Annotated in this window: 115 protein-coding genes, 1 tRNA gene and 1 other RNA gene (1 of these 117 running past the window's edge); 44 read left to right on the top strand and 73 right to left on the bottom strand. The window is 50.0% G+C overall.

The annotated features are described in order from the left end of the window. The 20 genes from ABXT40_RS00585 to ABXT40_RS00490 form a co-directional block, all read right to left on the bottom strand. Positions 1–1,553 carry the 5' portion of a thiamine pyrophosphate-binding protein gene (locus ABXT40_RS00585; RefSeq protein ID WP_443645906.1) on the bottom strand. Its footprint begins 109 nt before the window's first position, so the window shows 1,553 of its 1,662 coding nt (coding positions 1–1,553); the start codon lies at positions 1,551–1,553; its stop codon lies beyond the left edge, outside the window. 63 nt (positions 1,554–1,616) lie between these two features. Next, the gene (locus ABXT40_RS00580) at positions 1,617–2,066 is read right to left on the bottom strand and encodes a CoxG family protein (protein WP_443645905.1); all 450 of its coding nucleotides are present in this window, start codon (positions 2,064–2,066) and stop codon (positions 1,617–1,619) included. A 39-nt stretch (positions 2,067–2,105) separates the two neighbouring features. Further along, positions 2,106–3,080 carry an amidohydrolase family protein gene (locus tag ABXT40_RS00575; RefSeq protein ID WP_443645904.1) on the bottom strand — a complete coding sequence of 325 codons (975 nt, stop codon included), beginning with the start codon at positions 3,078–3,080 and terminating at the stop codon, positions 2,106–2,108. Positions 3,081–3,160: 80 nt separating this feature from the next. Further along, a complete protein-coding gene (locus ABXT40_RS00570) occupies positions 3,161–5,539 on the bottom strand; it encodes a xanthine dehydrogenase family protein molybdopterin-binding subunit (RefSeq protein WP_443645903.1) in 2,379 nt (792 codons plus the stop codon). Positions 5,540–5,550: 11 nt separating this feature from the next. Then, the gene (locus ABXT40_RS00565; RefSeq protein ID WP_443645902.1) at positions 5,551–6,066 is read right to left on the bottom strand and encodes a (2Fe-2S)-binding protein; all 516 of its coding nucleotides are present in this window, start codon (positions 6,064–6,066) and stop codon (positions 5,551–5,553) included. Then, positions 6,063–6,935 (bottom strand): FAD binding domain-containing protein, encoded by an 873-nt coding sequence (locus ABXT40_RS00560; RefSeq protein WP_443645901.1) that lies wholly within the window; start codon positions 6,933–6,935, stop codon positions 6,063–6,065. The genes ABXT40_RS00565 and ABXT40_RS00560 overlap by 4 nt, the downstream gene beginning before the upstream one ends. Before the next feature lie 286 nt (positions 6,936–7,221). Continuing rightward, the gene (gene soxB / locus ABXT40_RS00555; RefSeq protein ID WP_443645900.1) at positions 7,222–8,913 is read right to left on the bottom strand and encodes a thiosulfohydrolase SoxB; all 1,692 of its coding nucleotides are present in this window, start codon (positions 8,911–8,913) and stop codon (positions 7,222–7,224) included. A gap of 25 nt (positions 8,914–8,938) precedes the next feature. Continuing rightward, positions 8,939–9,862: an MBL fold metallo-hydrolase gene (locus ABXT40_RS00550; protein WP_443645899.1), complete on the bottom strand. Its 924-nt coding sequence runs from the start codon at positions 9,860–9,862 to the stop codon at positions 8,939–8,941. A 66-nt stretch (positions 9,863–9,928) separates the two neighbouring features. Continuing rightward, complete coding sequence (locus tag ABXT40_RS00545; RefSeq protein ID WP_443645898.1) at positions 9,929–10,594, bottom strand: c-type cytochrome; 666 nt, start codon at positions 10,592–10,594, stop codon at positions 9,929–9,931. After that, a complete protein-coding gene (gene soxC, locus ABXT40_RS00540) occupies positions 10,578–11,852 on the bottom strand; it encodes a sulfite dehydrogenase (protein WP_443645897.1) in 1,275 nt (424 codons plus the stop codon). Before soxC ends, ABXT40_RS00545 begins: the two co-directional genes overlap by 17 nt. A 61-nt stretch (positions 11,853–11,913) precedes the next feature. Continuing rightward, positions 11,914–12,525, bottom strand: a complete 612-nt coding sequence (locus ABXT40_RS00535) for a thioredoxin family protein (RefSeq protein ID WP_443645896.1) — start codon at positions 12,523–12,525, stop codon at positions 11,914–11,916. Continuing rightward, positions 12,525–13,262 carry a cytochrome c biogenesis CcdA family protein gene (locus ABXT40_RS00530; RefSeq protein ID WP_443645895.1) on the bottom strand — a complete coding sequence of 246 codons (738 nt, stop codon included), beginning with the start codon at positions 13,260–13,262 and terminating at the stop codon, positions 12,525–12,527. The genes ABXT40_RS00535 and ABXT40_RS00530 overlap by 1 nt, the downstream gene beginning before the upstream one ends. A gap of 166 nt (positions 13,263–13,428) precedes the next feature. Then, on the bottom strand, positions 13,429–14,256 hold the full coding sequence (gene soxA / locus ABXT40_RS00525; RefSeq protein WP_443645894.1) for a sulfur oxidation c-type cytochrome SoxA: 828 nt from the start codon (positions 14,254–14,256) through the stop codon (positions 13,429–13,431). Between the two features lie 41 nt (positions 14,257–14,297). Further along, a complete protein-coding gene (gene soxZ, locus ABXT40_RS00520; RefSeq protein WP_443645893.1) occupies positions 14,298–14,627 on the bottom strand; it encodes a thiosulfate oxidation carrier complex protein SoxZ in 330 nt (109 codons plus the stop codon). A gap of 26 nt (positions 14,628–14,653) precedes the next feature. After that, complete coding sequence (gene soxY, locus ABXT40_RS00515; RefSeq protein WP_443645892.1) at positions 14,654–15,121, bottom strand: thiosulfate oxidation carrier protein SoxY; 468 nt, start codon at positions 15,119–15,121, stop codon at positions 14,654–14,656. 18 nt (positions 15,122–15,139) lie between these two features. Then, the gene (gene soxX / locus ABXT40_RS00510; RefSeq protein WP_443645891.1) at positions 15,140–15,616 is read right to left on the bottom strand and encodes a sulfur oxidation c-type cytochrome SoxX; all 477 of its coding nucleotides are present in this window, start codon (positions 15,614–15,616) and stop codon (positions 15,140–15,142) included. Between the two features lie 177 nt (positions 15,617–15,793). Continuing rightward, a complete protein-coding gene (locus ABXT40_RS00505; protein ID WP_443645890.1) occupies positions 15,794–16,222 on the bottom strand; it encodes a hypothetical protein in 429 nt (142 codons plus the stop codon). Further along, positions 16,209–16,652, bottom strand: a complete 444-nt coding sequence (locus tag ABXT40_RS00500; protein ID WP_443645889.1) for an ArsR/SmtB family transcription factor — start codon at positions 16,650–16,652, stop codon at positions 16,209–16,211. The genes ABXT40_RS00505 and ABXT40_RS00500 overlap by 14 nt, the downstream gene beginning before the upstream one ends. A gap of 149 nt (positions 16,653–16,801) precedes the next feature. Further along, positions 16,802–17,452, bottom strand: coding sequence for a peroxiredoxin (locus ABXT40_RS00495; protein ID WP_443645888.1), 651 nt, complete (start codon positions 17,450–17,452; stop codon positions 16,802–16,804). 478 nt (positions 17,453–17,930) lie between these two features. Continuing rightward, positions 17,931–18,923 carry an alpha/beta hydrolase gene (locus tag ABXT40_RS00490; RefSeq protein WP_443645887.1) on the bottom strand — a complete coding sequence of 331 codons (993 nt, stop codon included), beginning with the start codon at positions 18,921–18,923 and terminating at the stop codon, positions 17,931–17,933. A 231-nt stretch (positions 18,924–19,154) separates the two neighbouring features. On the opposite strand from ABXT40_RS00490, the gene ABXT40_RS00485 reads away from it, so the two are divergent. After that, positions 19,155–19,361: a SlyX family protein gene (locus ABXT40_RS00485; RefSeq protein WP_443645886.1), complete on the top strand. Its 207-nt coding sequence runs from the start codon at positions 19,155–19,157 to the stop codon at positions 19,359–19,361. A 65-nt stretch (positions 19,362–19,426) separates the two neighbouring features. Here the strand turns inward: ABXT40_RS00485 and pgi are convergent, their stop codons facing one another. The 4 genes from pgi to ABXT40_RS00465 form a co-directional block, all read right to left on the bottom strand. Continuing rightward, positions 19,427–20,950, bottom strand: coding sequence for a glucose-6-phosphate isomerase (gene pgi, locus ABXT40_RS00480; protein WP_443645885.1), 1,524 nt, complete (start codon positions 20,948–20,950; stop codon positions 19,427–19,429). Positions 20,951–21,101: 151 nt separating this feature from the next. Continuing rightward, positions 21,102–22,868, bottom strand: a complete 1,767-nt coding sequence (locus tag ABXT40_RS00475) for a TRAP transporter permease (RefSeq protein WP_443645884.1) — start codon at positions 22,866–22,868, stop codon at positions 21,102–21,104. A gap of 91 nt (positions 22,869–22,959) precedes the next feature. Continuing rightward, positions 22,960–23,916 (bottom strand): TAXI family TRAP transporter solute-binding subunit, encoded by a 957-nt coding sequence (locus ABXT40_RS00470; protein WP_443645883.1) that lies wholly within the window; start codon positions 23,914–23,916, stop codon positions 22,960–22,962. A gap of 87 nt (positions 23,917–24,003) precedes the next feature. Beyond that, complete coding sequence (locus ABXT40_RS00465; RefSeq protein ID WP_443645882.1) at positions 24,004–24,777, bottom strand: gamma-glutamyl-gamma-aminobutyrate hydrolase family protein; 774 nt, start codon at positions 24,775–24,777, stop codon at positions 24,004–24,006. 315 nt (positions 24,778–25,092) lie between these two features. Here ABXT40_RS00465 and ABXT40_RS00460 point away from each other — a divergent pair, with 315 nt between their 5' ends. Together ABXT40_RS00460 and ABXT40_RS00455 are read left to right on the top strand one after the other, a co-directional pair. Beyond that, a complete protein-coding gene (locus ABXT40_RS00460; RefSeq protein WP_443645881.1) occupies positions 25,093–25,260 on the top strand; it encodes a hypothetical protein in 168 nt (55 codons plus the stop codon). A gap of 255 nt (positions 25,261–25,515) precedes the next feature. Beyond that, complete coding sequence (locus ABXT40_RS00455; protein WP_443645880.1) at positions 25,516–26,190, top strand: haloacid dehalogenase type II; 675 nt, start codon at positions 25,516–25,518, stop codon at positions 26,188–26,190. Here the strand turns inward: ABXT40_RS00455 and ABXT40_RS00450 are convergent. The 3 genes from ABXT40_RS00450 to ABXT40_RS00440 all read right to left on the bottom strand — a co-directional run bounded on the left by ABXT40_RS00450 (position 26,187) and on the right by ABXT40_RS00440 (position 29,082). After that, entirely contained in the window at positions 26,187–26,777 is a 591-nt protein-coding gene (locus ABXT40_RS00450; protein ID WP_443645879.1) for a DUF1989 domain-containing protein, read from the bottom strand. The two genes, ABXT40_RS00455 and ABXT40_RS00450, sit on opposite strands and share 4 nt — an antisense overlap. 23 nt (positions 26,778–26,800) lie before the next feature. Continuing rightward, complete coding sequence (locus ABXT40_RS00445) at positions 26,801–27,841, bottom strand: asparaginase (RefSeq protein ID WP_443645878.1); 1,041 nt, start codon at positions 27,839–27,841, stop codon at positions 26,801–26,803. A 773-nt stretch (positions 27,842–28,614) separates the two neighbouring features. Then, positions 28,615–29,082, bottom strand: coding sequence for a Fur family transcriptional regulator (locus tag ABXT40_RS00440; RefSeq protein WP_443645877.1), 468 nt, complete (start codon positions 29,080–29,082; stop codon positions 28,615–28,617). A 134-nt stretch (positions 29,083–29,216) separates the two neighbouring features. Between ABXT40_RS00440 and ABXT40_RS00435 the strand changes: the two genes are divergently transcribed. Further along, positions 29,217–30,230, top strand: coding sequence for an extracellular solute-binding protein (locus tag ABXT40_RS00435; RefSeq protein WP_443645876.1), 1,014 nt, complete (start codon positions 29,217–29,219; stop codon positions 30,228–30,230). 313 nt (positions 30,231–30,543) lie between these two features. Continuing rightward, the gene (locus ABXT40_RS00430; RefSeq protein WP_443645875.1) at positions 30,544–30,768 is read left to right on the top strand and encodes a DUF5681 domain-containing protein; all 225 of its coding nucleotides are present in this window, start codon (positions 30,544–30,546) and stop codon (positions 30,766–30,768) included. 106 nt (positions 30,769–30,874) lie between these two features. On the opposite strand, the gene ABXT40_RS00425 is transcribed toward ABXT40_RS00430, so the two are convergent. Further along, on the bottom strand, positions 30,875–31,681 hold the full coding sequence (locus ABXT40_RS00425) for a phosphosulfolactate synthase (RefSeq protein WP_443645874.1): 807 nt from the start codon (positions 31,679–31,681) through the stop codon (positions 30,875–30,877). Positions 31,682–32,161: 480 nt separating this feature from the next. Between ABXT40_RS00425 and ABXT40_RS00420 the strand changes: the two genes are divergently transcribed. Beyond that, positions 32,162–32,359, top strand: coding sequence for a DUF6538 domain-containing protein (locus ABXT40_RS00420; RefSeq protein WP_443645873.1), 198 nt, complete (start codon positions 32,162–32,164; stop codon positions 32,357–32,359). A gap of 25 nt (positions 32,360–32,384) precedes the next feature. Here the strand turns inward: ABXT40_RS00420 and betA are convergent, their stop codons facing one another. From betA to ABXT40_RS00400, 4 genes are all read right to left on the bottom strand, one after another. Next, the gene (gene betA, locus ABXT40_RS00415) at positions 32,385–34,058 is read right to left on the bottom strand and encodes a choline dehydrogenase (RefSeq protein ID WP_443646935.1); all 1,674 of its coding nucleotides are present in this window, start codon (positions 34,056–34,058) and stop codon (positions 32,385–32,387) included. 296 nt (positions 34,059–34,354) lie between these two features. Then, positions 34,355–35,098: a glycerophosphodiester phosphodiesterase gene (locus tag ABXT40_RS00410; RefSeq protein WP_443645872.1), complete on the bottom strand. Its 744-nt coding sequence runs from the start codon at positions 35,096–35,098 to the stop codon at positions 34,355–34,357. Between the two features lie 53 nt (positions 35,099–35,151). Then, positions 35,152–36,264 carry an o-succinylbenzoate synthase gene (gene menC, locus ABXT40_RS00405; RefSeq protein ID WP_443645871.1) on the bottom strand — a complete coding sequence of 371 codons (1,113 nt, stop codon included), beginning with the start codon at positions 36,262–36,264 and terminating at the stop codon, positions 35,152–35,154. Positions 36,265–36,523: 259 nt separating this feature from the next. Continuing rightward, entirely contained in the window at positions 36,524–37,507 is a 984-nt protein-coding gene (locus ABXT40_RS00400; RefSeq protein WP_443645870.1) for a S1C family serine protease, read from the bottom strand. A 727-nt stretch (positions 37,508–38,234) separates the two neighbouring features. Between ABXT40_RS00400 and ABXT40_RS00395 the strand changes: the two genes are divergently transcribed. Next, positions 38,235–39,110, top strand: coding sequence for a DMT family transporter (locus tag ABXT40_RS00395; RefSeq protein ID WP_443645869.1), 876 nt, complete (start codon positions 38,235–38,237; stop codon positions 39,108–39,110). A 385-nt stretch (positions 39,111–39,495) separates the two neighbouring features. Here ABXT40_RS00395 and ABXT40_RS00390 read toward each other — a convergent pair whose 3' ends face one another. Beyond that, complete coding sequence (locus ABXT40_RS00390) at positions 39,496–40,494, bottom strand: ATP-grasp domain-containing protein (RefSeq protein WP_443645868.1); 999 nt, start codon at positions 40,492–40,494, stop codon at positions 39,496–39,498. Positions 40,495–41,113: 619 nt separating this feature from the next. Continuing rightward, a tRNA-Arg gene (locus tag ABXT40_RS00385) sits at positions 41,114–41,190 on the bottom strand. A gap of 291 nt (positions 41,191–41,481) precedes the next feature. Between ABXT40_RS00385 and gpt the strand changes: the two genes are divergently transcribed. Next, the gene (gpt, locus tag ABXT40_RS00380; protein WP_443645867.1) at positions 41,482–41,961 is read left to right on the top strand and encodes a xanthine phosphoribosyltransferase; all 480 of its coding nucleotides are present in this window, start codon (positions 41,482–41,484) and stop codon (positions 41,959–41,961) included. Positions 41,962–42,049: 88 nt separating this feature from the next. Here the strand turns inward: gpt and ABXT40_RS00375 are convergent, their stop codons facing one another. Beyond that, positions 42,050–42,280 carry an ATP-binding protein gene (locus ABXT40_RS00375; protein ID WP_443645866.1) on the bottom strand — a complete coding sequence of 77 codons (231 nt, stop codon included), beginning with the start codon at positions 42,278–42,280 and terminating at the stop codon, positions 42,050–42,052. A 182-nt stretch (positions 42,281–42,462) separates the two neighbouring features. Between ABXT40_RS00375 and rpmH the strand changes: the two genes are divergently transcribed. The 10 genes from rpmH (at position 42,463) to ABXT40_RS00325 (ending at position 50,217) form a co-directional block, all read left to right on the top strand. Beyond that, positions 42,463–42,597: a 50S ribosomal protein L34 gene (rpmH, locus tag ABXT40_RS00370; protein ID WP_443645865.1), complete on the top strand. Its 135-nt coding sequence runs from the start codon at positions 42,463–42,465 to the stop codon at positions 42,595–42,597. 36 nt (positions 42,598–42,633) lie between these two features. Then, a complete protein-coding gene (rnpA, locus tag ABXT40_RS00365; RefSeq protein ID WP_443646934.1) occupies positions 42,634–43,059 on the top strand; it encodes a ribonuclease P protein component in 426 nt (141 codons plus the stop codon). Further along, positions 43,056–43,361: a membrane protein insertion efficiency factor YidD gene (yidD, locus tag ABXT40_RS00360; protein ID WP_443645864.1), complete on the top strand. Its 306-nt coding sequence runs from the start codon at positions 43,056–43,058 to the stop codon at positions 43,359–43,361. Before rnpA ends, yidD begins: the two co-directional genes overlap by 4 nt. After that, positions 43,358–45,115: a membrane protein insertase YidC gene (gene yidC / locus ABXT40_RS00355; RefSeq protein ID WP_443645863.1), complete on the top strand. Its 1,758-nt coding sequence runs from the start codon at positions 43,358–43,360 to the stop codon at positions 45,113–45,115. Before yidD ends, yidC begins: the two co-directional genes overlap by 4 nt. Then, positions 45,079–45,756 carry a ribosome biogenesis GTP-binding protein YihA/YsxC gene (gene yihA, locus ABXT40_RS00350; protein WP_443645862.1) on the top strand — a complete coding sequence of 226 codons (678 nt, stop codon included), beginning with the start codon at positions 45,079–45,081 and terminating at the stop codon, positions 45,754–45,756. Before yidC ends, yihA begins: the two co-directional genes overlap by 37 nt. Positions 45,757–45,925: 169 nt before the next feature. After that, positions 45,926–46,834 (top strand): acetylglutamate kinase, encoded by a 909-nt coding sequence (gene argB, locus ABXT40_RS00345; protein WP_443645861.1) that lies wholly within the window; start codon positions 45,926–45,928, stop codon positions 46,832–46,834. A 32-nt stretch (positions 46,835–46,866) separates the two neighbouring features. Continuing rightward, positions 46,867–47,541, top strand: coding sequence for a pyrimidine 5'-nucleotidase (locus ABXT40_RS00340; RefSeq protein WP_443645860.1), 675 nt, complete (start codon positions 46,867–46,869; stop codon positions 47,539–47,541). A 101-nt stretch (positions 47,542–47,642) separates the two neighbouring features. Beyond that, entirely contained in the window at positions 47,643–48,503 is an 861-nt protein-coding gene (gene dapD, locus ABXT40_RS00335) for a 2,3,4,5-tetrahydropyridine-2,6-dicarboxylate N-succinyltransferase (protein WP_443645859.1), read from the top strand. Positions 48,504–48,507: 4 nt separating this feature from the next. Next, positions 48,508–49,650 (top strand): succinyl-diaminopimelate desuccinylase, encoded by a 1,143-nt coding sequence (dapE, locus tag ABXT40_RS00330; protein WP_443645858.1) that lies wholly within the window; start codon positions 48,508–48,510, stop codon positions 49,648–49,650. Further along, on the top strand, positions 49,651–50,217 hold the full coding sequence (locus ABXT40_RS00325) for a hypothetical protein (RefSeq protein WP_443645857.1): 567 nt from the start codon (positions 49,651–49,653) through the stop codon (positions 50,215–50,217). It begins immediately after the preceding gene. Here the strand turns inward: ABXT40_RS00325 and truA are convergent. Genes truA through def form a run of 3 tightly spaced genes read right to left on the bottom strand, consistent with a single transcriptional unit; the run spans position 50,187 to position 52,574 of the window. Next, complete coding sequence (gene truA, locus ABXT40_RS00320; RefSeq protein ID WP_443645856.1) at positions 50,187–50,951, bottom strand: tRNA pseudouridine(38-40) synthase TruA; 765 nt, start codon at positions 50,949–50,951, stop codon at positions 50,187–50,189. The two genes, ABXT40_RS00325 and truA, sit on opposite strands and share 31 nt — an antisense overlap. Further along, positions 50,948–52,030, bottom strand: a complete 1,083-nt coding sequence (gene fmt, locus ABXT40_RS00315; RefSeq protein WP_443645855.1) for a methionyl-tRNA formyltransferase — start codon at positions 52,028–52,030, stop codon at positions 50,948–50,950. Before fmt ends, truA begins: the two co-directional genes overlap by 4 nt. 13 nt (positions 52,031–52,043) lie before the next feature. Further along, a complete protein-coding gene (gene def, locus ABXT40_RS00310; RefSeq protein ID WP_443645854.1) occupies positions 52,044–52,574 on the bottom strand; it encodes a peptide deformylase in 531 nt (176 codons plus the stop codon). A 135-nt stretch (positions 52,575–52,709) separates the two neighbouring features. Here def and ABXT40_RS00305 point away from each other — a divergent pair, with 135 nt between their 5' ends. Then, a complete protein-coding gene (locus ABXT40_RS00305) occupies positions 52,710–53,840 on the top strand; it encodes a DNA recombination protein RmuC (RefSeq protein ID WP_443645853.1) in 1,131 nt (376 codons plus the stop codon). Between the two features lie 89 nt (positions 53,841–53,929). On the opposite strand, the gene recR is transcribed toward ABXT40_RS00305, so the two are convergent. From recR to ABXT40_RS00275, 6 genes are all read right to left on the bottom strand, one after another. Continuing rightward, the gene (recR, locus tag ABXT40_RS00300; RefSeq protein WP_443645852.1) at positions 53,930–54,526 is read right to left on the bottom strand and encodes a recombination mediator RecR; all 597 of its coding nucleotides are present in this window, start codon (positions 54,524–54,526) and stop codon (positions 53,930–53,932) included. A gap of 1 nt (position 54,527) precedes the next feature. Then, a complete protein-coding gene (locus ABXT40_RS00295) occupies positions 54,528–54,854 on the bottom strand; it encodes a YbaB/EbfC family nucleoid-associated protein (RefSeq protein WP_443645851.1) in 327 nt (108 codons plus the stop codon). After that, entirely contained in the window at positions 54,851–56,752 is a 1,902-nt protein-coding gene (locus tag ABXT40_RS00290; RefSeq protein WP_443645850.1) for a DNA polymerase III subunit gamma/tau, read from the bottom strand. Before ABXT40_RS00290 ends, ABXT40_RS00295 begins: the two co-directional genes overlap by 4 nt. Positions 56,753–56,778: 26 nt before the next feature. Further along, an RNA gene (ffs, locus tag ABXT40_RS00285) (signal recognition particle sRNA small type) lies at positions 56,779–56,873 on the bottom strand. Between the two features lie 95 nt (positions 56,874–56,968). Next, the gene (locus ABXT40_RS00280; RefSeq protein WP_443645849.1) at positions 56,969–57,814 is read right to left on the bottom strand and encodes a prephenate dehydratase; all 846 of its coding nucleotides are present in this window, start codon (positions 57,812–57,814) and stop codon (positions 56,969–56,971) included. Between the two features lie 102 nt (positions 57,815–57,916). Next, positions 57,917–58,669, bottom strand: a complete 753-nt coding sequence (locus tag ABXT40_RS00275; RefSeq protein ID WP_443645848.1) for a 3-deoxy-manno-octulosonate cytidylyltransferase — start codon at positions 58,667–58,669, stop codon at positions 57,917–57,919. A gap of 207 nt (positions 58,670–58,876) precedes the next feature. Between ABXT40_RS00275 and ABXT40_RS00270 the strand changes: the two genes are divergently transcribed. From ABXT40_RS00270 to ABXT40_RS00260, 3 genes are read left to right on the top strand one after another with little or no spacing between them, the layout of a single operon-like run. Continuing rightward, the gene (locus ABXT40_RS00270; RefSeq protein WP_443645847.1) at positions 58,877–59,446 is read left to right on the top strand and encodes a c-type cytochrome; all 570 of its coding nucleotides are present in this window, start codon (positions 58,877–58,879) and stop codon (positions 59,444–59,446) included. Further along, a complete protein-coding gene (locus ABXT40_RS00265) occupies positions 59,418–60,281 on the top strand; it encodes an inositol monophosphatase family protein (RefSeq protein WP_443645846.1) in 864 nt (287 codons plus the stop codon). Before ABXT40_RS00270 ends, ABXT40_RS00265 begins: the two co-directional genes overlap by 29 nt. Before the next feature lie 43 nt (positions 60,282–60,324). Further along, positions 60,325–61,251, top strand: a complete 927-nt coding sequence (locus ABXT40_RS00260; RefSeq protein ID WP_443645845.1) for a 2-hydroxyacid dehydrogenase — start codon at positions 60,325–60,327, stop codon at positions 61,249–61,251. A 7-nt stretch (positions 61,252–61,258) separates the two neighbouring features. Here the strand turns inward: ABXT40_RS00260 and ABXT40_RS00255 are convergent, their stop codons facing one another. After that, positions 61,259–62,644: a leucyl aminopeptidase family protein gene (locus ABXT40_RS00255; protein WP_443645844.1), complete on the bottom strand. Its 1,386-nt coding sequence runs from the start codon at positions 62,642–62,644 to the stop codon at positions 61,259–61,261. Positions 62,645–62,766: 122 nt separating this feature from the next. Then, entirely contained in the window at positions 62,767–64,137 is a 1,371-nt protein-coding gene (locus ABXT40_RS00250; RefSeq protein WP_443645843.1) for an MATE family efflux transporter, read from the bottom strand. 3 nt (positions 64,138–64,140) lie between these two features. Between ABXT40_RS00250 and ABXT40_RS00245 the strand changes: the two genes are divergently transcribed. The 4 genes from ABXT40_RS00245 to ABXT40_RS00230 all read left to right on the top strand — a co-directional run bounded on the left by ABXT40_RS00245 (position 64,141) and on the right by ABXT40_RS00230 (position 67,442). After that, the gene (locus ABXT40_RS00245) at positions 64,141–64,380 is read left to right on the top strand and encodes a hypothetical protein (protein WP_443645842.1); all 240 of its coding nucleotides are present in this window, start codon (positions 64,141–64,143) and stop codon (positions 64,378–64,380) included. A gap of 66 nt (positions 64,381–64,446) precedes the next feature. Continuing rightward, positions 64,447–66,120, top strand: a complete 1,674-nt coding sequence (locus ABXT40_RS00240) for an ArnT family glycosyltransferase (protein ID WP_443645841.1) — start codon at positions 64,447–64,449, stop codon at positions 66,118–66,120. Positions 66,121–66,159: 39 nt separating this feature from the next. Next, a complete protein-coding gene (locus tag ABXT40_RS00235) occupies positions 66,160–67,062 on the top strand; it encodes a glycosyltransferase family 2 protein (protein ID WP_443645840.1) in 903 nt (300 codons plus the stop codon). Further along, entirely contained in the window at positions 67,059–67,442 is a 384-nt protein-coding gene (locus ABXT40_RS00230; RefSeq protein WP_443645839.1) for a lipid-A-disaccharide synthase N-terminal domain-containing protein, read from the top strand. Before ABXT40_RS00235 ends, ABXT40_RS00230 begins: the two co-directional genes overlap by 4 nt. On the opposite strand, the gene ABXT40_RS00225 is transcribed toward ABXT40_RS00230, so the two are convergent. Genes ABXT40_RS00225 through tsaD form a run of 3 tightly spaced genes read right to left on the bottom strand, consistent with a single transcriptional unit; the run spans position 67,439 to position 69,954 of the window. Then, entirely contained in the window at positions 67,439–67,858 is a 420-nt protein-coding gene (locus ABXT40_RS00225) for an EVE domain-containing protein (protein ID WP_443645838.1), read from the bottom strand. The two genes, ABXT40_RS00230 and ABXT40_RS00225, sit on opposite strands and share 4 nt — an antisense overlap. Positions 67,859–67,891: 33 nt before the next feature. After that, on the bottom strand, positions 67,892–68,884 hold the full coding sequence (locus ABXT40_RS00220) for an NAD(P)H-dependent glycerol-3-phosphate dehydrogenase (protein WP_443645837.1): 993 nt from the start codon (positions 68,882–68,884) through the stop codon (positions 67,892–67,894). Beyond that, on the bottom strand, positions 68,881–69,954 hold the full coding sequence (gene tsaD / locus ABXT40_RS00215; protein ID WP_443645836.1) for a tRNA (adenosine(37)-N6)-threonylcarbamoyltransferase complex transferase subunit TsaD: 1,074 nt from the start codon (positions 69,952–69,954) through the stop codon (positions 68,881–68,883). Before tsaD ends, ABXT40_RS00220 begins: the two co-directional genes overlap by 4 nt. A 153-nt stretch (positions 69,955–70,107) precedes the next feature. Between tsaD and hemC the strand changes: the two genes are divergently transcribed. From hemC to ABXT40_RS00195, 4 genes are all read left to right on the top strand, one after another. After that, positions 70,108–71,043, top strand: coding sequence for a hydroxymethylbilane synthase (gene hemC, locus ABXT40_RS00210; protein ID WP_443645835.1), 936 nt, complete (start codon positions 70,108–70,110; stop codon positions 71,041–71,043). 100 nt (positions 71,044–71,143) lie between these two features. After that, positions 71,144–71,917: a uroporphyrinogen-III synthase gene (locus tag ABXT40_RS00205; RefSeq protein ID WP_443645834.1), complete on the top strand. Its 774-nt coding sequence runs from the start codon at positions 71,144–71,146 to the stop codon at positions 71,915–71,917. Positions 71,918–72,094: 177 nt separating this feature from the next. Next, a complete protein-coding gene (locus tag ABXT40_RS00200) occupies positions 72,095–73,303 on the top strand; it encodes a hypothetical protein (RefSeq protein WP_443645833.1) in 1,209 nt (402 codons plus the stop codon). 27 nt (positions 73,304–73,330) lie between these two features. After that, positions 73,331–74,587 carry a heme biosynthesis protein HemY gene (locus ABXT40_RS00195; protein WP_443645832.1) on the top strand — a complete coding sequence of 419 codons (1,257 nt, stop codon included), beginning with the start codon at positions 73,331–73,333 and terminating at the stop codon, positions 74,585–74,587. Between the two features lie 103 nt (positions 74,588–74,690). On the opposite strand, the gene ABXT40_RS00190 is transcribed toward ABXT40_RS00195, so the two are convergent. The 6 genes from ABXT40_RS00190 to ABXT40_RS00165 form a co-directional block, all read right to left on the bottom strand. After that, entirely contained in the window at positions 74,691–75,941 is a 1,251-nt protein-coding gene (locus tag ABXT40_RS00190) for an MFS transporter (protein WP_443645831.1), read from the bottom strand. Positions 75,942–76,068: 127 nt separating this feature from the next. Then, positions 76,069–76,794: a transporter substrate-binding domain-containing protein gene (locus ABXT40_RS00185; protein WP_443645830.1), complete on the bottom strand. Its 726-nt coding sequence runs from the start codon at positions 76,792–76,794 to the stop codon at positions 76,069–76,071. Between the two features lie 25 nt (positions 76,795–76,819). Then, positions 76,820–78,832: an ABC transporter ATP-binding protein gene (locus tag ABXT40_RS00180; RefSeq protein ID WP_443645829.1), complete on the bottom strand. Its 2,013-nt coding sequence runs from the start codon at positions 78,830–78,832 to the stop codon at positions 76,820–76,822. 1 nt (position 78,833) lies between these two features. Further along, a complete protein-coding gene (locus ABXT40_RS00175) occupies positions 78,834–79,718 on the bottom strand; it encodes an ABC transporter permease (protein WP_443645828.1) in 885 nt (294 codons plus the stop codon). After that, the gene (locus tag ABXT40_RS00170; protein WP_443645827.1) at positions 79,718–80,677 is read right to left on the bottom strand and encodes an ABC transporter permease; all 960 of its coding nucleotides are present in this window, start codon (positions 80,675–80,677) and stop codon (positions 79,718–79,720) included. Before ABXT40_RS00170 ends, ABXT40_RS00175 begins: the two co-directional genes overlap by 1 nt. 108 nt (positions 80,678–80,785) lie before the next feature. Continuing rightward, positions 80,786–82,264, bottom strand: a complete 1,479-nt coding sequence (locus ABXT40_RS00165) for an ABC transporter substrate-binding protein (RefSeq protein ID WP_443645826.1) — start codon at positions 82,262–82,264, stop codon at positions 80,786–80,788. Between the two features lie 336 nt (positions 82,265–82,600). On the opposite strand from ABXT40_RS00165, the gene ABXT40_RS00160 reads away from it, so the two are divergent. Next, positions 82,601–83,359, top strand: coding sequence for a Type 1 glutamine amidotransferase-like domain-containing protein (locus ABXT40_RS00160; protein ID WP_443645825.1), 759 nt, complete (start codon positions 82,601–82,603; stop codon positions 83,357–83,359). Beyond that, entirely contained in the window at positions 83,356–84,909 is a 1,554-nt protein-coding gene (locus ABXT40_RS00155; protein ID WP_443645824.1) for a trimethylamine methyltransferase family protein, read from the top strand. Before ABXT40_RS00160 ends, ABXT40_RS00155 begins: the two co-directional genes overlap by 4 nt. Here ABXT40_RS00155 and ABXT40_RS00150 read toward each other — a convergent pair. Then, on the bottom strand, positions 84,906–85,820 hold the full coding sequence (locus ABXT40_RS00150) for a LysR family transcriptional regulator (RefSeq protein ID WP_443645823.1): 915 nt from the start codon (positions 85,818–85,820) through the stop codon (positions 84,906–84,908). The genes ABXT40_RS00155 and ABXT40_RS00150 overlap by 4 nt on opposite strands. A gap of 115 nt (positions 85,821–85,935) precedes the next feature. On the opposite strand from ABXT40_RS00150, the gene ABXT40_RS00145 reads away from it, so the two are divergent. From ABXT40_RS00145 to ABXT40_RS00125, 5 genes are all read left to right on the top strand, one after another. Beyond that, entirely contained in the window at positions 85,936–87,114 is a 1,179-nt protein-coding gene (locus tag ABXT40_RS00145) for an alpha-hydroxy acid oxidase (protein ID WP_443645822.1), read from the top strand. Then, positions 87,111–88,853 carry a thiamine pyrophosphate-binding protein gene (locus ABXT40_RS00140; protein WP_443645821.1) on the top strand — a complete coding sequence of 581 codons (1,743 nt, stop codon included), beginning with the start codon at positions 87,111–87,113 and terminating at the stop codon, positions 88,851–88,853. The genes ABXT40_RS00145 and ABXT40_RS00140 overlap by 4 nt, the downstream gene beginning before the upstream one ends. A gap of 20 nt (positions 88,854–88,873) precedes the next feature. After that, positions 88,874–89,221 (top strand): hydroxyisourate hydrolase, encoded by a 348-nt coding sequence (locus tag ABXT40_RS00135; RefSeq protein ID WP_443645820.1) that lies wholly within the window; start codon positions 88,874–88,876, stop codon positions 89,219–89,221. A 29-nt stretch (positions 89,222–89,250) separates the two neighbouring features. Then, positions 89,251–90,366 carry a dimethylsulfoniopropionate demethylase gene (locus tag ABXT40_RS00130; protein ID WP_443645819.1) on the top strand — a complete coding sequence of 372 codons (1,116 nt, stop codon included), beginning with the start codon at positions 89,251–89,253 and terminating at the stop codon, positions 90,364–90,366. Between the two features lie 247 nt (positions 90,367–90,613). After that, complete coding sequence (locus ABXT40_RS00125; protein ID WP_443645818.1) at positions 90,614–91,120, top strand: c-type cytochrome; 507 nt, start codon at positions 90,614–90,616, stop codon at positions 91,118–91,120. A gap of 77 nt (positions 91,121–91,197) precedes the next feature. Here the strand turns inward: ABXT40_RS00125 and ABXT40_RS00120 are convergent, their stop codons facing one another. After that, entirely contained in the window at positions 91,198–91,548 is a 351-nt protein-coding gene (locus ABXT40_RS00120) for a hypothetical protein (RefSeq protein WP_443645817.1), read from the bottom strand. A gap of 45 nt (positions 91,549–91,593) precedes the next feature. Here ABXT40_RS00120 and ABXT40_RS00115 point away from each other — a divergent pair, with 45 nt between their 5' ends. From ABXT40_RS00115 to ABXT40_RS00100, 4 genes are all read left to right on the top strand, one after another. Next, entirely contained in the window at positions 91,594–92,106 is a 513-nt protein-coding gene (locus tag ABXT40_RS00115; RefSeq protein ID WP_443645816.1) for a YqaA family protein, read from the top strand. Positions 92,107–92,191: 85 nt separating this feature from the next. Beyond that, positions 92,192–92,821, top strand: coding sequence for a glutathione S-transferase family protein (locus tag ABXT40_RS00110; protein ID WP_443645815.1), 630 nt, complete (start codon positions 92,192–92,194; stop codon positions 92,819–92,821). 144 nt (positions 92,822–92,965) lie between these two features. Then, entirely contained in the window at positions 92,966–93,262 is a 297-nt protein-coding gene (locus ABXT40_RS00105) for a hypothetical protein (RefSeq protein ID WP_443645814.1), read from the top strand. Between the two features lie 492 nt (positions 93,263–93,754). Further along, the gene (locus tag ABXT40_RS00100) at positions 93,755–94,177 is read left to right on the top strand and encodes a CBS domain-containing protein (RefSeq protein ID WP_443645813.1); all 423 of its coding nucleotides are present in this window, start codon (positions 93,755–93,757) and stop codon (positions 94,175–94,177) included. Between the two features lie 29 nt (positions 94,178–94,206). On the opposite strand, the gene ABXT40_RS00095 is transcribed toward ABXT40_RS00100, so the two are convergent. Next, positions 94,207–94,827, bottom strand: coding sequence for a LysE family translocator (locus tag ABXT40_RS00095; RefSeq protein WP_443645812.1), 621 nt, complete (start codon positions 94,825–94,827; stop codon positions 94,207–94,209). A gap of 150 nt (positions 94,828–94,977) precedes the next feature. Beyond that, on the bottom strand, positions 94,978–95,166 hold the full coding sequence (locus tag ABXT40_RS00090) for a hypothetical protein (protein ID WP_443645811.1): 189 nt from the start codon (positions 95,164–95,166) through the stop codon (positions 94,978–94,980). Between the two features lie 267 nt (positions 95,167–95,433). Here ABXT40_RS00090 and ABXT40_RS00085 point away from each other — a divergent pair, with 267 nt between their 5' ends. Continuing rightward, positions 95,434–96,648 carry an MFS transporter gene (locus ABXT40_RS00085; protein ID WP_443645810.1) on the top strand — a complete coding sequence of 405 codons (1,215 nt, stop codon included), beginning with the start codon at positions 95,434–95,436 and terminating at the stop codon, positions 96,646–96,648. A gap of 10 nt (positions 96,649–96,658) precedes the next feature. On the opposite strand, the gene ABXT40_RS00080 is transcribed toward ABXT40_RS00085, so the two are convergent. The 3 genes from ABXT40_RS00080 to ABXT40_RS00070 form a co-directional block, all read right to left on the bottom strand. Further along, the gene (locus ABXT40_RS00080; RefSeq protein WP_443645809.1) at positions 96,659–98,194 is read right to left on the bottom strand and encodes a class I adenylate-forming enzyme family protein; all 1,536 of its coding nucleotides are present in this window, start codon (positions 98,192–98,194) and stop codon (positions 96,659–96,661) included. Positions 98,195–98,287: 93 nt separating this feature from the next. Beyond that, on the bottom strand, positions 98,288–99,115 hold the full coding sequence (locus ABXT40_RS00075) for a sulfite exporter TauE/SafE family protein (protein ID WP_443645808.1): 828 nt from the start codon (positions 99,113–99,115) through the stop codon (positions 98,288–98,290). 77 nt (positions 99,116–99,192) lie between these two features. Beyond that, positions 99,193–99,792 carry an OmpA family protein gene (locus ABXT40_RS00070; RefSeq protein ID WP_443645807.1) on the bottom strand — a complete coding sequence of 200 codons (600 nt, stop codon included), beginning with the start codon at positions 99,790–99,792 and terminating at the stop codon, positions 99,193–99,195. 229 nt (positions 99,793–100,021) lie between these two features. Between ABXT40_RS00070 and ABXT40_RS00065 the strand changes: the two genes are divergently transcribed. Beyond that, positions 100,022–101,362 carry an NAD(P)H-dependent oxidoreductase gene (locus tag ABXT40_RS00065; protein ID WP_443645806.1) on the top strand — a complete coding sequence of 447 codons (1,341 nt, stop codon included), beginning with the start codon at positions 100,022–100,024 and terminating at the stop codon, positions 101,360–101,362. A gap of 153 nt (positions 101,363–101,515) precedes the next feature. Continuing rightward, positions 101,516–101,944: a GlcG/HbpS family heme-binding protein gene (locus ABXT40_RS00060; RefSeq protein WP_443645805.1), complete on the top strand. Its 429-nt coding sequence runs from the start codon at positions 101,516–101,518 to the stop codon at positions 101,942–101,944. Positions 101,945–101,983: 39 nt separating this feature from the next. On the opposite strand, the gene ABXT40_RS00055 is transcribed toward ABXT40_RS00060, so the two are convergent. The 11 genes from ABXT40_RS00055 to dnaA all read right to left on the bottom strand — a co-directional run bounded on the left by ABXT40_RS00055 (position 101,984) and on the right by dnaA (position 115,129). Then, positions 101,984–103,492 carry a malonate--CoA ligase gene (locus tag ABXT40_RS00055; protein WP_443645804.1) on the bottom strand — a complete coding sequence of 503 codons (1,509 nt, stop codon included), beginning with the start codon at positions 103,490–103,492 and terminating at the stop codon, positions 101,984–101,986. Between the two features lie 39 nt (positions 103,493–103,531). Then, positions 103,532–104,785 (bottom strand): malonyl-CoA decarboxylase, encoded by a 1,254-nt coding sequence (locus ABXT40_RS00050; protein ID WP_443645803.1) that lies wholly within the window; start codon positions 104,783–104,785, stop codon positions 103,532–103,534. A gap of 177 nt (positions 104,786–104,962) precedes the next feature. After that, the gene (locus ABXT40_RS00045; RefSeq protein WP_443645802.1) at positions 104,963–105,208 is read right to left on the bottom strand and encodes a hypothetical protein; all 246 of its coding nucleotides are present in this window, start codon (positions 105,206–105,208) and stop codon (positions 104,963–104,965) included. A gap of 172 nt (positions 105,209–105,380) precedes the next feature. Beyond that, a complete protein-coding gene (metZ, locus tag ABXT40_RS00040; RefSeq protein ID WP_443647019.1) occupies positions 105,381–106,568 on the bottom strand; it encodes an O-succinylhomoserine sulfhydrylase in 1,188 nt (395 codons plus the stop codon). 2 nt (positions 106,569–106,570) lie between these two features. Continuing rightward, positions 106,571–106,765, bottom strand: a complete 195-nt coding sequence (locus ABXT40_RS00035; RefSeq protein WP_443645801.1) for a DUF1737 domain-containing protein — start codon at positions 106,763–106,765, stop codon at positions 106,571–106,573. Positions 106,766–106,852: 87 nt separating this feature from the next. Beyond that, positions 106,853–107,383 (bottom strand): ActR/PrrA/RegA family redox response regulator transcription factor, encoded by a 531-nt coding sequence (locus ABXT40_RS00030; RefSeq protein WP_443645800.1) that lies wholly within the window; start codon positions 107,381–107,383, stop codon positions 106,853–106,855. Positions 107,384–107,487: 104 nt separating this feature from the next. After that, on the bottom strand, positions 107,488–108,762 hold the full coding sequence (locus tag ABXT40_RS00025; protein ID WP_443645799.1) for an ActS/PrrB/RegB family redox-sensitive histidine kinase: 1,275 nt from the start codon (positions 108,760–108,762) through the stop codon (positions 107,488–107,490). Between the two features lie 39 nt (positions 108,763–108,801). Then, positions 108,802–111,228, bottom strand: coding sequence for a DNA topoisomerase (ATP-hydrolyzing) subunit B (gene gyrB / locus ABXT40_RS00020; protein ID WP_443645798.1), 2,427 nt, complete (start codon positions 111,226–111,228; stop codon positions 108,802–108,804). Beyond that, a complete protein-coding gene (gene recF / locus ABXT40_RS00015) occupies positions 111,228–112,466 on the bottom strand; it encodes a DNA replication/repair protein RecF (protein ID WP_443645797.1) in 1,239 nt (412 codons plus the stop codon). Before recF ends, gyrB begins: the two co-directional genes overlap by 1 nt. Positions 112,467–112,473: 7 nt before the next feature. Beyond that, complete coding sequence (gene dnaN / locus ABXT40_RS00010) at positions 112,474–113,577, bottom strand: DNA polymerase III subunit beta (RefSeq protein WP_443645796.1); 1,104 nt, start codon at positions 113,575–113,577, stop codon at positions 112,474–112,476. Between the two features lie 175 nt (positions 113,578–113,752). Beyond that, positions 113,753–115,129, bottom strand: coding sequence for a chromosomal replication initiator protein DnaA (gene dnaA, locus ABXT40_RS00005; protein ID WP_443647018.1), 1,377 nt, complete (start codon positions 115,127–115,129; stop codon positions 113,753–113,755). Between the last annotated feature and the right edge of the window lie 214 nt (positions 115,130–115,343).

Raw genomic sequence — 115,343 nt, 5'->3', positions numbered from 1 at the left:
GAATCGAGATGATCAAGATTGCGGAAAGACACGCCGCCAAGGCCAAAGCCCCGCGCCATTGATGCAAGATCGGTTGCGCCAAAGGCGGCACCATCTTCGTCATGGCCATCAACGCGCAATTTGTGGATTTCTGACCCATAAGCCGCATCATTCATCACAATCATCAACAGCTTCATTCCATGGCGCGCAACAGTTTCTAACTCTTGCGCATGCATCAAAAACCCACCATCGCCATCAATCAAAACAACCTGTGTTTCAGGGCGTGCCGCAGCAACACCAATGGCATAAGACAGGCCATTTCCAATCGCGCCAAATTCGCGAATGGTCAAAAACGCATCGGATGAACGGCCGGTCATATGCGCAGCATAATAAGAACAATGGCCGGATGAATTCACCATGAACCAGTCTTTTGGCAGTTTCTGATCCAGCGCCTTGATCATCGCGCGCGGGTCAAGAACATCAGGGGCAACCTGAAACGGCATGGCATCAGGATATTCGGCCGCATCTTGTTTGGCGACCAACGCATTGCGCCAGCTATTGTCGGCTGCTGCTGTGCCATAGCTAGTTTCAATTTCACTGATAAGCGCATCAACACCAATTTTGGCATCAGCACATAAATGGAAATGCGCAGCAACACGTCCCTGACTATAGATCACCGGCTTGGTATCGATATGCAGGATTTTGGCATTTGGATAAAGCTTGCCAGCATCGGCCGAATGCGATGCCAGACTGGTGCCAACGGCAATGATCAGATCAGCGTCAAGACAGGCCTCGCGTGCCGTATCCGAAGCAAACCCCCCAACCACATTCAGCGAATGCGCCGATTGATGAAACAGACCACGCGCCGGAAGGGTGGTTAGCAATATAGCGCCAATATGATCGGCAAGGCGCATACAAGACGGCCCAGCATCGGCTGCGATTGCACCGCGCCCGCCAATGATCACCGGCTTTTTTGCCGCCGCCACCATCGCCGCGATTGAGGTTACATTTGCCGGATCGGGAAACATCTTGCCAGCGGCAGGTATCAGATCAGCCGCCTTTTCGACTTTATAGGCAAGATCGCCCCAGTCACTTTCCTGAAGGTCAAACGGCATGCCAATCACAATCGGAATGCCGGTCATTTGCGTCCGCGCAAAAGCATCTTGGATCTGCCGCGTGATTCTCGGCTTGTGCAAGATACGAACATATTCTGCACCACAAGCGGTCACAAAAGGGGCCTGGTCAATTTCCTGATTATACCATGAATTGCGAAGCGGCGATTCACCTACAAACAGTACCAGCGGGATGCGCGCCCGCACGGCGGCAGCAAGACCGGTCATCACCTGCGTCAGACCCGGGCCGCAAGTTACCGTGGCAAGACCGGGGCGCCCTGTCACCCGCGCATAGGCCATCGCCATCGATACCGCGCAATGTTCATGCCGTGCATAGGTAAAGGGCATGCCAAGATGGGCAAGCGCACCGGCAAAATGCATATTGCCATCACCAAGAAGCGCAAAACAATGCCCTGTTTCCTGTGCCTCAATCGCGGCTGCAACCACATCATAGGTTTTCATCAAAATGCTCTCCATAAATAAATGATCACGACTGGATAGACTGATCACGGCTGGCCGCAATAACTAGGCTGCGGCAAATTCCTTTTTCAAAGCGGCAAAGAACTGGCGTGCCAGATGTTTGGCAACCCCCATCAAAATGCGCTGGCCGACACCGGCAACAAGCCCGCTCACCTCGCCTTGCGCCTGATAGGAAATCAGCGCATTGCCATCATCGCCTTCGGTAATGGCAACAGTGGCATTGCCACCACCTGTGCCAAGCGTGCCGCTTCCCGACACGGTAATGATACAGCTATGCGGTGGGTTCATTTCGGAAAGCGATACCGCCCCTTCAAAACTGCCACCAACCGCCGCCACTTTCAATTCCAAGGTCATTTGATATTGACCTTCGCCGGTTTCGGTCATGCTGATACAACCCGGAATCGCGCGTTGCAAAACCACCGGATCAATAACCGACTCCCACAGATTTACCGGACTAGTATTGATTTTTTCGCTGCCATTCAACTCAATATTCACGATATGTCTCCTCGCCTCATCTGATTGGATCGCAGCGGATCAAAGCCCAAATAGCTGGCTGGCAACGCCATTGACCAGCTTGTTGCGGTCGGCCATATCCAGCCCGTCAAGAACAGTAAGAGGCGATGGGTCGCCAATCGGAAACGGCATATCCGATCCAAGCATGATACGGTCAATCCCAACCGCGCGAATCAAAAAGGCCAATGCGTCTGGATCATGAAGCAAAGTATCGTAATACAACATTGATAATGCCTTTGACGGATCGGCAAGCGTGTCTTTATGAAGATTGTAATTTCGCATCATCCGGCCAAGAACATACGGCAATGCCGACCCCCCAATACCAATGACAATCTTGGCATTGTGATAGGTTTCAACATGTCCTGAATAGATAATCCGCGAAATCGCAATCAAGGTATCGGTGATGCGGCCAATCGCGTTATTCATGCCATAATCATTGACCCGATCATCGCCTGAATCAAACACCGGATGAATGAATAAAACCGATCCATTGCGATGCGCCGATTCCCAAAATGGGGTCAATTCAGGATCATCAAGAACGCCGCCCTTGCCCTTTGGCTGAGTGCCGATCATAGCACCCTTAAACCCGTTTTGATGTGCCTGATCAAGAACCGTTGCCGCAGCAATGCCATTCTGCATCGGCAGGCTTGCCAGCGGCAGAAACCGATCATTTTCGGCGCAGAACTGACCAAGATGTTCATTGATCATGACCGACCAGCGCTGGCCTTCATCAACCGGCAATTCATAGCCAAACATATCAAGCCAGCCACCAATCACCTGCCGGTCAATCTGATTGGCATCCATCCATTCAAGCCGCCCCTTCGTATCTGACAGCATTTTACTGGCAGGGCGTGTTGGCTTGCTGCCGGCAAAGGAAAAGCCGAAACTGCCTGACTCATCATGGATAAGCGAAAGCGCGGCAAATTCGCCAGCGCGATCCTGAATCGCGGAAAGCAGGCTTGGCGGAATGAAATGGGCATGGCTGTCGATAATCATTTGGGTTGGTCTCGCAGTGAATGAATGAAGTGGTGAATTGATGAATGAAAGGGCGCGCCTTAGATCAAATCAAAAAGGGGTTAAGATGTTTTTGCGGCAATGGCATCGCTAATTGCACTCATGCGAATTGGCAGTTTTTCAAAATGGATACCAAGGCCGGAAACCGCATCATTAATCGCAGCCGACACGGCGGCGGGTGCCCCAAGATAACCGCTTTCACCCGATCCCTTCTGGCCAAAAACCGTATGGGGTGACGGCGTGCAATGTTTGACAATCTGGATCGCGGGCACCTCATGTGACGAAGGCATTAAATAATCAAGAAAACTTTGCGTCAAAAGCTGGCCATTGGTGTCATAGGCAAATTCTTCAAACAGCGCCGCCCCAATGCCATGCGCGATACCGCCATAGGTCATGCCGCTAACAATGGCCGGATTAATCACCGTTCCACAATCATGGCCAATGACATAGGAATGAATATCGGGACGGCCAATAATCGGATCAAAGGACACCAGCAAAAGGTGAAATTCGAATGAATAGCAAGGATACATCTGCACCTTGTCATCAACCGGCAAGGCATCGCCGGTTGGCACTTGCATAATATCAAAACTGGCAAGCCCCGGATCCATTCCATCGGGAAGATTGTGATATTGGCGATGCGCCAGTTCAACCATTTCATCCCATGTAAACCGGCGGCCATCATGCGCCAGGACGTCACCACCCTCATAGCGAAGCTGGTCAATGTCAACGCCAAGCCGGTGCGCCGCAATGGCCATGATTTTGGCTTTTAGCTTTTCACCCGCCCGCGCCGCAGCACCGCCAAGCATAATTGCCATACGACTGCCAACCGGTGAATTCCCCGGCAGGCTTTCCAGCGAATTAGGCCGGGTGATGCGAATCAACTCCGGATCAATCTGCATGACTTCGCCAAGTACGGTTGACACAAGCGTTTCATGGCCTTGACCCGATGATGTTGTGTGAATTCGTGCTGTCAGCTTGCCAAGCGCGTCAATATTGACCTGACAGGATTCCATCCATGTTGATGTCTGATTACTTTGATTCAGCAACGGCTCGAATGACGAATTGCCACCGCTTGGCTCAAGGCAGGCAGCAATGCCAATACCGGCCATCATCCCCGCATCGCGAAGCCGGTCGCGTTCGGCAAGCAGTGCCGGATAATCAGCAGCAGCAAGAACCTTATCAATTACCGCGTGATAATCGCCACTATCATAATAGCTGCCACTTGGAATGAGATAGGGGAATTGATCTTTGCGGATTAGGTTTTTCTGACGCAATGCCAGCCGATCCATGCCAAGATATTCGGCAACCCGATCCATCGCGGTTTCAATCGCATAATTGGTTGGCGCTTGGCCAAAGCCGCGAACCGCTTCTTGAACCGTTTTATTGGTTGTTACCGACAGCGCATGATAGGCCACCGAATTGATTTGATAAGGGCCAACAATGGCGCTGATTGGCTTGCCAAGCTGGAATGGCGCTCGGCCAGCATAGGCACCGGCATTATCAAGCGCGCGCATTTTCATTGATCGAACCGTGCCATCTTGATCAAAGGCAATTGTGATATCAAATTTGCGTTCCGGCCCATGTGCGTCACCAGCCCGCATATTTTCCAGCCGGTCTTCAATCAGGCGAACCGGACAGCCAAGTTTACGCGCGATATAACCAACCAGCACCGAATGTTTGATGCCGCGTTTCACGCCATAGCTGCCACCAACATCAACATCATAATGCACCCGAATGGCATTGCCTGGCAGGTCAAGGCTGCGGGCAATCTGATCAGCATATTTTGGCATCTGGATTGACGCCCAGATATCAAGCATCCGATCCCAGCCATTCCATTCGGCAAGAACGCCAAATGTTTCAATCGGCACGGTAGAATTGCGGCCCCATGTCACCGAAAATGACAGGCTGTGCGCGGCTGCGTCAAAATCATCATCAACCGGCCCCCAGACAAATTTCCGGTCAAGAAGCAAATTGCTGCCATGTTCGGGGTGAACCGGCGCGCTGGTCTCCAGCAATGCCGCTTCGGCATCCAGAATAAAAGGCTGCGGCGTTGCATCAACAATGATTTTTTCCAACGCATCTTCGGCCAAGGCGCGGCTTTCGGCGACAACGGCACAAACCCATTCACCAGCATAGCGCACCCGATCGACTGCCAGCGGAAACCGGCGAACATTAGGTGTGTTCAACCCATTCATCAAGGGCTGGACAGCGGCAGCAAGTTCAGCCCCGGTAATCACATCCACAACGCCAGGCATGGCGAGCGCCGCACTGGCATCAATGCAATTAATCACCGCCGCCGCATGATGCGATGCCAGCGGCGCAACATGAAGCATATTTGGCCGATCAAGATCGGCAATGAACTTTCCGCGGCCAGCAACAAAACGCCGATCCTCAACCGGACGGCGCGGGGTTGAAAGAAATTTATATTTCTGTTCAGTCATGAATCAAACCCCTAAGCCAAAGTCGCATCGGACGGCACGGCATCATTGCGCTGGCCAAGACGTTTGGCCGCCAGCAGGATGGCGTCGACAATCTGAACATAGCCGGTGCAACGGCAAATATTGCCTGAAATGGCTTCGCGGACTTCATGTTCGGTTGGGTCTGTATTAACCGATAATAACGCTTCGGCAGCCAAGATCATGCCCGGGGTGCAATAGCCACATTGCAGGCCATGTGTTTCGCAAAACGCATCTTGAATAACACCAAGTTCACCAGCGCGCGCACCCGACCCGCCAATGCCTTCGATCGTGGTGATATCCTCGCCTTCAGCCTGAACCGCCAGCATCAAACAAGACCGAACAGCGGTACCATCAATCAGCACCGTACACGCCCCGCAAACACCATGTTCGCATCCGGCATGGGTGCCTTTTAATCCGGCCACATCACGAAGAAAATCCAGCAAGGTAACGCGCGGCTCGGTCACACCCGAAACTGGCTTGCCATTAATCGTCAAGGTCACATGAGTCATTGAATTAGATCCTTTGATATTTCATCACGCGCATCGCGAAGCGCGCGGATCGCCAATTCAGTGGCAACGCGTTTGCGGTAAGCTGCGGTGGCGTGCAAGTCTTCAACGGTTTCCACCATCTGCATTGCCGAATGAACCGCATCAGCAATTGCCGCATCGTCAAGCGGCGTGCCGCATAGCTGATCGACATCCAGCCGTTCAGGAAAATCGCCAACCGAGCCAACACCAAGATGGATGCTGGTCACGCCTGATCCGGTGACAAAATTAATCTGTGCCGCCGCAGATGCCAGCGCATAATCGCTTTTGCGCGGGGCAACTTCATGAAAGCCCGTACCGCAAACCGCCGGTGCCTTGGCAAAGCTCAGCCCCGTCAAACATCCGTTTGGCGGCGCGATGGTCAACATCGGGCCAATGAAAAAATCAGACGCATCAAATATTTCATTGGTGCCATCAACGCGGTAGGTGATTTCCGCGCCCAAAGTCGCCGCAACAAGCGCAATTTCAGCTGAAGGATCGGCATGCGCCACCGAGCCGCCAACCGTGCCGCGCGCGCGGGTCGGCGGGTGGCCAACATAGCCAAGCGCCTTTGCCAAAAGCGGAATATGCGTTTTGACCAATTCGGATTTCTGCGCCACCGCTTGGCGCACCATCGCGCCAATTTCAATATGGGTTTCGGTTTCGACAAAGGCGGTTAATTCGGGGATATGCGCGATATCAATCAGCAAGGACGGGCGTGACAGCCGCATCGACAACATCGGGATCAATGACTGGCCGCCAGCCAGAATGCGCGCATTGTCATCGCCGGCAAGAAGGCCACATGCCTCATCAATCGTTGTGGGTCGTTTATAGTCAAAGCGAACGGGTTTCATCCGGCTCTTTCCGTTTGGTTAGCAAATGGGGCTGGCCTTCATTGAACGGCAATAGAATCGCAACCAAATTGTAAAGGTATCTGCTGGGTCATGGGGAATCCCGACGGGCATTATAAGCAATAAATAAGAAAAGATTAGAGAATGGTCGTGGCGTCTTGTCAAATTAAAATCGGTAAAAATGGCGCTCTCACTGGTCAGACGTCACCTGAAAATACAAAAGGCTGACCCATCGGGCCAGCCTTTCAAAAACCATCACGCTAGGGGTGATCCATCATATAATGTGGCGTTACAGGCCAATCACCTTGACTGCCTGTTGTGCTGGCAGATCAATTGATTTTTTGCGGCTGATATAGCCTTCCATTAGATCATAAATCGCTGGCCCTTCGACATTCTCATTCACCGATGCCCAACCACCAACAACATATTTTCGGTCAGCGTCCAGCCTTTCGCCAGTTTTTGTCATAGTCAAATCACTGATGCGATTGCCCATGCTGGCCTTTGGTGCGCAGGTGTAATTCATACCACCAACCCGAACCATGTCACCGCCTTGCTGATAGAATGGATCAATATTGAAAAGATTGTCGCAAACATCTTCAAGGATGGTCTTGATCTGCGCGCCGGTCATTTCGGTACGGTAAACATTCGGATAGCTCATGCTTGTTTGGGTATAAAGATCATCAATGGTGATATCCTGACCCGGAAGAAGCGTTGTTCCCCAGCGGAATCCGGGGCTAAGCGAAATTTCGACATCGCGTTCTTCAATGATGCCCTGACAAATCAGATCATCCCATGTGCCATTGAAATTGCCGCGCCGATATAAAAGCGCGCTTGTGCTACCGATCACACGGTTGCATTCGACTTCATAAGGCGCGCGCAAGGCATCAATATGCGCCGACATTTCAGGATCGGGTGTAATCACATCAGAAAAGACCGGAATCAAGGTTGAACTATAATCAACAACTTCGCCGCCTTTAACATCAAGATCGATACGGCCAAGATATTTGCCATGCGACCCTGATGACAGTAGCAAAGTTTTATTGATCTTTAATGCCTGCGGCACCGCATCATGCGTGTGGCCGGTCAAGATCACGTCAATGCCGGTCACAACCGTTGCCAATTTCTGGTCAACGTCAAACCCGTTATGCGACAACAGAACCACAATTTGGGCACCAGCATCCCGTGCGGCATTCACATTTTTCTGCACAGTTTCAGGGCGGATACCAAATGACCATTGTGGCACCATGTAACGCGGGTTGGCGATTGGCGTATAAGGGAAATGCTGGCCGATAACCGCGACCTTAACTCCGCCCTTTTCAAAAAAGGCGGTGCTTTTAAAAACCGGCTCTTCCCATTCAGTGTCAAACACATTGCCGCCTAGGAATGGATAATTCATCGACTCAATGATTTCATTGACTCGATCAACGCCAAAGGTAAATTCCCAATGCCCAACCATTGCATCAGGCTTTAGCATCGCCATCGCATCGACCATATCCTGACCATTGGTTTTCAGTGATGTATAAGACCCCTGCCATGTGTCACCACCATCAAGAAGCAACACCTTATCATCACCACGATCAGCACGGATCGATTTCACCAAGGTTGCGGTGCGGTCAAGCCCGCCAAGCCTCCCATAGGTTTGCGCCAGATTCGCGTAATCAACCATCGTATGGGCATAGGCAAACGGCGTTCCGGGGGCAATGTCAAAATGCGCCAAAAAATCTTCGCCAACAAGATGCGGCGGTCGCCCTTCAAACGCTCCAACGCCATAATTTTCCGATGGTGGCCGGAAATAAAGCGGCTTTAGCTGGGCATGCATATCAGTGACATGCAAAAGCGTGACCTGGCCCTTGCTATCAAATTTCAGCAGGTCTTCCTGGGTCATAGCTTGCTGCGCAGCAGCACGGTTCCAATTTGCTGTAGTGCCATAAATACCCGCAGTTACGGCGGCCATTTGCATAAATTCGCGACGAGACAACATAGACTTACTCCCTAATCAAAACTAGTTAGCTGTCAGTAGCAACATAGCGCCAGGCTGACTGGTTTGACTCCACCCGGCCAAATCCAGGTGATGGCAAATGGGTTGCGGCGAGCCCAATTTTATCGGTAGCTAGCCGGTCAAGAAGCCTCTTGCGCATTAAAGCGGCTGCTTCTCGGTCCATATCAGCGGGGTCGTGCCATTGTGGATACTCGATAGAAATAACAGGATGTGTCAACGCGTCCCCCGCAACCAGAACTGGGCCTGCAGGGTTATGTATCAAAAACGACGCATGACCAGGTGTATGGCCAGATGTATCAACAGCCTCGATGCCAGACAGGATTTCATCACCACCCTTGAAAAATGATATTTGGTCACGAAGCTTATCAAAGCGTGATTTTGCGCCAACTGCAAAGCTCTCCCGCCCGGGAACCATAGCACTCACCGCATCATCTGAATCCCAGAAATCCCATTCGGCCTGACTAATATGATAAGCTGCATCAGGCATCAGCAGATCGTCAAAATCGTCAAGAATACCCCAGATATGATCAGGGTGGGCATGGGTAAAAACCACATCAGTAATTGTGCCGATATCAACACCAGCAGCGTCAAGCGCGGCAGGTAATTCACCAAGGGTTGGCAGAAAATTTAGGCCTGAACCAACATCAAACAAGATCTTGCGTTCGCCAACTTCTAGCAAATTAACATTGACTGCCCGGCGCCAAATACCATCCGAAACCTTTGCGGCTTTCAAATATTTTTGGCGATCATCGCCAAAAATATCATAAAAAACAGACTCAATTGGCAGGTTCATTGGACCGTCTGAAAAGCTATAAAGCTTACCTCCAGCAAAAAGCTGGCTTGCTGCAGTAAGCCTGGTTGGTAATACAGCAAGCGTCATGGCGGCAACAGCAGAAGCGGCAAATTGACGACGAGTGGAGCGCATTGTCATAGTCTCATCCTATGTCTTGTTCGGGCGCAGCCAGACCTGATATTTTTGGCCGGATACCCTATGATTCTATTGCTTATCAGGCGTCACATCAATGATGCGCGCACGGCCAATTATCTTGGTCGAAACCTCACAATTTTGCATGCATGGCGCGCTGGCAAGCTGGCCATCAGGCCGCGGATCAGGCAACATAAAGCCATTCTGATTTGGCATTTTGACGCTGCCGATAGTTTCGTTACTAAGAACGAACTCATCATCAATCACGTCACTCATATTAAGAATATAAGCAACAACCTGATAGGTTTCGTCATGCGTTAATGACTGTGCCTCGCCAAAAGGCATGGCGCGATAGACATAATCATAAACCGTTGATGCATAGGGCCAATAGCTGCCAACCGTTTTCACCGGATCACCCGTGGCCAGTGAACCGAGGCCACCAGCCAGAATCGGCCAGCGATCGACGCCTTCGCCAAAATCACCATGACAACTAGCACAACGTTCGGCGTAAACCTCTTCCCCGTCAGCCGCAGTGCCGCTGCCAATTGGCGCGCCTTTTCCATCAGGCCGAACGTCAATATCCCAACCAGCAATCTGTTCGGCGGTGGCTAAGGTGCCAAGACCAAATGGCCGTTCAGCCGCCATGGTCGTGCCAGATAACGCCATCGCAAATCCAGCGACAACGCCAGTGCTAACCAAGGTTTTTGCAACATGCCGCATCTTAACCAAGCCGAACATTTTCGACCTCCCCGTTTGACTTTACCAACCAGGTGGCAATTGAATTATTGTGATAGATCGAATTGACGCCGCGTTCTTTTTGCAACGCCTGAATGGTTGGCTGTACATAGCCGGTTTCGTCAATGGCGCGTGACTGAACTTTCATTTCTTCGCCATTCCATTCAAATGGCATGGTAAAGCGGGTCAGGCTCTTGCTTAAAACCGGACCATGCAATTCGGCCGTTTTCCAATTCACCCCACCATCAAGCGACACATCAACACGGGTGATTTTGCCACGACCCGACCACGCCAGACCCTTTAGCAGATTCTGGCCCTTTGCCATCATCGGCTTTTCCGGACAAGGCGAAGTAACGACCGATTTAGCATCCATCACCCATGTAAACATGCGCGCTTTGCCATTTTCCATAAGGTCGGTATATTTCGAGGTTTCTTCGCGCGCCATATAAGGGGCGTCACCAAATTCCAAACGGCGAATCCATTTTACCCACATATTACCTTCCCAGCCCGGAACAACCAATCGCGCCGGATAACCCTGTTCAGGCCGCAAGGCTTCGCCATTCATGGAATAGGCGATCATGCAATCGTCCAGAATTTTCTCGATTGGAACCGAACGGTTCATGCCAGCCGAATCACCACCCTCAGCAAGAACCCATTTTGCCGATGGCTTTACTCCAACTTCACGGCAAATATCGGATAGGCGAACGCCGCTATATTGAACATTATGCACCATGCCAAAAGTATACTGGCATCCATTCAACTGCGCGCCGCGCCATTCCATGCCACCATTGGCTGCACATTCCAGAAAATGGAACCGGTTTACCTGTGGAAACCGTTTTAAATCATCAATGGTGAAGATCAATTCACGGTCAACAAGACCATTGATCATCAGGCGATAATCGGCAGGCACCACCTCCGGAACACCGCCATGATGGCGCTCGAAACAAAGGCCATTTGGTGTCACAATCCCGTCAAGATCCTGCAATGGCGTAAAATTAATTGATGATTCGGTGCTGGCAGTCAGCCATTCAACATTGCGACGAATTACATGTGATTCATGCTCGGACGGCATGCCATAGGGATTAACATCAACACCAGCGCCAAGATAGGGTGTCCATTCAGGCACACTTGGTGGCAAATTTGCAGGGTTTGATTCTGCTGCTGAGGCAAATGGAATTGCGGTAACACTGCCGAGTGCAGCAGCAGTCCCACCAAGAACTTGGCGGCGCGATAACGTGTTCTTAGTTTTTTCCTGATCCATTGTCACTTCCTTAATCAAACCGAAACCTTTTGACATCAAACACCGGAGTTTTCTAGCAAAACTAGGTGGCAGGGCGGGCCGCTTTCATTTCTTCACGTATTCGCTGGTAATTATCGTTGAAATATTTTTGAAAACGAGTTTCTGTTTTATATGCACCAGTTTTGACCCATTCTAGCATCCCCATGAAAGTTCCTTTCATGAAAGCTCCAGGCATCACTGCAGCCGCAGCTTCTGTTAACTTACCGACATCTTTTTTCTCGGTTATAAAGTAAATTGATGGGGTAAAAACAACACCCCATCGAGCTGCCATCTCATTTTCAGGTAACACAGTCCCGTCAAGATCTGTCACATCACGAGACCCAAAAATATCCATTTGAACAACTAAAAAGTTTTCACGCACATATTTATTGATTGCTGGTTCACTCAATATTTCAGTGGCAACTTTTTCACAATAAATGCAGCCTTTTTGGTCAAATTTGACCATCAAAACTTTGCCACTTGCAAGAGCTTCATCAACATCATCGGCAAGTTCAAAAAATGACTGGTGGTACCAGTTATAATGATAGAGACCATCATCGCCTAATGTTGGCCTTTCATCACCAGCGATACTTGGACCGATAAATCCAAGAATGATAGAAAAACATAAAACTAAAAAACGTATTGTCACAGCCATCATCCTATCCCTTGAAAAAATGATACATTGCGCAGTAGCCAAAAACCTACTTGAGACAATGTTCCAGTCATTACGGCCAGTCCAGTAACCACCAAGAACCCGCCAAGCATCCATTTAACATAGCGCATTTGCGCCGAGAAAAGCCTAAATTTCTCCATAAACAAGTCAGCAAAAACAGCTACTAGAATAAAGGGAAGCCCAATCCCAAGCCCGTAGGCAAACAACAAGCCTGCACCATCACTCTCACCACCAGAGCCTGCTGAGAGCATCAATATTGTTGCCAGAACTGGTCCAACACATGGCGTCCAGCCAAAACCAAAGGCCAGACCAACAACATAAGCGCCGACTGTGCCAAAACGTTTAGGCGATGGCATGAACCGCACATCGCGGTTTAGCGCTCCAATGCTAAAAGCGCCAAGAAAATGCAGCCCCAGAACAGTGATGATGCCACCGCCAATAATTTGGAAAAAATTCATGTGCCGCGCCACAAAGCTGCCAGCCATACTGGATGATGCGCCAAGCGCAACAAAAACAGTCAAAAACCCAGCAACAAAAAGAATCGAAGCCACAACAAGCTGAAGTCGCGAAGCGATTGATTTCGCCCGACCGAACGCATCACTGGGGCGATTACCAAGCCCGCTCAGGAACCCAATATAGCCTGGCACAAGCGGCAAAACGCAAGGCGACAGAAAGCTGAGCAATCCCGCCATTAATGCTGCACCGAAACTAATTGTCACTGAAACGCCCCCAACTTCGGTGTTAAATTACACCTAAACATATATAGAAATCACTCTATGTACGGAACATCATATAGGTTTTTTTGATTATTCCAAATAAAATACCCCATACTGCGTGGCAGTATGGGGTAAAATATTAGGCCTTTTTCTAAAGGCGCTAAAGGTTTTAATTCCGATAGGCTGGAGTCTCCACCTTCAGGCCATTACCCCGCCAAGCTGTATAAAGCTCAAGCGCCACATAATCTTCGTGACCATAAGGCAAAGGTTTTGCACGAATATTTTTCATGCATCCTCTAAATCGGCGGTGGGTTGACCCAACACCGTTCCACTTCAGGCGGTAAGTCGGAAAGCCATTAATATTGCCCTGAGACAGCATATCTGCACGGATGTAATTACCGTAATTATCTTCGTGACAATGCGCACATGACATATCTAACTGACCAACACGTTGGTAGTAAAGCTTTTTGCCGCGCTCAAATGCTGCAGATGCTTTTCCATCAACTGCGACATTGACGCGCGATCCGCGTGACTGCATCCGGATGTAGGCTGTGATGCCAAGCATGTCGCGTGACTCCCACTTATAAGGCTTTGCGCCCATTGCGGTCTCACGACACATATTGATAACCTGCTCAAGTGAAATTACTTTACCAGCAGCATTATTAAAGCGTGGATAAACCGCCCCCGCCACATCAAGTGGCACTTCGGCGCAACCCTCGAAAGCCTGAGAGAGTGATTTGCCGGCACTGCCATCAACGGTGCCCCACAGCTCTTCACCATGATCGACGACGAGCATAGCTGGATTTTCAAAATCATCATCCTGCACATCTCGGATCATTGCCTTGCGAAAATCGTAACCAGACACAATTTCACCGAGTGGGTGGTCCTTATCAGTTGGTTTGATCACTTCGGCAGTACCATCATGATATGGGGTTTTCGCAAATGCAGCTCCAGCTACCAAGCCGAGCGCCATTGTTATCATTACTGCTAGTCGCATTATAAAATCCTCCCTATTAACTCGCGACCCAAATCCGAAGATTAGGCTACGGTCATCTTTTTGCTGGCAGTAAATTCTGCGCCGCCATCTTCGACCCATGTAAAGGTGAATGCACCTGACTTGCTGGCCTTAAAAGGAAAGGCAATATAAGGGTTAGCAGACACTGCGGGCTCGAAATTAGCCGTGAATACATCTTGGCCCTCAAAGCTTGCGACAAATTTATTGATGATCTTGCGCGGAATTTTTTTTCCAGTTTTTTTGTCCTTGGCACGGCCGGTATGCATGGGATGCGAAATCAATGCCTTGATTTCGATAATTTCACCAGCAGCGGCTTTCTTTGGAACTTTTACGCGAGGTTTAATCTTTGCCATTATATTGTTCTCCGTTCGCTATCTGATCAACCGCCACAGCCACCAATGGTGACTTTGACAGTGGCTTGTGCCTGTTTGAAGCTGCCATCGTTCATTTCAGCAAGAACGATGATGTTCTGGGTCTTTGCCAAACGCATCCGCGTCGAGGCACTGCAAGCACCCATTGCTGGCGTGAAGTTGAATGAAGCGACGTCAGGGGTTGGATTGCCATCGGCCATGACATGAACCGCTTTGACATAATTATCGGCTGTCATTGGGCTGTCGATTGAGAATGCAACCTTGACCGCATTTCCGTTTTCGGCGATTTCCGGCAGATCAAGTTCGATCGTGCCTTCACCAACAGATTTACCGCCAGTCAAGCCTTTGATTTTAGCAGCAACAGCTGCACCATCCGCATAGGCAGGAACGCCAGCGAAGGCAGCCACACCAGCTGCACCAAGCATAGCAAGCGCCTGCCTGCGTGAAATTGTTGAGAATTGTTTTGTCTGTTTCATTTTGGTCAATGCTCCGGACTATTGATCAGTTTTTAAAGTTTGGAGGTATGCAACAACATCCTCAACGTCTTGTGCAGAAATAATGGTCTTACCCACAAATTTCTTCAGTGGCCGTTCAAAGCCAAAAGTGCGGTAATATGACGGCATCATTGTGTCCTCATTTGTTACCTTTGAGTTCACCAGTTGCATCCTCAGTTCACCTGCGCTGAGGCGGTTACCAACACCGTAAAGCGATGGAGCGGTTTCACCATGAAACTGCTGCTCAGGAATCGGCATGGCATGACAAGCTAGGCAATTGCCTGCCTTACGGCCTACTGCAATCTTTTTCCCTTTAGCTGGATCGCCTGCGACACCTGTTAATGATTTTGGTATGGAGTTGCCATCAACAATTTCGTACGGAATAAGCCCTGGATCTCGGACTATCATTGAAGCTGAGTTGGCTGCTGTGATGCCAAGCGTAGCCAGAGCCATAATGGAATAAAAAATAGTTTTCATCTTTTCCCCGCTTTTTAGAATTTCTTCAAATTAATATATACGGTTTTCTATTCATATACAAACTGAACATAAAAAAAAGCATTTGTAAAACCAGTTTAAGCTTCACAACCTGTTTTTTTTATTGATGGCGTTGTTGTACGAAAAATTTTTATTATTTTTCAGACTCTTATGAAATTTTTATTGTCCAGTGAATTCTGAAATCCGCCACCAAAACAACTCGGCACCTGGATAGCCAACAATCCGGCCAACTTCCACCTCATCACGCACAAAAATAAAAGTGGGTGTCATCGTTGCTGGCGTTAAATGCGCCAAATCATCTGGCAATGCCTTGTAAAAATCATACCGGCGAAGCGGATAGATTAGCGCTTCTTCAGTGAGGTCATAGCCCTTTCCAACATCGTCTTCAAAAGCTTCGCACCATGGACAGTCACTTGACGTAATCATAACAAGCTGGCCACGGCTATCGGCTGCGTTTACCGACCCAGCAACACCATCAGATATCACCAACAAAAAAAATAAACCCAGAAACAGGAAGGCGCAGCGGAACAGGCAAATCGGTGCGGTATAAAACCACCAGAAATCGCCATTTAATTTAGCCCTTGTCATGCCGCTTCCATTGATCCAGCGACGGCTTATAAACTGTTGAAAATCGTCCAGCGTCACCAGCCACAACAACCTGCGGCACGTCGCCTTCTGCCGGTGATGGGGCGGCAGTACCATTCGGCTCAGCGGGCACCATCTCGCTTTTGATACAATTCAACACTTTTTGCACCTGTGGGTCGCTAATCTCATAGAAAACTTGCCGCGATTGCTTGCGCGCTTTCACAACATTCTGTTTGCGCAGCAAGGCCAGGTGCTGTGAAATACTGTGCTGTGGCTGACGAAGTGAATCGCATAGCTGGCTCACCGATTGTTCGGCCTTGCTAAGCTCAAAACAAATTGACAGGCGTAATGGATGCGACAAAGCCTGAAAGACGTCCGAGGCACGATTCATCAAAAGATCAAAACTAGATTTACTCTTTCCGTGCGCGCTCATTAATCACTCATTTTACTGGTCGAGACATGAGCTTGCCAAGGCGGTTGCCAATCATATTTCGATATGGGTTAAAAGCACTGATCCGGGCGACCAGGCTGATGAAGTCTTATTATGTTGTTTATTTTCTATATATGCAAGCAGTGCGCCTGTCATGATTTATCGATTGGGCGCATCACCCGCTGAAGCCATCCCTTGGTGCCGCCCGAAACCGAATTTGCAGCCGATTGCATGAAATCATCTCCCGGACACCAATTCGCCGGTGCAACTTTGGCTGTCTGATAAGTGTCGATGAGGGCGCGCTGGACACGAAGCAATTCATCAACCGACCGGCCAATATGCATTGGATAATGAATCAGCGCCTGCACTTTTTGCGCCGGATCAACGAACAGGCAGGCGCGAACCGTTGATGTTGTATCGCTATAGGCGTCGATCATGCCATAGGCACGCGCAATATCCATCGACACATCTTCGATCACCGGAAAATTGACCGATAGGTTAAATTTTGTCTCGATCCATTCAATCCAGCCCATATGGCTATAAACACTGTCAACCGACAGCCCCAAAAGCTGGACATCCATTTCGGCAAATTTATCTTGTTCCTTCGCCAAAGCGACAAATTCAGACGTGCAAACCGGGGTAAAATCTGCCGGGTGACAAAATAGTAAAATCCAACGTCCAGCAAAGGCCGAAAAACGCACCTCACCCATCGTTGAGCGCGCCGCAAAATCAACAACAGGCGATCCAACCAATGATCGATAGGCAATATCTTGGCTGTTTGCGTGGTCATCAGGTTGTAGCATATCTTAGCCCTTTATTTTTGGTGTTAATCATCGACCAGATCGATGATTGACCCGGTCACGTCTTAACAAAACCATTATTTACGACGCTAATGATTTTAGCGCCAAATTGGTAACAGGCTTAATTTAATATGCCATCCCCTATGCTTGCCATGTTGAGCCATAAAATCAAGCATCAGACAATCACCGCCCGAGAAATAAATCGAAAATCGTACGTTTATATGATGTGATTTTTACAATAATCCATCATTCAACGGCAAAATATTTATAAATTTATGCGGCTGTCGATGGTTTTTGATTGATCTTGACCGGTTCGCCGCAAAGAGCCCATATCACCTGCTTTTAGTACCACCCTTTGTTCTGGAAGATTCCCATATTGGCGAGATTACCGATAAATTGGCCACTACCTTTGACACGGTCATGCCACCCGCCTCGCCAAAGCCTGATCTGCCAGAAAAAGCGCAGCCAATGACGGCATCTTTTAGCGGTTTTGTAGCCCAGTGATCCAAGCAACCATATGCTCAACCGCGCTTGCTGTCTGGTTTGGCGACACAATATCGCCAGCGATGATATGTGAAAATTTATCGTCACCCGCGATCAGACTGGCAATGATGCTTTTCGATTCCCCGCCCCATGATCGGGCAAATGCGGCTGTTTTTTCAGGCGCAACAACCTGATCTTGGCGACTGTAATAAAACAAGGCAGGCACCTCCACATCGTCATATGATTCCCGATCAACCGCTGCAACAATCGCCGCCATCGGCATTAACGCCGTTGTCGGATAGGTCATCATCCAATAGCGGGCATGAAGATCATTTCGCGGATTACCCTTTTGTTCTGTGCCGATCACCAGCGGCACCCATTGCCGCGCAAATGGCCAGGTCAGCAAATTGGCAGCGCGGCTGTTAATGGCAAAATTTGGAGAAATGAAAATGATCCCGCCAATATGTTCCATAGCCGCCTTGTCAAGCGCGGCCGCCGCCGCCAGAGTGCCCCCAGTTGATGTGGCCATGATAATGACCGTCTCACCAATCTGCTTGCCAATTTTAATGGCTTCGCCAACATCATCCATCCAGCGCGCAACAGTGGCATCGGCCATTGCCGAAGGCTGGCGGCCATGGCCAGTGAAACGGGTAAAATAGAGATTTGCGCCCAAAGCTGTGGCCACCCGATCCGGCACTGGCCGGATTTCTTTTGAACTGGCGGTAAAGCCATGAAGATAGATGATTGATAGCGGCGTTTTTACATTGGCCTCACCAGCCCAGATGACCTGTTTTTCAACCCCGTTGATGATGTCATCAAATTGCCCTTCGCGCATGGCAAGATAGGCATCAATATCATCACCAATCATGATCTTGTCATGGCCGGTGCTAAGCCGAACCGGCTCACGCGGACCAAAAACAAAAACCAAGATCAAAAAACCGGCAAAACCAGCAAAACAGGCAAGGCAGATTTTCAGGGCTTTTTGGGTCAACTGCCATTCCTCATTGTCAAAAAATTTGCCATGGCGGGGCAATTCGCTCTACCAGCCATGAGTGTAATGCGATAAGGCAACAGATCAAATCACTTCAGTGCGATAGCGCCAGTCATTTTAAAAAGACATATTAGACAGTCATTTTAAACAGTCATTTTTAAACCGTCCTATTTTGCCCATCAGATCATTTCGGCCTTTGCCGAACCAGCCAGCGAATGCTAAAAGGCAATCATGGAACAAAAGATCAATTATCTTGAAGAAAAAATGGCACTTATGCAGCATGAATTGGCGCAGATGAGCCATGAGGTCTATGCACAGCAAAAAGAGGTCGCGCAATTAATGCTCGAAATCGAAAAGCTGAAATCACGGCTTGAAAATGTGCAGCCCGATAGTGGCATTCTGTCGCCAAGTGACGATGTGCCGCCGCCGCATTATTGATCATCCGCCATTATATTTGATAAAGGCGCAATTTTGGCAAACGCTCAATTATGGCAACTACCACATCATATCGGCTCGTCGTTCAACCGGTTTAGAAACGCCTTGGCAGCCGGGCTGAAACCATCAAGATCACTTTTGCTGGCAAGATCATGTGCCATTTTCTTGCCAAGCTCGACGCCCCATTGATCAAAGCTGTTCACATCCCAGACAAAGCCCGAAACAACAGTGATATGTTCATAAAGTGCCAATAGCCTGCCAAGCGCATAAGGCGTTGTCGCGTCCCAGCTAACCATCAAGGATGGCCGGTTCCCCGGAAAATGGCGGTGCGGCGCATCGGCTTGTTCAACGCCAACAGCCAATGCCTCAGCCTGCGCCACCGCATTGATTGCCAGCGTTCGGTGGCTTGCTTGCCAAGCGGCATCATCCAACAGATTGACCGGTTTGCGCGCAATCAGAATATCAATCGGACAAATATCAACTGACTGGTGAAGCCATTGGAAAAAACTATGCTGGCCATTCACGCCTGCCTCGCCCCAAATCAACGGGCCGGCAGGCTGGTCAAGCGGCTTGCCATGCCGCGTTACCGATTTTCCATTGCTTTCCATTTCCAGCTGCTGCGCCCAGGCTGGCAATCTGGCCAGACGCTGATCATAGGGCATAATCCCATAGGCCATATGGCCAAGATAGCTTCGATGCCAAACGCGAAGCAGTCCCATGATCACCGGAATATTGCTGGCAAAGGGCGCTGTTTCAAAATGGTTATCCATCGCATGTGCGCCATCTAAAAGCTGGCCAAACGCCTTACTGCCAACGGCAATCATCACCGATAGGCCAACCGCCGACCACAGCGAATAACGCCCGCCAACAGATTCGTCAAAATCGAAAATACGCGCTGGATCAATGCCCCAATCGACCGCCCGCTCTTGATAGGTCGTTACCGCCACCATCGCCGTATCAAGCGCAACCCCGTTTTGCTCTAGCCAGCCTTTCACCAAACCCCCATTCGCAAGTGTTTCGCTGGTGGTGAATGTTTTTGACGTCATGATGAAAAGCGTCGAATGCGGATCGCACTGCGCCAAAACATCATACAGCGCATGTGGATCAATATTACCAACATAATGCACCACTGGCCCATCATGGTATCCGGCAAGCCCTGCTGTCACCATTGCCGGACCAAGATCCGACCCGCCAATGCCAAGATTGACGATTGATTTGATATTCTGATTGGCGCGAACATTATCGGCAAAATGTGTCAGTTTCTGATAGGCCTCGCTTTGCCGGTAATCTGGCGTGCGAAGACGGCAATGCGAAACCGGCTGATCTTCACTTAGATTGATTGTTTTACCAGCAAACATTGCCTTTATGAAATCAGCGAGTGATTTTGCCTCAGCAAGCGTCAAAAGCTGCTGCAAAATATCGTGTGTCAGGGGCTGGCGCGTACAATCAACGGTTAAATCTTCAAAATGAAAACATAAATCATCACGGCCATCCTGATGGATCAGCCTGCGCAAATGATGCAAAGCGATCGCATCTGCGTCACGGCGCAATTGGCTTTCAACCGCGGCGATCTGTTTGTTCTGATCTGTCATTTATTTATGCCTTTACCTAAAGGGCCGTTTTCTGGCATCAGATGCCGGTTTTGCCGAGGCCTCACCATCTTTCATTCAGAGTTTTGATGCAACCCCGTTTTGGGCAAAATCATCATCCTTGCCAAAGCCGGCCTTGGCAATCAGCGGCTAATTAACTGGCCAGCAATAGAGCCATGCCCAAAATGATGCTGATCAGGCGATGCAGTGATTTGCCAGCGCTAATCACTGCATAGGATATTAAGCCAAGCGCAAACGCAATCTTGCAAAAGGCCAATAACGACAAAAGTGGCGTCACACCAATCGTCAACAGCTCGGGATGAACCACCATCCCGAGGGGGATCAAATAAAGCCCGATACCAAGTGACATTGAGGTCAACGCAACCCTTAACCAATTTTCGCCAACCATGCCGGCCGCAATAAATACCCCGCCGCAAACAGGCGGTGTGATTGTCGATAAAAGCGCATACCAAAAAACAAACAGATGAACCGTCAGCGGTGCCATACCAAGATCAATCAATGCTGGCCCGGCAACTGAAACGCAAATCACATAGGCCGCTGTTGTCGGCACCTCCATGCCAAGGAACAAACAGGCAAGCGCGGTCAACAGTAAGGCTGGCCAGATCATGCCACCCGAAAAAGACAAAATCAGCGAAGTCACCTTGATCCCAAGGCCGGTTATGCCAAGAACGCCAATGATGATTGAAGCGCATAGAATAATCGATGCGATCATAGCGATCTGGCCACCAGCCATAATCGCAGCATCGCAAATTCGTGTCATACCCGAACCAAGGCTAATGGCCATTGATCCGTTGATGAATAATAATAATGTTGCCGCCAAAATCGCCACTGCCGCCGCATATTGTGGCGTAAAGCCGATATACATAACAATCAGAAGAACGCTAAAAGGGATCAGGAAAAAACTGGCGGTGATCAGCACTGTCCGCACTGCAGGCCGCGCATCATTGTTCAGCGGGCGCAACCCAAAACGCAACGCATAGATATCGACCCCGATCCACACTGCAAAAAAATACAACAGTGCCGGTAAAGCGGCAGCGACAATAATATCTGCATAGGGGATACCGGTCAGCTCTACCATGACAAACGCACCTGCGCCCATCAATGGCGGCATGATCTGCCCACCTGATGACGCCACCGCCTCAACCGCCGCCGCAATGCGTTTTGGATATCCAAGTGACACCATTGTCGGCAAAGTCACGATTCCGGTAGAAGCCACATTGGCAGATGCCGAGCCTGAGATTGATCCGAATAGGGCCGATGATAAAACTGAAACCTTTGCCGCGCCGCCCCTCAATCGTCCCGCCGCTGATGCCGCCACGTTCATGAAACCGGCACCGGCCTCACCCGCATTCAGCATCGCACCAAAAATCACGAAAATGGCAACAATCGAAACCGAAACGCCGGTCAAGGTTCCCCAAATACCGCCCTCGGCAATCGTCATTGTTCCAAGAAAGCTGGCCAATGGTGTTCCCGGATGCCCAAATTCGCCAGGAATATAGTTACCAAACAGCCCATAAAGCAATGCAGCAAAAGCCAGCAAGGGAAGCGGCCAGCCGATTGATCGGCGCGCCATTTCCAGAACCGTTACCAGCAAAATCACCGCAATCACCATCTGAAAATCATTGGCAAGATAGCCATATTGATCAAGCAACAGATTATGATTCGCAATAATCCAGAAACAGGCCGCGATACCGGCAAGCGTAAAACCCCAATCAAAAATACGCCACAAACCAACCGATGGCTTAAACAGAAAAACCCAAGGGATCACCAAAGCCATGTGAAGCGGGCGTGATACAAGATTAGGAACCAGCCCCGAAAAAATGAGCCATAGATGAAAGACAACCGATAAAGCGCCAAGCCCGATCCAGATAGACCTTGTTGATTTCAAAAATGGCGTCATTGAGGGAATTCCAGCTTAAGACCCGATAAAAAGGGCAACCGTCACGCGCAACGCTTGCCCTTATAATTACGTTTTTACCTGACCAAAATAATTAGTGATGCGACGCCAGCGTGGCACCAACCTCTTGGTAATATTTTGCTGCGCCTGGGTGAATTTCGGTCAGGATATTTTCAAGCATATCAAGCGAGACACCACCCCACCATTTTGCGGCGGCGCTCATTGATGACTTGCCTTCCCAAAAGGTTTTGGTCAGCGCATAGGCTGTTGCATCATCCATATCGGTTGTGGCAAAGGCCACAACAGGAAGTGACGTTGTGGTGATCGCCGATGATTGCCCAGCATAGGTACCAGCCGGAATTTCAAGCCGTGTCCGTTTTGACAATTTAATTTGCTCATCCGACAAGGACAGAACCTTTGCACCAGCCGATGCCGCCGCTTCGATAACATTTGGTGCCGGATAGGATCCAGCCGTCACAAACCCATCAATCTGACCATTCTTTAGCGCTGGAACCGCATTCGACAATTCAACCTCGGCAAGCGTGACCTTTCCTTCAAGGCCAAATAGCTTGAGATATTTTTCTCCCTCGCGGGCGCCAAATGATCCCTTGCCAAGCAAGATGGTCTTGCCTTCCATGCCGCTAAAATCAGTCACACCTGACTTTTCGGACATGACAAAATGCATGGTCAAAGACGGAATGGGAAACAAGGCTCTGATTTCATCAAAACGCGGATTTGCCTTGTCCTTGAACATCGCTTTGCCGCCGCGTGCAAGCTTGATTAAAACAGGTGGCGTGGTGAACACATAATTGCCTTTGCGACCAATCACCTCCATCACATTTTGAACCGAACCTTGGCTCTCTTCAACGGTGACAGTGATATCACCATTTGACCCTGCCTTCATGCCTTCGGCAATCTGTACGGCCATCTGATAATAGGATGATGTCGATTTCGCTGATTTATAAGTAACACGCGTTTCGCTAATCGCCTGTGTCGCTGGCAAAATCGCCATCGCTGCCAGTAAAAGCTTTGCAATCAATTTGAATTTCATGATTTTTCTCCCAAAATATGCAAAATCCTAGCATATCGCGCTAATGGTTCAATCATGAATCAGTTTATTTTGCTTGATTTTATCAAGCTATGATTTGGCCAAGTGAAATTGTCGGCAAGCGTCGCCAAATTTCTGAAAAAGCAAATTATTCAGACGATTTTCATCTCTTTCGGGATGAAATTCGGCGTGCCATTGGATGGCAATAGCAAAGGATTTGTGATCATTTATGCTGATCGCCTCGATAAGGCCATCGGGTGAAAAGGCTTCGGCGGATAGCCCCGCACCTAATTGATCAATGCCCTGCCCGTGAAGGCTGTTCACCCAAAAACTATCTTGCCCCAGAAATTCTTTGAAAAGACTATTTTCGGTGAACATGATCTGATGCCTTGGTTTGAAGATTTCTTCCAATGACGCATCATCATTTTGTGGCATGCGGTGATCTTGTTTATCGCTTTGCTGATGCACCCGATAGAAAATTGTGCCGCCATAGGCAACATTGATCTCTTGGATGCCACGACAAATGCCAAAAATCGGCATATGGCGTTGAACGCATTCAGGAATAATATCCAGGACAGTCTTGTCACGATCGGGATCAATCACTTCATCATCAGGAAATGCCTCGCCGCCATAGTGATGCGGCTCAATATTCGCCCTGCCACCGGTCAAAACAACACCATCAAGCCTATCAAGAAGGGTGCCAAGATCGCTTTTTCTAATGCAGGCCGGAATCAGGATTGGCACAATATCGGCAAAATTCATCACCGCATCGACATAACGTTTTCCGGCCGAATGTGATTGCTGCCTGCCGTTAAAACCGACCGTCTCATTCGTGATAATGCCAACAATTGGTTTGGGTTCCATTGCCTTGCTCTCATGTATTTTCACAGATGATTTTACGCTTATCGGTGCAGTTTTAAACACCCAAAATAAACACCCGAAAAGATCGAGAGGCGAAAAGTCATATCATTATGGAATATAGCCAATATCTAATCCATTTCACAGATGTTGAAAGCCAATTCCAGACTATGATCTGCCCAGAACAATCAGATTTTGTTTATTTATGCTTGATCCACAATATCTGGCGGGGCGGTTGCCATAGATCTGTGCTACCAATTCTGCCAGCGAAAACCCAATCATTGAAAATCAACCACTACAAATAAATCATTGGAGATAAACATGCGTTTAAAGACCATCGCCATCGGACTGAACCTCCTGCTTTTGATTTTATGCGTCGGCTTCTTTATCGGACATGGATTGCCAAAAAGCCTGATGCTGTGGAGTTCGGCCATACTCTGGTTTGTCGCACCGATGGTGAATCTTCTCTACATCCGAAAAAATCCATAGACCGTTTCACCAAATAGCCGATTGATTTGACCGCTGACTGTGTCAAATCTGTGTCACTTAGGGGGCATAAGTGGCTAGATTCAGGAAACGGAATGGCGAGTGGCAAGTCATTGGTAAAAAATTCCCGTACCAAAACTGATCCGCGGGGCTTTTAATCAATAACGGTTTTCAAAAGAGTGACTAAAATGGTTGTAAATGTTAGGGTTATCTGGCTGGTCCAATTTTGAATAGCAGCCAATCAAATGGGTCGAATTGATGTTTGTCTTTGATGCTTATGGGACATTATTGGATGTGGACTCTGCAGCCAGACAGGCAGCGACTGAGCAAGGCATGGAGGCTCTAAAGGAGAATTGGCGTCCCATCGCGAAAGGTTGGCGAGAAAGACAACTCAGATATAGCTGGCTGTGCTCGATGATGGGCAAATATGAGGATTTTTGGGAACTCACAACACGTGCGCTTGATGCGACACTTGAAGAACACGCCCTTGCATCCGATTATAATATACGAAATCGGCTTTTATCATTGTACAGCGAACTCTCAGCCTATGATGAAGTGCCTGAAGTGCTCGCTAATCTCAGAGCGGATGGTCACAGGCTTGCAGTGCTCTCAAATGCGTCTCCCAGCATGTTGGAAAAAGCGGTAATGTCAGCCGGAATTTCTGAGTGGTTCGATGAATTGCTCAGTGTTGATGTCTTGAAATGCTATAAACCCACACCGGCAGTGTACCAACTCGTCACAGAGCGGTTCGATTGCGCGCCGCGTGACGTAACCTTCTTCTCATCGAATAATTGGGATGTATCCGGCGCCGGCGCATTTGGCTTTAAAACCATTTGGGTTAATCGCGCCGGCGCAGCGTGGGACAAGCTCCCGGGTTCTCCGGATAGAATTGTTACTTCAATAGCTGAAGGAACCAAAAGCGCAGCACATTAGCTGATCGAGACTTCAATTGGCGTGGGATCATAGCCGGTACATGGATTATGCATTTGTGGACAATTCGACAAAACAGCCAGAACATTACATTCGGCCCGAAGCTTTACATAGCTGCCGGGCTTTAATGCAGCCTCAGCCACACCTGCTGATCCATCATCTAAAACTGGAACACTCATAAACCAGTTAACGTTCGGAACGATCGACGCCGCATCCATGCCATGTCTTTGAAGCTCTCGGGTAAAGTTCGTGTAACAAGACTCGGTTGTCGCCACGCCATAACGAAGCTTGTTATTGGGATTGCTGCAACATCCGTAAATTGTGTCGTGCCTCCCAACCGTATCTTCAATGATTCTTAAAAGTGGCTTACCACTATCTGCATATAATACCGTTCCTTTGCCAACATAGATATTGCCCTGAATCTTTACGGTATTAGTTGCAGAGTAACGATCTGATGTGTTGTCTGCATCATAGCAAAGGAAATCGACCGCTTGCTGGCCGTGCATATCTTTGATGGTGAGCACCTGCCCCCTTTTTACCAATCCAGACCATGGCTGCTTTGCATCTACTGTCACCGTTTGATTTAGCATAATGAACTCCTCAGGTTCTGAAATCAACGACCGCAAACAAAGTCTGGTGTCGTGATATCACCAACTTCATCACCAGCCCAGTTAAGCAGCTTCGGTTGAAAGAAGCCTTCTACAGACCATTCGATGGAATACCCTAATGCCCTAATAACGGCACCAATCGCAACCTCAGCCCCTCTTTTGTTGCCATCTCTTGCTTTAACGACCGCACCAAGAGCAAGGTCATGAAACGCAGCAGAGTAAACGCCTTCAGCACCTGTTTTAACGGTTATCGCTTCACCATAAGCGGCATTAATTGCACTACATGCCCTCCCATGGCCAGCGATGAGCAAGGGAGCGGCGGCGATGCTCTTGCGTATCCGCTGACAAGCCTCATGCCTCGCATCTGGTAAATCACCACCACCAGCAAATAAAGCAAACGCTCTTGCCCAATTGCCAAGCGGCGCAGAGAAAACAGGCGCACCGCAGCCATCTATGCCATGCGGATATTGCATCAGATCCAAACCAGTCATAAATTCTAACGTGCCTAGGATTTGCTGCTGAGCCGCATTCGTTAGGTTCGCATAACCGAATGTTTTACCGCTCATAAGTTTGGATAAGATCAACATGCCAGCATGTTTTCCACTGCAGTTATTGTGGACCTTGTGTGGCTCATCCATGGTTCTGACTTGTGACACCATTGTTTCCTGATGCATTGACCAGTGCGCACCACAAATAAGCTCATCAATCGATATGTCGAACTTGCCAAGTAAGCCTTGCACGGCGTCCGTGTGTAGCGTCTCACCGTTATGACTCGCACAAATCAGGGCAACCTCAGCATCTGAAAACTCAGGAATATCCGGCAAGGTTTTTAGCAGCTCAATAAGTGCGATTGACTGAAGTGGTTTCATTGCCGACCGCGGAAAGATAACGCTTTCGACATCACCCATGCCCAATATAACTGACCCCTCAGCATCGCATAGGGCTACATCGACCTCATGCAAGCTTTCTTTGAAGCCGTTCCTGTTAATATGAACGTGAAGCGGGGTTAATGCGTTGTATGGCAAATCAATCAGGGGTTTGGTCATGTGGGTCTCATCTATTGCGGTTTGTCATAAGCAGGTGCTCCCCTAAAAAGACTATGATCTTTTTAGGGTTCAAATGCCATAGCGTCTATCAGACGTCAAAAAGGGTTCCATCCGCCAACAAACTGACCCCGGCATCTCCGCAAGATGGCGGTTTTCAATAGAGTGGCGATTGTACGCCCACGATGAATCGAACAGGCCGAAACGCGTTATTTTCTGCGGGTGTCAGAATGGAGAATGGCGCGCTCGGGAAGAAGTTCGATGCCTACCCACAGCGCCATCCAGTGACTGAATCCAGCTATAACAATAGCTTAGCAGATCGTCACATATGGTCAACTATCAAAACCTCACCTGCAACCTTGCCTGAACCGAGGTCCGAGGCTCGAGGCCCAAGGTCCGCGTTTCACGGACCACCGCCCAGCAGCCACGGACCGCGGACCACGGACCGGGGTTAATGGAGCCGTTTATCTGTCAGATTTGGACTTGATTGAAGGGGGTGGGGCCGCAGGACGCCGGGGCTTGCGCCTCGGATCGACGGTTTACTTGATTGGTTGGCGGAGGCGATGGGGTGGATTTACATACTATTTTGGCAACACTTTCATTGTACTTAGTCACAAAACACTTATCAGTGTGATTTTTTATAGCAGTGGATTTAAGAATTGTTAGACGCTCATTTATTATCACTCAAACCGGCTGTTGCACTCTCTTTTCTAGCATCGCGCTTGCAGGAGGCAATGTTCAGTCATTTTAAGTGCCCAGATGATTAGCTATAAATTTTAATATATTTTTATTTCGTAGCAGCGGCACGCTGTCCGGCCCTGCTTACGGCCATAGATTTCTAACCTGTGCTCTGTGAGGTCAAATCCCATTTCGTCCGCAATTTCTTTTATCAAACGCTGCAGTTCTCGACTTTGAAATTCGTGGATTTGTCCAGTTTCAACATCCATCAAATGGTCATGATCTGTGCGTTTAATTTCAAACCGTGCTTTACCATCTCCCATATCAAGCTTTTCAATTAAGCCTGAGTCCTCAAAAAGGCTCAATGAACGGTATATCGATGCAATAGATGTTGATTCGTCCTTTGCTTTGCACCGCTGATAAATAGTGTCGACATCTGGATGATCGTTGGACTCATTGAGAACACTGGCTAATAGCCGCCTTTGACTTGTCATCCGAATGTCCAACATGAGGCAGCGTTCCTGAAAGGATTGCTGTTGATTCAGCTTTTCTTTTGTTTCTTTCATTCTATTGCCAGCGACTCGTTCCGTAAAAATTTAGTTTACGCAAAAAAATACATTTGTGAAATGCTCTTGTTTTTTTAAATGAGAATGATTATCACTATTAATTAAGAATAATTCTCATTATTAAAGAGGTAGAAATGATTAGATTTATAGCAACAGTTTGCGCAGCGATATGTTTTGTGCCACTTCAAGCTTCAATAGCTGAGAGTTTGAATATCTACACACACCGCCAGCCAGCTTTGCTGGAGCCAATTTTAGAAGCGTACACAAAAAAAACAGGGATCACGTTTTCAACTGTTTATGCGCCAAAAGGACTTGTTCAGCGGCTTCAATCTGAGGGAGATGCAACTCCAGCAGATATGGTTATTACAGTTGATATAAACAGAGTTCATGAATTGTCTGAGACAGGACTGCTTGCATCTCTGTCCTCATCTAAAATCAAAAAACAAGTTCCTGCTCATCTCCGAGACCAAAGTGATAAATGGACTGCCCTTTCATTGAGAGCACGGATTGCTGCGGTATCGGTTCAAAGAACCGAAAAGTATGAAGTTTTGGGTCTTGCGGATCTTGTAAAGCCAAGCCTGAAAGGAAGGGTATGCACGCGCGTTGGGAGTCATGTCTACAACCGTGCGTTGCTGGCATCAATTATAGCAAATGATGGCGAGGCTGCGGCTCGTGAATGGGCAAAAGGCCTTGTTAAAAACCTTGCACGCAAACCTCAAGGGAATGATCGAGCACAGGCCAAAGCCATTTACTCAGGTGAATGCGATGTGGCGCTAATGAACACCTACTATTACGGCAAAATGAAATTCAATAACAAAAATCCTGAACAAAAAAAATGGGCCGATAGCTTGCGCCTCGTATTTCTGGACCAGACGGGACGCGGGCAACATGTAAATATATCAGCTGCTGCAGTTCTGAAGGCTTCAAAAAAGCAGCCTGCTGCCGTGAAATTCATAGAATGGCTGACGTCACCAGAAGCTCAGCTTTTGTATACCGAGGTAAATTATGAATACCCTGTTAACCCCGGGGTCAATCCTAGTGAGGAGGTCGCGTCTTGGGGCAAGTTTAAAATAGACGAGGTGTCATTAACCGACATAGCCAAAAACACCCCACTTGCCCAAATGATTATCAATGAGATCGGCTGGTAAATACATATCTAGACAGGTGACAAAACTGTCACCTGTGAAATCACAGGCCAACGACAAAGGCATATTTCTTTATGATTTGTAACGAAAGTAAAAAGAGGGAGAAACATAGGTATCTGCGCCAGGTGTTTGAATGCGAGAGAGCGTCTGGCGCGAGATCAGCGCTTTACAAAGTCTGCTGCCTATATGCCTCACTGTTTCCAGATGTGCCTGAATGGAAAACACCCAAAAAGGTATTTTCCATCCTAAACTCTTCTGACGAAACCATTCATTAGGTGGCCTTACCCCCTTCAACCACTCATGCTAAAATTCCTCGATGCAAACCATCCAAAAAGCTCGGCTGAAATCCGGCCAATTCGCTCCCGGTCAATCTGGTAACCCCGGAGGCCATCCAAAGGACGAACACCGCGTAGCTGGACTAGCGCGCTCTTATACGCTTGAGGCTATAGACACACTGGTTGACTTAGTGCGCGACGGCAAGGATGAGTGCGTGCGGGGAACGGACGCTCAGGCGCTGAGGGCAGCTATTTTGACGTCTTGAGGGCGGTAAACTAGAGCATGCTTTCCAAGCGCAATGAAACGCAAATTTGAGGTTTAAGCTGAGGTGCCAAGCCAGTGTTTGGCTACTTTTCTACTAGTGCTAAATGTTATCTTTCCTCTAGGAAATCGAGAGGCCCAGCAGACCCCAAGCCAAGACGAGTTGTTTCAGTCTCTATCACCACATCGGGTGTTACGTTGCCTAAATTCACATCTGGACCAAACGTCTTCACAAGGAATTTTTTTCCCGCATAAATTTGAACCGTCGTACTGCCAACTCGAGGCGTTGCGAGTTCAAAGATACAGCGGGTAATATCAACATTTTGTTGGATAGCCAAAATCAACTCCTCGTTTGGCACACCTCCGTGCATCAACTCAGCTGCTTCGATTAGGGCAAACTCTGCGCCCATCTCCAAAACTTCATTCACCTCGTCGATGATTGACATAATCGAGGAGCTCTCCCGCTTGTCGCCGATCTCTCCAACAGGGTTCATGCCCTGATCGCGAACCATATCACAGAGTTGTTGCCTCAAACCTTGGCCAAGTTGAACCATATTGTCAGAAACTTCTATAATATCAAAGCCGAGAGCCTGCGCTTCACTCAAATGTCGCGGCATTGCATCAACGCCCATTGTGTGGAGTACATATTCTTGAAATTGACCTCCGAGAAAGGGCCTAATATCGTTAGCCCGTAGCATTTCAATTTTGGCCTGCAAATGAGTTTTCTCAAAAAGCCGAGATGTGCCAGTGGCAATTTTGAACAAGTCAATATAATGACCAGCGACTTCAATAAGGTCAGACAGAGACGCCAACCCCAATTGATAGTCCGACACCATTGTAATACCGGATTTGCGAGGCTTTGAGATGGTTCGGCGCTTATCAATAGGAACAAATCCGAAAGCTGTATTGAATTCCATCTCCAACCCTTTCATTAATTATTTTGGGCCTTAGCTTATACGGTAAGCTGCTTTTTTACATCACAAATCTCAGAGACAACCCGCCTCCCAAACGGCAATTACACACTCGCTGACACCGACCTATTCTAGGCCGTCCACTCTCATAACAACTATTATATCTGTTATATAACAGTATATGGACGGCTCTATTATATTGCGTCGCTTGGCTGCTCTGATGCGATCATCCTTTGCACAAGCCGCCCCCGCCCGTCATTTCGATGGGGGGGGTATCGGCGGAACAAGCCCTACGGTCGTACAAATGGTCGTACATTCGACTTGCCGCGCTCCATCTTAGGTGGCAGAATCATTGAGGTTTCAGGCCAACGCGGTGGCAAATTCTCTTCCCGAGCGCGCCATTTTCCCGGTTCCAAGGTCCTAGGGCCGCGATACAAGTGACTGTTTCTAAACGATTAACGTTCTAGAACAGGAGTTTGTTGTCCGATGGTGTGGGTAAGGTTGCCGGTATACTTTTACAAGAGAAACGATACTTTTTATTTCTCGCGGTCAATTCCATCTGACCTTCAGCATCGCTTCAAAAAGCGGAAGATTGAAGTATCCCTCCGAACAAAATCGGAATCAAAGGCAGCCAAGTTTGCCGCAACATTATCCGATAGGCTTAAACAATACAGGGCAAATTGATAATTACTCTAGTTCGATTACCGGCCTATCGTTGCTTCGATTGCCAGTTTGGAAACTTAAAAGGCCTATCATTTGTTGGGGCCAGCGGCGGATTTCCCAAAATGTGATCAGCCGCTTTTTCACCAACCATGATTGAAGGTGCGTTCAGATTACCGTTGGTAATACGCGGAAATATTGATGAGTCAGCACAAAATAGATTTGTTGTGCCGATGACACGGCAATCTGAGCTGACCACAGCAAAGGGATCATTTTCAGCCCCCATTCTACATGTTCCACACGGATGATATGCTGACTCAGCTTGGGTCTGGATAAATGCGTCCAGATCTTTATCCATTACAGTGTTCACACCTGGTTGAATTTCGTGACCATAAAATGGACGCATCGCCTTTTGAGCCAAAATTTCGCGGCTAAGTTGCAATGCCTTGCGAAATTCTGGGAGATCATCCGGATGGGAAAGATAGTTAAATTTTATTTCGGGAGCTGCGTTTGGGTCTGACGATTTAATCTTTACATGGCCCCGTGATTTAGATCTCATTGGCCCAACGTGAAGCTGGAAGCCATGGCCAGCTGCCGGTGCCTTGCCATCATAACGAATGGCTACAGGAAGAAAATGAAACTGGATATCAGGATAGAGAATATTTTTATTGGATCGTATAAAACCGAGTGTTTCAAAATGATTGGAAGCGCCCAGGCCAGATTTAAAGAATAGCCATTGAGCGGCGATTAAGGCTTTTGAGACAGGATTGAGGTGTTTGTAGAGCGTTATAGGTTTGCGGCAGGCAACCTGAAAATAGATCTCTAGATGATCCTGAAGATTTTTTCCAACACCTTTTCTATTAGCGATGGCCTCAATGCCAAAATCTTGAAGAGTGTCGCAACAGCCAATACCTGACCGCTGCAAAATTGCCGGACTTGCAATCGCACCTGCGCAAAGAATTACCGCATTTTGCGCAATAATATCGTGGTATTTACCCTTGCGCCAAACGCGAACACCAACGGCACGCCGCCCTTCAAAAAGAATTCGGTCTGCCAAAGTGCGGGTAAAAAGCCTTACCTTCCCCGTTTTAATCGCGGGCTTTAGATAAGCATTGGCCGTTGACCATCGGCGGCCCTTCCAAACTGTCATATCAGCTGGTCCAAATCCTTCCTGACGATACCCATTATAATCAGAGGTCATTGTGTAACCCGCCTGCAGGCTGGCCTCAACAAAGGCATGATGGAGCGGATTATCACGGGGCCCACGAGTAATATGCAGCGGCCCATCATTGCCCCGCCAAGGAAGCTCACCACCATGTGATGTTTCCATGCGTCGAAAATATGGTAGGACGTCAGCATAACCCCAGCCATCTGCCCCCGCGTCACGCCAGTGATCATAATCTAGAGGGTTGCCGCGGACATATATCATACCGTTGATGGAAGATGATCCTCCGATCACTTTACCTCTAGGGCAAACAAGTGAGCGGCCGGCAAGACCCACTTCTGGTTCTGATTTATAGCCCCAATCATAATAAGGCATGTTCATTGGATATGACAATGCAGCTGGCATTTGAATAAAGGGACCAGCATCACTGCCGCCAAACTCAACAACCGCAATTGAGCCTTGTCCTGCAGTTGCCAACCGATAGGCGATTGCCGAACCGGCGGATCCAGACCCAATGATTACATAGTCAAATTGATATGGCGTCGCTGCAGAGGTCATTAATGATCCATTTATTTGATCGCTAATCGTCACATGTAATCTAGCCTTTTCCCTCTCAAAAACCCAAAGAAAATATTAGCGGATAACTGTGATCACCGCAGCGTTAGGTTTAGATATAAGATGTATTAGATTTTAAAATCACTGATACCGCAGTTATGGAATTTCTGACCGGAGCAGAATTTTGAATTTTAGTCAGGAGAAGTAGTGATAAGTCGTTTATTAACTTTTTAGCATGATTGCCCTAACCACAATTTTTGAGCGCAGTTTCAAGGCACTGATTCAATATTCGGCAAATTCTATATCTGTTCCGGATAGTCACTCATTACCATATCAACGCCCAAATCAAAAAGATCGTAAGCACGGCTTGGATCATTGACAGTCCAGGCCCGTATTTTGATGCCTTGTTGATGAAAAACTGTTATGTTCGTTGACGCTGAAATCAAGTCGCTATCGAGGTGAACCGCCTCTATCGCTAACTCAGTTTTTAGAAAATATATGTCTTCTGGGAGAAAATTATGAACACTGGCAAGGGGGATGTGCGGGGCAAACGTTCGAAAATAGCGCAAAAAATCTATGTCAAAACTTGAAACGATTATATTTGCTTTTGGTGTTTTCCTTAGTGAAGATGCGAGCAACTCAGCCGAACGATATTCACGATTACCATGGCATTTCATTTCAAGGATTAGGGTCATATCATGCACCTCTGCCCAAGAGATCAATGTTGCCAAACGCAACACTTTCTGGCCCAAAAACTGTTCGCCCTTCCAAACTCCAGCATCAGCATCTTGAAAATCTTCCCAATTTGCATCTGCGACTAGTTTGTCGCCGGCAACGGTCCGACCTTGGGCTTCGTCATGGAAAACGATTAAGGTTTCGTCTGCGAGCAAACTAATGTCAGTTTCGAGCCACCGTAATCCTGCATGCCTTGCAGCATCAAATGCAAGAAGGGTATTTTCAGGAAATTTTCCTGACATCCCCCTATGTGCAATGACCTTGTGTGGTTTAACCATCGGCTCACATATTTTTTCTGTCCAAAGCATTTTATCTCTTTAATAACGGCATGGTTTTAAGGCCTGGGGCGGGGCTGCTCACGTCATTGAAGCGCAATTGAGGCCTTGGCTATGCTGTGCTTGTTCAAGAAGTTCATTTTGGGCGCAAAACCTATTCCGTTTCTTGAAGGCGCAGCGATTTCGCCAGGGGCGGAAATACATATGTCTGGGTAAGAAAAGTCTTCGGCAAAGAAACGGTCACTTGGAAATATATCAGATGGGTAATTTACGTTACTTTTAGTCGTCAGCGCCAGAGAGGCCCCCTGACCAACAGCTGACTCCAGCATACCACCTATCCAAACAGGTACGCTACTAGCTTCACAAAAATCATGTATTGCAATGCCATTTGTAAGGCCGCCAACCCTGCTGGTTTTGATGTTTATCCAATCGCAAGCACCTATCTTTATGGCTTTCTGTGCTCGGTGCAGCGACGTGATGCTTTCATCAAGACAAATTGGGGTTTTGATTGTTCTGCGCAGTTCAGCATGATCTACTAAATCATCGTAACTTAGTGGCTGCTCAATCATCTTAAGATCTAATTTATCAAGTTCCTGAAACATTGCTATATCGTCCAGCGTGAAACCACTGTTGCAATCAATGTGCATTATTAATTGAGGGAATGCGTCTCGTACTTGTTTTATCATATCAACGGTGCATTGCCGGTTGAACTTTAATTTTATCCGTGGAAATCCCCCTTTCATAGATATCTCGACACGGTTAAGCAACTCATCAGTGCTGGGTAAAACAGGTATGTCTGCCCCAACCTCTACGCGTTCCTTGGTGCCGCCAATCAAAGACCATAATGGCGTTTTGTGATGCTGAGAGTGGGCATCCCACCAAGCCCCATCAAATGCTGATTTAGCAAATTGATGACCCTTTAAATCAGAAAGTATTTCATGCAAAAATTCTCCGCTGATGACCCTTCTTCCAATAAGGCGCGGTGCAATAATATCCCTTGCAACAACAAAGGCGCCTGCTGAGAACTCTGAATTGTAAAGGGGTAAAGGTGATGGTGCACACTCACCCCAGCCGCTAATACCATCAGATATTATTTTTACAAAAAGACTTTCAATGTCGTTCTGTGAACCATAAGCGGTAACCCAAGGTTCAAGAAGCGGCATCCTCACATGATAAAGGTCAATTTGTTCAATAATCATTATACGTGCCCTCGTCCCAGTGCCACATTCTCACCAAACACCCTAAAGTCTGGGGTTGCGGGAAAGGAGCGGTCAAGAAGAAACATATTTTTATCATATATTTTGCCCTACCCTTCAATAAAGTCCAAAGCTGACATAGAAGCGCGCCCCAGCAACTCCGGTCAGCGCTCCAAGCTGCGGGGTTCCAAATCTCCTTAATCAAAATTTGCATTGGACAAGTAAAGAAGTTGGGCTCAATCCAACACGTTTCTGGATACCCCTAAAAAGACTGGGGCTTGACGAAATAGTCCATTCGATCAACCGTTTTTACATTAAAATTCATGATTTTTCCTTTCCGGAGAACGCTTAATTTAATGGTCACTCCAGCCTCACCAGATTTCCAGATCTTCTCATAGAATGATTTCAAATTGGAAACTTGTGAGCCATTGATTGTCATGATTACGTCCTGAGGTCTGATACCCGCTTCAAAAGCTGGACCCCCGCCGCTTACCCGAGTTACGATAATTCGATCGTTGCTGTCGTCCGATGAAATGCCAAGGTAAGGTTGGATTTTACTTTTTCTTCTGCCGCTGGAAATAAGGTCTTCAAGAATTGGTTTAAGTATATTTATAGGCACAGACATATTACCGGGAGAGGGAACACCCGGCACTGACTCGGATACAAACAATGAGCCGATACCAACAATTTCACCGTTCTCGGTTAGTATTGGCGCACCGGCCCATAACCCATTTGCTGGTGTTGTATAAATTGGGTTTTCAACAAAATATTCCCACCAGCCAGTGAAAGGTCTTCGTGAAACAGACCTCACAATTGAACCTGCGCCGCGGTTGGGTGAGGGCAATATCAATAAATCTTGTTCGGAGTTAATGTTATCAGAGTTGCCAAGTTGAAGATGAGGCATTTTAAGGGGAATAACAGACTTGATGATTCCAAAGCCACTAGTGTGGTCATAGCCAACCAGTTTAGCAGGCAGCCGTCGTCCATCAGACAAACCTATTTCTATGCTCTCTGATTCAATTACTATGTAGCCAATAGTTAGAATATGGTTTTCATTTATTGCTACACCATTACCCTCGCGCCTGACACCAAGGCTAGAAGCGGTCCTTGCTTCAGCGGGGACGGTTGAGCGAACACTCACAATTGATTTGTAAAAGCGTTCAATGTTTTCTTTTTTAAAGTCTGCATATGAATTGCCAGCACTTAATAATAGCAAAACCGGAAACATGTATTTTATGATAAACACAACCACAGCTCCCCGAGAATAATATTCACTTCAGTTGAAACGTTATCACCCCCCGCCGCCGCCAACCAATCAAGTAAACCGTCGATCAGAGATGCAAGCCCGGCAATATAATAGCTGAACTCGGCTGAATAGTTCCATAGCACGACTCTTGCCTATAGATAACCGAAGAACCTAAACGCCAAACAAATGACACCTGCGCAAAGGTGTCACTCCCTTAAAACTTGCCCTTGCTGGTTAATACCGGTGGGGGCTTTTCTCGAGCCAGTTTTGAGATGGCCGTTAGCTGATTACAGGATCCAGTTCAAGTCAGGCAGAAGATGATGCAATAAATGCACTGTAGTAGAGCGTTTATAAACCTATCGCGCAGCGGCATCAGACGCTAAACAACTAATACAAGCTTTCTTCCTCCACGTTGACGACTTGTTTTCACTATCAAGAGTACCTTACCCCTCTGACACCTCCCCCGTCAGAGGGGCTTTTCTTTGATAAAGGATAAAATCTGCAAATACTTATATAATGAACTTGATCGATTAAAAGTTGTTTAATTTGATGCCGCAAGCTCTAGTGTTGTGTGCATGAATACATTCCTGACGCATATTAAAAGCGCATCTTCTATTTTGTTTTTCTTCCCCTTCAATGCCCTCAAAAGTGATTTAATTAAACAGCCTTATACGGTGTTAAAGAGCCCAGATTGGATAAACGATGAATGCGGTTAGAGAGCGTGCCCTTGGCATATCAACTGCTATGCGCAGCCGTCACGATATGGGCGGTTTTTCTGGTAAATACACGGTTTGCTATAAGCAGCAACTTTTCTGTTGAGGAGGTGATGACACTCAGGCTGGTCACAGCTAGCATTGTCACCTTGCCATTCATGATCAAATTAGGTGTCATCCTTCGTGGGCAGAGCTTTGTAAGCACGGTGATGATAGCTCTTATGCCTAGTGCAGTTGCTCCCTACATCATTTCATCAGGGCTTTTTTACGCTTCGGCATCTGACTCAGGTGCCCTTGCACCCGGAACATTGCCATTCTGGGCGGCATTATTCTCCTTTTTACTGATTGGCGAAAAACCAAGTAAACTCCGTTTGGTTGGATTGTTAGCAATCTTCATAGGAGCAATATCAGTTGGGTTGACGCAAATGCTTGATGGCTCAAACTCAGAAACATGGAAAGGTCACCTACTGTTTCTTTTAGGCGCATGTCTCTGGGCCATCTACACAATCTATTTTAAACAAGCTGGCCTTAGACCGGTTCAAGGATTAGTTGTTGGGTTATTTTGGGGCACTCTTTTCTTGGTTCCAGTTCTTTTTATGACTGGAGAAGTCAGTTTCAGCAATGTCAACATCCAAGAAATTGTTTGGGTTTGCCTCTTGCAAGGCGTGCTCATCGGTGTCCTTGCAATGATACTATACTCGATTGCAATTCGATGTTTGGGCGCAGCTCAAACTGCAGCGTTTGGGGCTTTAACTCCAATCCTTGCACTTTTTGGTGGGGTAGTCTTCCTGAGCGAAACGATCACCACTGGAGGTGTAGTGGGTATCTTTTTGGTTGCAGTAGGGGTGATTTTAGCTTCAGGGAGCTTAGAAAAGAAGAATGGAGAATAGCGCGCTCGGGACGGTTTGTGCCACAGCATTTCCCTGCATAACCCCTACATTCTTGCATCAAACCAAGTTGGTTTCAATTTAGATGTATCACCGTTTGTATCACCGCTGCCAAAAACCGACTGGCTGCGGGTCGGTTTCATCCCTGAAATACCACCCGTAGAAGGTGCCTGCATCGCGCTAGGATTCCCTGTGACAGCCCCCAGCTTTACCCCGCACATAAACCAGTTTACATTTGGGTCAATCGAACTGGAGTGGCATGGGATAACCTTCCCGGGAAACCCGACGTCATTGTTAACTCCATTTCAGAAGCACAGCTAAACATATGAATTTAATTCAGAAAACATTGAAGAACATGTTGTTGAATATTTGATAGGCAATTAGGTAATTATGCGGCTGCCTTTACTTCTATGTTGGCCAGTTTGCTCCCAAGATATGATGCCAATACCGCCATTGCTGATATGCCTGCGCGCTGTTCGGCATCACTGTTATAATTAGTGTTGGTATTGATATCATAGACATAGGGCACACCATCTTCATCTGTGATAAACTCAAAGGCTGCCACATCTAGCCCTTCGCGCGCCATTACATCTTGCATCTTTGGGATAAGCAATTGGCCAAGCGCGCTTTTAGAAAAACTGCCATCAATGTCAAAAGCAAATCGTTGATCAGCGTCTGCCATACAGGTGCTCGCATCTAGAGCGCAAACATCTGCAGGGCATAACTCAAATCCGTTTGAAGTATCCACACGGACTGCATAGACAAATTTACGTCCCACAAATTCCACTCGGGTAATCAGCTGTTCCGGCGAGGCAATATAACGCTGAACGAGGGTAATACCATCAACAGATGGATCAAAGTCCTCGCCATTCACATACTCTACCAGTGCTGGTTTTGAGCGGAACAACGCAACCCCCAATCCTTTACCTGCACGATTATGTTTTGTAATTATAGGTTTCCCTCCAAAAGAAGAGAACGCTTCAATGATATCCTCAGCCGTAATCGCCACCACAGTCTGGGGGACATTCAAACCGGCATGTCGTAACGCCGCATATTGTATCATCTTAGAGATTTCCAGATGTAAGGCTTGACGTCCATTGATCACGAATCTCCCCTGCCCCTCCAACCACGCCAAAACGCCAGCTGTCATCTCAGGTGCAAATCGATTGCCTCTGGTATGGGAAGATGCGCTCATCCGATTGTAAAACACACCCGCCGGCGCGTTCTTCGATAAATCAATGTTTACGTTGGCCAGGTTCCAATCGTGATATGCAACACCGATTGCATCCAACGCCGCGAATAACGGCCCAGTCCAATCGGCATTTTCATGGATTATATAAACCGCCGGCACTTCATTCACATGGGCATTCGTGTAGGTAATAGGCATATATATCTCCTCGTCCATTGAGGAAAGATATAGAAACATTTTCTAAATTGCCTATATCAAACACATGCATTTAGCAAAGATTTTTATCCTCTTATTTAAGGACAGAAAACTTTACCGAAATCACGTTATATCAAAGTTATTCATGCCCCAGCGTAATCAGGTTAGGTTTGTTAAGGATGCTGAAGAAGGTTTTGTTGGAGACAATGCGCATGAGCGTGATTGCTTCTGACAATTAAGATTGCGCATGATGCGCATGAGTTTTCTTAGGAGTCTTGAGAGGTATAGTTAAGTATATGTAATATATAGATTGTTTAGTATGAATTGCAGAGTGTTTGTACTCATGCGCAATATTGCATATCACAGGAACTTCCATAGAAACTCATGCGCAACGTGCGCACATGCGCAAATAGTCTTGATCGCTTAAGACCCAATCTTTGCTTAAAAGAAACCATGGTCAACACAGATAAAAATCAGATCAACCTCGGTCACTCTCCGGTCACTCTTGGAACGCTTTTTCGAGTGACACGGGTATACTTAAGTCGCTAGAATCGATACACGATCAACCAACCGACACAGGCTGTGATCAAGGGTATTGTTGAAGATTCATGGTTAAGGGAAATGGCGCGCTCGGGAAGATTCGAACTCCCGACCCCTAGATTCGTAGTCTAGTGCTCTATCCAGCTGAGCTACGAGCGCGTCTTTGGCCTTTGGTCAATCACCGGCTTGCCTTGCGGCTTTGGCGGTGAGTGTCAACCAATGAGGCGCAACATAGGTTAAGCCTTAGGCGCTTGCAAGTGAATATTCACCCGACTTTACCGACTTTTTTATTGGTCATTCCAATCGGTCTTTTTTCATCGCCTGAATCGGTTGTGAAAAAAATACCGTATCAAGCATATGCTTTGGCTTTACAGCTTTTGAGGCAACCCGATATGATGGCGCCCGCAACAAGTCCCTCGGGGGCTTTGTCTTTGGTCAAGGGTGAGAAGCATGACAGAACAGCGTATCAAATCATTTCCAGTTTCATGGGAAGAATTACATCGCACCTCAAAGGCTTTGGCCTGGCGGCTGCTCGAGCTTGGCCCGTTTGACGGATTGATTGCGGTCACGCGTGGCGGGCTTGTGCCAGCGGCAATTGTTGCGCGTGAATTGGAAATTCGGCTGATTGATACGGCCTGTATTTCATCCTATGCCGGCAATGAACGTGGCAAGCTTGATGTTCTCAAACCATCGCCCTTGGCCGGCGATGGCAGCGGCTGGTTGATTGTTGATGATCTTGTCGATACGGGCGAAACCGCCAAGGCGCTAAAGCTGATGCTGCCAAAGGCGCATCTGGCAACCGTTTATGCAAAACCGGCTGGGCGGCCGCTTGTCGATACATTTGTTACCGAAGTCTCGCAGGATACTTGGATTTTCTTTCCATGGGATCTTGAACCGCAGCCATCAACCCCGATCATTGGCCAACGCTAGATCAAATGATGCTCAATCGAAGGGCGCTTATTGGGTGGGTGGTTAGAGAGTTTTGGGCTTTAGCGTGCTTGGCTAAAGAGTGACACATTTACAGGCTTTGCGGCGCGGCAATATCATGCCACTCGGTCTCATTTGTGTTGGACAAGGTCGGGAAAACGCGCGAAGGAAATTGAATGTGGAATTCCGAGCCGTCACTACCTGACCGGCTAAGCGGAAGCATGCCATTTTGTGCCATTGTCAGATCGCGTGAAATGGCAAGCCCAAGCCCGCCGCCGCTGCCTTGTTTGCTTTTGAATGGCGCCAAATTAATGCAAAACATGTTAAAAACCGGTATTATGGGTTATTAAGGCAATGATGCGCGGCGGTTTTTGCTGATGAATTGGAAATAACGCGTCAAAATCATTGCCGGCCCAATGCAAATATCATTGACAGATGCGCCCACGCGGCCTATACCCCGCACTCAATATTTTTCTATATTCACAGTCATAAAGGAGCGTTCAGATGAAACGCACCTATCAGCCTAGCGTATTGGTTCGCAAGCGCCGTCACGGTTTTCGTTCACGCATGGCCACTGTTGGTGGTCGTCGGGTCATTCAGGCTCGTCGTGCAAAAGGCCGTGCGCGCCTCTCAGCGTAACGATATTCACAAGGATACCGGTATTTGGTGTCTGACATGAAAACCATACCGTCGCGCGCCGGATTTCTTGCGGCGCGGTCCAAGGGCGAAAAAGCCCTTGCCAGAGGTCTTGTAATCCAAGCCGTCACCCGCGATTCGGATGATTGGCGGATTGGTCTCACCGCTACCAAAAAAATTGGCAATGCCGTCACGCGTAATCGGGCACGGCGGCGCATGCGCGCTTTGGCGCGAGATCATCTGTCGCCATTGGCAAAAAATGGCATTGATTATGTGTTGATTGCCCGTCACGACACCGCAACGGCGGATTGGCAGGACATGGCCAAAGGGTTGAAAAAAGCTATCCGCTATCTTCATCGCACCATCGCCAACAGCACAAATTCTGACGCCAAGTCTGACGCCAAGCCCGATTCCAAGCCAAACGCAAAGCCACTGGCAGACGGCCAACCACAGGATGACCCATGAACCGGTTTGGCGGCTTTGCGCAAAAGGTAGCGGCTAGTTTCCTGCTTGGGCTGATTGCATTTTACCGTTTGTTTATCTCGCCGCTTTTGGGGGCAAATTGTCGGCATTTGCCAACATGCTCACAATATGCGAAAGATGCGGTAATCACACATGGACCCTTGCATGGATCTTACTATGCGCTAAAACGTATTCTGCGCTGTCACCCTTGGGCCGAACCGAGGGTCGATCCAGTGCCACCATTCTTGAACAGGCTAAAAGCCGTGAAAAATATTAATACCAAAAACCAAAGGTTAGGTGAATGACTCCCGAAAATCGTAATCTGATTCTGGCTGTTGCGCTGTCAATGGCTGTTTTGTTTGGCTGGCAGATATTGGTCATTCAGCCCGAACTGGAAAAAGAACAGGCGCAACAAGCCCTGATCGCGGAACAGCAGGCAGCAACTGCCAAGACACAGAATGTCGATGGCACGCCAGCAATCGCCAACACCGGTGAGGTGGTCAACCTAACACCGGGCGTTGCAGGACAGGATGTCGCAACCGCCGATACGGCCAAACGCATCACCATTGACGCGCCATTGGTTCAAGGCTCTTTCTCGCTTCAGGGCGCGCGGATCGATGATATTATTTTGACCGGCTATCGCGAAACTTTGGATGACGCATCAGATAATATTCAGTTTTTGAAAAAGACCAGCTCACAAGCACCCTTTTTTGCCGAATTTGGCTGGGCGAGTTCAGATGCAGACCAGCCAATGCCATCAGCGCAAACCCTATGGGCGGGTGATCGTGATCTGTTATCACCATCAAGTCCGGTAACCTTGCGCTGGGACAATGGCAAAGGTCTGGTTTTCACCCGCAAGATTTCAATCAATGATGATTATCTGATCACTTATGATGATTCGGTCGCCAGCAGCCTTGGCACGGCGATCACCATGTATCCTTTTGGTTTAGTACGCCGCCAAGGGACGCCGCCAACAAGCGGGATCTATATTCTGCATGAGGGCGCGCTTGGCGTTTTTGACGAAACCCTAAAAGAAGAAGATTATTCGGATTTGAGAGACGCCCCTGCCGGCGGCATGAAAGTCGCACCAGAGGCTGCGGGTGGCTGGATTGGTATTACCGATAAATATTGGCTTGCCGCATTATTGCCATCGCAGCAGGAAAAATTCACCTACAGCTTTCAGTCATTACCGGGCAAGACCGACCGTTATCAGGTCGATTATATAGATAATGTTGGTTTGACCTTGGCCGCCGGTTCGGCAGTCAGCACCCAAGCGCGGCTTTTTGCCGGTGCCAAAAAAGTGGCTTTGCTAGATTATTATGAAGAAGAATTGGGCATTCCAAATTTCGATTTGGCGATTGATTTTGGCTGGTTCTATTTCCTGACCAAGCCGTTTTTCTATGCCATTGACTGGCTGTTTAATTTATTTGGTAATTTTGGCGTGGCAACACTGGCCTTTACCGTTGTTGTAAAGCTTGCCTTTTTCCCACTTGCCAATAAATCCTATCGTTCGATGGCAAAGATGCGGATTCTGACACCGAAACTGCAATCGCTTCGCGAACGGTTTGGTGATGACCGGATGAAGCTGAACCAAGAAATGATGGCGCTGTACAAGGCGGAAAAGGTCAATCCGGCAGCAGGCTGTTTGCCGGTGCTATTGCAGATTCCGGTATTTTTTGCGCTTTACAAGGTTTTATTTGTGACCATCGAAATGCGACATGCGCCTTTCTTTGGCTGGATCGCCGATTTGTCAGCACCTGACCCGACCTCAATTTTCAATGTCTTTGGCTTATTACCCTTTTCCGTCGATTTTCTACCACCATTCTTACAATTAGGCTTATGGCCAATTTTCATGGGTATTTCCATGTTTTTGCAAATGCGCTTGAATCCGACACCGCCTGATCCAATCCAGGCTAAAGTATTCCAGTGGATGCCGGTGTTTTTTACTTTCCTGCTAGCCACTTTCCCGGCCGGTTTGGTAATTTACTGGACATGGAACAACCTTCTTTCAATGGCGCAGCAATGGTACATCATGAAACAAGTGGCGAAGAGCGGCTAGCCATCACAAATGAGGCTGGTCGGCTGCTTTTTGCCGGCCAGTGTGATTTTATCGCCGCCGCCAATAATATGAAGGCATTGCCGCCGGTTACCTTGCCGGAAATCTGCTTTGCTGGCCGATCGAATGTTGGCAAATCCTCGCTGGTGAATGGATTGACCGGACGGCGAATGCTGGCGCGAACATCGCAAACGCCGGGCCGAACACGGCAATTGATTTTTTTCAATCTTGCCGATCGCCTGCAATTGGTTGATTTGCCCGGCTATGGCTATGCCTCGGCACCCAAAACCGACATCAAGGCCTGGACCAATCTCACCCGCAAATATCTTGCCGGTCGCCCATCCTTGCAGCGGGTATTTTTGCTGATTGATAGTCGGCGCGGTGTTGGCCCAGCCGATCATGATATCATGGCGCTTCTTGATGAAACGGCGGTGTCATGGGCGGTGGTGATGACTAAAGCCGATAAACAAAAAGCTGAATCCCTGGCGAAAATATGCAAGGAAACCAAAACAAAAATCAGTAAATATGTTGCCGCCTATCCCGAATTATTCATCACCTCATCTGAAAATGGAACCGGCATTGAGGCATTGCGGGCGCATTTGTCGGGATTTGCTCTGCCAAAGGCCGATCGAACTGCCCCCTAAAGCGAGATAAGCGATTTAACCCCCGAAACCGAATTAAATTGCGCCAAGCTATTGCGCTCTTGGCGGGATTGCCGATAATCAGCGCGGTAAATAGGCGCAAGGCCATTGGCATCTGCGCTCTTTTCGAAAAATCCGGCCTGATATGGCCCTTGCTTTAAAGGCGATCACGATGGAAAACTCAGCTGACCAGATGCAGGTTGATCTGCTAGCGAAAACCGGAATGCTTATCGAGGCACTTCCGTTTATGCGCCGCTATTCTGGCAAAACCATCCTCGTTAAATTTGGCGGCCATGCGATGGGCAAGGCTGATTATGTGAATGCGTTTGCCGCCGATATCGCTTTACTGGATCAGGTTGGCGCAAGGCCGGTTGTGGTTCATGGCGGCGGGCCACAAATTGGTGATATGCTGAAAAAATTGCAAATCGAATCAAACTTTATTGATGGTCTGCGCGTCACCGATGAGGCCACGATTTCGGTTGTTGAAATGGTTCTTGCTGGCGGCATTAACAAGGCGCTTGTCGCCGCGATTGCTGGTGCCGGAGGACGCGCTGTTGGCGTGTCTGGCAAGGATGGTGGGCTGCTTACGGCCCGCAAATTGATGGCAGTGGCAAAAGCCAGCGACAGTGCGATTCAGCAAGCGGTTGATCTTGGCTTTGTTGGCGAGCCATCACATGTTGATGTGACTGTTTTAAATGCGCTGATGCAGCATCATTTGATTCCCGTTGTTGCACCCGTTGGCAGCGGCGAAGATGGCAAGACCTATAATATCAATGCCGATACCGCAGCTGGTGCCATTGCCGCAGCCTTGAATGCAACGCGCATGTTAATGCTTACCGATGTATCAGGGGTTTTGGACAAGAACGGCAAATTGATTAGCAGCCTAACGATTAGCCAAGCCGAAGCCTTGATCCATGATGGTACGGTTTCTGGCGGCATGATTCCAAAAGTTAAAACCTGTATTGATGCTGTTCAAGGCGGTGCTGAAGGCGCGGTAATCATGGATGGCCGCGCACCGCATGCGCTTCTTGTAGAATTATTCACCGAACATGGTATGGGAACCATGATCACCGCCGATTAATGTATTTTTGATTAGGAAGAATGATAACCATTATGACAGCTACTTTTCCAACCCAATCGATCGGTGACTGGATTTTCGATCTCGATAACACCATCTATCCGGCCAAAACCAATCTGTTTCGCCGCGTATCGGTTCGGATTACCGAATTTGTTGCGGCGCATTATAATGTTGCTGATGATGATGCGCGGGTGATTCAAAAGGATTTGTTTCACCGCTATGGAACCACCATGCGCGGCATGATGAGCGAAGAAAATATCCAGCCCAAAGTCTATCTCGATTATGTCCATGATATTGATGTTAGTGATCTTGACCATGACCAAGAGCTTGATTCCATGTTAACCGCGTTGCCCGGGCGGAAACATATTTTTACCAACGGCACCGTTCCGCATGCGGAAAATATTTTATCGGCCTATGGTGTTCGTCATCATTTTGATCAGATTTTTGATATTGTTGCCGCCGATTATATTCCCAAGCCAGATCAATATGCCTTTGATTGTTTTTTAAAACAGACCGGCATTGACCCGAATGGTGCGGTCATGATCGAAGATATGGCCGCCAATCTGCAGCCCGCAGCCGCGCTTGGCATGCGTACGGTTTGGCTGGCAAGTGATATTGAATGGGCTAATCACGGCTCGGATGAAGCTTATGTGCATTTTAAAGCCGATGACCTAAAGGGGTTTTTGCGCTCGCTTGCCCTTGCTGGGTGATCAATCAAAAGACTGACGTGACGGCATTATGGACGCATGGGCCGGTAAACGCTATAACGACAGGGGCGGGCAATTGGCCTGTCAAATTTAAGGAGAAAAGCATGGATTTGGCGCAACTTGAAACCGAAATCAACGCCGTATGGGACAATCGTGATGTGGTAAATGCCGCGACCACAGGGGCGGTTCGTGACGCTGTTGCAGCTGCGCTTGCTTTGCTTGACTCGGGAACAGCGCGTGTCGCAGAACCGGCTGGCGATCATCAATGGACGGTGAATCAATGGCTGAAAAAAGCGGTGCTTTTATCATTTCGTCTGAATGACATGCAAACAATCCCAAGTGGAACCATCTATGAAGGTGCTGGCGAATCTGTGTGGTGGGACAAGGTGCCACCAAAATTTAGCGGCTGGGATGAAGCGCGTTTCCGCGAAGCCGGTTTTCGTGCCGTGCCGGGCTGTATTGTTCGCCATTCGGCCTTTATTGCGCCAAATGCCGTCTTGATGCCAAGCTTTGTGAATCTTGGTGCCTATGTTGGCAGCGGAACAATGGTTGATACATGGGCAACGGTTGGATCATGCGCGCAGATTGGCAAGAATGTGCATCTGTCAGGCGGGGCTGGTATTGGCGGGGTTTTGGAACCTTTGCAGGCCGGACCGGTCATCATTGAGGATGATTGCTTTATCGGTGCCCGTTCAGAAGTTGTTGAAGGTGTGGTTGTTGAAACCGGTGCGGTTTTGTCGATGGGTGTGTTTATTGGCGCTTCGACCAAAATTGTCGATCGGGTTACCGGCGAAGTGCATATTGGCCGCGTGCCAGCCTATTCAGTTGTTGTGCCTGGCAGCCTTCCCGGCAAGCCATTGGCCGATGGATCACCTGGCCCGTCACTATATTGCGCCGTAATCATCAAAAAAGTTGACGAAAAGACCCGTGCAAAAACATCTATAAATGATCTTTTGAGAGATTAAAACCATGCCATCCTATGCGGTTCAACTTGCGCAAAGACTTGTGCGCTGCCCATCGGTAACACCGATTGAAGGCGGGGCGCTTGATCTGTTGCAGGATGAATTCACCAAGCTTGGCTTTAACTGCACAAGATTGCCTTTTGGCGCTGGGGACAAGCGGATTGATAATCTGTGTGCACGCCGTGGGAAAGGCAGCCCTCATTTCGCCTTTGCCGGACATACTGATGTTGTGCCGGTTGGAGATGCCGCGCAATGGCAGCATGACCCTTTTGGCGGCACGCTTGTCGATGGCAAATTATATGGCCGTGGTGCGGCTGATATGAAAGGTGGCATCGCCGCTTTTGTTGCCGCCGTATCCGCTCTTGACGGTGCCGATGACTCAGGGTCGATCAGCTTTATCATCACCGGTGATGAAGAAGGCGATGCTGATTTCGGCACGGTTAAGATGGTTGAATGGTTACAGGCAAATGGTCAGGTGCCAGATGTGTGTGTTGTTGGCGAGCCAACCAATCCATCACGTCTTGGCGATGTGATTAAGAACGGCCGCCGCGGCAGCCTGTCCTGCCAATTGCGCGTTGACGGGGTGCAAGGCCATGTTGCCTATCCGCATCTGGCCGATAATCCGATTACCCGCTTGATTGCGATGTTGGCACCGGTGAATGGCACCGCGCTTGATGGCGGCAATGATTATTTTGACCCGTCAGCGGCGAATGTGACCAGCATCGATACTGGCAACGAAGCTGGCAATGTCATTCCCGCATCCGTATCGGCCAAGTTCAATATCCGGTTCAATACCGAACATAATTCAGATGATTTAATTGGTTGGCTAGAAGAACATTTCAACCGTGTTGGCGGCGAATGGACGGCGACATGGCGTGCCTCGGCACAGCCCTTTGTGACGCCTGTCGGCAGCTTTACCAAATTGATGCAGGCAGCGATTAAATCGGTCACCGGACAAAAGCCGGTTCTGTCAACAAGCGGTGGCACATCGGATGCGCGCTTTATCACAAATATCTGTCCCGTTGCCGAATTTGGCCTTGTTGGTCAAACCATGCATCAGGTCGATGAGCATGTTGACGCTGCTGACATCGACCAGCTTGCGAAAATCTATCATGAAATGCTGGTTCGTTTTTTTAAGGGTGACTCTTAAATGGCATCATTGCCCAATCTATCACCATCAAGCCTGTTCGCCCTGATTCGGGTGACATTGCTTGTCATGCTTGGCCGAAAACCAGCGATTGGCAGTTATGACACATCGCCAGCGGGGGTTTGGCAGGCAATTGCAGCATCGATTGTCTTTACGCTTTTGGTCACGATTTATCCGGGGCTTGAGGCGACTCCAAACCTATTTTTCGCGGCGCTGCTTTTGCAATTGATCGGCGTTGTCATGCTGGTGCTTTTGATCAATCTGTTGTTAAAAGCGCTTGGCCGACCAGATAAGTTACTGCCGTTTATCGTGCCATTTTTATGGATCGAAAATCTGCAACAGCTTCTTGGCGGCATTGTTCAAAGCCTGACCGTGATGACCGGTGATCAAACGCTGATGATTTCGATTTTGCCGGTTGCCGTTTGGACCTGCTATTGGTTGTGGCGGATTGGCCGCGATATCGTCGGCAAGGGCGGCTTGGTAGCGGCAGGGTTCATCGCCCTGTCATTCATGATCGATGTCAGCCTTCTTTATATGCTTCAGTCGCGACTGCCAGCCATCGGCGGATAATCAACCCCAACAAGATACAAGCCCTCGGGCGGGGCGGTTGGGCCAGCCGCACTGCGGTCACAGGCAGCAAGCGCGGTTTTCACATCATCGGCGTGCCATTTACCAGTGCCAACAAGCGCCAAAGTTCCGGTGATATTACGCACTTGGTGATGCAGGAATGACCGCGCCTCGGCATGAATGTGAATTTCATCACCAACCTTTTCAACATCCAAACGATCAAGCGTCCGCAAGGGTGATTCAGCCTGACATTGGCTTGCCCGAAAACTGGTGAAATCATGCCGCCCAAGCAAATGTTTGGCAGCGTTTGCCATCGCTATTGGATCAAGCGGGGGTTTGTGATGCCAGACCCGTCCGGCATCAAGCGCTGGCGGTTGGCGGCGCGGCAAAATCCGGTATAGATAGCGCCTGCCAATGGCACTGAATCGGGCATGAAATTCGGCTGGCACCTCAACCGCATGTCGAATGCTGATCGGCATTCTGGCAAGATGGGCGTTCAACGCCTCCAGCACCCTGTTGGCGGTGAATTTATCGGGAACGTCAAGATGCGCTGCCTGCGCGGTGGCATGAACGCCTGAATCGGTGCGCCCTGCGCCGGCAACCGCAACTGGTGACAATAAAAAAGCTGCGGCGGCATCTTCAATCCGGGCCTGAACCGAATCGGCATTATCCTGACGCTGCCATCCTGAAAAGGGGCCGCCATCATATTCAATGGTGATTAGAATACGCCGCGTCATTTGGTTTCTGGGCTGGTTTCAGGATGCAAAAACGCACCAATCGCCAGCGCTGTCCCGTTCAGAAAATCACTTGCCGTCATGCTGGTTTTTCCCGCCGGTTGTACCTTTGTGATTTTCAGCGCATCTTGCCCACAAGCGATTATCATTGCGCCATCATCGGTCTTGCCAAGAAAGCTGCCGGCCAATGCGTTCTGGGGCGCTACGTTCTGGTGCGTTGCGGTCGTTTGTGTCGCTGGCATCGCCATCGGGCTTGCCTCTAAAATGCGTAATCGGCCTTTTGGCGCAAAACACCATGCGCCCGGATAGGGTGCAAAAGCACGGATGTGACAATCAAGAACATTGGCAGGCTGCTGCCAATCAATCATCGCCTCGGCCGAGCTGATTTTGGCAGCATAGATAATGCCGTCATCGGCTTGCGGTGTTGGTGATGCCAAACTATCTGGCGCACCGTCAATCACCGCACCAAGACATGCCGCAGTCAAATCGGCCAACCGGTCATGCAGGCTGGCGGCATTATCATGCTTGCTGATTGCTGTTTGACGAACGCCAACAACGGGGCCGGTATCAAGCCCGGTTTCCATGATCATTGCCGAAATGCCGGTTTCGCTGTCGCCGGCTTGGATCGCACGCTGGATCGGCGCGGCACCCCGCCACCGCGGCAATAAAGATGCGTGGCCGTTCAAACAGCCAAACCGCGGAATGGCCAAAATCGTTGCTGGCAATAACAGCCCATAGGCAACCACAACGAATAAATCGGCATCATGGCTTGCAAGCTGCGCCTCAATTTCAGCAGATTTTAAATGTTCGGGGGTGAAAACTGGCAAGCCCGCAGCATCAGCATAGGCGGCAACAGGCACCGGCGTTGTTTTCATGCCACGGCCAGATTTTTTGGCTGGCTGGCTGTAGACAGCGCAAACCTCATGCGTTTTGACAAGATGATCAAGCGTCGGAATGGCAAAGGCCGGACTGCCCATAAAGACAATGCGCTGCTTTGCGCCTTTCTGCGGCGGCGTATCGGCCATTTCGGCGTCTGCCATTTTGGCGTCTGCCATTTTATCGTCTGAATGAGGGGCGGTCATGCATGACCTCCGGTTAGTTGCGCGATGTCGTTTGACGCATTTCCTTCATGACCCGCCGCAAAATCATATCACGTTTCAAGCGGGAAATATGATCGATGAACAGCACGCCATTCAAATGATCAATCTCATGCTGAACACAAGCCGCCAACAGCCCGCTAGCAACAAGTGACTGCATCTCACCAGCCTCATCAAGATAGCGCACTTCAACTTCGGCTGGCCGTTCAACATCGGCCGTTTGGTCGGGAATAGAAAGACAGCCTTCTTCCAAGATGGCGCGGGCGTCTGATTCGCGAATAATTTCCGGATTAATCATTTTGAATAATTCGGGCGCATCATCCTTGCCACAATCCATAACAATGACACGCTGGCCAACATTGACCTGCGGTGCGGCAAGGCCAATGCCCGGCGCGTCATACATGGTTGCCGCCATATCATCCAGAAGCTGGCGAATGCCATCGGTGATTTCGGTCACCGGCTTTGCCGTTTCGCGTAAAACCGGATCTGGCACTTTGACAATTGGGACAAGCTTGGCAGTGGCTGGCATAAGTAAAATTCCTAAATGTGACTTCGGCCAAAGGAAACGGGCAATGCTGTTTGGTGCAGCACTATTTCATCCGGGTTTGGTCAGTTTCGGTTTTAATGGATTAGAAGATGGTGTCGTTGCAGTCAAGTTGCTAGCATGTCAAACCTGGCACGGGGGAAACGCCAGACCATTTTTGAAAAGGCGTTACAGGTGATGAACATGACTGGCATGGAACTGATTTTGATTGCAGGCCTGTTTGGCGTGATTGGGCTTGGCGTGCTATTTTTGCGACGCGGGAAACTGCCGGAAAATGGCCAAGATTTTGCCGAATTGCGCGGCCAGCTTGCCCAAATGGCAAGCCAATCTAATGAATTGCAGCGGCTAATTGCCGAACAGATGGCGCAAAGCGAAGGTCGCCTTGGCAACCGGCTTGAGCAATCGCTTCGTGACCAGAATGAGCGAACGACCAAATCATTGACCGGCATGGCTGAAAAGCTAGCGGTCATCACCGAGGCCAACACCCACATTTCGGCATTAACCAATCAGGTAACGCAGCTTCAAAATATTTTATCCAACAAACAGGCGCGTGGCAGTTTTGGCGAGGTGCAGTTGGAAAATCTGGTGCGTGATGCGCTTCCGGAAAATGCGTTTGATTTTCAGGCAACGCTTGGCAATGGTCGGCGCGTCGATTGTTTGCTTCGCCTGCCCAATCCACCCGGACCAATCGCCATTGATTCCAAATTTCCGCTTGAGGCCTATCGCCGTTTGACCAGCGCGGCGAATGATGCCGAACGTGACGCGGCAAAGCGATTGCTGGAAAATGATGTGAAAAAACATATTCAGGATATCGCCGAAAAATATATTATCCCGGGTGAAACCGCCGAAAGCGCCATTTTATTTTTACCGTCCGAATCGGTTTATGCCGAAATCAATATTCAATTGCCAAAGCTGGTCGAGGCCAGCCGCAAGGCGCGTGTCTATATGGCGGGGCCGGATAATCTGATGCTGTTGCTGCATACGGTCAGAGCCATTTTGCGTGATGCGCGCATGCATGAAGCGGCAGGCCTAATCCAGACACAGGTCGATTTGATGATGAAGGATGTGTATCGTCTCGAAGATCGTGTTGCCAAATTGGCAACGCATTTTTCCCAAGCCGAAAAAGATATTTCGGATATCCAGACATCGACTGGCAAGATTATTTCACGCGGCAATAAAATTGACGAAATCGAAGTTCTGGATGCCGATGAGGCAACACCGGCCGCGCCAAAGACCGATTTGCTAGGCTAAGCGCGACTTTGGCTGCAACGATCTGGCGATATGGCGTGATGAATGGCATGACGATATGGCATGGTTGGGGGGTTAATTAATTATGCCGGCTAAAATTCCAGCTTGGCACGCGCTTTCAACGCCTGTGCCAGCGTGCCATCGTCAAGATAATCCAGCTCGCCACCAACCGGCATACCATGCGCCAATCGGGTAATATCAAGCGGCAGATTTGCCAGTTTTTCGCCGATATAATGCGCCGTGGTTTGTCCATCAACGGTTGCTGATAACGCCAGAATAATTTCGGCAGTATCGTCATGTCCGGCACGGCGAACCAGCCGGTCAATATGCAAATCTTCGGGCCCGCGCCCATCAAGCGCGCTAAGCGTGCCGCCTAGAACATGATACAGCCCACGATAAACCGACGCCCGTTCCATCGCCCATAAATCGCCAACATCCTCAACAACACAAATCCGGCTGCGGTCACGGCGGCTATCGGCGCAGATGCTGCAATGATCGGTGATATCAAGATTACCACATTCAACACAGGCACGAACATTGCTGGCAACATTATGCAGTTCTTCGGCAAGTGGAAGCATTAGACGGTCGCGGTTTTTCAGCAAAAACAAAACAGCGCGCCGCGCCGATCTTGGCCCAAGCCCCGGAAGGCGGCCAAGCCTGCGGATTAGATTTTCAAGCGAATTATGCATTTTAGAACGGCAAATTCATTCCGGGTGGAAGTGGCAACCCGCCGGTAATATCTTTCAGCAGACGCGCCTTTTCACCCGCCGCCTCATCAAGCGCGTTATTCGTGGCAAGACAAATCATATCTTCCAACATATCAACATCATCAGGTGCCAAAGCTGCCGGATCAAGCTTTAGCCGAACCAGCTTGCCATCGCCGCTAACCGTTGCGCTAACGGCACCGCCACCAACCATTGCAGTAAATTCCATGGTGGCAAGATCGGCCTGCATGCTTTCAATCCGGCCTTGCATTTCTTGCACTTTTTTCATCATGCCAGCCATATTGCGCATCATCCCGACATCTCCTCATCATCGTCATTATTTTGTCCAGCTTCCAAAAGCCCATTATCATCGACAAGCGTTAATGCTGCATCCGGGGTTTCGGGGATTTTGATTTCATCAATGCTGGCACCGGGAAAAATATCTAGAATCTGTGCCACCAAAGGTTCGCTAGCGATGGTGTCGCGCAGCTTTTCATCAGCATCGCGCTGTTCTTCGGCAAGGGTTTGCGCGCCGCCTGATTCGGAAAGTGATACAAGCCAGCGTTGACCTGTCCATTGGCTAAGATATCGGGCGATATCGCCGGCCAATTGACCAGGCGCAGCACCAACAAGACCAATTTGTAAATTGCCCGGTTTTAACGACACCAGCTTTACATGATTGCGAATTAGCGCTGCCAACAACATCTCGCCATTGGTTTCGGCAAGCGCGACAATCTCGGCAAGCGAGCTTGGCATGCCCGCCCCTGTGTCGATTGGCGCTGTCTCGACTGATGATGCAACAGGTGCCGACGTGGCAGGTGCCGATGCAACAGGTGCTGATGATGCAACAGGTGCCGACGTGGCAGGTGCCGATGCAACAGGTGCTGATGATGGGCTTGGCGGTGCTGATGGGCTGGTCTTTGGCAATTTCTGCATCAATTCGCCCGGGGTTGGCATATGCGCTGTATGCGCCAGCCGAATGATCAGCATTTCGCACGCCGCCGCTGGATTGGGCGCTTGGCCAAGCTCGCCATGGCCTTTTAGCAATAGCTGCCATGCCCGTCCAAGGCGGGCAATGCCTGATTCGGCAAGACCGGCAATCATCTCGCGCTCGCTTTCGATCAGCGCGTCATTACTGCCACCTGCGGCCTGCATGCTGGCAAGATGGATTAAATCTAAAAGATCAGTGACCAGCATTTCTGGCTCGGCACCACGGCTATAGGCAATGTTAAAAGCGGCAAGCGCCGAAGGCGCGTCACCCGCCAGCGCGGCCGTCAGGACGGTTTGTGACTCGCGCCGTCCAGGTCGCCCAAGCATATCAGCAACCGTGTCATTGGTCAGCTTGTCCGCGGTCATTGCCGCGGCCTGATCAAGCAAGGATAGCGCGTCACGAACCGACCCTTCGGCGGCGCGCGCAATGGCAGCAAGCGCATCTTCATCCGCCGCAATCGATTCGCGTTGGCAAATCATGCCAAGATGCCCGGCCAGCATGGCCGCCGGAACACGCCGCAAATCATAGCGCTGGCACCGCGATAAAATCGTAACCGGCACTTTTCTGATTTCGGTTGTGGCAAAGATGAATTTTACCGCGTCAGGCGGTTCTTCCAAGGTTTTCAAAAGCGCGTTAAAGGCGCTTTTCGACATCATATGCACTTCGTCAATAATATAGATTTTATAGCGTGCCGAAACGGGCCGATAGCCAACGCCTTCGATAATTTCGCGGGCATCATCAACACCGGTATGGCTGGCAGCGTCAATTTCCAGAACATCAACATGACGTCCTGCTGCGATGGATTTGCATGGCTCGCATTGACCACATGGTTCAAGCGTGGCGTCACCATTCCCATCGGCACCAATACAATTCAGCCCCTTAGCAAGAAGGCGCGCCGTTGATGTTTTGCCAATGCCGCGAACACCGGTCAGCACAAAAGCATGGGCGAGCCTGCCAAGCGAAAGCGCATTCCCAAGCGTGCGAACAAGCGCATCCTGACCAATCAGTTCGGAAAAAGTATCAGGACGATATTTGCGGGCCAATACTCGATAGGCTGGCTTGGCGGTGTCAGTCATCGGCTGGTAAACACCTATCTCTTGCTCTTGGCCACGCGAAGATTTGTGACCGGTCGGATCAGTCGCCATTGGCGCTATCAAGCTGGCGCCATCTTCAGCCAAGCCGAATCCCGAAAAAGGGAAAAGCCATTGCGGCCATGCCAAGCGCGATGCGCCAAAACGCCAAAAGTCAGTGGAAGACTGGATGACCCGTAAACATCCTACTGCGGCTGCTTCCTTTCGGACCTGACCGGATTGGCAGGGGCAACGTCCGCCCAGCCTTCCTGCCTATCTGTATGAAACAAAGCAGCGGTTTCGACAAGTTTTTTATGGCCAAAGGCAGGGTTATTAACGCAATAAATGCCGAATTCGGACTCGTAATTATGACCGTGATGGGCTTGCCGGATAGCTGCCAAGAACATGGACTTCGTCTTTGCTGCAATAAAAGCGCAATTCTTCCATCGCATTCTGCATTGCCGGATCATCAATATGTGCCTGAACATCCATATAGAATTGCGCCTGCTCGGCAACGCCAGCGCGAATATAGGATTCAAGTTTAGTCAGATTGACCCCATTCGTTGCGAATCCGCCCAAGGCTTTATAAAGCGCGGCTGGCACGCTTCGTAATTGAAACACCAGCGTTGTGATCATATCGCCGCCAACGGCTGGAACCGATGATGTTGCCGACATGAGCAAAAACCGCGTGGTGTTGTGTTCATCATCTTCAGCAGACTCAAACAGAATATCGAGGCCATAGATTTCAGCTGCCAAACGCGATGCAATCGCGCCAGTTTTCGGATCACCAGCGGCGGCAACATCCTTGGCCGCGCCTGCGGTATCGGGATGCATGACGGGGGTTAGACCAAGCCCGCGAACACGGTTGCGGCATTGCGCAAGCCCCTGAGCATGACTGTGAACATGGGTCAATTGATCAAGCGTGGCGCCGCGCGGTGCCATGATGTGATGATTAACCCGGTGGAAATGCTCACCAATGATATAAAGCCCGGATGATGGCAATAGATGATGGATGTCGGCAACGCGCCCAGCAATCGAATTTTCGACCGGCACCATCGCAAGGCTGGCGCGTCCATCTTGGACTTCGGTCAGCATATCTTCAAACGACGCGCAGGCGACCGGCTCCATATCAGGCTTTACGGCCTGACATGCCATATGCGAATAGGCACCCGGGACGCCTTGAAAGGCGATTTTATTAGCTGCATCTGACATCGAATTTCCTTTGGCTTAACGGGCTTATGTCACGGTCTGACCTTCCCTGCCGTCATCAAGACTGGCCCGAAGCGCCGTTTTTACGAGGGTGACGCTGTACTGTCAATCTTTGTGGTGCGCTTCTGTAGCGCGCATGCGGGCGGCTTCAAGATCTTCGGCAGTATCAATACCGCCGGGGGCGGCATCAATTTTGCCAATGGCAATGGTCATTCCAGCCTCAAGCGCGCGAAGCTGTTCCAACTTTTCTGCCTGCTCTAATGGCGATGGTGGCAAGGCAACAAAACGGGCAAGCGCATCGCGGCGCCAGCCATAAACGCCAATATGATGAAATAGGGCTGTTGTGCCGGTAGGAATGGCAGCGCGGCTAAAATAAAGCGCGGTTCCGAAATCGGCATCTTGCCAGCTAACAACGGCTTTGACCACTTGCGGCCTTGCGGCTTCTTCGGCGCTGGCTGGCGTGACCAGCGTTGCCAGATCGGTTTCGCCACGATCAAGCGTTGTGGCAAGCAAATGCAGAATTTCGGGTGACAAATCAGGAAGATCGCCTTGCAAATTCAAAATCTGGGTAAAACGTCTATCTGGATCAATTGTTTCGATGGCTTCAAAAACCCGATCAGATCCAGATGGGTGATCGGTGCGGGTCATAACCGCCTTGCCACCGGCAGATATGATCACATCGGCAATGGCGCGATCATCTGTCGCAACATAGACTGGGGCCAAATCGGCCGCCATTGCGCGTTCCCAAACATGCTGAATCATAGCTTTTCCGCCGATTTCAGCAAGTGGTTTGCCTGGCAAACGGCTTGCCGCGAGCCGTGCCGGAATAATGATGATTTTTGTGTCATTTTTTGCCATGATTTCGGCAATTCATCACATATTTCGGTTTTGCGCAAAGCAATTTATCGAAATAACGTGACGAAGCATGAGATAGGGGGTTGAGAGGCGGCTCGATTTTCGCTAATTAACCACGCATTGTTTGGTTTTTCGACCGCATGATTTTCGACCACAGGCCTTGCCCGTTCGGGCTGGTTCAAATTGGGAGCCCGGTTTCGGGAATGACGCATGGATGAATTGCGCTTGAATAAAGTGTTTGCAGGGTTTTTGTTTGCTGCCTTGTTGTTAATGGCAGGCGTCAAGATCGCTGATGTGATGGTGCCGCATCAAGAACTTGCTGAAAACGCCTATGTTATCGAGGTTGCTGAAACCACCGATATAGCCGCTGCGGCACCGGTTGATACCGGCCCTGAGTCAATTCTGGCGCTGTTGGCGAGTGCCGATCTTGGTGCAGGCGAAAAACTGTCAAAAAAATGTTCGGCTTGTCATGTCTTTGATGCTGGCGGCCAAAACAAAGTTGGTCCGGCATTGTGGAATGTTGTGAACCGGCCATTGGGCGCATCTGAAGGCTATGCCTATTCTGACGCGCTTGCCGGTTTCGGCGGCGCTTGGGACTATGCCGCGCTGAACGCATTTCTGGCCAAACCAAAAGGCTATATTAGCGGCACAAAGATGAATTTTGCCGGATTGAAAAAGCCACAAGACAGGGCGAATTTGATCGCATGGATGCGGGCCAAGGCTGATAGCCCTGTCGCATTACCAAGCGCCGATGATATCGCAGCTGAAGGTGCCAACTAGCCCGTCTGACATGACGCCTGAACTGACCGGATCTGCCGGTCAGTGTACACCGGCTGATATGATTGCCTTTCTGGCCGGTTTGCCGTTGGTAAGCCGGCCTGTTATTTCCAAATGGTTCCGCCAGAATCCGGCGATTGAAACCAAACAGGACTCATCCCCCGTTACGATTGCCGACCAAAGCGTTGAATGCGATTTACGCGCCGCCATTGCCGCACGTTTCCCCGATGACATGATCATGGGCGAGGAATTTGCCAGCACCGGCAATCAAGACAGCGCCTATCGCTGGATCATTGATCCGATTGATGGCACCAAGGCCTTTATCAGCGGCAAACCTGCCTTTGGCACGCTGGTCGGGCTTTTGCATCACAATCTGCCTGTTGCCGGTCTTGTTGATATGCCGGTTTTTGCCGAATGCTATATTGGCCTGAACGGATTTTCGGGCGCGCATCACGCCGAATTAAACGGCGCCGCCATTTCCCCCAGCGGGCAAAGCGTGCTTGGCGCTGCCCGATTGGCAACAACATCGCCGCGCGCATTAAGCACCGAACGTCTGGTTGATTTTGACCGGCTTGCCGATCAGGTGGCTGTCACCAATTACGGTGGTGATTGTCACAATTACGCATTGCTTGCGGCGGGTCATATTGATCTGGTGATGGAAGATAGTCTTGCCGCGCATGACATGATGGCGGTTGTTGCCCTGATGCTAGCGGCAGGCGCGACGGTCAGTGATCTTTACGGCCAGCCAATCCAGCTTGGTCAATCCACCAGCATTCTTGCTGCCGCAACACCGCAATTACATCAAGCGGCCTTGGCCTTGATATCAGCAGGCGGCTAATCGGCGGTTCCGCATTTCCGCTATGAACAACAAGGAATATCCCATGACGACAATCGGATTTTACGGCAGTTCAAAAATTGATGGATGGCGAACCAAGCTTGGCCGTCATCTAGATGATTTCACCCTTGTCGATTTGATGTCACCTGAGGGTCAGCTTGCCGATATTGCGCTTGTTTGGGCACCACCAAAAGGCGAGCTTGCCAAGATGCCGAATTTGCGCGGCATCATCATGCAGGGTCAGGGTGTCGATTATATGATGCGCGATCAAACCGTACCGCGCGATGTTCCGCTGGTGCGGCTGGTTGATCCGGATATGTCGAATGCACTTAGCCATTGGGCTATTTTGGCGGCACTCGATTTCTGGCGCGACGCTGCCTATTACCGTGATTGTCAAACCAGCAAAACATGGCAACCCATTGTGCAAAGACCGGCAAGCGGTGCAAAAATCGGCATCATGGGCGTTGGCGCTATTGGCGGCATTATGGCACAGCGTTTTGCCGCGCTTGGGTTTGATGTACGCGGCTGGGCGCGCAGTATGCGGCAGATTGACAATGTTGAAATCTTTGCTGGTCATGACGGTCTTGCGCCCTTTCTTGATGGGCTAAATATTCTGGTTTCGGTATTGCCGCTAACACCGGCAACAACTGGCATTATGAATCACCAGCTTTTCAATCAGCTTGCCAAAGGCGCCTATATCATCAATGGCGGCCGTGGCCCGCAATTGGTCGAGGCCGATTTACTTGATGCCATTGGCAGTGGGCAGATTGCCGGTGCGGCTTTGGACGTGTTTGCGATTGAACCTTTGCCAGCCGATCATGCTTTTTGGACGCATCCCAAAATCACCATCTGGCCGCATGTTGCCGCACAAACCAATCCAAACACCGCCGCCATGCAGGTGGCAGCGGCGATCACCGCCATCATGGCCGGACGCGAACCCGAAAACAGAGTTGATTGGGCGCGCGGCTATTAGGCGGCTATTAAGCAGTCTGGAAGGATTCGATAAAGCCATAAAGCGCACGAAGCCCCATCGCCTCACCGCCCTTTGGCCGACCCGGACGCGATGCCAAATTCCACGCCATCACATCAATATGCGCCCAATTGGTGTTTTTACCGGCAAAACGGCGCATGAAAAGCGCGGCCGTAATCGCCCCGCCATATCCCGACAGGCCGGTACTCGACAAGGCCGCATAGCCAGCATCAAGATGCCGGTCATAATCATCAAATAGAGGCAAGCGCCATAGCGGATCTTCGGCCCTATCCGCCGCCGCCAAAATTGCCGCCGCGGTATTGTCATGGTTACAGAACAGGGCTGGCAATTCAGTTCCAAGCGCAACCCGCGCCGCACCGGTAAGGGTGGCAAAATCAATCAAAAAATCAGGCGTATCTTCCAGCGCATAGGCAATGGCATCAGCAAGAACCAGCCGCCCCTCGGCATCGGTATTGCCAACTTCAACCTTCAAGCCAGCGCGCGTGTCGATGATATCAAGCGGGCGCATTGACCGGTCAGAAACAGCATTTTCAGCCGCCGCCACAAGCACACGAAGCTGGATATCAACATGACTTGCCATCAATGCTGCGGCAAGACCAAGAACCGTTGCCGCTCCGCCCATATCTTTTTTCATCATCTCCATCGCCTTTGATGGTTTCAGGTCAAGCCCGCCCGAATCAAAGGTGATGCCCTTGCCAATCAGGGTAATTTTCGGACCTTTTTTCCCCCAGCGAAGATCCATCAGCCTTGGTGCAATTTCAGCAGCGCGGCCAACAATATGAATTGCCGGAAACTCTGTTTCCAAAATTGATCCGCTATGCGTTTCCAGCGTGGCGTCATGCGTTTTGGCCAAGGTCTCCATTGCCGTTTGCAATGCTGCAGGTGTCATATGGTTTGGTGGCTGGTTAATCAAATCACGGCAAAGATAAATCCCGCCCATCTGGCCAATCAAACGGTCGGCATGAATGCCATCTGGCAGGGTCAGGTAATTGACCGCTGGCGCAGCGGCGCTTCGATAAATGTGAAACTGATATTGTCCAAGCCCCCATCCAAGCGCGAGGCTTTCCAACAAACCGGCGTCAAGATCATCCGATGCGGCGGTAAATTGCCAATGGCCTTTTGGCAGGCTGGCCGCCAAGGCAGCGCCATCCCAAACAGCATGATTGCCAAAAATGCCAATGGCGAAATCAATGCGCCCATCAGGGGCGGCAAAATAGATCGATTTACCGGGTTTGGCGTGAAAATTTTGCGCGCTGATCCAGCCTTGATGCGCGTCACTGGCCTTGGCTTGCCAAATGGCAAAATCATCCGTTGTCATCAGGTGAATTTCGGTTCCGTCTGATCCGGCGCTTTTCAGGCCAAAATTTTCGATCATTTTGTTCAATCCTTTTCAAAAATCGCTATTGGTTTGACCCGCTAAAACCACTGATCAAAATTGCCAATATGCCGCCAAAGACGACCGATGGCGTGCCGTGCAGCCGTTACCAAACTAACAGATTAATCGCCAATGCCAACAGCTTTAGCCTTGTTGTGAACATGGTCAATCATCCACCAAAGGCTTAGGCCACGAAGCGCAAGATAACCAACAAAACTGGCCATTAACCCGGTCAAACCAAAGGATAGAAGTAAAATGGCCGCGGCAAAGCTGGCCGAGGCAATGATCATCGCATTACGCATCTGGGTGCCACATGTTGCGCCAACAAAAATGCCATCCATCTGAAAGGCCAGAAAAGACGCCAGCGGAAGGCTGACAACCCAAGGCCAATAGGCATCAGCAAATGCGATCAAGGCTGGTTGGCTTGTCATGAGTGACAGAATAAGCGGCTGGCCCGCCCATAGAAAAACCGATAATAGCAAGGCCATCATACCGGCAAGATAATTTGTCCGGCGAATGACAATGCGGAGCATGGTCGGATTCTTCCGGCCAATCGCCTCGCCAACAAGCGCTTCGGCAGCATGTGCAAAGCCATCAATGGCAAAGGCAAGAAGTCCAAAAATCGACAGCATGATCTGACAGGTGGCAAGCGCCAGATCATCCATCTTTGCAGCTTCATTGAGCAATAAAGCCTCACAGCCAATCAGCAAGATGGTGCGAATGAAAATATCGCGGCCAAGCGTGAAAAACTGCCGGTAAGCCACAAAATCAAGCCATAAAGGCAGGCGCGCACCGGCAAGCGGCCTTATCAATCGCCCAAGCTGGCCTGGCCAGATGCGGGTGATGCGCCATATCATAAATCCAAACCCGCCCCATTGCGCCGCCACTGATGCCATGGCAACACCATCGACGCGCATACCAAAACCAGCAACAAGAACAATATCAAGAAACAGATTGATGCCATTCACCAGAAACAGCAAAGCCATACCAAGACGCATTTGCTGGCGTCCGTAAAGACCGCCAAGAAGAACCATATTGGCAAGCGCCGCCGGAACCGCAAATAGCCGGATTGAGATATAGTCGGTCATTAATTGTTCGGCCATATCACTTGCCGAAAACATATAAAGCGCAGCCATGCTGACAAATGGCGATGCCAGAATGAATAAACTGCCAAGCCCGAAGGCAAGCGTAATGCCACGAATCAATAGAAAGGCAATTTTATCATCCTGACCAGTGCCATACATTTGGGCGACAAGACCGGTTGTTCCCATCCGCAAAAAGCCAAGCCCGAAATAGATGAAATTAAACACGATCATGCCAAGCCCGACACCACCGATAAACACCGGATCATCAAGCCGTCCCATCATTGCCACATCAACCGCCCCAACAAGCGGGATGGTGACATTGGATAACATGATCGGCCATGCCAACTGCCAGATATGGCGCCATCGGGTATGAGCTAGCGGGATGGTGGCGGTTTCGGATCGGCGCATTTCATGTCCGTTGATAATGGGGTGGGCGTGGCGGTGATGTCAGCACAAAAAATGCCAGCCGCCAAGATGGGTCATACGCCTTGCTATCAAACCAATGGCAAAACACGGTTTCAAAGACAGGGTAGCACATGTCCAATTGGGGCAAGATATAAACAAGACAGGATCAAACACCGCACCGCACCGCAACCATCGCGCCTGTTTCCTGCATCTTTGACGCATTATTCGATGATCCGCATTGCCTAACCCTTACGAAACTTGTTATGCCTTGGCTGTGCTTTTTGCATTTGCGGCATAAGAGGATTACGGATTTTGCCCTTCTTTCATTCGCGTCTGGCTCTATATGCCCTTATGGCAATCCTGTCAGTGGTGGTTTTGATCGGCCATCAGGCCTTGCCGCCAATGGATCGTGACGAATCACGTTTCGCACAAGCCAGCAAACAGATGCAGCAAACCGGTGATTATGTCACGGTTCGGTTTCAAGATGAATTGCGCGCGAAAAAACCAGCTGGCATTTACTGGCTGCAATCATCATTTGCCCACATTTTAGGGCCCGATGCGATTGCCTCTTACCGTTTTGTAAATCTATTGGCGCTATTGGCAGCTGTTTTTGCGCTTTATCATATTGGCTTGCAGCTATATGATCCGCGATCAGCCTTGGCGGCAGCAGCGCTATTTTCAAGCGGGTTTCTGGTGCTTGGCGAGGTGCATCTTGCCAAAACCGACACGGTTTTAATGGCGCTGGCACTTGCCCAGCAATGGGCGTTGATGCAGCTTTATCTGGCATGGCAAAACGACCAGCCACCACCACGTCACAGTTGGTTATGGTTTTGGCTTGCGATGGCCGCGGGGATTTTGGTCAAAGGGCCGGTTCTGCCGGTTCTGGCATTGCTGAGCGTGGCAGCGCTTTGCCTGTGGCATCGGCAATTTCGCTGGCTTGCCATAATTCGGTTCTGGCGCGGGTTTGCCATCATTCTTGTTTTATGTTTGCCATGGGCGCTTTTGGTATCGGCGGCAACGGATGGCGCCTTTTTGTCAACAGCGATATCAGGTGATTTGCTCGCCAAGGTCAAATCGGGACAGGAATCCCACGGTGCCGCACCAGGTACATATGCGCTTGTTCTGGCGCTATTGATCTGGCCAGCAACGCCGCTTTTGATATGGGCGGCCGGTCAGGTTAAAGCCTTTACCAGCCGCGCTGAAACACGGTTTTTACTGGCTTGGATTGTGCCATTCTGGGTGATGATCGAGCTGATTCCGACCAAATTACCGCATTACCCGTTACCGATTTTTCCAGCGCTGATTTTACTTTTGATTGGCGGGGTTGCCGTTCTTGCCAAACCGGCAGATGGCACCGCCAAATGGCGGTATTGTCTTGGCATCAGCCTTCGGTATCTTGGCATTGCGGTTGGGCTGGTAATGGCACTAGTGGTCATTTGGGGGGCAATGACATTTGGCGGCGAGACAAGCCGTCAGGCGCTTGGTTTCGCCTTTCTTGGTTTGGGCGTCGCAGCGCTGGCAGCATGGTTTGGCCATTTATGGATTCGCCAAGCCTTGTGGCGTCCCTTTTTTGGCATGATTGGTGCCGCAATGCTGTTTCATATGATTGTCTTTTCAGGGGTCTTTCCAGCCTTGTCCCGCATTCATGTTTCAAGCGCGATTGCCGCGAAGATCGCCGCCTTGCCCGCCGCACCAGCCGCAATTGCGACAAGCGGCTATCAGGAACCGTCATTGGTATTTCTGCTTGGCCGCGACCTGTTGCTTCTTGATCCGACAGAAGCGGCGCTATTCTTGATCGAGGCACCGGGTGGGCTGGCCATTATCGAACAACGACACCAGGCCGCTTTTCTTGACGCCGCCAGCCAGTTGAAACTTGGGCTTGCCCCACCGGTGCAATTATCCGGATTTAACATATCAAAAGGCCAAGAAGTCGTTATTTTATTGTATCGTACCGAGATATTTGACGCGACTGTTAGCAAGGAGTAAAAGCAGAGACCTTTAACAGTCGATGTGACAGTTCCAGTAATGGCATCAAATCCAGCTTCAAAAACCACCAAACGAAACACCGTGAAATCGGGGGCCGTGAAATCGGGGGCTTCCAAAACAACGGCCGCCCAAAAGGTCGGTTCGGCTTCGGTGCTGGCAAACCGCAACCCGGTCGAAATTTCGGTTCTGGTGCCGGTTATGAATGAAGCTGGCAATATTCGGCCATTGATTGATGAAATTTGTTCCGCCTTTGACGGTCGTCAATTCGAAATCATCTATATTGACGATGCCAGCAATGATACCACCGCCGATGAATTGGCCGCAGCCCTTGACGCGGTTCCGCAATTGCGGGTGCTTCGCCATTCGCAACGCGCTGGGCAAAGCGCGGCAATCCGGTCTGGCCTGTTGCAGGCAAATGGCGATCTGATTGGCGTTCTAGATGGTGATGGTCAAAATGTACCAGCCGATTTTCCAGCATTGGAATCATCGGTTATCGCGGCAAGCAAAGATGGCAAAATGGTTATGGCAGCAGGCATTCGCCAGCGCCGTGATGATAGCGCCATGCGTCTATTGGCATCGCGTGGGGCGAAATGGGTGCGCGCCAGCCTTCTTGCCGATACGCATCCAGATTCGGGTTGTGGCATCAAGATTCTGCCACGCGCATTGTTTTTGCAATTGCCCTTTTTCAATCATATGCACCGGTTTATGCCAAGCCTGGTTCGCCGCCATGGCGGGGTGGTTCTTGGTGTGCCAGTGGCGCATCGCCCGCGCATTGCAGGCACGTCGAAATATCGTATTCTTGACCGATTGCTTGTTGGCATTTCCGATGTTTTGGGAGTGATCTGGCTGTTGCGCCGCGCGCCCGCCCAAGGTGCGGTTCATGAAGTGATGACGGCGACGCCGGCAAACAAAAAGACCAAACCAAAGGAAGCAGCGCAATGATCGCTTTTTTGTCGGCATCAATTGAAATGGCGGTTCGCAGCTTTGCCAACGCGTTGCTGGCGGTATTTCCATTTTTACCAGCCAGCCTTGCAACCAATCCCGAACAGATCATGATCATAATTGGCTTTGCCGGACAGGGGCTGTTTGCCATGCGCTTTATCGTGCAATGGCTGACTTCCGAAGGTCAGGGTCGGTCGGTTATCCCGATTGCTTTTTGGTATTTTTCGATTGGTGGCGGGGCGGTTTTGCTGCTTTACGCGATTTGGCGGCAAGATCCGGTGATCATTTGCGGACAGGGGCTTGGCCTATTTATCTATCTTCGCAATCTGTTTTTGATCCGAAAATCGCAAAGCAATGCCGCCAAAGGTGATACGGCCTAAAGGCTGGTTTTGCCCATTTCCATAATGATGGCCCAATGTTCGGCTGAAACCGGCGTGACGGATAGGCGTGACTGGCGCACCAAAGCCATTTCAGCCAAACGGTCGTCAGATTTGATTTGCCCAAGCGTCACCGGAACCGCCATCGGTTTTACTGCCCGAATCGTAACCATGCCAAATCGGCCGCTGGCATCGGTTGGGTCGGGATGATACAGCGCCGAAACTTCAGCAATACCGACAATCTGTTTTTCATTAACCGAATGATAGAAAAACACCAAATCGCCAATTTTCATGGCTTTCATATTATTGGATGCCTGATGATTGCGAACGCCATCCCAGCCTTCGCCAGCCGCACCGCGATCCATCTGGTTTTGCCATGACCATGATGATGGTTCAGATTTCATAAGCCAATATTGCATCATACTGTCTTGCTAATGATCGGATCATCACGCCTATTCGGCGCCGGCACGGCGGGCAAGCAGGCTTGCCACAACCGCATGTAAATTCTGGCCATGATTAACCAGATTGTCCACCGCATTTGTGATCGGCAAATCTACCCCTTTGGCTTTTGCCAATGCAGCAAGCTGGGCAACAGTACGGCTTCCTTCGGCAAGCTTAGCCGGCGGTGCTTCGCCGCGCCCAAGCGCCATGCCAAATGCCATATTGCGCGAATGTGGCCCGGCGCAAGTCAAGGCCAGATCGCCAACACCAGCAAGCCCGAAAATCGTATCCGGCTTGGCACCCATCAGGCTGGCAAATCGGGCGATTTCAGCAAGCCCGCGTGTCAGAATAGCGGCCTTGGCATTATCGCCAAATCCGGCACCAACGGCGCAGCCTGCGGCAATCGCAATGACGTTTTTCATGGCACCGGCAAGCGCAACACCAACCGGATCATCATTGCTGTAGAGCCGCAAATTACTACCTTCAAAAGCATCTTGAATGCGGTTGGCGGTTGCCAGATCATCGCTCGCTGCAACCAATGCAGCTGGCAATCCGGCAAACACCTCATCGGCAAAGCTTGGCCCGGAAAACACCGCCAATGGAAGGTCTGGCAGCAATCGTGATGCAAGGTCGGTAAGCAGCATGGCACTGCCATCATCAGCCTTGCCAATGCCTTTTGCACAGAGGCTAACCACCGCTAGCGGACGATTTTTCTGACGCTCGGCAATCATCATAAAACTGGCTTGATTGGCCACCACCGGAACCGCAACAAAAATCAGCTCGGCACCATCAAGGCAGGCCGGATCAAGCGTTGCGGCGATGGGCGCTGCTGGCGGCGAATCAGGCAATTGCAAACAATGACCCATTGCCAGCGCATCAACACTTTCCTGACGCCGCGCCAAAACCATTGTTTGCTGGCCAGCGCGATTCAGCGCGGTGGCGATAGCCGCCCCCCAACTGCCTGCACCAATCACAACAGCACGAGCCACAATTGCGCGGGTCATTGGCGCACCCCCCGACCGGGTGGCGGGCTTGCCTCAGGATCAAGCGGCCATCTGGGGCGCGGCACAAAAGCTAGATCATCAGGCCGGTCAAACCGCTCAAGCGCGGCCCAAGCAATCATCGCCGCATTATCGGTACATAATTTTGCTGGCGGCACCGAGAGGCGAAAATTGGCATCGGCTGCAACCCGCTGCAAAACCGCAAAAATATGCTGATTGGCAGCAACACCCCCAGCAATGACAAGCGCTGGCTGATTAGCATCATCATCCGGAAATTCCGCGCGAAAGCGGGTTAATGCCGCCTTGGTACGATCGGCAAGACAATCAGCAATCGCCGCTTGCAAACTGGCAGCAAGATCGGCAATCGGTGCCGCCTCAGGCCCGCCAAGCTGGCTTAGCCGATTGACCAGAGCCGTTTTCAAACCGGAAAAGGAAAAATGGCATCCGGCACTGCCTTTTAGCGGGCGTGGCAGCGCGATTGCTTTGGCATCACCCGATTTTGCTGCCGCTTCAATCGCCGGCCCACCCGGATAGCCAAGCCCCATTGCCTTGGCGCATTTATCAAAAGCCTCACCAGCGGCATCATCCATGGTTGTGCCATAGCGGCGATAATCACCCGGCCCCGCGACAGCTAATAGCTGGGTATGGCCGCCTGAAACCAAAAGCAGCAAATAGGGAAAAGCCACATCATCGGCAAGCCGCGGACTAAGCGCATGGCCTTCAAGATGGTTGACCGCAAAATAGGGAATCTGTCGTGCAGCGGCAATGGCCTTGGCGGTGACCGTACCAACCGCAACCCCGCCAATTAAGCCGGGTCCACCGGTTGCCGCAACAGCGTCGATATCACCCATCGTCAAGCCGGCCGCGGCAAGCGCGTCACGAATCACCTGATCAATCATTTCGAGATGCGCCCGTGCGGCAACTTCGGGAACAACACCGCCATGTTTGGCATGGGTTTCGATTTGTGACGCAATTTCATTGGCGTAAATGGTTTTATCAGCCGCAACAATCGCCGCTGCGGTTTCGTCGCAACTGCTTTCAATGCCAAGCATAATTACGGGGCTTTGCGCCATGAATGATATTCCTCTAAAAAACTTGCCCCACCTTATCCGAAGCCGGATTGAGATGCCAGTCCTGTCAACAAAACAGCCAAACATGCCGGTTTTTCTGAAAAGCTGGTTTTTTGGCTTTGCATTTGCGAGCCAGCCCTTTAGACATGGCGTGCTATGAAAGTTGATGTCTCGTTTTTTGATGCTAATCCAGTGCGGTTGGCAAGCCGTGCGTCGCAGCTGGCGATGGTGCAGGCTGAAATGGTTTGCACCGCGCTTCAGCCGGCCGCCGTAACGGTGCGTCCAGTAACAAGTGAAGGCGACCGGATTCTCGATCGCTCGCTTGTTGAGGCTGGCGGCAAAGGGCTGTTTATCAAGGAACTTGAACGGTCAATTCTGGCTGGCGAGTCCGACGCTGCTGTTCATTCGATGAAAGATATGGAAACGCATTTTGCCGCCGGCACCGAAATCGGGGCGGTCATGGTGCGCGAGGATCGCCGTGATGCGCTTGTCGGGCCCTATCAAAGCCTTGATGATTTGCCAAAAGGCGCGCGCATCGGCACCGCCTCGGTACGCCGCGCCGCAATCCTGCTTTATTACCGGCCTGATCTTCAAATCAATCTGATCCGTGGCAATTTGAACCGGCGGCTTGGTTTGCTGGCGGCGGGTGATTATGACGCCCTTATTCTTGCCGTTGCTGGCATTAAACGGCTTGGGGTTGATATTGCCTATGCGCCGATTGACGCCGAGATCATGCCATCGGCGGTGGCACAAGGCGCACTTGCCATTCAGATCGCCGCCGCCGATACACCGCGCGCCGTTGCGGTCAAAAATCTTGTTTCGACTTTGACCTGTCCAACTGCGCTTGTTGAAGTGACTGCCGAACGCGCACTTTTGAGCTTTCTTGATGGATCATGTCAAACGCCCATTTCGGCAAGCGCAGTTTTAGATGCAACCGGCCATGTCACGCTTGATGGCATGATTTTGCGCCCTGATGGCAGCGCGGCGCATCGAAAGCAAATGCGCGCACCTGCTGATCAAGCTGAAAGATTGGGCGCTGAATTGGGCGCTGAATTAATTGGCCTTGCTGGTGGCCGCGACTTTTTGGTTTAATTCCCGCTAGATTAATTCTGGTCGGATTGATTCTGGTTGGATTGATTCTGGCTGGTTTTAAATTATCGGCCTTAACCTCAATGGCGCAAAAGGGATGATAATGGCAAAATTCACCCTGATTATCCGGCCGCAACCTGATGCTGATCGTGATGTTGGCTGGCTAAACCGCTATGGCGTGCCAGCGATTGCCAGTCCGGTGATGAGCGGCGCGCCGGTTTTGCCTCCTTCATTGGCGCATGATCTTGGCAATCCGGCAGATTTTACCGGCATTATTTTTACCAGCCGCCATGCGGTCGATGCGGTTGCCAAGACGGCCGACGCCACCACATGGATTTCAAAACCAGCCTTTGTTGTTGGATCAGCAACAGCCGCCGCAGCAAAACAGGCCGGATTTAAAAACATCATCATCGGCAGTGGCGGCGGCGCAGGCTTGGTTGAACCAATCCGGCAAGCCGTGACAGATGCCAATCGTGCAAATCCACAAAAGGCCAATTTATTATGGCCAAGTGCGCGTGAAATTAGTTTTGATATGACCGCAGCCATGCGCCGCCATGATATTGCGGTTCAACGTTTACCAGCCTATCAGATGACGGCCAATGCCGATCTTGTGCCGCCAGTTCGTGCGGCATTGGCAAAAAATTGCATTTCCGCGGTGATTGGGATGTCGCCAAGATCGATCCAGATTTTGCGGGAAAATATGGACGCTTCTGGGCTGGGGTCTGCCCGAAACAAGATTGACCTAATCGCTAGCAGTGACGCGATTGCTGCGGCGGCAGGTGATGGGTGGGACCATGTCTATGTAGCACGCCATCCGCGCCGAAGCCGGCTTCTAGCGATCGCAGTTCTGCGGCATCGGCGATTTGATCTGGCATAAGCCAGCCTGCAGATTTTGCATCGGCCATATGCGGTGACGCTGGTATCTTGTCATGCGGCTATGATATGATTTGCTGGGATATGATCTGGGTGGATATGATTTGCTGGGATAGGCTCTACTAGAGACTGTATCCAATCGCGGCAGGCAAAGAGCAAATAAGGTTCGGCAAAAAGCATTATGGCAAAATCAAAGCGACCATCCGCCAAAACGGGCGATACGATTGACGGGGATGCGGTTGAAAAATCCGTAGATCAAACAGCGCCGCCACATGCCAGCGCATCAAAACATAACCAGACCGCACCGCCGCCGAGTGGCTTCTCCAGTGGCCACTCATCTAACGCTGGTTCTTTAATCACATTTGCGGCCTTGGCCTTGTCGATTTTGGCCGTTGGTCTTGCCGGTTTTGCCATTTGGCAGCAACGCCAAAACACAGCCGATATCGTCGCCCTTATGCCAGTTAGCAACAGTGATGCAATGGAATCGGCGAATATTACAAATTTGGAGCCTAATAATTCGGGGCCTAGTAGTTCAGAGGAAAGTAGTTCAGATCTTGCTGACCGGCTTACCGCGCTTGAAAGCCAGCTTGCCGCCGACCGGCAAAGCCAGCAATCGGCACTTGCTGGCCTGCAAGACCAGATGGCCACGCCACCACCAGCCGCCGATAACAGCCAAAATAATGATTTCGGCAGTGATGCCAAAGCCGATATTGCCGCCATTCGTAATGACATGGATCAACGCTTTGCCGCGCTTGAGGCAGCATTGGCCAACCAAGCCCTGCCAGTAAAAGCGGGTGAAGATGCCAGCGATAATGCCGATAGCCAGCCGGCGGCCGGCACGCAACCTGCCAGCACCAGCCCGCAAATGACCGCGCCAACAGGCCTTTTGGTTGTCAGTGGCCTTCTTGCTGATAATCTGGCTGGCCAGCCACTTGAGCGCTGGTTGTCATTGCTACAAGGGCTTGCCGATCGCGGTGCCAACATAACCGGCCTTGCGCCATTGCAAAACGCGGCAAATCCGATGCCGGACAGCCCGCATCAATTGCTGCAAATGGCCTATGATTTGGTGCCGCAAATGACCGCCGCGTTAAATCATGCTGCCGATAATGCCGGATTTTTGGAAAAAACCGGTGCCAAGCTTGGCCAGCTTGTCCAGCTTCGGGCAATTGGCGACGGCGCTGGTGGCAATGCCGCTGCGCTTGGTGATTTTGAAACGGCGCTTGCGCTTAAAGATCTTGGCAGCGCGATCAATGCCGCGGGGCAATGGTCGGGGTCTGATCTGCCATCGCTTGATGCGTGGTTGTCTGCCGCCAAGGCGCGCCAGACACTTGATAAGGCGGTCAATGGGCTGGTGACAGACTATCTTGCCACTGCCATTGATGTTCAATAATGCCAAGAGCTGGATTGCATTTAGATCATGTTTAAAAAGCTTCTGATTCTGTTTTCGACCGTCATTGCCGCCGCCGCTGCGGCAAGCTGGCTTGCCAGCCAGCCCGGGGCGGTGCAAATCGAATGGCTTGGCTGGCGCATGGAATTGCCAACAAGTCTGGCGGTTGCGCTGATTGTTATCTTTGCGCTTATTCTGGTGTTTTTTGATCGGCTCTTGCGCGCCATCCGCGCGATGCCGCGCTGGCTTGGCGGACGGCTTCGTCAACGCCGTGACGATGCTGGCCACCGTGCGTTGACATTGGGGTTAATGGCGGTATCGGCAGGCGAACCGGCCGAGGCGCGCAAACATGCCAGCCGCGCCGAGCGTTTGTTAAAAGAACCAAAACTCACCGGCCTTTTGGTGGCGCAAGCAGCGCATCTTGCCGGTGATCATCAAGCAGCGCGGCGTTATTTCACGTCAATTTTGGATGATCGCGAAACAGCTTTTCTTGGTCATATCGGGTTAATGCGGTTGGCGCTTGATGACCATGATCCGGTCAAGGCCCGCCAATCGGCAAAAGCTGCGCTGGCGCTCAAGCCAAATTCGGTGCTGGCGGCTGATCATCTTTTCAAGCTGGAGACCGGCCGCAAGGATTGGGACGCGGCGCTTCCGGCGTTGGACGTGATGGCGCGCCAGCAGAAAAAAACCAAATCAAAAACAGCACCTGATCAATTGGCGCTTATTACGCGTCAAGCTTGCGCGCTGCATTTTTTAAAAGCCGGTGAATTGCAAGAAGATGATCGCAAATCAGCCGAAAAAGAACTTTTGACAGCGTTAAAGATTGACCCGGGATTCCTGCCAGCCGTCACCATGCTTGCCGATCATTATCTTGATGACAAAGCGCATGGGCGCGCGGCGAAAATTCTGGAAACAGCGTTCAAAATTCACCCCCATGACAGCATTGCAACAAGGCTAAAGACGGCATGGAAAAGCAATGATGGCCAATTTATCGCAAAGCTGAGCAAGCTGTTGGCACAGATTGAGTCAAGCCAACAGAAAGCGGCATATTTTCTGGTTGCCAAACAGGCACGCGATGCGGGGCTTGACGGTGAGGCTGAACGATTATTCAGCGCGGCGCGCGATCTTGATGGCGGTGAAGAAGATACCCAGTCACTTTGGCACTGCGCATCTTGCAAAAGCAGGCATGATGATTGGCAGGCATTTTGCCCCGCTTGTGATGAATTTGCCACTTTGGTTTGGCAGCGGCCAGCCGGAACAAGCCCGCTTATCACGCATGATTCATAGCCCCGTTAAGCCCTATGCCACCGCCCCCATTGGCGTGGCTATCGACAAGATTTCATCGCGGAACTGATTTGCTGATGTTGCGTCAAACGCAATAAATAATGCGCTATGGTTTGTCGCGTTTATCCGAAGCGTTACGTCCACGAATAATATTTGCGATAAACATGGTTGTTCTTGGGTAATAGGCATAGGGCTTGTCATTGCTGGATACCGGCCGTGCAATGGCGCGCCAAATGGTAAAGCTCATCAACAAAATATGCGCAACGGAAATATAAATGAACAAATATGATGTTCCGAATCTGCCAATAATATAGCCTGCGATGATCGGTGAAATGATGGCACCAAGCGCATAAAAGAAAATCAAAGATGCGCTGAGGTCCAAAACATCATCAGGGTCGGCAAAATCATTCGCATGTGCAGCCGATATTGAATAAATCGGAAAGGTGCTAATGCCAAATGATAGAGCAAGCAATAACGATACGCTATGCCCTTGCGCGGCGAGACCGACAAGATCACTGCCAATCGCCAAACAGACAACCGTCGAAAGGATGCTGAAAAACATCAATACCGAGCGGCGGTCAAAACGGTCGGCCAGAAAGCCAGCTGGCGGGTGAACAATAACACCGCCAATAACTGCCGCCGTCAAAAAATAGGAAATCTCTAAATTCGACATGCCCAGATCGGCAACATAGAGCGGTGCGATTGATCCAAAGGCCGATGTTGAGATACCGGCAATTACCACGCCAAGAGTGGCAAGAGGTGATATTTGATAGGCCAAGTATGGACGAAATTTCTGGGTCGTTGGAAGGCTTGGCTCTTTGCTTAGGGTTACCGCCAGCGGGATGAGCGCAAGACACATGATCATGGCAAGGATATTATAGGATATATAGCTTGCCGGTGTCAGCACGCCGATCAGACTATTCGCAAAAATCTGTCCGACAAAATCGGCAATCCGGTAAATTGAAAAGACTCGTGCGCGGATTTGGTTGGTGGCTTTGGCTTGAAGCCAGCTTTCGATAACGGTGTAACATCCGGCAACCGCAAAACCGCCAAGAATTCGCGCAAATGTCCAAAAATATGGATCGGCCTTAATCGTATGAGCAATGATAGATATCACGCCAACAGCAGCAAGAATTGCAAAAGCACGTGAATGTCCGGCACGATAAACCAGCTTTGGACCAAGCAAGCAGCCACATAGGAATCCGGCAAAGTGCCCCGAGGCAATTAGCCCAATATCAACGCTGGTAAAGCCAAGCGCCGCACCCGAGATGCTGTCGAACGGACGAAGCGCGCCTATACCCATCTGCACAAGCATGACGGATAAAAGCAAAGCTGAAAGAGAAATCAAAAGCTGCATTGCGGCGATTGCCAATCTGCTGATAATGACGCCATTATTGTGCCCCCGAAATGCATTTCAAAAAAGCCTATTTACATTTTGATGCGTGGCAAGAGATGGTTATGGGGCTAGGCAATGATCAGACCGCCTATCGCGGTGGTAACGTTAATTCGGCGGCAACATGATGTTGATCAAGTGAGTTTTGAAGACCGCCGTTCGCAATCAACTCGCCAATAACATTATTTAGAAACCCAACGGCTGTTTGTTTGGTCTTGGCGACGCCGCAGGCTTGCAAAACACTGGTGAAAGGTGGTTCAATGATCCGGTAGTTGCTGTCTGTGGCAATCTCGTCCAATAATTTTGACTTCAGGCTCGCCAGAACATTCGCGCGGCCAGATTTGAATAATTCATGCGAAGCCGCAATTGTCGGTGTTCGGATCATGCCGGCATTTGCAAAATTGCTTGTCAGCCACAGATCATAGGCACTGCGTCCATAGGCGGCGATGAAAATGCCGCGCTGATCGATATCGGCATTCGTGCGATAGGGATCATTCTTGTGAATCATGAAATTGGCATCAATCTGAACATAGGGCCGCGTGAAGGCAATATGTTTCGCACGGGCAGGTTCGACAGCAATATTGCCAATATCCCAAATATTGTCATTCACGCAATCAGCCAATTGGCCAGGATTTTCAAAACAGATGAAGTCACAAGGCACATCGAGTTTATGGGCAATCTGGCGGGCAAGATCAGGCGAAACCCCATCTGGTGTACCATCGGGGCGCTGGCCTGTTACCAGCAGGAAATTAGCCATATTTATGCCAACCCGAAGCCTGCCTGTTGGTGCCAATAAAGCGAGAAGATTCTGGGTCATTTGATAAGCCTCATTAGCGGCGGAATTACAGATCAACCTGCGGAATATGGCAATGGATGATATGCCCTGGTGCGATTTCCTGTGCAGTGGGTATATTGTTTTCGCAGATGCTACCAAGCTTGCGTGGGCATCGTCGCTGGAACGGGCAGCCCGTTTTTGGTGGTGATAATTCAACCGCATCATCAGCCGTCAGACGTGGCGCAACATCCGGATCAGGTTCCAGCACCGCACCAAGAAGCGCATCGGTATAGGGGTGGAAAGGCGCCGAATAAACCGCGGCAACAGGGCCAATTTCACAAATGCGACCCTGATATAAAACAGCCACCCGATCTGAAATTGCCTTCACCACAGCAAGGTCATGTGACACGAAAATATAGGTTGTTCCGTCTTGCCGTTTCAACACATCAAGAAGATCAAGCACGGCCGCCTGTACCGATACATCAAGTGCCGATGTCACTTCATCACAAAGAATGATCTCTGGGTCTGCGGCAAAAGCGCGGGCGATTGCGACACGTTGCTTTTCACCACCCGAAAGCTGGCTTGGAAGCCGTTCGAGATAATGTTCGCCAAGCCGAACCTGTTCGAGGATGGCGATGCTACGGTCGCGAAGGGGCGTGCCGGAAAGCCCGTAATAAAGACGCAGCGGCTGCGCCAGAATCTGGGCAACCGTATGACGCGGATTAAGACTATCATCAGGATTCTGGAAGATGATTTGCACTTGACGAAGATAGGCTGCTGGCCGTTTTTCGACCATTGTATCCAATGGTTCGGTTTGGTTCAAAATGATGTTGCCCGATTGAGCTGGCACCATTCCGGCAATGGTTTTCAAGATGGTTGACTTGCCGCTGCCGCTCTCGCCAACTAGCCCCAATGTTTCGCCCTTTTTTATGTCAATCGTAATCCTGTCTACGGTGCTTGGCGGGGTATCTTGCGGTGTAAACAGCTTTGACAAAAGCCCGGGCCGGCTGTAGCTAACCGCCAGATTGGCAAGTGAAAGCGCAGTATCCTTATCCGCGACAACGGGGTTTGACCTTGCTGATTTTTCAGGCTTTCGATTGAGCTGGCCAATCTGGTCATGGTGAAAACAGCGAACGGCCTCGCCAGTTTCAAGATGGTTCAGTGGCGGCGGTGACGAATGGCAGGTTTGATCAGCCAGCTTGCACCGATCGACAAAAGCGCAACCCGTAATGGTTTCGCTTGGCATTGGTGGCCGCCCGTCCAGTGCCTGTGGCAGGCTGGCTTCATTCAACCGTGGTATTGATGCCAGCAGACCATGTGCATAAGGGTGACGCGGCGATAAAAGCACCTGCTTTGCGCTACCGGTCAGAACGGTTTCGCCAGCATACATCACCATGACTTTGTTGCAGACGCGGGCGATTGCACCAAGATCATGGCTGACATACAGCATCGCAAGATTTCGGTCTTTCGCCAAATCACGAAGCAGCTCCATAATATGGGCTTGCGTGGTGACATCAAGACCGGTGGTTGGCTCGTCGAGCAGCAACGCTTCGGGGTCGCTAGCAAGCGCCATTGCAATGGCCACCCGTTGTTGCTGGCCGCCCGACAATTCATGCGGATAGCGATCGGTAAGCCCAATCGGATCGGGAAGGCGAACCTGACTCAAAAGATCAATCACACCCGCGTCAAAGCGGGTTGCCGGAAGATCGCTATGCAGGCGCAAGGCTTCAGTGATCTGCTGTCCAATCCGCAAATTCGGGGTCAAGGACTGGCCTGAATTTTGCGGGATCAGCGCAAGCCGCCCGCCACGTAGGCGTTGCAGGGCATTGCGCTCGATATTCAGCATGTCGATCCCGTCAAACTGAACCTGTCCTGAAATCACATGAAGCCCGCGTTTGAAATACCCCATTGCGGCCAGCGCCAAGGTGCTTTTTCCCGATCCGCTTTCCCCAACCAGCCCGATGCTATCACCTCTGGTAATGCTTAGATTTACATCACGCAGAACCGGAATGGTTTTACCGCTTCGGCTGGTATAGCCAACTGAGAGATTCTTTATATTAATGAACGGACTTTGTGGCATTTTACATAGGTGCCTTTTGAGCGCGGTCAATACCAAGCGCCTTGGCCAAGGCATCGGCAGACAGGTTAATGCCAATAATCAGTGATGACAGGCCAATGACCGGTGCGATCACGCCCCATGGGGCAAAGGACATAAAGCCGCGCGCATCCGAAATCATCAATCCCCAATCAGGGGTTGGCGGCGACACGCCAAAACCAAGAAAGGAAAGTGAGGAAAATGCCAGTAACATCCATGACCAACGCATAGCACCTTCAACCATCAATGTATCAAGAACATTGGGTAGAAGTTCGCGCCAGATAATGCTGATCCGGCTATGGCCTCGCGCCTTTGCCGCCCAAACAAAATCGCGCGCGATGATGTCATGTGTTGCGGCGCGGGCAACGCGTATCACCGGAATCCCATAAAAGAACGTCAAGGTTGGGATCAGCACGCCAATACCGGTGCCGAAGGTGACAATCAATACCAGCATTTTGAGAATCCACGGCAATGACAGGAACGCATCGACGATCCGCATCAGCACTTCATCAACACGGCCACCGACAAGCCCAAATAAAATGCCAATAAACCCGCCCCAGATCACGGCAAGCGGTGTTGCAATGCCGGTCACAAGCAAGGCCTCGCGCCCACCCATCAAAGTGCGTGACAAAATATCCCGCCCCAGATGATCAGCGCCAAGCCAATGTTCGCTGGACGGCGGGCTTAACATCAGGCTCGAATTCTGTAATTTGAAATCATATGGCGCAATCGAGGGGCTTAGCAGTGCGAGCAGAATATGAAAAAACACCAAAGTCAGGCCAATACGCCCTGATGGCCGTGCCAGAATATCCCTCATGACCGTTATAAAACGACCATGTTCCTGCTGATGGCTGGTAGAAGATACGGTCATTATTTTCTCATATACATCGTACGGAGTTTGGGATTGGCAATCATCGTCAACAGATCCGCTGCAAGATTCACGCATACATAGACGCTGGCAACGATCAGTGCGATTGACTGAACAACCGGCAGGTTTCGGTCAGAAATTGAATCGATCATCAGCCGTCCAAGGCCTGGATAGTTGAAAACGACTTCGATCACAACAACACCGCCAAGCAACCAGGCAATGGTCAATGCCACAACATTGATCGCCGGCAGTAACGCGTTAGGAAGCGCGTGCCGAAACACCATCTGCCAATAGGGAACGCCTTTCAAAGTTGCCATCTGAACATAGTCGCTGGCCATCACATCGATAACTGATGAGCGCACCATGCGCATAATATGAGCGCACATCACAAAGGATAAAACGATCACCGGCAGCAAAATTTCAGGAAAGAATTCGCTTGCCGGTGCCGCTGCCGAGGTCAGGACAATGCCGGGCAGCCAGCCAAGCCAGACGCTGAGCACAAGAATAAGTAATGTTGCCGAAACAAATTCGGGAATGGTCATGGCAAAAATAGCCAGAGTTGACGCGATGATGTCGGGAAGGCGGTCACGCCATAGCCCACTGACAACACCAAGAAGCAGCGCCAGCGGAATGCCCACAGCCATGGCGCAAAAAGCCAGAAGGAGGGAATTTTTCAGCCGGTCGCCGACAATCGTGCTGATTTTGGTTGTACCATCGGCGGCAAGGCCAAGATCACCAGTAATCGCGCCTTGCGTCCATTCGGCAAAGCGGTCAATCGACGGCCGGTTTAAATCGAGATCCTTGCGGCATTGAGCAAGAAACTCTTCATCCGCCTGATATTCACCAAGAAACTGAGTGCAGGCATCGCCCGGAAGCATCTCAACACCAGCAAAAATGATGAGAGAAACAATACATACCGTCACGCCACCAAGTAAAACCCGTCTTATCAGCATGAAAAGCACAGCGTAGCCACCTTTTGCTCGTTGGTTTGGTTCGCATAAAAAAGGGCCAGCTCTACAGCGTGTTGCGCCATCAAGCTGGCCCCATCATTTTTAGATGAATGGATCCAATTATTTGACCGTTACTTTATGCCAACGGATAGAATGGTTTTCCACCGCATCAATGCCGTTAACATTGGCACCCATCACATACAGCTTGGACACATGATAGGGAATTAATGTACCAGCGGTTTGGTAAAGATGCTCTTGTGCCTGAACATACAGCGCCCGGCGTTTGTCAAAATTCAACTCACGGCGTGCATTGGCTAGAAGGGCATCAAAATCAGCATCCTTATAATAGGATTCGTTCCATTTTGCTGTTGAAAGATAGATTTCATGCAAGGCTGAATCGGCTGGACGCTCGTTCCAGCGTGTTGCCGAAACGGGCTTTTGCATCCATATGTCTTTCCAATATCCATCGGATGGTACCTGTTTGATATTCACCCGGATACCCGCCTTTGCGGCCTGCTGCTGATAGGCCTCGGCAAGGGTTGGCCAGGTTGGTTCCAATGTTGCGACATAGACATCAACATCAATACCATTGGCAAAACCCGCTTCGCTTAGAAGTTTTTTGGCACCGGCAATATCTTGTGGACATTTAATATCAGCACGATATTGGTCATCAGGCTTTACCGGCGTGTCACAGGCAATTGTGGCCGATCCGCCCAGTATAAGCTTGACCAGTTCACCACGGTCAGCCGCCATGCGAACTGCTTGGCGAACGCGAATGTCGGTAAAAGGAGCAACATCAGTACGGAATACCAGACCGCGCCAATTGCCGGTCGGCACTTCCATCATTTTGAATTTATTGTTGCTGGCAAACATAGGCTTTTGCTGATTGGTCACCTTATCTTCAAAATGAATCTGGCCACCAAGCAAGGCTTGCAAGCGTGCCTGACCATCACCGATGCCGATGATTTCCATATTTGCAACGCCCGGCGCACCTTCCCAGTAATCCATATTGGCTTCAAGCTTAGTGGTGCCAGCAGCGTCAAATTTCAACAGCTTGAACGGGCCAGTGCCAATGCCTGATGCCGCGATGCTGTCACCCGATCCCTCTGGGATAATCCGCAAACGATAATCCATCAGTTGAAGTGGTAAATCGGCAAATGGTGTCGACAGTTTAAAGGTCACTGTTGATTTGTCCGGTGCTTCCATCTTTTCGATCATCTTGATGGCGGATCGCGCAGGCGATTTATTTTCCGGGTTCAGGACACGGTTGAATGTGTAAATTACGTCGCCAGAATCAAAGGCGCTACCGTCATGAAATTTAACGCCATCGCGTAATTTCAAAGTCCATTCGGTGGCTTGTGAATTTGCCGACCATGAAACAGCAAGATCCGGGCTTGGTGACCCCTTCATATCTGGGCGAATAAGCCGGCTCATCAGCTTTTCCGTAATCTGCAAGACACGGCCGCGTGATGCCGGATCAAGGCTGGATTTGTCACCAAACCCATATTCATGGGCCTGTTTGAAAGTGCCGCTTGGCGCAGCGATTGCACCGCCACTAGCTAACACCATCAGTGTTGCTGCAATAAGATATTTTTTCATTGCTAATTCCTCCTCGTGATGCAGTCCCTTTATAATTTACATAAATCAGTGACTTGCGCTTGACTATGCAGAGAATTGGCCGACCGACAAACTCTCGCTTTACCCAATTATTGGCACGTAACTATGGTATTACCAATAATTGATAACAAATATAATTTGCAAATAAATACATTTGCATACCGTATAGGTTATATTTTTTAATTCGCATTGCCTATTCAGAAAAAACTGCTCAGACTGATGTTGTTTGCAAGACGAAACGGCAACCAAAGCGAAAGGCGCAACGCGACGCCAAAGCTGCCGGATAACGGAAATCATGGCCAGATTTTGGATAGTGATATGAGTGGGCTGATTCAGGTATTTGTTGTTGGCGGCGGAGGTTTTACCCATTCACAAGATGGTGATGGTCGTGATGCACTGCTTGAAGATCGCCTGCTTGCACTGGTTGGGCCCGTTGCCAAATTGAAAATCGGCTATATCGGACACGCCAATAATGATCGGGCGGATCGGCTCGCGGCTTTTTACGCGCGGTTTGCGGGCTGTGCGCGAACAACGCATTTGCCAATAACGGCAGATGCGGCGATGGCGCAGGATTTTTTGCAGGATCTCGATATTCTATATGTTGGCGGGGGAACAACAACAGCAATGCTGTCACATTGGCGCAACGCAGGTATCGCCGATTTATTGGTAGCGGCGGTGCAAAAGGGACTTGTCGCATCAGGCGTTAGCGCCGGAGGGATTTGCTGGTTTTCCGATTTGCTGCTGAAAACCAAAGATGATTGTTTTGAACCCCAGTTTGAACAGCATAAGGGGCTTGGCCTTATTGCGGGAAGTGCCTGCCCGCATTTCAGCAGCGAGCCAGCCCGAAAACAGGCCTTTGAAATGGCGATTGCCAGTCGGCAACTACAATCAGGAATCGCCATTGATGATGGTATTGGCGTGCATATTATAAATGGTGTTGTTGCCGAGATTGTGCGCGCCCGCAGCAGCGGATCGGCTTATCTGCTGGTACCAGATGGTGACATAAACACCCATCAGCCGCTTATGCGCGGTCACAGGCTTGGAATGGGATCAACAAATGGGGATGCAGGCATATGAGACGGGGTGAAGGGTCGGGTCGATCAAGAACAGGGCGCATCAGGCGGGATAAAAACGCTGCTGATAACCCTTTCGAAAGCCTCGAGGGCAAGCGTATTATCGGTTTTGGGCGAGGCAACGGCCCGCTAAATGACGCTGACATGGTCGCGGTTCATGAGGCGGCCTTGGCACTACTAGCAAATACCGGCCTTGGCGAAGCTTCACCAACCGTTGTTGATCTTGTCGTGACCGCTGGCGGCAAGCTTGATTCGCGTGGCCGGTTATTATTTTCACCGGATTTGGTGACGGTGGCGCTTGCTGGTTTGCGGCGCGATATCACGCTTTATGGGCGCGCCGGTGATAATGACATGACGCTGTCACCAGGGGCTGTTCATGTTGGCACCGGTGGGGCATCGCCATTGATCTTTGATGCAGGGCTTGGCAAATATCGCGAATCCAATCTTGTGGATCTTTATGATGCAGCGCGGCTTGTTGACCGACTTGACCATGTTCATTTCTTCAGCCGTCCGGTTGTTGCTCGCGACATGCCGGATGCGCGTCATCTTGATGTGAATACTGCCTTTGCCTGTCTTGCTGGCACGGCGAAGCATGTTTTTACCAGCGCCTCGTCACCAGAATCGGTAAGGGATATTGCGACCATCTGCTATCAAATTGCCGGATCCGAAACGGCGTTTCGCGACAAGCCGTTCCTGTCGCTGAATGTTAACCATGTTGTGCCACCATTGCGGTTTGATCCAATTACGCTCGATGTGATGGTCGAAGCAGTGCGCTTCGGCATTCCAGTGATGGTTAATTGTTTTGGCCAGCTTGGTGCCTCAAGCCCAGTCACAATTGCCGGCTGTGTGACGCAAACGATTGCCGAAACTCTTGCTGGAATGGTGATTGCCTGGTTGGTTAATCCGGAGGCGCGCGCCGTTTTTGGTCCACGACCGATGATTACCGATTTGCGAACCGGCGGTATGGCAGGTGGCAGTGGTGAGCAGGCCTTACTGACCGCCGCCGCCATTCAGATGGCACGCTTTTACCAACTTCCCTCATCAACAATCGCGGGGGCGACCGATAGCAAAAGCCCCGACGCGCAAAGCGGCTATGAAAAATGTTTGAATGTCACACAGACGGTTCATGCAGGGGCCAATATCATCACGCAGGCCTGCGGTGCGCAGGCTGGCCTTATGGGACTGTCACTTGCAGCACTGGTTATTGATAATGACATGCTGGGAAGCATTCTGCGCGCCAGCGGCCCTGTTGCCGTATCGCCCGAGACGATTGCGCTGGAATCGATCGATCGGGTGGCGTGCGGTATTGGTCATTTTCTTGGCGAGCCAGAAACCTATGCGCGGATGCATTCAGATTTTCTATATCCGAAAACTGTTGATCGTCTGGGCATAGAAGCATGGGAGGAAGCAGGCAGCCCTGATATTCGCGATCATGCACATGATCGGGTCAAGATGATTCTTGACGATCATCACCCGACCTATATTGATACCGAAAGTGAAATGATATTGCGCAAGACACTTCCTATTTTGCTGCCGCCAAGAGATCAAACCTAAGGTGCAGATTTGATAATCGGGTCATTTTTGAAAGCTGTGATTATAATGTCTGCCAATTGTCTGGTTTCCTTACTCATCATGTCAATACCGCGAGTGATGATTGCAATGTGATATTGCATATTCTGCACAATCGGCCGGATCATAACGCCGCCTGACGCCACCGACATGCGCGCCGAAAATGGATCAACAATAGCCGGAACACCCGCCTCACGAACCAGAGCAGCGCCAGCCAGAACATTGGCAACACTATAGCGCGCATTACTCTGGAATTTTTCGGCAAGGCTGGCATCCATGCCTTGCATTTCAAGTGGATAGACACTGCCAAATGTCACAAATTCCACCTGTCCGGCAACATCCCTTAAATCGATTGGGTCTGGTGATTTTGCCAAAATATGATCCTCAGGGATTAAGGCGACATAATTCACCATGGTCTGGTAAAGAATATCCACGCCAACATAAGGCGGCGAACGCGAGACAATGCCAAGGTCAAATTGCTGCAGCCGAATCGCGTCGACAATGGCCGGTGTATTGTGCGTGTATATGATCGAATGGGTCGTGTCATCCTGCCGCCGCATCTGGCCAAGCACCCGCGGCAAAAGCGACGTCGAAAATGTTGGAATAACACCGATGGAAATCTTGCCAACCGCCTTTTTGCGAATTGAGGCTGCCAGATCATCGAGCCGCTCAATATTGAGGAACGTGCTTTCAACCGCCGAATGAAAGCGTCGTGCCTCGACAGTCGCAATAATGCCGCGCCCCTGACGAACAAAAAGGGCAAAACCAAGATTTAACTCAAGGTCGCGAATGAGCCGCGTGACACTTGGTTGCGAGACCAGCATTTGCTTTGCTGCACCAGTAATCGAACCAGTTTGCATTACAGCGTTAAAAGCCTTGAGTTGGCGAAAATTCATGTTATCCCCTTTTAATTAATCATACCTTTTTTCTATCAATTCATCCAATAATTATATTTGCCTAATGATTAGGCCGACTGATACCGTTTATTCATAGCGTCGACTGGGGTAGGCATTGGGCAAAAAACTATTTTCTGTAGCTGAAGCACGGCAAGTCGCAAAACAGCGTCTGCCACGCATGATGTTTGATTTTATCGATGGCGCATCGGGCGATGAATCATTGCGTGATCTCAATTCGGCGATGATCGATCATATCAGATTGATGCCCCGTGTTCTGATTGATGTTTCCGAACGCGCAATGTCGACGTCTATTCTTGGGCAAGAAACAGGGTTTCCGTTCGGGATCGCACCAATGGGTATGTGCGCGCTGGCATGGCCAAGGGCTGATTTCAGCTTAGCGCGCGAAGCGGCAAAGCGGCGCATTCCTTTGTGTGTGTCAACAGCATCGTCAATGGCACTTGAACAGGTAATCGAGCTGGCCGAGGGTCACGCCTGGTTCCAGCTTTATGCCGATCAATCAAACGGGTTTGTTGATGAATTGATCGACCGCGCCATTGCCGCCAATTATAAAGTACTGATCCTGACCGTTGATGTGCCGATCCCTTCAGTGCGGACGCGCGACAAACGCAACGGGTTTTCTTTTCCAATGGGCTGGGGCGCATCTCAGATATGGGATTTTGTCAGCCATCCCCGATGGTCGCTTGAAACCGCGCTTCACGCGATCCGGCATCAAATGCCGCAACCTATGAACTATGCAACATCAAGCCAAAAAACAACCTTTGTGCGGAATGCCAGCCGCGCCGGTGCCGACTGGAATTTTCTTGCCGCTTTGCGTGACCGCTGGCCAGGCAAGCTGGTGGTCAAAGGAGTGCAATCGGTTGAGGATGCGTTACGCATAAAGACAATCGGAGCTGATGCCATCTATGTGTCGAACCATGGCGGCCGCCAGCTTAATGCGGCGCCGGTGGCAATTGACTCGCTTGTCGAAATCCGTAATGCGGTTGGTGGCGGGTTTCCATTGATTTTTGATGGCGGTATCCGCAATGGCGAACATGTCATTAAGGCGCTGGCTGCTGGGGCAAATTTCGTCATGCTGGGTCGCAGTGTGATGTATGGTCTTGGAGCAGGCGGTGCTGCTGGTCTTGGGCAAATTCTGGATTTGATCGAGGCCGAAGCAAGCGCGGTGATGGGTTTGCTTGGGTGCCGAAATATTGCCGAACTGGGCGCTGCGAATTTAGCCGGAAATTATGAAACATTAATGTTGCGAACGATGCTGGAAAGGGCTGCCGAATGACGCCACCCAAAAAGATACGGGGCGGCGCATTGCTTGCGCGCGCCTTGCAGGAAAAGGGCGTTGAACATGTATTCACCCTGTCAGGCGGGTTTTGCAATCCTGCGCTTGAAGGGTTTATGGAATGCCAGATGAAGGTGATCAACTGCCCGCATGAACAGGTGGCTGGACATTTTGCCGATGGCCATACGCGGATCACTCGCAAACCTGCAGTTTGTCTTGTCGGGCCAGAGGGATTTGCGAATGCCGTGCCAGCAATGATGGAGGCTTGGGGCGAACGCTCACCAGTGATTTTTATCACTGGATCCAGCACGCTGAAACGTCAAGGTGCGGGTGGATTTAAAGAAATTGACGATGTTGCAATCGCCGCGCCGCTGACGAAATATAGCGCCACCATAACCGATGGCGAGCGCATCAATGAATTTGTTGACCGCGCCGTCAAGATTGCCACCAACGGCTATCCCGGGGCGGTTCACCTAAGCCTTCCTGTTGATATTATGTTTTCCCATTTTGCCGAAGACGCTGGCCGTGAAGAGCGGCCATTTGATCTGGGCATGCAACAGCCAGCGCGCGCATGGCCAGAACCAGCTCGTCTTCAGCAGCTGCTGCAAAAGCTTAATAATGCCAAACGGCCGGTTCTGATTGGCGGACATGGTGTTTGGTGGGCCAAAGCCGAGGCAAAGCTTGAGGAAGCTGGTCGTCTGCTTGGCATTCCGGTGTTTAACATCCCCTATCATCAAAAATTACTTGGCGAAGAATGCGAAGCCTATATGGGGCTAGCCGATATTCATCAATATCATCCTTCCGCCGATGCGTTTCGTGACGCTGATCTGGTGCTGATGATTGGTGGCCGACTTGATAATCAGATGAATTTTGGCAATCCGCCATTATTTCCGTCAAGTGCTGAACTGGTATGTGTCAATGGATCGCACGAAGAAATAGAGTTTAACCGCGCGGCTGATTTTGCTTTGTTATGTGATCCGGCGGCGTTTCTGGAAACCTTGGTTACGCATCGGCAGAATCCCGATTTCCGCCTGCCCCGCGATTGGTATGATTTGAACCGAAAATGGCGCGCGGCATGGGTTGATAAGATGCTTGCCGATCTTGATAGTGAAACAGCACAGCCAGCATTTGAGGGTCGCATTCACCCCTTGCAATTAGCCCTTGATGTGCAGGGCGCAATGGGTGACGGCGATTGGCTGGTGATCGATGGTGGCAACACGCATTTCTGGTCAGAAATTGCGGTGAATATTGCCGGATTTCAGGGCAAAAAACTTGGTGGAATTTTGCACCCGGGCACCTTTAGCCTTTTGGGGGTTGGCGTATCGTTTGCAGTATCGGCAAAAAATGTTGATCCAAGCCGCAATGTTGTGCTGATCAGCGGCGATGGTGCCTTTCTGTCAGGAGGCTTGTCGATTGAGGCTGCTTTCCAAGAAAATCGTCCCATCGTTGTCGTTATTGATAATAATGGCGGGCTTGACTGTATTTCGCAGCAACAGGAAAGGCTATTTGCCAGCGGCACGCATTATGCCACCGATTTCCGTGATATTCCGTTTCACACGATGTTCGAGGGGCTTGGCGGGCATGGTGAATTAGTTACAAGGCGCGAAGACATTATTCCGGCGGTGCAACGTGCCATGGTAAGCGGCAAAACGGCGTGTGTGAATGTCAAAGTGAAGGGCGTTATCAGCCCGATTGTTTTAGCAACAACATCAAAACGCGACAAGGCATCGATCGAATAACCGTGATCAGGAGGCAAATTATGGCGGTTTTATCTTCTCACTTTTTGAACGCAGTCGATGGAACCCATGCTGGCGCAGTTGCGGTTAGCCTGATGTTGATTGGTGATGATGGCCAGCGCGAAACGCTATTCACCGCCGAAAGTGATGCCCATGGACGATTTTCGCATGGCTTTGATGCTGTCAGTGGGCGATCATATGAAATGGTGATTGCCAGCGGTGCCTATTTCAAGGCAGCAGATTTACCGAGGTCAGGAGCGCAGATTCTCGACAAAATCGTGGTGCGCTTTACCACGCCTGATCCAGACAGCAGCTATCATATTCCCATCATCATGGCACCCAATAGCTATTCATGCTGGTGGTCAGCTTAATGATTACAACAATGAGTGAGGCGTAACTGATGAGCGAATCAGGGCTTAACATGTCGCGGCGTATCCGGCGCACTCCTTATACTGACAAAGTTGAACAGCATGGCGTTCGCGGGTTCAGTGTGGTTAATCATATGCTGTTGCCAAAAGCCTTTGCAGCCTCGGTTGAAGAGGATTACTGGCATCTTCGCCAAGATGTTCAAATTTGGGATGTTGCCTGCCAAAGGCAGGTGGAAATTTCGGGGCCTGATGCGACACATCTGGTTCAGTTAATGACGCCGCGCGACCTTCGCCAAGCGCGTGTTGGGCAAGGGCTTTATGTTCCGCTGATCGACGAGCATGCAGGCATGGTGAATGATCCAGTGTTGCTGAAACTGGCTGAAAACCGCTTTTGGCTGTCAATTGCCGACTCGGATGTACTGCTATGGGCAAAGGGGCTTGCTGTGGGCATGGGTCTTAATGTGATTGTCAATGAAGCTGATGTCGCACCGCTTGCCATTCAAGGGCCAAAGGCCGGCCAGTTAATGGCTAGTCTGGTCGGTGATCAGATACAGCTATTGCCTTATTTTGGGTTTGCCATGTTTGACCTTCTTGGCACACGCCAGCTGATTGCGCGATCAGGTTACAGCAAACAAGGCGGTTTTGAGATTTATCTTGCTGGCGGCGAAATGGGGTCTGACCTTTGGGATCTTATCTGGGATGCTGGTCAGCTCTATAACATCAAGCCCGGCTGTCCAAACCTGATCGAGCGTATCGAAGGTGGGCTGATGTCTTACGGCAATGAGTTCACCCTTGCAAATAATCCGCTGGAATGCGGCTTTGAGCGTTTGTGTCATCTTGGTGATGAAATCAATTACATTGGCCGTGCAGCGCTTCGTCAAATTGCCGCTGAAGGGCCGGTCCAATCGATTCGCGGGATCCGCTTTGGCGGTGATAAGGCACCGCCATGTGGCAAACCATTTCCAGTGACCGATCTGCATGGCGTGCCGGTTGGGCAGATTACATCTGGAATCTATTCGCCGCGTTTGAACTGCAATATTGGCATGTCGATGATCCGCAAAACCCACTGGGATTATGACACCAGCCTGCTTGTTCATACGCCCGATGGCTTGGTACGTGATGCCGTTGTTTCCAAATTACCGTTTTGATCATGGCTGTAGTCAACCCTGTCGACTAAGTGACGAGCCGTCTTTGCGCGAAAGCATGGCTGTTTTAAGGCCGCACCAAAAGCCGCCGCCATTCACGAACTCTGCCAGCTGGCAAAGCCATCATCTAACCTGTTGACCTTCCCGTTGGGGGAAAATCTAGAGTGAGGCCGTAAGCGAGATTTATGGCCAGCACAATCGACACACTAAACATACATGGAAGCGCGCAAGCTATAACACCAGCTGGTGTTTGCTTGGTTGTTCGATTGGTGATCTTGAAGCGATTGTTCTACTTGCCACGCAAATTCGTGATTGGGCAGAAAAGACGCCGGCCTATTTTCCAGCTGGAAGCGGTGGCAACCATCCGAAGCATCCCCGCAAATCTGTTTGGATTTTTCGGTATTTGAACGTGCCGCCAATGCCAAGCATTGCCGATGATCCGGTCTATGTAAAGCTTGGGCAAAAAATCTATATGGATCAATGTGCAAGCTGTCATGGGGTGAGTCTGGAAGGGCAGGCTGGCTGGCGCGATACGATGGTTGATGGCATGCGGCTTGCCCCGCCACATGATAAATCGGGCCATACATGGCATCATCCAGATGCGTTACTTTTCAAACTGACCAAATATGGCTTTGCCGCGATGATTGGCAGCGACTATAAGGTCAGTATGCCGATTTATGATGATATGTTAAAAGACGAAGAAATCATCGCCGCCTTGTCTTACATCAAATCGACATGGCCAGACAATGTCAGGTAAATCCATGATAAAATCCATGATAAAATCCATGATGATCACAAGCTGAACAACGCTATGGAAAACAGCAAGAGCGGCTCTTAATCTGTCAAATCTTCGCGTACGCCAGCGCTTGCCGTCTTGATTTTTGACCAGCAAGACACTGATTTCCGCATCAACCATCCCATGATGATGCTGGTGATCCATTTTTCATAAAGCGCCGGTGATAATCTTGTCACCGGTTCATAATCAAGCTTGTTGTAATAGGCAAAAACTTCGATTTGCAGGTCATTGATTTGCCGTTCAGCAAGCAGATCCTTGATTTCATAGCTGGTTCGGTTGCGAAACCAGCGTTCAAACCGCTTGTTTAATTTCCATTCAATCCAATACATATGATTTGAGCGGTAATCGGCCTCGATCACCTCGAGCAATGCATGATCATCGGCTGTCATAGATTAATCGCTCCAATTATTGTAGACAGGGGTTTCTCACTTGTTGTGAAACCGACCCGCCAGATAGACTATGATGATCGCAAATGCCAAACCGCACCCGAAAAATCAAACATCATGAATGAAACCGGCGCATTTTTTGGCCTGTTTCTCTCAGCTTTTCTTGCCGCCACGATTTTACCGGCGCAATCCGAGCTTGGCCTTGGATATTTGGTGATTACATCAAAATATTCAATGGGGCTGCTGGTTCTGGTTGCCAGTCTTGGCAACACGCTTGGCGCGATCGTCAATTGGGTGATCGGGCGCAGCATTGCATCATCGGTTATGCGCATGGAAAAAATAAAGGCCTCACCGCGCTACCAGTCGATTGCCCGCTGGTATCAGAAATTTGGACGCTGGACGCTTTTGCTCAGCTGGGCGCCAATCATTGGCGACCCAATCACCGTGATGGCTGGCATTTTCAAAGAACCGCTGAAAACTTTTGTTTTGATTGTGGCGCTGGCAAAAACCACACGCTATGTGGTGATTGCGCTTTTTGCTGAAAAATTTGCTTTTGGATAGACGTAACAGGCCGCTATGATTTGGCGCGTTACATTTTCCCAATTAGACATGGCGTTATCATAAAAATGCAAAAAGGAATGGATGCATGATTGATTTTTATACATGGACAACCCCGAATGGCCGCAAAGTGTCGATCCTTCTTGAAGAGCTTGGCGTCGATTACGAAGTTCATCCAATCAATATCACCCAGGGCGATCAAAACAGCCCTGCATTTTTGAAGATCAGCCCGAATAACAAAATCCCTGCCATCATTGACCGCGACAATGGTATGAGTTTGATGGAATCAGGCGCTATTCTTGTTTATTTGGCCGAAAAATACGGGAGATTCCTGCCAAAAGACAGCGTCGCACGCGCCGAGACCAATGAATGGCTGATGTGGCAAATGGGCGGGTTTGGCCCGATTCTTGGACAGGCGCATCATTTCCTCCATTTCAATCCGGGCAAATCAGATTATGCCGAATCGCGGTTTCGCAGCGAAGTGGCGCGGCTTTATGGTGTTCTTGATCGGCGGCTTGAAGGACGCGATTATATTTGTGACGATTATTCGATTGCTGATATGGCTTGCTGGCCATGGGTGTCACGCTATGAATGGCAACAGGTTAATCTTGCCGATTATCCGAATGTTCGGTCATGGTATCAGCGCCTTCTGGCACGCGATGCAGTGCAAAAAGGCTATCATGTACCAAAACATATGGGCGAAATCCCACAAGGCTGATCCGGGTTGTTCAACCGTCGGCTGTCCAACCCGTAAACCAGATGGGGCGGCCATTATCATCTATAATATTTGAGGTATAATTTGTCACATGCTAGCCTTTTTCACCCGACGATAAAAACCCTCTGGTGAATGAGGGGAGGCACGATGAAGCTTACAATTACTGCGCGCAGCCGCGATCATTTCGATGTTATTGTGAATAGCGAAGAATTGCACAAGACCAAACAGTCGATTTTCAAAGTCACTATAACCGATGCCGATCTTCACCAGCTAACAGAAAGCCGTGTCGATAAAGATCATCTTATTGAATTTGCCTTTACCTTTTTGCTGGAACGCGAACCGGTTGCTGCGATTCAATCTGCCTTCAACATGGAAACCATCAGCCATTATTTTCCCGAATTTCCCAAAGCGGTAAAAAGCTGGGTTGATGAAAATGCCGAATAACCATTTCAGATACGCATATCGCGCCGACTGCCAAAATCAGTGGGCTGGCTTGCCATTATAAATTGGCCAATACGGTTTGAGCCGGCCAAAAACGGAAAAATATGGCATGGGTTTTGCAAGAGTCTCATCAAGGTCAAACCCCTAATTCGTGCAAAGTTTCCCAAAAAGAGAATTTGACGCGAACTAGCAGTGGTTTGGACCTCCGATGAGAACCCTCATCAGCTTTAACGGCTGGTGGGGGTTTTTCTTTAGGAGAAATATACGAATGCTAGCATTCACCACAATTTTGATGGCAGTGTTTTGCCAGTCCATCTCGAACATGCCAGTTTACAGAGTAATTCCTATCTTGATTAGCAAAACACCGCATAATTGACAGAATTTGTCATCTAAAGCAGACTTTTCAAGACCATCGCTTTGCTGCATTGAAACAGCATCGCAGCCTATAGATCAACCTGTCATGACAATGACAAAGGGGAAAGATAGAGGCAAATAATGACACCATTTATTGCAAAATTAATCGAACGAAGCTGTGTCACAACACATGCCGATTGTCCGCTTGATGATTTAATTGTAGTTCTTGCCGAACGCCGCATTGGAACTGTGGTGGTGGTTGATCGTGACCATCAGGTTATTGGCATCGTCTCGGAACGTGATATCATCCGGCATTTATCAAACGGTGGCACGACCGCCGACACCCTCACCAAAAATATTATGACAAGCAAGGTGATTACGGTTGAAAATAACGTCACATCAGCACAGCTTATGCAGCTGATGACCGAGCACCGCATCCGGCATGTGCCAATCACCCGTGACGGCAAGCTTGTTGGCATTGTGTCGATTGGCGATGTCGTCAAACGGCTTTTGGAAAAATATGAACAAGAAGCTGAATTGATCAAACAATTCATCAATTCATAATCGGCAATTCCGCATCGGTTCCGGCATTATTAGCTTATGAAAATAAGCCCGCCAACACAGATCAGAACAACACCGGTAATGCGGTTAATGCGCTGGCGCAAAACGGGCGAATTGAGCATTTTTGACACATGATCAAACATCAGCGCCAACGCCAAATTGCCAAGGAATGGTAACAAGGCCGATAGCCCGCCAATAACAGCGATATCAATTGGATGCAGCGCCGCCACGGTAAAAAATCCCGGCAGAATACCAATATAGAATAAAATGGCCTTTGGATTACCAAGAATCACAAGAATGCCTGCAAACAGCCCTGCCAGCATGCCCGGACGCGTCAATTGATTGGGAAGATTGATCGTTTCTATTTTTGACCGCAACAGGCTGACCCCCATTGCGACAAACACAAATACCGCCACATATTTCAACCAAAAAACCATACCAGCATGAAAGCTGGCCACCTGATTCAACGTCAAAAGCGCCGCAACGGCCCAGGCAGCATCACCAAATGCAACCCCAAGCGCCAATGGCCAAGCGCCAGCAAATCCACCTTTTAAACCGCGAGCAAGCATTGCCACCCACACCGGCCCTGGCGTCAGAAACAGCAATAACAGCGCGGCACTATAAAGCCCGATTTCACTCGCGGTTACCGTCACTGAATTGATAGCCTTTTTTAGAAATAATGGGGCATATGGTAAATCGGGTCAGATTTTTGTTCCAACCACTTTTATTCCCATAACATTTCCATAGTGCTTTTTTTTGGGGGGGGAAGAAATCAAAAATCAATCACCGGATCTGGATAATATCTAAACGTCATAGCGACGGCGTTTGCCACTTTTGCGGTTGTTACTATGCCCAGCCTCACTATGGCGCTTTTCATAGTGCTTTTTCATATAACCAACAAGATGAAAAGCCACCATGGTAATCAGAAAATAAGAAGCAAATTGATCAACAAGATGTTCGGTTAACGGCTGTTCGGACTCGTCCTCACGCATGGTTTATCTTGTTATCCCTTGTATCATTCGTATCACTCCAACCATCTTACTTTAGCCGGACTGCGGCGGCAATTACCATGAAAACCAGCATCATAACTGGGAAAAACATGCCAGCAATGCCAAGCGTCAATTTCATCATGCCATAATCAATTATTGATCAAGAAGCTTGCACCGCGTCAAAAGTCAGGCCAAGCTTCATAACGAGAGGTACTTGGTTTATTTTTATGTTTTGGTGCTGTACCGGCCGCATCAAACAGGACGCTTATGATGATTGACAGTTTGACCCGCCCGTTCCGTGCCAAGTCTGTGGATGATATCTATATCAATATCAGCCATTTTCTTGATCATTTTATCATGCTTATTTTTGCCAAGGCCGCCTATGATGCTGGTCGTCATTTTGGGTTTAGCTATGATGAAATCATCGTCTATGGGGCAGTTGGATTTGTGCTTTTTGGCGGCATGGCGCCGATTGCCGCCCAACTTGCCGACCGGTTCTCGCGCTCATTATTGATGGTGATCTTTCATTTCGGTATTGGCCTTGGCGCAATTTTGGCCGGGATGTCGCAAAATATCTATCATCTCGCCGCTGCCATTGGCGTGATTGGTGTTTTTGCCGCGATCTATCATCCAGTTGGCATTCCAATGCTTGTCAAAAGCAATAGAAAGATTGGTTTCCGGCTTGGGGTGAATGGCGTGTTTGGCAATATGGGAGTTGCCGCTGCGCCATTAATTACCGGCTTATTGCTGACCGTCGGCGATTGGCGGATATGTTTTATCCTACCCGGATTATTTTGTTTTGCCTATGGCGTAGCGTTTGCCAAATCACTGAAAATTGACCAAGACGGCCCAGCAAAGCCGCGGGTCAGCGCGGCTGATTCCTTTGCGCCAAACTGGAAACGTGCCTTGACGGCGCTGGCATTATCAACAGCAAGTGGCGGCTTTATCTTTGGCGCAATGACCTTTGTCGTGCCGCGCTATTTTGAAATCTCAATGACCAATCTTTCAACATCGGTTGCCATTACCGGCCTTTTGGCATCAGTCGTCTATGCGGTTGCGTCATTTTCACAAATTGCCGTTGGCTGGTTGATTGACCGCTATTCGCCGAAAAATGTTTTATTCACCATGGCTGTTGGACAGGTTTTATTCATCTATCTTGCAGCGCAATTTAATGATCTGGCGCTGTTTGTGGCGATGCTTTTAGCAATGAGTTTTGTTTTTGGTCAAATTCCGATCACGGATGCAATTTTGTCGCGCTATGTTCCCGATGCGTGGCGCGGGCGTGTTTTTAGTGTGAAATTTTTGCTGAACCTATCAATTGGTGCCAGCGTTTTGCCGGTTTGCGGATTGATCCTGCAAGCTGGCTTTACCATGACAACGCTGTTCAGCTTGATGAGCGTTGTTGCCATTCTGATTGTTCTGGCAGCGATTATTCTGCCGCAACAGCAAAGCGATCAACGGCTTGATCACGCCGCTGCCAAATAGGAAAATGGCCTTAATGATCGGCGAATACAAGCTTAGCTTCACGGCGAAGCACCTTGCCAACCGGGCTTCGTGGCAGCGCATCGGTGATGTAAATCCGCTTTGGTGCCTTGACCGAATCAAGCCGTGATTTGACAAAAGCAATCAAGCCTGCCTCGTCAATACTGGCCTGTTTTGACAGTTCGACCGCAGCATGAACCGCCTCGCCCCATTTATCATCAGCAAGGCCAAAGACAACACATTCAACAACATCAGGATGCTGGCCTAAAACCGCCTCAACATCATTTGGATAAACATTGAATCCGCCAGTAACGACAACATCACGAATTCGGTCTTTGATAAAGACAAAACCGCGATCATCAATATAGCCAATGTCACCTGTGTGAAGCCAACCATCAATGATCGTCTCGCTGGTTTTTTCTGGCATTTTATAATAGCCCTTCATCACCAGATCACCGGCAAGCACCAATTCGCCTTCTTCACCAGCTGGCAAAAGCGTGCCGTTTACATCCATGATGCCAATGTCGGTCATGCAGGTGGCGCGGCCAGTTGACGCGTGATTTGCCGGATCCTGCCAATCTTTGGAACGCATGCAAATGGCAATTTGTGGCACTTCGGTTTGTCCAAAACAGGTTTCCATCGCATGATTAAAAATCGGCATGGCACGCGCAACAACATCAGGCCGGATGGTCGCCCCACCAATGATGAAGTGGCGAAGTGATGACAGGTCGATATCATTGATTCGGTCATCTTCGAGCATCATATAGCAAAGCGTTGGCGGCACAAAAATCGTTGTGGCTTGCATTGTTTCAATCGCATCCAGAATCGCCGCAGGGCTTGGTTGACCCATAAATAGCTGCGTGCCACCAACGGCGAAAATCGGTAAAATCATCGTATTGGCACCATGTGTCATTGGCGCTGCCAGTAGATGACGATCCTTGGCGTCAAAGCCGAATGCGGCAATCATCGACGCAATACAGCTATTAAAAACCCGGTAGCTTTGCATCACTCCTTTTGGTACGCCAGATGACCCGCCGGTGAATTTGATCGCTTGTAGATCGTCACTATCAGCCAGATGACGCCTTGGCATCTTGCCAGCATTGACCGCCAGTAGCGTCGCCATATGACTGTTGGCGCGGGCTGCCATCTCACCATTTTTTCCGGCCAGAAGATGACCCGCCACGGCACCGAACTTTTCATCACAATCAGCATCGAAAATCACAATGCTTGGCGCGGTTAAATCAATGATTCGATCCAGCTCGTCACAGCCATTGCGCGGGTTTAGCGGCACCCATATTTTGCCAGCAGCATAGGTTGCAAGCCAGCCAAGAAGGTGCTCAAAACTATTATAAGCGCAAATGCCAACACAGCTTTGCGGCGTGGGATCAATCGTTTGAAGCGCATTTGCCAGCGCATTGACCGATTTGGCAAGATCATCATAGGTGATTTTGCGCTGATCCGCCCCATCATTGATTTCAACGGCAATCCGGCCTGGCCACCGTGCCGCCGATCGGAAAAAGTTATCAATCGGCATCATGACGTGAGACATTGTTAAATCCTTCAAAAAACACAGAGTGACAAGCGCCAAAATCGTGACAGGCGGGCATGAGTGAACCGGCAAAAGCCAAGCCCGTAAAGCCATTCACATAACTAAAATATAGCCGCCCAGCCCCCCAAGCGCGATTAAAAATAATTGCCGAAAAAAATCTTGTGACAGACGCTGGCGAAGCCCGAGGCCAATCTGCATGCCAATAAGCGCTGGCAATAACGCCGCCGCCGATAGTATGCCAAGCGATAAGGGCATCAGATCATGCCGGTATAGCGCCAATCCCAAGGAGGCTGTTGAGGCGGCAAATAACATGCCCATTGCCTGCACAAGCGCATCACGCGGCAGGCCAATTGATTGCAAAAACATCACCCCGGGCACAAATAGCGTTCCGGTCAATCCGGTCAATAGCCCATTTATCGCCCCACAAACCGGCCCAAGAATCATCTCAAGGCGCGGTGATAATTGTGGCGGCTTTGTCATCAGGCCAGATATCGCATAAAACAGCAAAAGCGTCCCAAGACAGCGATGCAAAAATTGTGTCTCGACAAGGGTTGAAAGCTGGGCACCAAGATGAACCATCACCACCGCCATCAGCAAAAACCGCCAAAGCCGTCGCCACAGCACGCCAATCTTACCGCCAGCCAATGCCTGCCAGACATTGGTTGCCAAAGATGGCATCACCAACAGCGCCATTGCCGTTGGCAAATCGACAATGATTGACAAAAGACCAAGGCTAACCGTTGGCAAACCAAGTCCGACCATGCCTTTGACAAAACCGGCAAGGCAAAAAACCACGCCAACCATGATCAGCAGATCTGGACCAGCCATGATCATGATCTTGCTTTGCCGATTTCGGGGCGGTTTTGGCCAATCACGCTGAAGATCAACGCTGAAGACAAAAGCTGGAGATGACAGAGGCATGGTTTCATTGCCAAAGACTGGCAAGAAACAATCATAACAGCAAGGTTTCAATCGGGTAAAACAGCCGTAAACAATTCCTATTCGCCGCGAATCCTGATAATTGTCCGCCGGTTTTTAGCCCATGCTTCGGGTGATGCGCCACGCATGGCTGGCCGTTCTTTGCCAAATGATTTGGTGGTGATCCTTTGCTGGTCAACACCCATATCGGCAAGCTGTTTGCGAACCGCTTCAGCGCGTTTGTGCCCAAGCGCGATATTATAATCGCGTGTTCCGCGCTCATCACAATGACCCTCAATCAGAATTTGAACCGCCGGATTGGATTTCAGATAATCGGCAACAAACAAAAGACCTGTTAGGGTTTGCTGGCTCAAAACCGCGCTGTCATAATCAAAATAGCTAAGATAGCCATCAATTTTGATGTCAATTTTGGCCTGTTTGATGGCAGCTTTTGATGGTGCCTGATCTAGAGATTGATCTGATGTTTGGTCGGTTATTTGAGATGGAGCCGCGTTTTCAGCTTTGGCAGGTGCCGCATCAGCCGGTACAGCCGATGGCATTTCCACAACCGGACAGGCGCGATCTGCCGGACAAGCGGGGCCGTCCTCGAAAACAACAACGCTACAGCCGCTAAGCCATATCCCGATAAAGGCGGCGCGCAATGTCCGGCAGATCATCATAATGGTTTACGCCTGTTTTAACTATCTTTGGTCTTCTTGCCATAAGGATAACGACCCTGTTCGGATTTATGTAAGCCTTTGCCGCAGCTTTTTTGACATTGAGCCATTATCGGGTTGTCGGTTTGCCGCAAGGCCGATAGCCTAAACCGACGCCCATTTCCAATGCGCAGCCACAAGGCTGTTCATCAGCCAGATATCCTATTTGGTACAAATCACCGGAGCCAAAACCATGAATTTATTTCCCAAACTTCAACAACGCGATGCAGAACAAAATCCGATCCGGATTGGCATGATTGGCGCTGGTAAATTTGGCAGCATGTTTTTGGCGCAGGCAAACCGGCTTCCGGGGATTCATGTTGTTGGCATTGCCGATCTTAACCCGTCAAATGCCCGCTCGAATCTTGCCTATGTTGGTTGGCCAGCCGAAAAATACAATGCCGCATCGCTTGATGACGCAGTGAAAACCGGCACCAGTTTTGTTGGTGACGATTGGCAGGCCCTTATCAGCCATCCGGCAATTGACATGATTATTGAATGCACTGGCGATCCGGTTGCCGCCGTCCATCACGTTATAACCGCGTTTCAGCATGGCAAAAATGTTATCAATGCAACTGTTGAAGCCGACGCTTTTTGTGGCGCAGGTCTCAATCAGGCAGCGAACGAGGCAGGGGTTGTCTATTCAATGGCCTATGGCGATCAGCCGGCGCTGACCTGTGAACTTGTCGATTGGGCGCGGACATGTGGCTTTAAGGTGGTGGCGGCCGGACGCGGGCATAAATGGCTTGCCGATTATCGGTTTTCAACACCTGAAACAATCTGGAATTATTGGGGTCTAACCGCCGAACAGGCCGAACGTGGCCGGTTAAATCCGAAAATGTTTAACTCATTTCTTGATGGGTCAAAACCGGCGATTGAATCGGCAGCCATTGCCAATGCCACCGGCCTTGGCGTTCCGCAAAACGGGCTGGCTTTCCCACCAGGCGGTGTTGATGATATTGCAAATCTGATGCGGCCGAAATCGGTTGGCGGGGTTTTGGAATCTGAAGGTCTTGTCGAGGTGATCTCATGCCTGACGCCCGATGGTGCCGAAATTCCGCATGATATTCGCAAAGGCGTTTGGGTCGCCATCGAAGCCGATAATGATTATGTGCGCAATTGCTTTGAAGAATATAAAGTCATCACCGACACAACCGGCCGTTATATGAGCCTCTATAAAAAATGGCATTTGATCGGGCTAGAGCTTGGCATGTCGGTTGCCTCAGTCGGGCTTCGCGGCGAGCCGACTGGTGCTGCTATCTGTTTCAATGCTGATGTGCCAGCCATTACCAAAGCCGATCTTGGCGCTGGAAGCATGCTTGATGGTGAAGGTGGCTTTACCATCTATGGCGGGGTGCGGCCTGCGGCTATGTCAGTCGCCAATCGTTATTTGCCCTTGGGGCTTGCCAATCATGTCAAGCTGGTGCGATCAGTCAAAAAGGATCAACCCATTACGCTTGATGATGTTGAAATTGAAACAACGTCAACAGCCTATAAGCTGCGCGAAAAAACCATTGCCATGCTGGCGCGTTGATCGAGATGTGACCAGATAGCCTTGCCCCGAAATGGCAACAGCGTTAGAACAGATAATGAATAGAGGGACAGGCTTCCCCCAGTCAAACTGCGTCCGGCCTAGGTACAGACTAGCCCTCTCTTTTTAGGCCTCTTAATTTTAAAGGAATTCCCAATGTCAGTTACTTTGGATCAAGCCCGTATCATCTCCGAAGCCGCCCTTGCCAAAGCGCGCGAACTCGGTCTGAAACCTATTAGTGTTATCATTATTGACCCACGCACATCGCTTGTTGCCTGCCTGTCAGAAGAAGGTGTCAGCCAGATGCGGTGGCGCATTGCACAAGGCAAGGCAAATGCCGCAATCAAGCTTGGCTTGGGCACCCGCGCATTGATGGCGCGCGCCGAACAGCAAGCCTATTTCATTCAAGCCATGAACGGGCTTGCCAATGGCGAATTTGTTCCTGTCCCGGGCGGTGTTTTGATTCGTGATGCCGATGGCAATCTGCTCGGTGCAATTGGCATTTCGGGGGATACATCAGATAATGACGAAGCCGCCGCCCTTGCGGGTATCGCTGCGGCTGGGCTGGTTGCCGAAACCGGCTAAGCGCGGCCTATCCTGACATAACCGCAATGGTGATTTGGCTCAGCCCTGAAAGGTTGAGCCAAATTCATCACGAAGGATATTTTTCTGCACCTTGCCCATCGTATTGCGCGGTAGTGAGTCAACAACAATCAATTTACGGGGCTGTTTGAATCGGGCAAGTGTTTTGCCAAGATCGGCCTCAATCGCGTCAAGATCGACCGGCTGGCCACCATCGGCAACCAGAATGCCGATCACGCTTTCACCAAAATCAGTATGTGGCGCCCCAATAACCGCACTTTCCAAAACACCAGGCTGTTCATCGAGAACCAGCTCGATTTCCTTTGGATAGATATTATAGCCACCCGAAATGATTAGATCCTTGTTACGGCCAACAATCTGTAAATAGCCATGCTCGTCAATGCGGCCAAGGTCGCCGGTAATGAAAAACCCATCTTCACGCAGTTCTTCGCGGGTTTTTTCGGGCATATTCCAATAACCAACAAACACATTTGGCCCGCGCACCTCGATCTGGCCAATCTCACCATCGGCAAGCGTTTCGCCATTATCCGGATTGGTGATTTTCATATCCACACCCGGCAACGCCATGCCAACCGTGCCGGCGCGACGTTCGCCATCATAGGGGTTAGATGTGTTCATATTGGTTTCGGTCATGCCATAGCGCTCAAGAATACGATGCCCTGTCCGGCTTTCAAATTGGATGTGGGTTTCAGCCAGCAAAGGCGCACTTCCCGAAATGAAAAGCCGCATATGACGGGTTAGATCAGGTATCAGCCGCGGATCATCAAGAAGCCGTGTATAGAAGGTTGGAACGCCCATCATCGAGCTTGCCTTTGGCAGCGCATCAATCACCATATCAGCCGAAAATTTCGGCAAGAAGATCATGCTTGCCTTGGCCAGAAGGATAATATTCGTTGCCACAAACAAACCATGTGTGTGGAAAATAGGCAGCGCATGAAGAAGCACATCATTCGCATCAAACCGCCATTCGCCAATCAAGGTTTCGGCATTTGACAAAAGGTTGTTTTGCGTCAGCATCGCGCCTTTTGACCGGCCGGTTGTCCCTGATGTGTATAGAAAAGCTGCCAGATCGTCGGCGCCGCGAGGCACGGTGGCAAATATATCGCTTGCGATTGCCGCACGATCGGCAAAACTGCCGCTACCGTCGGCATTCAGCCGCTCAAGAACCGCGCCATGCTCGCTTGCCACTGCTGCAAGGTCAAAATGCTGATCAGCAACGACAAGTTTGGCACCCGAATCGCCAACAAAATAGGAAACTTCGGCTGGCGTATAGGCTATATTCAACGGCAGGAAAATAACTCCTGATTGAACACAGGCAGCATAAAGGGCAAGCGCTTCGGCAGATTTTTCAATCTGCGCTGCCAGCCGGTCGCCAACATCAAGCCCAATTGACTGGATAACATTCGCAAATCGCGCCGTTTGCCGCAAAAAACTGTCATAGGATTGCTGTGACCCATCGGCAAAAATCAAAAACGGCTTTTGTTCACCCTGATGGCACCCAAACAAACGGTCATACAGTAAATTCGACATGGAAATTCCCTACGATAAAATAACGTCAATATCAAACCGCTATGTAGCGCGGTCAGCAATTTCAATTTCGGCAGCTAGCGTTTTTACCGATTTTTCGGCAATCACTGTTTGTTGATTGGCAAAAGCTTCATGATTTTCACTGATCCGGGACAGATCATAGCGATAATTTACCATGATGCCACAAGATTGCGCCATGCCATTTTTCGACTTGTCAGCATTAGCATGAACCGCGTCAACAAGCGCCCCGTTATTCAAATGGAACCGCGCCACCGGATCACGCGGCTGGCCATTACGGTGCTTGGCACTCAGCAGATAATGCGCGGCCAATTGCCTATGGGTTTCAGCCGTGGCATCAGCATCAAAATTACCAGTTTCACGAAGCCATTTTACCAGCCCAGGAATTGGCGATAAGGTGACGAAATTCCGGATTTGGGGCAATTCACGTAGCAAATGCTGAACCACGGTTTTGATCAATGAATTGCCAAAGGAAATGCCAGCAAGACCCGCCTGACAATTCGAAATTGAATAAAAGGCTGCCGTATCAGCCTTTTCAGCCACCATCGCATCACGGTTTTCAAGAAGAACGCTTTGAATCGAATTTGGCGTTCCTTTGGTCAACGCCACCTCGACAAAGATCAGCGGTTCATCAGGCATTGCCGGATGGAAAAATGCAAAACAGCGGCGATCTTCAGGCTGCAACCGGCGACGCAAATCATCCCAATTTTCAATCTCGTGAACCGATTCATAAGTGATGATCTTTTCCAGAATATGCGCCGGACTTGACCAATTGATTGGCCGTAAAACAAGAAATCCGCGATTAAACCATGATGCAAACAAATGTTTGAAATCGACATTCAACTTGCCAAGATTGGGGTGTTCGGGAAGAAACCGGATCAAATCTTCGCGCATTGCCACCAATTTGGCGGTGGCGTCATGCGTTTGGTTCAACCGCCGGATCAATTGCAATCGGGCAGGCTCAACCGCCGCCGTCATCGCTTCATAGTTTTTGGCGGATGGCGCGTCCTGATAGGCCTTGATTGCCACAATTGCAACCTCGGCGGGAACATCCATGTCATTTGCCAAAAGTGAAAACCAAGCCAGCTTGCCGGCGTCATCAAGATCGGCATAGCGGTCAAGAATTAATTGCGCAAGCGACATGCCTGACACATCACCGCGGCTTGATAATAATGCCTGACATAAGGCGTCAATTGGCTTGTTATCATCTTCAACGTGGCTAGCAATGCCAAGCTTGCGATCAAACAAGCTGGACAAGATATCAGCAAAAAAATTCACTCGTTTTATCCTTCAATTTTCAATGGCAGAAAAGCCGGTTTAGTGCTGGCGAAAAGCCAAGCCTATAGCGAATCACAGCTCGTCACCCGCCAGCTGTAATATAAGCAGCCATCTTCACCATCACAAGGCAAAGACAGCAAGGTCATATGGGGAAATCGCTAAAGAACCGATGGCAGATTACAGATCGCCAGCGCGACAACTAAAGACCGCTGTTGCCTGATCATTCTCAAATGAGAGTGACGTAATAAAGGCGCGATCAAACTGGCGCTTGATACAGGCAGCATGCGCTTTTTGCTGAACCGCAACTGGCGGTGCCAGCACCGCCGCATAGTTGGTTTGCCAGCTGTAGGATAACGCCGGCAAAGCAGGGCTCATATTGTTTGATGTGGCCGGTTTTGGACTGGTTGGAGCACAAGCCCCCATCAGGCCAAAAAAACCAATCCAGCATCAATATAGGCTCTATGATTTTGAATGCGAAAGACTGCCGCCCTCTCACCTCAGAGCAAAAATGCAGCGGTTGTAATAAATAAGGTCAATTTCAGACTAAATTAGGCCGAAAAATCATGGCGAAACATCGTGTCTGCCATGATCAATTTTACCCTATCGCCGCCAAGGCCGACTCAAGATCGGCAATCAAATCGATTTTATCCTCTAAACCAACTGACAGCCTTATATGTGATGGTGTGATATTCAGGCTGGCCCTGTCAGCATCGCTTAGATTGGCGTGCGTTGTGGTAAAAGGATGACAGGCAAGCGATTTTGAGTCGCCAAGATTATTCGAGATATCAATCAGCGCAAGCGCATTCAAAAAGCGAAAGGCCACCGCCTGATCCCCATCAATCTCGAAGGCAAGCATATTGCCAAAACCACTCATTTGCCGTTTTGCAAGATCATGTTGCGGATGGCTGTCATGGCCAGGATAGCTGATTGATTTCACCTTTGGATGATTATACAGAAACGCCGCCACTTGCCTCGCATTTTCGGTTTGCGCAGCAACCCGAAGCGGCAATGTTTCAAGTGATTTCAACATCACCCAAGCATTAAAGGCACTGATGGCAGCGCCGGTTTGACGGTAAAAAGGTAAAAACACATCTTCGACAAAGCTGGCCTTGCCAAGAACCGCACCACCAAGCAACCGACCCTGACCGTCAATATGTTTGGTGGTTGAATAAATAACGATATCAGCCCCTAATTCGAGCGGCTTTTGATAAAGCGGCGAGGCAAAAACATTATCGACCAGAACAAGCGCGCCAGCATCATGGGCAAGATCACAAACCGCAGCAATATCAACAAGTTCAAGAACCGGGTTTGACGGGCTTTCCAGAAACACCAGCTTGGCAGGCGTTTCCAATGCGGCTTGCCATGCGGCAAGGTCAGTGCCGTCAATCAGCTCGGTTATCACCCCCCATTTTGGCAGGATTTTTGTCAAAATTGCATGGCAGGCGCCAAAAAGCGCCCGGCTAGCCACAACACGATCACCACTTTTAAGCTGGCATGCCAAGGCACCAAAAACCGCCGCCATGCCGGTTCCGGTCGCGCGGCAAGCCTCGGCACCTTCAAGAAGCGCCAATCGCTGTTCAAACATTTTGACCGTTGGGTTGCCATAGCGTGAATAGACAAAAGTATCAATTTCATCGCGAAACGCCGCCGCCGCCTGTTCAGCCGAGTCATAGACAAAGCCCGAGGTCATATAAAGCGCTTCTGAGGTTTCCCGATTTTCCGAGCGATGCTGGCCACCACGAACCAGTTTTGTGGCGATTTGATAATCCTTATCGGTCACGATGATTAATCCTGTTCCAAAGCTTGATGGTCTTGGGTCATTTCCGGCAAAATCACCGCCTGACCCACAATCCGATTGCCATTATCCATGACCATAAGCGGATTGCCATATAAAATATAACCTTCGGCAAGAACGTCAGAAACACGCTGACAAAAGGCGGCGTCATCGACACCACTTAAAAAGCGATATGATTTTTTCATGTCGAGAATCCTCAAAACCGTCATTTGTGACGCAATCACTGCTGAAAGATCACAATTGCGAAGGTTTAATCCGATAGGCCAATAAGGTCAATTGCGCGGGGCATGCTTGCTTAAAATACGTTGCAATGTGCGGCGATGCATTCTTAACCGGCGCGCCGTTTCCGATACATTGCGTCCGCATTGTTCATAAACGCGCTGAATATGCTCCCAGCGCACGCGATCAGCACTCATTGGATCTTGGGGTGGTGGTGGCATTTCATCGCCTGATTGCATTAATGCTGCGGTGATTTGGTCAGGGTCAGCTGGTTTTGGCAGATAATCCAGCGCGCCAGCTTTGACCGCTGCCACCGCTGTGGCGATATTGCCAAATCCGGTTAGCATAACGATTCGGCAATCGGCGCGTTTTTTGCGCAATTCCTGAACCAAGGTTAGGCCGGTGCCATCTTCAAGCTTCATATCAAGAATGGCATAGGCAGGTGGGGTTTTGCGCACCATCTCGACGCCTTCTTGAACAGTGCCAGCATCCATGACCTCAAATCCACGCACTTCCATGGCGCGACGTAGTCGGCCACGAAGCGGCGCATCATCGTCAAGAATCAGTAATGTTTTATCCGTCACAGCTATGCCCACCCAAACCAGCTTATCAATCTAACAGCCCTAATCTTGTCGATCCAGCCCTTGTCGATCCAGCCTGAATTCCAATCAACCAAATGCCGCATCCGTTACAAGGCTGAACGCGGTGCCCGTAATTCAACCAGCCCACCGCCACCAGCCGCATTGCCAAACTGCACCGAGCCACCGATCGATTCGAGCAGGCTTCGCGCAATAAACAGACCAAGGCCACGATGCCCACCTGTTCCTTTGCGGCTACTATTCCAGGGCTGGCCGGCCTGCGCCAGAATCGAAGCCGAAAATCCCGGGCCGTCATCCCGAATTTCAATGCAAATATCATCGCTTATCCAATCTATATGGATATTGACCTCACGAACTGCAAATTGTTTGGCATTTTGTAATAGATTTTCTAGCGCATGAAGCCATTCAGGGCGTTGTTTTACCAGCGGAATTTCAAGATCATCTGTGCCGCTATTGGTGACGACAAAATTAATCGCGTCGCTGCCAAGCCGCTGATAAATCACTTCATCAACAAGAAGCGTTACTGGCACTGGCGGTTCTTCGGCAATGGCGCGGCGACCTTGAACCACATCAAGTTCGCTTAGAATCACACGGCAACGTTCGATTTCGGCACGAAGAAGCTGAATATCTTCATAAATCGGATCATCGGGCGAAATGTCACGCGCCAGTTCATGGCCAATCACGGTAATGGTGTTTAATGGCGATCCAAGCTTATGCGCTGCTGCAGTTGCCAAAGACCCAAGCGCGCGCACTTGCTGTTCTTCGGCAATGGCCAATCTTGCTTCGGTCAATGCGGTCGATAAGCGGCGTGCATTTGATGCAACCCACCATGTGTATCCACCCAGAAAACAGCTGGATAAAATCAACGCCATCCAAACCCCAGCAAGGTAATAGGGCGGAAATTCAACCGTCGCCTGCCATGCAAGCGGATGATTGAAAAAAGCCAAAAAACTGACCGAGGCGGCAACCAGACCAATCAACATCAAGGTTGATTTGCGCCGTAACACGGCTGCCGACACCACTACCGGCGCCAGAATCATAATCGAAAACGGATTTAACAAGCCGCCTGTCAGATAAAGAAGCGCTGCTAGCTGAACCACATCAAATCCAAGCGCAAAGGAATTATGCCGATGGCGTTGACGGCTTTGCGGGCTTTGCATGATTTGCCACAGATTCACTGCGACTGACAGGCTGATCACAAACAGAGCTGGCAATAATGGCAAATCAAGCTGCAAAAACAGATGGGTGAATAATAGCGCCGCACCTTGGCCGATGATGGCCACCCACCGGATGGTCAAAATCACCCCAACATCAATGGTGCTGGCAAAACTGGCATCGGCATCTTTGTAATATTGCCGAATCATTATAATATGTCCTTTATTTTTGCCAATTTCTAGCCAGCATTAGACATCAAGATTAGCCACCCGAAGCGCATTTTCCTGAATGAAGTTACGCCGCTCTTCAACCGCTTCGCCCATCAAGGTCGAAAAGGCATTATCGGCTTCATCTTCTTGCTCGATTCTCACTTGCAGCAAAATCCGCTGTTCAGGATCAAGCGTTGTTTCCCAAAGCTGGCTTGGGTTCATTTCGCCAAGACCCTTATAGCGCGAAATTTGTGCGCCTTTGCGGCCAGTCTGGAAAATGAGCTGCGACAATTCAGACGGGCCATTAATGGTAATCTGCTGGTTGGCATATCGCAAAATGGCAGGCTTGCCATAAATGGTTTGCAAATGGGCTGCCGCCTCATCCAACCGGCGGGCTTCGCCAGTTGCAACGATGCGCCGATCAATAACATGGCGTTCGGTAATCCCCCGAAGACGGCGTTGAACGACAATTGCAGGGCCATTATCGGTTTGGTCAATCATGCCCGACCAGCCTTTTTCAAGACTATCCGCCTTGGTCTCAAGCCGGTTGGCAAGATCCTCAGCAGCCTTGACATCATCCAACATCGCCGGATTGATCAAACCAGCAATTGCGGCCTGTTCAATCACATCACGATTACCAAGCTGGCGACCAACCGTTTCAATAAGGCGGCTTGTCGCCACCGCCAGATTTGCAACATCGACAAGATCGGCACCAGCCATCTGATTACCATCAACGGTAATCAGAACGGCATCTTTCAAACCAGCATCCATCAAATAGATATCAAGCTCGCGCTGGTCTTTTAGATAGACTTCAGATTGACCGCGCTTGGCACGAAACAAAGGTGGCTGGGCAATGTAAAGATAGCCTTTTTCAATCAAGGGTCGCATATGACGGAAAAAGAAAGTCAAAAGCAATGTGCGGATATGGCTTCCATCAACATCCGCATCGGTCATGATGATGACTTTGTGATAGCGGATTTTTTCAACATCCATGTCAGCATTGCCAACACCCGCACCAAGCGCGGTGATCAGTGTGCCAATTTCAACCGATGACAGCATTTTATCAAGCCGCGCCCGTTCAACATTCAAGATTTTGCCGCGAAGCGGTAAAATGGCCTGATTGGCGCGATCACGCCCCTGTTTTGCTGATCCACCAGCCGAATCACCCTCAACCAGAAAGACTTCAGATTTTGCCGGATCACGTTCCTGACAATCAGCCAATTTTCCCGGAAGGCTGGCAATATCCATAACCCCTTTACGCCGTGTCAAATCACGCGCCTTGCGCGCCGCCTCGCGCGCGGCGGCCGCTTCATAGGCTTTTGACACAATCCGCTTGGCATCGGCGGGATGTTCTTCAAACCATTGCGTCAAGCAATCAGCAACAGCATTTTCCACCACTGGCCGAACCTCGGACGAAACCAATTTATCTTTGGTCTGTGATGAAAATTTAGGATCCGGCACCTTGACCGAAACAATCGCTGTTAAGCCTTCGCGCGAATCTTCGCCGGTTAGCTGCACCTTTTCCTTTTTGGCAATGCCGCTTTGCTGGGCATAATTATTGACCACACGCGTCATCGCCCCGCGAAAACCGGCAAGATGCGCACCGCCATCACGTTGCGGGATATTATTGGTAAAACAAAGCGTGTTTTCATGGAAAGAATCCGTCCATGCCATTGCCAGTTCAACCGTAATATCATCACGTTCGCTATTGGCGATGATCGTGGGGTGAAGCGAATTTCGCGAACGGTTTAAATAGTCAACAAATGCCGACAGGCCACCATCGAAATAAAATTCAGATACAGCGCCTTCGGCGGTGCGTTCATCAGCGAGCCGAATCCGAACGCCACTATTCAAAAACGCCAATTCACGAAGCCGATATTCTAATGTGCTGAAATCAAAATTAATATGGGCAAAAATTTCGGTCGATGGCATGAAGGTAACATGCGTGCCGCTTTGACCAACAGCGTCACCGATGATCTTCAATGGCCCAGCGGCTTCGCCCATTTTAAAGGTGATCTGATGCTGCTTTTCATTACGGAAAATCACCAATTCCAGCCATTCGGACAAGGCATTCACAACCGACACGCCAACGCCATGAAGGCCGCCTGAAACCTTGTAGGAATTATTGTCAAACTTTCCACCAGCGTGAAGCTGGGTCATGATGACCTCGGCTGCTGAAACGCCTTCTTCGGTATGGATATCAACCGGAATCCCGCGGCCGTTATCAGTCACCGTTACCGACCCATCGGCGTTTAGCTTTACAATGACAATATCGCAATGACCGGCAAGCGCCTCGTCGATGGCATTATCAACCACCTCATAAACCATATGATGAAGGCCTGACCCGTCATCGGTGTCGCCGATATACATTCCCGGGCGTTTGCGCACCGCATCAAGACCGCGAAGGACCTTGATCGAATCGGCACCGTAATCTTCTTCTGCGATCGGGGTTTCATCGTCAGTCATTATATCACCTCAAAGATTGGTGTTTCGCCGGCATTATTTGCTGGCAAAATCTTCACAAATTGTGCTGTTTTCAAAAGCTCTTTAAATTGTCCGTCATCGGTACCACTGTACCAGCATTGGCCGCCAAGCGATTGCACCGCGTCAAACAGCGCGCCGCGCCGCTTGGCATCAAGATGCGCCGCAACATCGTCAAACAACATGACCGGCACCCGTCCAAGCCGCCGATCCTGCAATCGGGCATGCGCCAAAATCACCGCAATCAGCATGGCCTTTTGCTGTCCTGTCGATGCCCGATTTGCCGGCACCTGACTGGCAAGATGCAAAGCCTGAAATTCACTGGCATGCGGGCCGGGCATGGCAAGATCACCATTCAGCCTTGCCGTACGGGCAGCAAGCATCAATTGATCTTCAACCGCAAGCGCAGGCATATCCGATAACCAGTTTTCAGTATCGCCGCTAAGCAATAGCTCAACCCCTGGAAAGCCAAACCAGCCACGCGCCGCTTCTTGGTTTAGCGCCTTGATCAGCGATTGCCGCGCAGCGGTCACTGCCACCGCAGTTTCGGCAAGAACCGATTCAAGCGCGCTGAACCATGACTCATCACCACGTTGTTCGGTTAGCAAATGCGCGCGTTGACGGAGCGCCTTTTCATAGCGCGATATACGGCCAATATGCGCCGGATCAAACGCAATCACCAATCGGTCAAGAAAGCGTCGCCGCGCCGCCGGACTATCCAGAAAAACACCATCCATCTGCGGGGTCAGCCATGACACTGCCAGCCGGCTGCCAAGATCGGCTTGTGAAACCGTTACGCCTTCAAGACGCATGATCCGGTTGCCCTGTTTTGCCGATGGCGGAACGCCTGTGCCGATTTGCAAAGTGCCATCTTCATTTTCTAGCGCAGCCGCAACAGCCCAATCAAGCCGGTCAGCATCATAATCATCAGCAATGCCGGATGTGGTCTCAAAACCACTTGCCCGATAAGCCAGATGTTCGGTTTTGGCGCGCCGCATGCCGCGCCCGGGTGCCAGTAATGACACCGCTTCCAACAGATTGGTCTTGCCAGCACCATTATCACCAAGAATCACCAATTGACCGGCATGGATGGGGAGGTCGGCTTGTTGGTAATTACGGAAATGATCCAGCTTTAAACGCGACAGCCAACTGCGTTTAGACGCATTCGCATTATCAACCTCAAGGGCGACAACCGGTTTTATCTTTTGCGAAACGCTAGTCAAATGTCACTCACACGCGCATTGGCATCAAAACAAACAAACTCGCTTCATCACCCGGGGCCCGCACCAAACTTGGCGACCCCTGATCAGCCAGCGCAAATTCAACCATATCGCTATTGACCTGACCAGCGATATCCAGCAGATAACGCGCGTTAAAGCCAATTTCCATTTCAGGGCCATCATAGCTGACTTCTAATTCTTCGGTCGCGCTTGAGGCATCAGTATTGCTGGCAGACAAGGTTAAAACACCTGACCTTAGACCCATTTTGACCGACCGCGACTTCTCTGAGGCGATTGTTGATACACGATCAACCGCGGCGGAAAAGGCGCTGACATCAACCTGCATGATGCGGTCATTTCCAACCGGAATAACGCGCGTATAATCAGGGAATGTGCCATCAATCAATTTACTGGTCAGGCGCACAACGCCAAACCGGAATTCAGCCCGTGTTTCGGACAGGCCGACAAGAACATCACCATCAAAATCATCAAGCAGCTTGCGCAATTCGCTAACGGCTTTGCGCGGCAAAATAATTGACGGCATCTGCGCGGCACCTGACGGCAATGCCTGACGGGTCATCGCCAAACGATGCCCATCGGTTGCCACGGCGCATAATTCACCAGATTCGGCTTTGTGAATATAAATACCATTCAGATAATAGCGCGTTTCTTCAGTCGAAATGGCAAATCTTGTGGCATCAATCAAATCGCGCATATCAGCGGCGGTAAGTGAGAAATTCACCGGCAATTCATTACTACTGATCGCCGGAAAATCCTCAACCGGCAAGGTTGGCAGCCGAAAGCTAGAGCGTCCGGCACTAACCATGGCATGACCGTCATTGACCGCAATTTCAACTTCGGCACCATCAGGCAATTTACGGGCAATGTCATAGAGCAAATGCGCCGACATGGTGGTTGTGCCGGATGTCATCACCAAACAACCGACTTCAGTGGCAATATCCATGTCCATATCGGTTGCCGTTAGCGATAATTCACCCTCTTCGGCACGAAGCACGACATTGGCAAGAATGGGAATTGTATTACGCCGTTCAACAACGGATTGTACATGACCCAGGGGCCGCAATAAGCTCATACGATCAATGGTCAGTTTCATCAGCTTTCTCTTCTTTTAGGGCAGTTGTCGTATTTTACGATGCCGGTTTCCAGCCAGTACACGCTATCTACAAAATATAGCATGAGATTAACAAACAAGCATCAAAATATTGAATTTTTACCGATTCGCGCCCGACATGGCGCGGCGCTGGATTCAGCCCTGAAAAAAGCCGAACCTAGCCCGCTAAAATCGATTTTAACAGCTGCACATCTTCGGCAAACTGACCATCACTTTTCGACAGTGACTCGATGGTTTTGACAGCATGCATCACCGTTGTATGGTCACGCCCACCAAATTGCCGCCCGATATCAGGATAAGATAGCGAGGTCAGGTTTTTCGCAAGATACATGGCCACCTGCCGTGGCCGCGCAATATCGCGTGACCGGCGCGCCGAAAACATTTCGCTAACCCGAACATCATAATGGGCGGCAACGCGTTTCTGGATAGCATCAACACTGACCTGACGGCTGCTCGCACGAAGCAGATCAGCCAGTAATTCAGCCGCGCTTTCAATGGTGATTTCGCGGCCAACAAGCATGGCATGCGCCAAAATGCGGTTTAACGCACCTTCTAGTTCGCGAACATTGCTGACAATGCGATGCGCCATAAATTCCAGCACTTTATCGGCAATTTGCACCGGTGCCTGTTCGGCCTTTGACTGCAAGATGCCAAGCCGCAATTCATAATCGGCAGGATGGATATCAGCCACCATGCCCCAGCCAAGGCGCGAGCGAAGCCGCTCTTCCATACCTTCAAGATCGGTTGGTGATTTATCGGCTGAGATGATGACTTGGCGTCCGTCTTCGACAAGCGCATTGAAAGTGTGGAAAAATTCTTCTTGGGTTGAGTCCTTGCCACTGATGAATTGCACATCATCAATCATCAAAACATCAACCGAACGGAACTGTTCTTTGAATGACATCGTGTCGCGAAAGCGCAAAGCGCGAACAAAGCGATACATGAATTTTTCAGCCGACAGATATAAAACCTTGCGCGACGGTGATTGCTGGCGAATATGCCAGGCAATGGCATGCATAAGATGCGTTTTGCCAAGGCCAACCCCGCCATAGAGAAATAGCGGATTAAAGGCCACTTTCTCGCTTTCGGCGGTTCGGCGGGCAACGGCAAAAGCCAGCTCATTTGGCTTGCCAACAACAAAATTTGCAAATGTATAGCGCGGATCAAGACCCGCCATCAGATCATCACGCCCTTCGGTTGACGATCCGGTGATCGCCGAATGTGCCGCAGCTGGTGCCTGTTTCTGCTCGCTTAGCCGATGCGGCTGGCCGTTGCGGGCACGGTTGCTGGCAAGCCGCACCTCAACATGTCGAATCGACGGTGATACATCATTGAATTCAGCCGCCGAGATCACCCGCAACCGATCGGCATATTGGCTGCTGACACGTTCACGCGCCAAGGTTGATTCGGCTTCGAGGGTCAAAGTGCCATCTTCAAGGCGGCTGATGCGCAAAGGTTTGATCCAGTGACGCCAAGCGGCATCACCAATATCTTTTCGCATTCGCAGATTTACCCGACCCCAACAGGCCTGCATCGCTTGATCTTCGCTGGGGGATGGTAACGGAGATGGTGTATGGTCGCGCCCGCGGCTATCTTGTGGATAAGAGGCTGGCTTTGTATCGGGATTGTTCGACATATCACCAGACATCTGCAAAGCCTCCAACGAGTTTCGGTTAATTTTACCCTAATTGGAGGTTGGCTGTGCAGCGAATGCTGTGCCCGGAACCCACTTCAAGGAAGAACACACA

Origin of the sequence: Candidatus Ponderosibacter sp. Uisw_141_02, from assembly GCF_048087665.1 — a bacterium.
In the GTDB taxonomy this organism is placed as follows: domain Bacteria; phylum Pseudomonadota; class Alphaproteobacteria; order Puniceispirillales; family Puniceispirillaceae; genus UBA3439.
Note: the sequence above shows the minus strand (reverse complement) of the source record. Positions and strands in the feature narration are given on the sequence as shown.

Coding starts and splice junctions, on each gene's coding strand:
- ABXT40_RS00440 (WP_443645877.1), bottom strand. CDS start 29,082: ATGAAAGAAACAAAAGAAAAGCTGAATCAACAGCAATCCTTTCAGGAA.
- ABXT40_RS00560 (WP_443645901.1), bottom strand. CDS start 6,935: ATGAAACCCGTTCGCTTTGACTATAAACGACCCACAACGATTGATGAG.
- ABXT40_RS00575 (WP_443645904.1), bottom strand. CDS start 3,080: ATGATTATCGACAGCCATGCCCATTTCATTCCGCCAAGCCTGCTTTCC.
- ABXT40_RS00250 (WP_443645843.1), bottom strand. CDS start 64,137: ATGCGCCGATCCGAAACCGCCACCATCCCGCTAGCTCATACCCGATGG.
- ABXT40_RS00110 (WP_443645815.1), top strand. CDS start 92,192: ATGATTGATTTTTATACATGGACAACCCCGAATGGCCGCAAAGTGTCG.
- dnaA (WP_443647018.1), bottom strand. CDS start 115,129: ATGCAGGCCTGTTGGGGTCGGGTAAATCTGCGAATGCGAAAAGATATT.
- ABXT40_RS00455 (WP_443645880.1), top strand. CDS start 25,516: ATGTTTGTCTTTGATGCTTATGGGACATTATTGGATGTGGACTCTGCA.
- ABXT40_RS00505 (WP_443645890.1), bottom strand. CDS start 16,222: ATGACAAGGGCTAAATTAAATGGCGATTTCTGGTGGTTTTATACCGCA.
- ABXT40_RS00280 (WP_443645849.1), bottom strand. CDS start 57,814: ATGTCAGATGCAGCTAATAAAATCGCCTTTCAAGGCGTCCCGGGTGCC.
- ABXT40_RS00375 (WP_443645866.1), bottom strand. CDS start 42,280: ATGTTTTGCATTAATTTGGCGCCATTCAAAAGCAAACAAGGCAGCGGC.
- ABXT40_RS00080 (WP_443645809.1), bottom strand. CDS start 98,194: ATGTCTCACGTCATGATGCCGATTGATAACTTTTTCCGATCGGCGGCA.
- ABXT40_RS00130 (WP_443645819.1), top strand. CDS start 89,251: ATGAGCGAATCAGGGCTTAACATGTCGCGGCGTATCCGGCGCACTCCT.
- recR (WP_443645852.1), bottom strand. CDS start 54,526: ATGCATAATTCGCTTGAAAATCTAATCCGCAGGCTTGGCCGCCTTCCG.
- soxZ (WP_443645893.1), bottom strand. CDS start 14,627: ATGGCAAAGATTAAACCTCGCGTAAAAGTTCCAAAGAAAGCCGCTGCT.
- ABXT40_RS00060 (WP_443645805.1), top strand. CDS start 101,516: ATGTCAGTTACTTTGGATCAAGCCCGTATCATCTCCGAAGCCGCCCTT.
- ABXT40_RS00045 (WP_443645802.1), bottom strand. CDS start 105,208: ATGGGGGCTTGTGCTCCAACCAGTCCAAAACCGGCCACATCAAACAAT.
- ABXT40_RS00230 (WP_443645839.1), top strand. CDS start 67,059: ATGATCGCTTTTTTGTCGGCATCAATTGAAATGGCGGTTCGCAGCTTT.
- ABXT40_RS00100 (WP_443645813.1), top strand. CDS start 93,755: ATGACACCATTTATTGCAAAATTAATCGAACGAAGCTGTGTCACAACA.
- hemC (WP_443645835.1), top strand. CDS start 70,108: ATGAAAGTTGATGTCTCGTTTTTTGATGCTAATCCAGTGCGGTTGGCA.
- ABXT40_RS00255 (WP_443645844.1), bottom strand. CDS start 62,644: ATGATCGAAAATTTTGGCCTGAAAAGCGCCGGATCAGACGGAACCGAA.
- dapE (WP_443645858.1), top strand. CDS start 48,508: ATGCCATCCTATGCGGTTCAACTTGCGCAAAGACTTGTGCGCTGCCCA.
- gpt (WP_443645867.1), top strand. CDS start 41,482: ATGACAGAACAGCGTATCAAATCATTTCCAGTTTCATGGGAAGAATTA.
- ABXT40_RS00185 (WP_443645830.1), bottom strand. CDS start 76,794: ATGACCCAGAATCTTCTCGCTTTATTGGCACCAACAGGCAGGCTTCGG.
- ABXT40_RS00460 (WP_443645881.1), top strand. CDS start 25,093: ATGCGTTTAAAGACCATCGCCATCGGACTGAACCTCCTGCTTTTGATT.
- ABXT40_RS00105 (WP_443645814.1), top strand. CDS start 92,966: ATGAAGCTTACAATTACTGCGCGCAGCCGCGATCATTTCGATGTTATT.
- ABXT40_RS00025 (WP_443645799.1), bottom strand. CDS start 108,762: ATGATTCGGCAATATTACAAAGATGCCGATGCCAGTTTTGCCAGCACC.
- ABXT40_RS00220 (WP_443645837.1), bottom strand. CDS start 68,884: ATGACCCGCGCAATTGTGGCTCGTGCTGTTGTGATTGGTGCAGGCAGT.
- rpmH (WP_443645865.1), top strand. CDS start 42,463: ATGAAACGCACCTATCAGCCTAGCGTATTGGTTCGCAAGCGCCGTCAC.
- ABXT40_RS00035 (WP_443645801.1), bottom strand. CDS start 106,765: ATGAAAAAATCATATCGCTTTTTAAGTGGTGTCGATGACGCCGCCTTT.
- soxY (WP_443645892.1), bottom strand. CDS start 15,121: ATGAAACAGACAAAACAATTCTCAACAATTTCACGCAGGCAGGCGCTT.
- ABXT40_RS00435 (WP_443645876.1), top strand. CDS start 29,217: ATGATTAGATTTATAGCAACAGTTTGCGCAGCGATATGTTTTGTGCCA.
- ABXT40_RS00140 (WP_443645821.1), top strand. CDS start 87,111: ATGACGCCACCCAAAAAGATACGGGGCGGCGCATTGCTTGCGCGCGCC.
- ABXT40_RS00420 (WP_443645873.1), top strand. CDS start 32,162: ATGGTGTGGGTAAGGTTGCCGGTATACTTTTACAAGAGAAACGATACT.
- ABXT40_RS00135 (WP_443645820.1), top strand. CDS start 88,874: ATGGCGGTTTTATCTTCTCACTTTTTGAACGCAGTCGATGGAACCCAT.
- gyrB (WP_443645798.1), bottom strand. CDS start 111,228: ATGACTGACGATGAAACCCCGATCGCAGAAGAAGATTACGGTGCCGAT.
- ABXT40_RS00090 (WP_443645811.1), bottom strand. CDS start 95,166: ATGCGTGAGGACGAGTCCGAACAGCCGTTAACCGAACATCTTGTTGAT.
- ABXT40_RS00535 (WP_443645896.1), bottom strand. CDS start 12,525: ATGGCTGTGACAATACGTTTTTTAGTTTTATGTTTTTCTATCATTCTT.
- argB (WP_443645861.1), top strand. CDS start 45,926: ATGGAAAACTCAGCTGACCAGATGCAGGTTGATCTGCTAGCGAAAACC.
- ABXT40_RS00075 (WP_443645808.1), bottom strand. CDS start 99,115: ATGCCTCTGTCATCTCCAGCTTTTGTCTTCAGCGTTGATCTTCAGCGT.
- ABXT40_RS00425 (WP_443645874.1), bottom strand. CDS start 31,681: ATGGAATTCAATACAGCTTTCGGATTTGTTCCTATTGATAAGCGCCGA.
- ABXT40_RS00175 (WP_443645828.1), bottom strand. CDS start 79,718: ATGACCGTATCTTCTACCAGCCATCAGCAGGAACATGGTCGTTTTATA.
- ABXT40_RS00340 (WP_443645860.1), top strand. CDS start 46,867: ATGACAGCTACTTTTCCAACCCAATCGATCGGTGACTGGATTTTCGAT.
- ABXT40_RS00475 (WP_443645884.1), bottom strand. CDS start 22,868: ATGACGCCATTTTTGAAATCAACAAGGTCTATCTGGATCGGGCTTGGC.
- ABXT40_RS00450 (WP_443645879.1), bottom strand. CDS start 26,777: ATGCTAAATCAAACGGTGACAGTAGATGCAAAGCAGCCATGGTCTGGA.
- betA (WP_443646935.1), bottom strand. CDS start 34,058: ATGACCTCTGCAGCGACGCCATATCAATTTGACTATGTAATCATTGGG.
- ABXT40_RS00065 (WP_443645806.1), top strand. CDS start 100,022: ATGAATTTATTTCCCAAACTTCAACAACGCGATGCAGAACAAAATCCG.
- def (WP_443645854.1), bottom strand. CDS start 52,574: ATGCCAGCCACTGCCAAGCTTGTCCCAATTGTCAAAGTGCCAGATCCG.
- pgi (WP_443645885.1), bottom strand. CDS start 20,950: ATGACAGATCAGAACAAACAGATCGCCGCGGTTGAAAGCCAATTGCGC.
- ABXT40_RS00265 (WP_443645846.1), top strand. CDS start 59,418: ATGATATCGCAGCTGAAGGTGCCAACTAGCCCGTCTGACATGACGCCT.
- yihA (WP_443645862.1), top strand. CDS start 45,079: ATGGTACATCATGAAACAAGTGGCGAAGAGCGGCTAGCCATCACAAAT.
- ABXT40_RS00500 (WP_443645889.1), bottom strand. CDS start 16,652: ATGAGCGCGCACGGAAAGAGTAAATCTAGTTTTGATCTTTTGATGAAT.
- ABXT40_RS00245 (WP_443645842.1), top strand. CDS start 64,141: ATGTCCGTTGATAATGGGGTGGGCGTGGCGGTGATGTCAGCACAAAAA.
- ABXT40_RS00165 (WP_443645826.1), bottom strand. CDS start 82,264: ATGAAAAAATATCTTATTGCAGCAACACTGATGGTGTTAGCTAGTGGC.
- yidC (WP_443645863.1), top strand. CDS start 43,358: ATGACTCCCGAAAATCGTAATCTGATTCTGGCTGTTGCGCTGTCAATG.
- ABXT40_RS00545 (WP_443645898.1), bottom strand. CDS start 10,594: ATGTTCGGCTTGGTTAAGATGCGGCATGTTGCAAAAACCTTGGTTAGC.
- ABXT40_RS00390 (WP_443645868.1), bottom strand. CDS start 40,494: ATGCCTATTACCTACACGAATGCCCATGTGAATGAAGTGCCGGCGGTT.
- ABXT40_RS00485 (WP_443645886.1), top strand. CDS start 19,155: ATGGAACAAAAGATCAATTATCTTGAAGAAAAAATGGCACTTATGCAG.
- ABXT40_RS00295 (WP_443645851.1), bottom strand. CDS start 54,854: ATGATGCGCAATATGGCTGGCATGATGAAAAAAGTGCAAGAAATGCAA.
- ABXT40_RS00180 (WP_443645829.1), bottom strand. CDS start 78,832: ATGCCACAAAGTCCGTTCATTAATATAAAGAATCTCTCAGTTGGCTAT.
- fmt (WP_443645855.1), bottom strand. CDS start 52,030: ATGACCGCCCCTCATTCAGACGATAAAATGGCAGACGCCAAAATGGCA.
- soxB (WP_443645900.1), bottom strand. CDS start 8,913: ATGTTGTCTCGTCGCGAATTTATGCAAATGGCCGCCGTAACTGCGGGT.
- soxA (WP_443645894.1), bottom strand. CDS start 14,256: ATGCGACTAGCAGTAATGATAACAATGGCGCTCGGCTTGGTAGCTGGA.
- ABXT40_RS00200 (WP_443645833.1), top strand. CDS start 72,095: ATGGCAAAATCAAAGCGACCATCCGCCAAAACGGGCGATACGATTGAC.
- ABXT40_RS00155 (WP_443645824.1), top strand. CDS start 83,356: ATGAGACGGGGTGAAGGGTCGGGTCGATCAAGAACAGGGCGCATCAGG.
- ABXT40_RS00445 (WP_443645878.1), bottom strand. CDS start 27,841: ATGACCAAACCCCTGATTGATTTGCCATACAACGCATTAACCCCGCTT.
- truA (WP_443645856.1), bottom strand. CDS start 50,951: ATGACGCGGCGTATTCTAATCACCATTGAATATGATGGCGGCCCCTTT.
- yidD (WP_443645864.1), top strand. CDS start 43,056: ATGAACCGGTTTGGCGGCTTTGCGCAAAAGGTAGCGGCTAGTTTCCTG.
- ABXT40_RS00235 (WP_443645840.1), top strand. CDS start 66,160: ATGGCATCAAATCCAGCTTCAAAAACCACCAAACGAAACACCGTGAAA.
- ABXT40_RS00150 (WP_443645823.1), bottom strand. CDS start 85,820: ATGAATTTTCGCCAACTCAAGGCTTTTAACGCTGTAATGCAAACTGGT.
- soxC (WP_443645897.1), bottom strand. CDS start 11,852: ATGGATCAGGAAAAAACTAAGAACACGTTATCGCGCCGCCAAGTTCTT.
- ABXT40_RS00205 (WP_443645834.1), top strand. CDS start 71,144: ATGGCAAAATTCACCCTGATTATCCGGCCGCAACCTGATGCTGATCGT.
- ABXT40_RS00225 (WP_443645838.1), bottom strand. CDS start 67,858: ATGCAATATTGGCTTATGAAATCTGAACCATCATCATGGTCATGGCAA.
- ABXT40_RS00470 (WP_443645883.1), bottom strand. CDS start 23,916: ATGAAATTCAAATTGATTGCAAAGCTTTTACTGGCAGCGATGGCGATT.
- ABXT40_RS00465 (WP_443645882.1), bottom strand. CDS start 24,777: ATGGAACCCAAACCAATTGTTGGCATTATCACGAATGAGACGGTCGGT.
- ABXT40_RS00325 (WP_443645857.1), top strand. CDS start 49,651: ATGGCATCATTGCCCAATCTATCACCATCAAGCCTGTTCGCCCTGATT.
- ABXT40_RS00410 (WP_443645872.1), bottom strand. CDS start 35,098: ATGCTTTGGACAGAAAAAATATGTGAGCCGATGGTTAAACCACACAAG.
- ABXT40_RS00305 (WP_443645853.1), top strand. CDS start 52,710: ATGTCAAACCTGGCACGGGGGAAACGCCAGACCATTTTTGAAAAGGCG.
- menC (WP_443645871.1), bottom strand. CDS start 36,264: ATGATTATTGAACAAATTGACCTTTATCATGTGAGGATGCCGCTTCTT.
- ABXT40_RS00195 (WP_443645832.1), top strand. CDS start 73,331: ATGTTTAAAAAGCTTCTGATTCTGTTTTCGACCGTCATTGCCGCCGCC.
- dapD (WP_443645859.1), top strand. CDS start 47,643: ATGGATTTGGCGCAACTTGAAACCGAAATCAACGCCGTATGGGACAAT.
- ABXT40_RS00190 (WP_443645831.1), bottom strand. CDS start 75,941: ATGCAGCTTTTGATTTCTCTTTCAGCTTTGCTTTTATCCGTCATGCTT.
- ABXT40_RS00275 (WP_443645848.1), bottom strand. CDS start 58,669: ATGGCAAAAAATGACACAAAAATCATCATTATTCCGGCACGGCTCGCG.
- tsaD (WP_443645836.1), bottom strand. CDS start 69,954: ATGGCGCAAAGCCCCGTAATTATGCTTGGCATTGAAAGCAGTTGCGAC.
- ABXT40_RS00270 (WP_443645847.1), top strand. CDS start 58,877: ATGGATGAATTGCGCTTGAATAAAGTGTTTGCAGGGTTTTTGTTTGCT.
- ABXT40_RS00085 (WP_443645810.1), top strand. CDS start 95,434: ATGATTGACAGTTTGACCCGCCCGTTCCGTGCCAAGTCTGTGGATGAT.
- ABXT40_RS00160 (WP_443645825.1), top strand. CDS start 82,601: ATGAGTGGGCTGATTCAGGTATTTGTTGTTGGCGGCGGAGGTTTTACC.
- ABXT40_RS00565 (WP_443645902.1), bottom strand. CDS start 6,066: ATGACTCATGTGACCTTGACGATTAATGGCAAGCCAGTTTCGGGTGTG.
- ABXT40_RS00055 (WP_443645804.1), bottom strand. CDS start 103,492: ATGTCGAATTTACTGTATGACCGTTTGTTTGGGTGCCATCAGGGTGAA.
- ABXT40_RS00495 (WP_443645888.1), bottom strand. CDS start 17,452: ATGCTACAACCTGATGACCACGCAAACAGCCAAGATATTGCCTATCGA.
- ABXT40_RS00070 (WP_443645807.1), bottom strand. CDS start 99,792: ATGATGATCTGCCGGACATTGCGCGCCGCCTTTATCGGGATATGGCTT.
- rnpA (WP_443646934.1), top strand. CDS start 42,634: ATGAAAACCATACCGTCGCGCGCCGGATTTCTTGCGGCGCGGTCCAAG.
- ABXT40_RS00550 (WP_443645899.1), bottom strand. CDS start 9,862: ATGACAATGCGCTCCACTCGTCGTCAATTTGCCGCTTCTGCTGTTGCC.
- dnaN (WP_443645796.1), bottom strand. CDS start 113,577: ATGAAACTGACCATTGATCGTATGAGCTTATTGCGGCCCCTGGGTCAT.
- ABXT40_RS00570 (WP_443645903.1), bottom strand. CDS start 5,539: ATGACTGAACAGAAATATAAATTTCTTTCAACCCCGCGCCGTCCGGTT.
- ABXT40_RS00430 (WP_443645875.1), top strand. CDS start 30,544: ATGCAAACCATCCAAAAAGCTCGGCTGAAATCCGGCCAATTCGCTCCC.
- ABXT40_RS00120 (WP_443645817.1), bottom strand. CDS start 91,548: ATGACAGCCGATGATCATGCATTGCTCGAGGTGATCGAGGCCGATTAC.
- soxX (WP_443645891.1), bottom strand. CDS start 15,616: ATGAAAACTATTTTTTATTCCATTATGGCTCTGGCTACGCTTGGCATC.
- ABXT40_RS00260 (WP_443645845.1), top strand. CDS start 60,325: ATGACGACAATCGGATTTTACGGCAGTTCAAAAATTGATGGATGGCGA.